Source organism: Segniliparus rugosus ATCC BAA-974, assembly GCF_000185725.2.
Lineage (GTDB): Bacteria > Actinomycetota > Actinomycetes > Mycobacteriales > Mycobacteriaceae > Segniliparus > Segniliparus rugosus.
The window spans coordinates 669,006-781,269 of record NZ_KI391953.1 but is presented as its reverse complement, the minus strand read 5'-3'; the positions used below and the strand labels follow the sequence as shown (position 1 = coordinate 781,269).

Annotated in this window: 107 protein-coding genes and 1 riboswitch (2 of these 108 only partly in view); of the genes, 37 read left to right on the top strand and 70 right to left on the bottom strand. The window is 68.6% G+C overall.

All coding sequences use genetic code 11. From position 1 onward, the window contains the following. A protein-coding gene (locus HMPREF9336_RS03785) for a DMT family transporter (protein ID WP_040584985.1) crosses the window boundary here: on the bottom strand, positions 1 to 166 show its 5' portion. It extends 149 nt beyond the left edge of the window; 166 of the gene's 315 nt are visible here — the first part of the coding sequence; its start codon is at positions 164 to 166; the stop codon falls past the left edge of the window. Between the two features lie 15 nt (positions 167 to 181). Beyond that, a riboswitch (guanidine-III (ykkC-III) riboswitch) is annotated at positions 182 to 247 on the bottom strand. A 34-nt stretch (positions 248 to 281) separates the two neighbouring features. Beyond that, positions 282 to 1,973, bottom strand: a complete 1,692-nt coding sequence (locus tag HMPREF9336_RS03780) for a DUF7832 domain-containing protein (protein ID WP_021030042.1) — start codon at positions 1,971 to 1,973, stop codon at positions 282 to 284. Positions 1,974 to 2,155: 182 nt separating this feature from the next. On the opposite strand from HMPREF9336_RS03780, the gene HMPREF9336_RS03775 reads away from it, so the two are divergent. After that, positions 2,156 to 2,407: a hypothetical protein gene (locus HMPREF9336_RS03775; RefSeq protein WP_021030041.1), complete on the top strand. Its 252-nt coding sequence runs from the start codon at positions 2,156 to 2,158 to the stop codon at positions 2,405 to 2,407. A gap of 246 nt (positions 2,408 to 2,653) precedes the next feature. Further along, positions 2,654 to 2,785, top strand: a complete 132-nt coding sequence (locus HMPREF9336_RS18860; RefSeq protein WP_280110255.1) for an HNH endonuclease — start codon at positions 2,654 to 2,656, stop codon at positions 2,783 to 2,785. Between the two features lie 55 nt (positions 2,786 to 2,840). Here the strand turns inward: HMPREF9336_RS18860 and HMPREF9336_RS03765 are convergent, their stop codons facing one another. Then, positions 2,841 to 3,053: a hypothetical protein gene (locus HMPREF9336_RS03765; RefSeq protein WP_040584607.1), complete on the bottom strand. Its 213-nt coding sequence runs from the start codon at positions 3,051 to 3,053 to the stop codon at positions 2,841 to 2,843. 713 nt (positions 3,054 to 3,766) lie between these two features. On the opposite strand from HMPREF9336_RS03765, the gene HMPREF9336_RS03760 reads away from it, so the two are divergent. Further along, positions 3,767 to 4,090, top strand: a complete 324-nt coding sequence (locus tag HMPREF9336_RS03760) for a hypothetical protein (protein WP_007469185.1) — start codon at positions 3,767 to 3,769, stop codon at positions 4,088 to 4,090. 3 nt (positions 4,091 to 4,093) lie between these two features. Next, positions 4,094 to 5,512, top strand: a complete 1,419-nt coding sequence (locus HMPREF9336_RS03755; protein WP_021030040.1) for a hypothetical protein — start codon at positions 4,094 to 4,096, stop codon at positions 5,510 to 5,512. Here the strand turns inward: HMPREF9336_RS03755 and HMPREF9336_RS03750 are convergent. Then, a protein-coding gene (locus HMPREF9336_RS03750; RefSeq protein WP_425277245.1) for an IS3 family transposase occupies positions 5,473 to 6,629 on the bottom strand; the annotation gives its coding sequence in 2 pieces (ribosomal slippage) (positions 5,473 to 6,344 and positions 6,344 to 6,629; 1,158 coding nt in all). The two genes, HMPREF9336_RS03755 and HMPREF9336_RS03750, sit on opposite strands and share 40 nt — an antisense overlap. A gap of 110 nt (positions 6,630 to 6,739) precedes the next feature. On the opposite strand from HMPREF9336_RS03750, the gene HMPREF9336_RS03740 reads away from it, so the two are divergent. Further along, the gene (locus HMPREF9336_RS03740) at positions 6,740 to 7,483 is read left to right on the top strand and encodes a tyrosine-type recombinase/integrase (protein ID WP_244431585.1); all 744 of its coding nucleotides are present in this window, start codon (positions 6,740 to 6,742) and stop codon (positions 7,481 to 7,483) included. 54 nt (positions 7,484 to 7,537) lie between these two features. Here HMPREF9336_RS03740 and HMPREF9336_RS03735 read toward each other — a convergent pair whose 3' ends face one another. Then, positions 7,538 to 7,888 (bottom strand): metallopeptidase family protein, encoded by a 351-nt coding sequence (locus tag HMPREF9336_RS03735; RefSeq protein ID WP_007469179.1) that lies wholly within the window; start codon positions 7,886 to 7,888, stop codon positions 7,538 to 7,540. A gap of 23 nt (positions 7,889 to 7,911) precedes the next feature. Between HMPREF9336_RS03735 and hpxO the strand changes: the two genes are divergently transcribed. Further along, positions 7,912 to 9,072, top strand: a complete 1,161-nt coding sequence (gene hpxO / locus HMPREF9336_RS03730) for an FAD-dependent urate hydroxylase HpxO (RefSeq protein WP_007469178.1) — start codon at positions 7,912 to 7,914, stop codon at positions 9,070 to 9,072. 6 nt (positions 9,073 to 9,078) lie between these two features. Here hpxO and HMPREF9336_RS03725 read toward each other — a convergent pair whose 3' ends face one another. The 3 genes from HMPREF9336_RS03725 to HMPREF9336_RS03715 are packed head-to-tail and all read right to left on the bottom strand — an operon-like array spanning position 9,079 to position 12,734. Then, a complete protein-coding gene (locus tag HMPREF9336_RS03725; RefSeq protein WP_007469177.1) occupies positions 9,079 to 10,434 on the bottom strand; it encodes an 8-oxoguanine deaminase in 1,356 nt (451 codons plus the stop codon). 24 nt (positions 10,435 to 10,458) lie between these two features. Further along, positions 10,459 to 11,409: an LCP family protein gene (locus HMPREF9336_RS03720; RefSeq protein WP_021030038.1), complete on the bottom strand. Its 951-nt coding sequence runs from the start codon at positions 11,407 to 11,409 to the stop codon at positions 10,459 to 10,461. Next, positions 11,406 to 12,734: a citrate synthase gene (locus HMPREF9336_RS03715; protein WP_007469175.1), complete on the bottom strand. Its 1,329-nt coding sequence runs from the start codon at positions 12,732 to 12,734 to the stop codon at positions 11,406 to 11,408. The genes HMPREF9336_RS03720 and HMPREF9336_RS03715 overlap by 4 nt, the downstream gene beginning before the upstream one ends. Positions 12,735 to 13,095: 361 nt before the next feature. On the opposite strand from HMPREF9336_RS03715, the gene HMPREF9336_RS17365 reads away from it, so the two are divergent. The 4 genes from HMPREF9336_RS17365 (at position 13,096) to HMPREF9336_RS03695 (ending at position 15,828) form a co-directional block, all read left to right on the top strand. Further along, positions 13,096 to 13,467 carry a 5-oxoprolinase subunit B family protein gene (locus HMPREF9336_RS17365; RefSeq protein ID WP_007469173.1) on the top strand — a complete coding sequence of 124 codons (372 nt, stop codon included), beginning with the start codon at positions 13,096 to 13,098 and terminating at the stop codon, positions 13,465 to 13,467. After that, the gene (locus HMPREF9336_RS03705) at positions 13,468 to 14,361 is read left to right on the top strand and encodes a 5-oxoprolinase subunit C family protein (RefSeq protein WP_007469172.1); all 894 of its coding nucleotides are present in this window, start codon (positions 13,468 to 13,470) and stop codon (positions 14,359 to 14,361) included. A gap of 116 nt (positions 14,362 to 14,477) precedes the next feature. Next, positions 14,478 to 15,134 carry a sensor domain-containing protein gene (locus tag HMPREF9336_RS03700; protein ID WP_007469169.1) on the top strand — a complete coding sequence of 219 codons (657 nt, stop codon included), beginning with the start codon at positions 14,478 to 14,480 and terminating at the stop codon, positions 15,132 to 15,134. A 52-nt stretch (positions 15,135 to 15,186) separates the two neighbouring features. Then, positions 15,187 to 15,828: a sensor domain-containing protein gene (locus HMPREF9336_RS03695; protein ID WP_007469168.1), complete on the top strand. Its 642-nt coding sequence runs from the start codon at positions 15,187 to 15,189 to the stop codon at positions 15,826 to 15,828. Here the strand turns inward: HMPREF9336_RS03695 and pdxH are convergent. Then, a complete protein-coding gene (pdxH, locus tag HMPREF9336_RS03690; RefSeq protein ID WP_007469167.1) occupies positions 15,825 to 16,496 on the bottom strand; it encodes a pyridoxamine 5'-phosphate oxidase in 672 nt (223 codons plus the stop codon). The genes HMPREF9336_RS03695 and pdxH overlap by 4 nt on opposite strands. Before the next feature lie 32 nt (positions 16,497 to 16,528). Between pdxH and serC the strand changes: the two genes are divergently transcribed. Beyond that, a complete protein-coding gene (gene serC, locus HMPREF9336_RS03685) occupies positions 16,529 to 17,647 on the top strand; it encodes a phosphoserine transaminase (RefSeq protein ID WP_040584602.1) in 1,119 nt (372 codons plus the stop codon). Between the two features lie 51 nt (positions 17,648 to 17,698). Here the strand turns inward: serC and HMPREF9336_RS03680 are convergent, their stop codons facing one another. From HMPREF9336_RS03680 to HMPREF9336_RS18250, 15 genes are all read right to left on the bottom strand, one after another. Next, a complete protein-coding gene (locus tag HMPREF9336_RS03680) occupies positions 17,699 to 19,153 on the bottom strand; it encodes an MFS transporter (protein ID WP_007469164.1) in 1,455 nt (484 codons plus the stop codon). A 293-nt stretch (positions 19,154 to 19,446) separates the two neighbouring features. Continuing rightward, positions 19,447 to 19,752: a hypothetical protein gene (locus HMPREF9336_RS03675; RefSeq protein WP_244431584.1), complete on the bottom strand. Its 306-nt coding sequence runs from the start codon at positions 19,750 to 19,752 to the stop codon at positions 19,447 to 19,449. An 829-nt stretch (positions 19,753 to 20,581) separates the two neighbouring features. Then, positions 20,582 to 21,253 carry a hypothetical protein gene (locus HMPREF9336_RS18270; RefSeq protein ID WP_021030035.1) on the bottom strand — a complete coding sequence of 224 codons (672 nt, stop codon included), beginning with the start codon at positions 21,251 to 21,253 and terminating at the stop codon, positions 20,582 to 20,584. Positions 21,254 to 21,262: 9 nt separating this feature from the next. Beyond that, positions 21,263 to 21,673, bottom strand: coding sequence for a hypothetical protein (locus tag HMPREF9336_RS03670; RefSeq protein ID WP_007469162.1), 411 nt, complete (start codon positions 21,671 to 21,673; stop codon positions 21,263 to 21,265). Beyond that, entirely contained in the window at positions 21,667 to 21,996 is a 330-nt protein-coding gene (locus HMPREF9336_RS18265; protein ID WP_156920283.1) for a hypothetical protein, read from the bottom strand. The genes HMPREF9336_RS03670 and HMPREF9336_RS18265 overlap by 7 nt, the downstream gene beginning before the upstream one ends. Beyond that, positions 21,996 to 22,613 carry a YbaB/EbfC family nucleoid-associated protein gene (locus HMPREF9336_RS18260; RefSeq protein WP_021030034.1) on the bottom strand — a complete coding sequence of 206 codons (618 nt, stop codon included), beginning with the start codon at positions 22,611 to 22,613 and terminating at the stop codon, positions 21,996 to 21,998. The genes HMPREF9336_RS18265 and HMPREF9336_RS18260 overlap by 1 nt, the downstream gene beginning before the upstream one ends. Before the next feature lie 130 nt (positions 22,614 to 22,743). Continuing rightward, positions 22,744 to 22,923 carry a hypothetical protein gene (locus HMPREF9336_RS03665; protein ID WP_007469161.1) on the bottom strand — a complete coding sequence of 60 codons (180 nt, stop codon included), beginning with the start codon at positions 22,921 to 22,923 and terminating at the stop codon, positions 22,744 to 22,746. 145 nt (positions 22,924 to 23,068) lie between these two features. Further along, positions 23,069 to 25,258 carry a hypothetical protein gene (locus tag HMPREF9336_RS18255; RefSeq protein ID WP_156920282.1) on the bottom strand — a complete coding sequence of 730 codons (2,190 nt, stop codon included), beginning with the start codon at positions 25,256 to 25,258 and terminating at the stop codon, positions 23,069 to 23,071. Between the two features lie 38 nt (positions 25,259 to 25,296). Next, the gene (locus HMPREF9336_RS03650) at positions 25,297 to 25,818 is read right to left on the bottom strand and encodes a hypothetical protein (RefSeq protein WP_021030031.1); all 522 of its coding nucleotides are present in this window, start codon (positions 25,816 to 25,818) and stop codon (positions 25,297 to 25,299) included. A gap of 58 nt (positions 25,819 to 25,876) precedes the next feature. Next, entirely contained in the window at positions 25,877 to 26,257 is a 381-nt protein-coding gene (locus HMPREF9336_RS03645) for a type VII secretion target (RefSeq protein ID WP_007469156.1), read from the bottom strand. A 106-nt stretch (positions 26,258 to 26,363) separates the two neighbouring features. Beyond that, positions 26,364 to 27,197: a hypothetical protein gene (locus tag HMPREF9336_RS03640; protein ID WP_007469155.1), complete on the bottom strand. Its 834-nt coding sequence runs from the start codon at positions 27,195 to 27,197 to the stop codon at positions 26,364 to 26,366. 199 nt (positions 27,198 to 27,396) lie between these two features. Next, a complete protein-coding gene (locus tag HMPREF9336_RS03635; protein WP_021030029.1) occupies positions 27,397 to 28,227 on the bottom strand; it encodes an LLM class F420-dependent oxidoreductase in 831 nt (276 codons plus the stop codon). Positions 28,228 to 28,356: 129 nt separating this feature from the next. Continuing rightward, positions 28,357 to 29,175 carry an LLM class F420-dependent oxidoreductase gene (locus HMPREF9336_RS03630; RefSeq protein ID WP_007469152.1) on the bottom strand — a complete coding sequence of 273 codons (819 nt, stop codon included), beginning with the start codon at positions 29,173 to 29,175 and terminating at the stop codon, positions 28,357 to 28,359. A 178-nt stretch (positions 29,176 to 29,353) separates the two neighbouring features. Then, positions 29,354 to 30,034 (bottom strand): nitroreductase, encoded by a 681-nt coding sequence (locus HMPREF9336_RS03625; RefSeq protein WP_007469151.1) that lies wholly within the window; start codon positions 30,032 to 30,034, stop codon positions 29,354 to 29,356. Continuing rightward, positions 29,931 to 30,938: a hypothetical protein gene (locus HMPREF9336_RS18250; protein WP_021030027.1), complete on the bottom strand. Its 1,008-nt coding sequence runs from the start codon at positions 30,936 to 30,938 to the stop codon at positions 29,931 to 29,933. The genes HMPREF9336_RS03625 and HMPREF9336_RS18250 overlap by 104 nt, the downstream gene beginning before the upstream one ends. A gap of 89 nt (positions 30,939 to 31,027) precedes the next feature. Between HMPREF9336_RS18250 and HMPREF9336_RS03615 the strand changes: the two genes are divergently transcribed. Further along, positions 31,028 to 31,726, top strand: a complete 699-nt coding sequence (locus tag HMPREF9336_RS03615; RefSeq protein WP_007469150.1) for a M24 family metallopeptidase — start codon at positions 31,028 to 31,030, stop codon at positions 31,724 to 31,726. A gap of 21 nt (positions 31,727 to 31,747) precedes the next feature. On the opposite strand, the gene HMPREF9336_RS03610 is transcribed toward HMPREF9336_RS03615, so the two are convergent. After that, complete coding sequence (locus tag HMPREF9336_RS03610; RefSeq protein ID WP_007469149.1) at positions 31,748 to 33,064, bottom strand: threonine/serine exporter family protein; 1,317 nt, start codon at positions 33,062 to 33,064, stop codon at positions 31,748 to 31,750. A 79-nt stretch (positions 33,065 to 33,143) separates the two neighbouring features. On the opposite strand from HMPREF9336_RS03610, the gene HMPREF9336_RS03605 reads away from it, so the two are divergent. Beyond that, a complete protein-coding gene (locus HMPREF9336_RS03605) occupies positions 33,144 to 33,704 on the top strand; it encodes an LOG family protein (protein WP_007469146.1) in 561 nt (186 codons plus the stop codon). A gap of 118 nt (positions 33,705 to 33,822) precedes the next feature. Here HMPREF9336_RS03605 and HMPREF9336_RS03600 read toward each other — a convergent pair whose 3' ends face one another. The 4 genes from HMPREF9336_RS03600 to HMPREF9336_RS03585 form a co-directional block, all read right to left on the bottom strand. Then, positions 33,823 to 34,449 (bottom strand): TetR/AcrR family transcriptional regulator, encoded by a 627-nt coding sequence (locus HMPREF9336_RS03600; protein ID WP_425277243.1) that lies wholly within the window; start codon positions 34,447 to 34,449, stop codon positions 33,823 to 33,825. A gap of 130 nt (positions 34,450 to 34,579) precedes the next feature. Beyond that, complete coding sequence (locus HMPREF9336_RS03595) at positions 34,580 to 35,077, bottom strand: GNAT family N-acetyltransferase (protein ID WP_007469142.1); 498 nt, start codon at positions 35,075 to 35,077, stop codon at positions 34,580 to 34,582. Continuing rightward, positions 35,074 to 36,606 (bottom strand): bis-aminopropyl spermidine synthase family protein, encoded by a 1,533-nt coding sequence (locus HMPREF9336_RS03590; RefSeq protein ID WP_007469140.1) that lies wholly within the window; start codon positions 36,604 to 36,606, stop codon positions 35,074 to 35,076. The genes HMPREF9336_RS03595 and HMPREF9336_RS03590 overlap by 4 nt, the downstream gene beginning before the upstream one ends. Next, positions 36,593 to 37,174 (bottom strand): sigma-70 family RNA polymerase sigma factor, encoded by a 582-nt coding sequence (locus HMPREF9336_RS03585; RefSeq protein WP_007469138.1) that lies wholly within the window; start codon positions 37,172 to 37,174, stop codon positions 36,593 to 36,595. Before HMPREF9336_RS03585 ends, HMPREF9336_RS03590 begins: the two co-directional genes overlap by 14 nt. 77 nt (positions 37,175 to 37,251) lie before the next feature. Between HMPREF9336_RS03585 and HMPREF9336_RS03580 the strand changes: the two genes are divergently transcribed. Beyond that, positions 37,252 to 37,611 carry a zf-HC2 domain-containing protein gene (locus HMPREF9336_RS03580; RefSeq protein WP_007469135.1) on the top strand — a complete coding sequence of 120 codons (360 nt, stop codon included), beginning with the start codon at positions 37,252 to 37,254 and terminating at the stop codon, positions 37,609 to 37,611. Positions 37,612 to 37,655: 44 nt separating this feature from the next. Next, positions 37,656 to 40,016, top strand: a complete 2,361-nt coding sequence (locus tag HMPREF9336_RS03575; protein WP_007469133.1) for a heavy metal translocating P-type ATPase — start codon at positions 37,656 to 37,658, stop codon at positions 40,014 to 40,016. A gap of 24 nt (positions 40,017 to 40,040) precedes the next feature. Here the strand turns inward: HMPREF9336_RS03575 and HMPREF9336_RS03570 are convergent, their stop codons facing one another. From HMPREF9336_RS03570 to rpsJ, 17 genes are all read right to left on the bottom strand, one after another. Beyond that, positions 40,041 to 41,633, bottom strand: a complete 1,593-nt coding sequence (locus tag HMPREF9336_RS03570; protein WP_007469131.1) for a flavin-containing monooxygenase — start codon at positions 41,631 to 41,633, stop codon at positions 40,041 to 40,043. After that, on the bottom strand, positions 41,633 to 43,471 hold the full coding sequence (locus HMPREF9336_RS03565) for an SDR family oxidoreductase (protein WP_007469130.1): 1,839 nt from the start codon (positions 43,469 to 43,471) through the stop codon (positions 41,633 to 41,635). The genes HMPREF9336_RS03570 and HMPREF9336_RS03565 overlap by 1 nt, the downstream gene beginning before the upstream one ends. Before the next feature lie 74 nt (positions 43,472 to 43,545). Next, positions 43,546 to 44,610 carry a PDR/VanB family oxidoreductase gene (locus HMPREF9336_RS03560; RefSeq protein ID WP_051357251.1) on the bottom strand — a complete coding sequence of 355 codons (1,065 nt, stop codon included), beginning with the start codon at positions 44,608 to 44,610 and terminating at the stop codon, positions 43,546 to 43,548. 59 nt (positions 44,611 to 44,669) lie between these two features. Next, complete coding sequence (locus tag HMPREF9336_RS03555) at positions 44,670 to 45,602, bottom strand: metal-dependent hydrolase (protein WP_007469128.1); 933 nt, start codon at positions 45,600 to 45,602, stop codon at positions 44,670 to 44,672. A 153-nt stretch (positions 45,603 to 45,755) separates the two neighbouring features. Beyond that, positions 45,756 to 46,451, bottom strand: a complete 696-nt coding sequence (locus HMPREF9336_RS03550) for an LppA family lipoprotein (RefSeq protein WP_007469127.1) — start codon at positions 46,449 to 46,451, stop codon at positions 45,756 to 45,758. 9 nt (positions 46,452 to 46,460) lie between these two features. Beyond that, positions 46,461 to 47,105, bottom strand: coding sequence for an LppA family lipoprotein (locus HMPREF9336_RS03545; protein WP_007469126.1), 645 nt, complete (start codon positions 47,103 to 47,105; stop codon positions 46,461 to 46,463). Positions 47,106 to 47,384: 279 nt separating this feature from the next. Beyond that, positions 47,385 to 47,672, bottom strand: a complete 288-nt coding sequence (gene rpsQ / locus HMPREF9336_RS03540; protein ID WP_007469125.1) for a 30S ribosomal protein S17 — start codon at positions 47,670 to 47,672, stop codon at positions 47,385 to 47,387. Then, positions 47,669 to 47,956 carry a 50S ribosomal protein L29 gene (gene rpmC, locus HMPREF9336_RS03535; RefSeq protein ID WP_007469124.1) on the bottom strand — a complete coding sequence of 96 codons (288 nt, stop codon included), beginning with the start codon at positions 47,954 to 47,956 and terminating at the stop codon, positions 47,669 to 47,671. The genes rpsQ and rpmC overlap by 4 nt, the downstream gene beginning before the upstream one ends. Continuing rightward, positions 47,956 to 48,372, bottom strand: a complete 417-nt coding sequence (rplP, locus tag HMPREF9336_RS03530) for a 50S ribosomal protein L16 (protein ID WP_007469123.1) — start codon at positions 48,370 to 48,372, stop codon at positions 47,956 to 47,958. The genes rpmC and rplP overlap by 1 nt, the downstream gene beginning before the upstream one ends. Before the next feature lie 3 nt (positions 48,373 to 48,375). Next, positions 48,376 to 49,194 (bottom strand): 30S ribosomal protein S3, encoded by an 819-nt coding sequence (gene rpsC, locus HMPREF9336_RS03525; protein WP_007469122.1) that lies wholly within the window; start codon positions 49,192 to 49,194, stop codon positions 48,376 to 48,378. Next, on the bottom strand, positions 49,195 to 49,626 hold the full coding sequence (gene rplV, locus HMPREF9336_RS03520) for a 50S ribosomal protein L22 (protein ID WP_007469121.1): 432 nt from the start codon (positions 49,624 to 49,626) through the stop codon (positions 49,195 to 49,197). After that, a complete protein-coding gene (gene rpsS / locus HMPREF9336_RS03515) occupies positions 49,623 to 49,904 on the bottom strand; it encodes a 30S ribosomal protein S19 (protein WP_007469120.1) in 282 nt (93 codons plus the stop codon). Before rpsS ends, rplV begins: the two co-directional genes overlap by 4 nt. 14 nt (positions 49,905 to 49,918) lie before the next feature. Continuing rightward, positions 49,919 to 50,755 (bottom strand): 50S ribosomal protein L2, encoded by an 837-nt coding sequence (gene rplB, locus HMPREF9336_RS03510; protein ID WP_007469119.1) that lies wholly within the window; start codon positions 50,753 to 50,755, stop codon positions 49,919 to 49,921. A gap of 19 nt (positions 50,756 to 50,774) precedes the next feature. Then, positions 50,775 to 51,089 (bottom strand): 50S ribosomal protein L23, encoded by a 315-nt coding sequence (gene rplW / locus HMPREF9336_RS03505; protein WP_007469118.1) that lies wholly within the window; start codon positions 51,087 to 51,089, stop codon positions 50,775 to 50,777. Further along, a complete protein-coding gene (gene rplD, locus HMPREF9336_RS03500; protein ID WP_007469117.1) occupies positions 51,086 to 51,742 on the bottom strand; it encodes a 50S ribosomal protein L4 in 657 nt (218 codons plus the stop codon). Before rplD ends, rplW begins: the two co-directional genes overlap by 4 nt. Continuing rightward, a complete protein-coding gene (gene rplC, locus HMPREF9336_RS03495; protein ID WP_021030024.1) occupies positions 51,739 to 52,404 on the bottom strand; it encodes a 50S ribosomal protein L3 in 666 nt (221 codons plus the stop codon). The genes rplD and rplC overlap by 4 nt, the downstream gene beginning before the upstream one ends. 10 nt (positions 52,405 to 52,414) lie before the next feature. After that, positions 52,415 to 52,720, bottom strand: coding sequence for a 30S ribosomal protein S10 (gene rpsJ, locus HMPREF9336_RS03490; RefSeq protein WP_007469113.1), 306 nt, complete (start codon positions 52,718 to 52,720; stop codon positions 52,415 to 52,417). 461 nt (positions 52,721 to 53,181) lie between these two features. On the opposite strand from rpsJ, the gene HMPREF9336_RS03485 reads away from it, so the two are divergent. From HMPREF9336_RS03485 to HMPREF9336_RS03460, 6 genes are all read left to right on the top strand, one after another. Beyond that, on the top strand, positions 53,182 to 53,715 hold the full coding sequence (locus tag HMPREF9336_RS03485) for a hotdog fold domain-containing protein (RefSeq protein WP_007469111.1): 534 nt from the start codon (positions 53,182 to 53,184) through the stop codon (positions 53,713 to 53,715). 27 nt (positions 53,716 to 53,742) lie between these two features. Further along, entirely contained in the window at positions 53,743 to 54,924 is a 1,182-nt protein-coding gene (locus tag HMPREF9336_RS03480) for a PI-PLC domain-containing protein (protein ID WP_007469109.1), read from the top strand. Positions 54,925 to 54,947: 23 nt separating this feature from the next. Further along, complete coding sequence (gene purB / locus HMPREF9336_RS03475) at positions 54,948 to 56,378, top strand: adenylosuccinate lyase (protein WP_007469107.1); 1,431 nt, start codon at positions 54,948 to 54,950, stop codon at positions 56,376 to 56,378. Between the two features lie 93 nt (positions 56,379 to 56,471). After that, positions 56,472 to 57,305, top strand: a complete 834-nt coding sequence (locus HMPREF9336_RS03470) for a cutinase family protein (RefSeq protein WP_007469106.1) — start codon at positions 56,472 to 56,474, stop codon at positions 57,303 to 57,305. A gap of 51 nt (positions 57,306 to 57,356) precedes the next feature. Next, positions 57,357 to 58,262, top strand: coding sequence for a cutinase family protein (locus HMPREF9336_RS17360; RefSeq protein WP_021030023.1), 906 nt, complete (start codon positions 57,357 to 57,359; stop codon positions 58,260 to 58,262). After that, the gene (locus HMPREF9336_RS03460; RefSeq protein WP_007469102.1) at positions 58,259 to 59,050 is read left to right on the top strand and encodes an LLM class F420-dependent oxidoreductase; all 792 of its coding nucleotides are present in this window, start codon (positions 58,259 to 58,261) and stop codon (positions 59,048 to 59,050) included. Before HMPREF9336_RS17360 ends, HMPREF9336_RS03460 begins: the two co-directional genes overlap by 4 nt. A gap of 164 nt (positions 59,051 to 59,214) precedes the next feature. Here HMPREF9336_RS03460 and sthA read toward each other — a convergent pair whose 3' ends face one another. Next, positions 59,215 to 60,636, bottom strand: coding sequence for a Si-specific NAD(P)(+) transhydrogenase (sthA, locus tag HMPREF9336_RS03455; protein WP_007469100.1), 1,422 nt, complete (start codon positions 60,634 to 60,636; stop codon positions 59,215 to 59,217). 109 nt (positions 60,637 to 60,745) lie between these two features. On the opposite strand from sthA, the gene HMPREF9336_RS03450 reads away from it, so the two are divergent. After that, on the top strand, positions 60,746 to 61,861 hold the full coding sequence (locus tag HMPREF9336_RS03450) for an NAD(P)H-dependent flavin oxidoreductase (RefSeq protein WP_280110254.1): 1,116 nt from the start codon (positions 60,746 to 60,748) through the stop codon (positions 61,859 to 61,861). 17 nt (positions 61,862 to 61,878) lie between these two features. After that, positions 61,879 to 62,457: a hypothetical protein gene (locus HMPREF9336_RS03445; protein ID WP_021030022.1), complete on the top strand. Its 579-nt coding sequence runs from the start codon at positions 61,879 to 61,881 to the stop codon at positions 62,455 to 62,457. Between the two features lie 147 nt (positions 62,458 to 62,604). On the opposite strand, the gene HMPREF9336_RS03440 is transcribed toward HMPREF9336_RS03445, so the two are convergent. After that, positions 62,605 to 64,491: a cytochrome c oxidase assembly protein gene (locus HMPREF9336_RS03440; RefSeq protein WP_007469095.1), complete on the bottom strand. Its 1,887-nt coding sequence runs from the start codon at positions 64,489 to 64,491 to the stop codon at positions 62,605 to 62,607. A 20-nt stretch (positions 64,492 to 64,511) separates the two neighbouring features. Continuing rightward, positions 64,512 to 73,694 (bottom strand): type I polyketide synthase, encoded by a 9,183-nt coding sequence (locus HMPREF9336_RS03435; RefSeq protein ID WP_021030021.1) that lies wholly within the window; start codon positions 73,692 to 73,694, stop codon positions 64,512 to 64,514. A 276-nt stretch (positions 73,695 to 73,970) separates the two neighbouring features. On the opposite strand from HMPREF9336_RS03435, the gene HMPREF9336_RS03430 reads away from it, so the two are divergent. After that, positions 73,971 to 74,594, top strand: coding sequence for a DUF305 domain-containing protein (locus HMPREF9336_RS03430; protein ID WP_007471426.1), 624 nt, complete (start codon positions 73,971 to 73,973; stop codon positions 74,592 to 74,594). A gap of 41 nt (positions 74,595 to 74,635) precedes the next feature. After that, entirely contained in the window at positions 74,636 to 76,327 is a 1,692-nt protein-coding gene (locus tag HMPREF9336_RS03425; RefSeq protein ID WP_007471427.1) for an acyl-CoA dehydrogenase family protein, read from the top strand. A 307-nt stretch (positions 76,328 to 76,634) separates the two neighbouring features. On the opposite strand, the gene HMPREF9336_RS03420 is transcribed toward HMPREF9336_RS03425, so the two are convergent. The 7 genes from HMPREF9336_RS03420 to steA all read right to left on the bottom strand — a co-directional run bounded on the left by HMPREF9336_RS03420 (position 76,635) and on the right by steA (position 83,040). Further along, on the bottom strand, positions 76,635 to 77,036 hold the full coding sequence (locus HMPREF9336_RS03420; RefSeq protein ID WP_156920281.1) for a hypothetical protein: 402 nt from the start codon (positions 77,034 to 77,036) through the stop codon (positions 76,635 to 76,637). Beyond that, positions 77,036 to 77,467 carry a hypothetical protein gene (locus tag HMPREF9336_RS03415; RefSeq protein ID WP_007471429.1) on the bottom strand — a complete coding sequence of 144 codons (432 nt, stop codon included), beginning with the start codon at positions 77,465 to 77,467 and terminating at the stop codon, positions 77,036 to 77,038. The genes HMPREF9336_RS03420 and HMPREF9336_RS03415 overlap by 1 nt, the downstream gene beginning before the upstream one ends. A gap of 36 nt (positions 77,468 to 77,503) precedes the next feature. Next, entirely contained in the window at positions 77,504 to 78,526 is a 1,023-nt protein-coding gene (locus tag HMPREF9336_RS03410) for a site-specific tyrosine recombinase XerD (protein WP_007471430.1), read from the bottom strand. Beyond that, entirely contained in the window at positions 78,481 to 79,110 is a 630-nt protein-coding gene (locus HMPREF9336_RS03405) for an NUDIX domain-containing protein (protein ID WP_007471431.1), read from the bottom strand. The genes HMPREF9336_RS03410 and HMPREF9336_RS03405 overlap by 46 nt, the downstream gene beginning before the upstream one ends. After that, complete coding sequence (locus HMPREF9336_RS03400) at positions 79,103 to 80,752, bottom strand: CTP synthase (RefSeq protein ID WP_040584955.1); 1,650 nt, start codon at positions 80,750 to 80,752, stop codon at positions 79,103 to 79,105. The genes HMPREF9336_RS03405 and HMPREF9336_RS03400 overlap by 8 nt, the downstream gene beginning before the upstream one ends. 179 nt (positions 80,753 to 80,931) lie before the next feature. After that, positions 80,932 to 81,849: a copper transporter gene (locus tag HMPREF9336_RS03395; RefSeq protein ID WP_021030019.1), complete on the bottom strand. Its 918-nt coding sequence runs from the start codon at positions 81,847 to 81,849 to the stop codon at positions 80,932 to 80,934. A 9-nt stretch (positions 81,850 to 81,858) separates the two neighbouring features. Next, positions 81,859 to 83,040 (bottom strand): putative cytokinetic ring protein SteA, encoded by a 1,182-nt coding sequence (steA, locus tag HMPREF9336_RS03390; RefSeq protein WP_007471435.1) that lies wholly within the window; start codon positions 83,038 to 83,040, stop codon positions 81,859 to 81,861. 79 nt (positions 83,041 to 83,119) lie between these two features. Between steA and HMPREF9336_RS03385 the strand changes: the two genes are divergently transcribed. Continuing rightward, a complete protein-coding gene (locus HMPREF9336_RS03385) occupies positions 83,120 to 83,596 on the top strand; it encodes a MarR family winged helix-turn-helix transcriptional regulator (protein ID WP_007471436.1) in 477 nt (158 codons plus the stop codon). A gap of 62 nt (positions 83,597 to 83,658) precedes the next feature. On the opposite strand, the gene HMPREF9336_RS03380 is transcribed toward HMPREF9336_RS03385, so the two are convergent. From HMPREF9336_RS03380 to HMPREF9336_RS03370, 3 genes are all read right to left on the bottom strand, one after another. Beyond that, positions 83,659 to 84,186: a YceI family protein gene (locus HMPREF9336_RS03380; protein WP_007471437.1), complete on the bottom strand. Its 528-nt coding sequence runs from the start codon at positions 84,184 to 84,186 to the stop codon at positions 83,659 to 83,661. A gap of 213 nt (positions 84,187 to 84,399) precedes the next feature. Then, entirely contained in the window at positions 84,400 to 85,584 is a 1,185-nt protein-coding gene (locus tag HMPREF9336_RS03375; protein ID WP_007471438.1) for an ABC transporter ATP-binding protein, read from the bottom strand. Between the two features lie 22 nt (positions 85,585 to 85,606). After that, positions 85,607 to 86,902: an MFS transporter gene (locus tag HMPREF9336_RS03370; RefSeq protein ID WP_007471441.1), complete on the bottom strand. Its 1,296-nt coding sequence runs from the start codon at positions 86,900 to 86,902 to the stop codon at positions 85,607 to 85,609. Positions 86,903 to 87,305: 403 nt separating this feature from the next. Here HMPREF9336_RS03370 and HMPREF9336_RS03365 point away from each other — a divergent pair, with 403 nt between their 5' ends. The 6 genes from HMPREF9336_RS03365 to HMPREF9336_RS03340 all read left to right on the top strand — a co-directional run bounded on the left by HMPREF9336_RS03365 (position 87,306) and on the right by HMPREF9336_RS03340 (position 92,822). Beyond that, complete coding sequence (locus HMPREF9336_RS03365) at positions 87,306 to 87,932, top strand: LysE family translocator (RefSeq protein WP_007471443.1); 627 nt, start codon at positions 87,306 to 87,308, stop codon at positions 87,930 to 87,932. Positions 87,933 to 88,204: 272 nt separating this feature from the next. Next, positions 88,205 to 88,708: a diaminobutyrate acetyltransferase gene (gene ectA / locus HMPREF9336_RS03360; RefSeq protein WP_007471445.1), complete on the top strand. Its 504-nt coding sequence runs from the start codon at positions 88,205 to 88,207 to the stop codon at positions 88,706 to 88,708. Positions 88,709 to 88,767: 59 nt separating this feature from the next. Next, positions 88,768 to 90,042, top strand: a complete 1,275-nt coding sequence (ectB, locus tag HMPREF9336_RS03355; RefSeq protein WP_007471446.1) for a diaminobutyrate--2-oxoglutarate transaminase — start codon at positions 88,768 to 88,770, stop codon at positions 90,040 to 90,042. A gap of 34 nt (positions 90,043 to 90,076) precedes the next feature. Next, complete coding sequence (locus HMPREF9336_RS03350) at positions 90,077 to 90,463, top strand: ectoine synthase (protein ID WP_007471448.1); 387 nt, start codon at positions 90,077 to 90,079, stop codon at positions 90,461 to 90,463. Further along, positions 90,460 to 91,404 (top strand): ectoine hydroxylase, encoded by a 945-nt coding sequence (gene thpD / locus HMPREF9336_RS03345; protein ID WP_007471449.1) that lies wholly within the window; start codon positions 90,460 to 90,462, stop codon positions 91,402 to 91,404. Before HMPREF9336_RS03350 ends, thpD begins: the two co-directional genes overlap by 4 nt. Positions 91,405 to 91,448: 44 nt before the next feature. Next, on the top strand, positions 91,449 to 92,822 hold the full coding sequence (locus HMPREF9336_RS03340; protein WP_007471451.1) for a styrene monooxygenase/indole monooxygenase family protein: 1,374 nt from the start codon (positions 91,449 to 91,451) through the stop codon (positions 92,820 to 92,822). A 28-nt stretch (positions 92,823 to 92,850) separates the two neighbouring features. On the opposite strand, the gene HMPREF9336_RS03335 is transcribed toward HMPREF9336_RS03340, so the two are convergent. Beyond that, positions 92,851 to 93,246 (bottom strand): sterol carrier family protein, encoded by a 396-nt coding sequence (locus HMPREF9336_RS03335; RefSeq protein ID WP_007471452.1) that lies wholly within the window; start codon positions 93,244 to 93,246, stop codon positions 92,851 to 92,853. 130 nt (positions 93,247 to 93,376) lie between these two features. On the opposite strand from HMPREF9336_RS03335, the gene HMPREF9336_RS03330 reads away from it, so the two are divergent. The 3 genes from HMPREF9336_RS03330 to HMPREF9336_RS03320 are packed head-to-tail and all read left to right on the top strand — an operon-like array spanning position 93,377 to position 95,885. Further along, the gene (locus HMPREF9336_RS03330) at positions 93,377 to 93,991 is read left to right on the top strand and encodes a TetR/AcrR family transcriptional regulator (protein ID WP_040584953.1); all 615 of its coding nucleotides are present in this window, start codon (positions 93,377 to 93,379) and stop codon (positions 93,989 to 93,991) included. Then, positions 93,992 to 95,338 (top strand): GntT/GntP/DsdX family permease, encoded by a 1,347-nt coding sequence (locus HMPREF9336_RS03325; RefSeq protein ID WP_051357126.1) that lies wholly within the window; start codon positions 93,992 to 93,994, stop codon positions 95,336 to 95,338. A 10-nt stretch (positions 95,339 to 95,348) separates the two neighbouring features. After that, complete coding sequence (locus tag HMPREF9336_RS03320) at positions 95,349 to 95,885, top strand: gluconokinase (protein WP_007471459.1); 537 nt, start codon at positions 95,349 to 95,351, stop codon at positions 95,883 to 95,885. Positions 95,886 to 95,912: 27 nt separating this feature from the next. On the opposite strand, the gene HMPREF9336_RS03315 is transcribed toward HMPREF9336_RS03320, so the two are convergent. The 7 genes from HMPREF9336_RS03315 to HMPREF9336_RS03285 all read right to left on the bottom strand — a co-directional run bounded on the left by HMPREF9336_RS03315 (position 95,913) and on the right by HMPREF9336_RS03285 (position 107,937). Further along, complete coding sequence (locus HMPREF9336_RS03315) at positions 95,913 to 97,382, bottom strand: hypothetical protein (RefSeq protein WP_040584586.1); 1,470 nt, start codon at positions 97,380 to 97,382, stop codon at positions 95,913 to 95,915. Then, entirely contained in the window at positions 97,300 to 98,973 is a 1,674-nt protein-coding gene (locus HMPREF9336_RS03310; protein WP_021030015.1) for a hypothetical protein, read from the bottom strand. Before HMPREF9336_RS03310 ends, HMPREF9336_RS03315 begins: the two co-directional genes overlap by 83 nt. Positions 98,974 to 99,304: 331 nt before the next feature. Next, positions 99,305 to 101,599: a phosphoribosylformylglycinamidine synthase subunit PurL gene (gene purL / locus HMPREF9336_RS03305; protein WP_007471465.1), complete on the bottom strand. Its 2,295-nt coding sequence runs from the start codon at positions 101,597 to 101,599 to the stop codon at positions 99,305 to 99,307. An 82-nt stretch (positions 101,600 to 101,681) separates the two neighbouring features. After that, positions 101,682 to 103,640: a glycosyltransferase family 39 protein gene (locus tag HMPREF9336_RS03300; protein WP_021030014.1), complete on the bottom strand. Its 1,959-nt coding sequence runs from the start codon at positions 103,638 to 103,640 to the stop codon at positions 101,682 to 101,684. Then, positions 103,637 to 104,908, bottom strand: coding sequence for a bifunctional glycosyltransferase family 2/GtrA family protein (locus tag HMPREF9336_RS03295; RefSeq protein WP_040584582.1), 1,272 nt, complete (start codon positions 104,906 to 104,908; stop codon positions 103,637 to 103,639). The genes HMPREF9336_RS03300 and HMPREF9336_RS03295 overlap by 4 nt, the downstream gene beginning before the upstream one ends. A gap of 954 nt (positions 104,909 to 105,862) precedes the next feature. Further along, positions 105,863 to 106,879 (bottom strand): bile acid:sodium symporter family protein, encoded by a 1,017-nt coding sequence (locus tag HMPREF9336_RS03290; RefSeq protein ID WP_007471471.1) that lies wholly within the window; start codon positions 106,877 to 106,879, stop codon positions 105,863 to 105,865. A gap of 62 nt (positions 106,880 to 106,941) precedes the next feature. Beyond that, a complete protein-coding gene (locus tag HMPREF9336_RS03285) occupies positions 106,942 to 107,937 on the bottom strand; it encodes a bile acid:sodium symporter family protein (protein WP_007471473.1) in 996 nt (331 codons plus the stop codon). A gap of 114 nt (positions 107,938 to 108,051) precedes the next feature. On the opposite strand from HMPREF9336_RS03285, the gene HMPREF9336_RS03280 reads away from it, so the two are divergent. Next, positions 108,052 to 108,981 (top strand): NADP-dependent oxidoreductase, encoded by a 930-nt coding sequence (locus HMPREF9336_RS03280; RefSeq protein ID WP_021030013.1) that lies wholly within the window; start codon positions 108,052 to 108,054, stop codon positions 108,979 to 108,981. Here the strand turns inward: HMPREF9336_RS03280 and HMPREF9336_RS03275 are convergent. After that, on the bottom strand, positions 108,978 to 109,544 hold the full coding sequence (locus HMPREF9336_RS03275) for a cytochrome b (RefSeq protein WP_007471478.1): 567 nt from the start codon (positions 109,542 to 109,544) through the stop codon (positions 108,978 to 108,980). The genes HMPREF9336_RS03280 and HMPREF9336_RS03275 overlap by 4 nt on opposite strands. After that, the gene (locus HMPREF9336_RS03270) at positions 109,544 to 110,602 is read right to left on the bottom strand and encodes a catalase family peroxidase (protein ID WP_007471480.1); all 1,059 of its coding nucleotides are present in this window, start codon (positions 110,600 to 110,602) and stop codon (positions 109,544 to 109,546) included. The genes HMPREF9336_RS03275 and HMPREF9336_RS03270 overlap by 1 nt, the downstream gene beginning before the upstream one ends. A 57-nt stretch (positions 110,603 to 110,659) precedes the next feature. On the opposite strand from HMPREF9336_RS03270, the gene HMPREF9336_RS03265 reads away from it, so the two are divergent. After that, on the top strand, positions 110,660 to 111,436 hold the full coding sequence (locus tag HMPREF9336_RS03265; protein WP_007471481.1) for an AAA family ATPase: 777 nt from the start codon (positions 110,660 to 110,662) through the stop codon (positions 111,434 to 111,436). 12 nt (positions 111,437 to 111,448) lie between these two features. On the opposite strand, the gene HMPREF9336_RS03260 is transcribed toward HMPREF9336_RS03265, so the two are convergent. Next, positions 111,449 to 112,264: the 3' portion of a DNA polymerase IV gene (locus HMPREF9336_RS03260; RefSeq protein ID WP_084206607.1), read on the bottom strand. Its footprint extends 585 nt past the window's final position; 816 of the gene's 1,401 nt are visible here — the last part of the coding sequence; its start codon lies off the right edge, out of view; the stop codon is at positions 111,449 to 111,451.

Below are 112,264 nucleotides of genomic sequence, written 5' to 3'. Positions count from 1 at the left end.
CGAGCGGCAACTGCCGCAACGCGTAGCCGAGGCCGCCCATGCTGAGCGCCAACGCAGCGGCGAACACCAGCGACGGGGCCAGCCGGGTGAACCCTTGGGTTTTGGAGAGAGCGACCGCCCACACAGCCTCGAACGCTCCAGAGACCACGAGCACGAACCAAGACAACATGTTTGCACCTTCTACGCGCCGTCTTGTCGTCTGCCGGGTACGGCGGTGCTCGTCCGGTCGCCTTGTCGAGGCGTTTCCAAGCTAGCACAACCGCGGCCGGACACTCCGCCGCTCAACGCTTGACGGCGGGGCTTTTCGGCGCGCGCCATACCCCTGCCGCGAACAACGCGACGCCCAGCACGAAAAACTCCCAGTCGCCCTTGCGCGGCGCGGCGCGCCCGTCGAGCAGCATGGAGCAAGCCGGCCAGACGTACGCGAGCATCCCGAGGACCAGCAACCCCGCAGCTTGCGCGCAGGCCGCCTTCTGGGACTCGCCGCCCGGCGTTTCACGCGCCCGCACGAGCAGGAACACCAAGGGCAGGAACACCGCCGCCCCGCCGAAGCACACCGCGAGGAACGAAGCACCGCGCGGGTGCTGGCCGAGGAACGCCCAGGTGAGCATGAACACAAGGACCGTGCCCGCGCACGCCGTGCGCAGCGAGACGCGCGCGGAGCGGCCTGTCGCCGCCCCCGGCACGCGGCCACCCCGCGCGGGCCGCGCGTTCGGCGGCAGAGACAACGCGCCGTCTTTCTGCGCTTGCTCGCGCCATTGCGCGTAGCGCGCGTCGACGACCGCGTCGACGCGCGCCTGGTTCTCGAAGGTGTAGGGCACGTGGAAGGACGAGGGCATATCGGCGGCGAGCGCGGCTGTGAGATCGTCGTAGTAGCCGGGCTCGCCCTCGAACCGGAAGTAAAAGCGGGCGAACGCGTTGCCCTCGTCGCTGAGCATGGAGCCGATCAGGCACCTGTCGAACCAGTCCCAGAGCTCGACCGCAGTGATCCGGCGCTCGTTGTACGCGGCGATCCTCTGGCGCGCGGACTTGGCCCAGTCGTCGCGGAGCAGGCCGCGCGACGCGAGCCAGCCGAAGAAGAACGCGGTCGGCACAGCGGCCTGCGCGGTGGCTTGCTCCGGGTCCAAACCGTACTCGTGCGCCAGGACGTGGGCGTGGTACTCCGCCTTGTCGTACACGTGCGGGCTCGCCGGATCCGGCGAGCCCGGGGTTTCCGGCGCGCCTTCGACGGGGAGGGCCGCCCGTCGGTCGCCGGGCGGATCGTAGCCGCCCTCCAGCGCCACCTGAGCCATGTGCCCGAGCGGCACGGAATAGGCGGGCGGTATGTACTTCGCGCCCGTGCCCGGCACGCGACGGCCCAGAACGTCATAGTTCAAGCCGCGCCCGATACGGTCGAACTCGCTGATACAGATGTTTTCGAAGTCGAGCACGGTCCCCGCCCAGTCCGGGCCCTCGCGCAGCTTGGCCACCACGACGCGCCGGTGGCTGATCATGTCGCGGTTCTCCTCGGCCGTGTCGAGCCGCCACGCGTAGTCGGGGCGGCGGCGGACCACGATCTCGCCGAGGAGGATCGCGACGTCCATCAGCATCGACAGCGCGATGCGCTCGCCCTCTTTCGGGCTGGACAGCTGCTCCGCGGAGCGAGACGGGAACGCCGGGGTCCAGGCCGAGGGCCACTCCTCCAGCGCCCACCGGTCGAGCGCCCGCAAGAACGGGCGCGGATCCTCCTCGGACAAACCCGCACGCGCGTCCAAACCGAACTCCTGCAGCAGGCCGCCGACGACCGCCAACCGCTCCTCGCGCGCCGAGAGCAAATACCGCAGGTTCTCCTCGCATTCGGCGAGGCGCAACGAGTTCGGATCGCCGGGGAACGGCGCCCGGTACGGCGGATACTCGGCCAACAGCTCCGGCAGACGGCCCCGAGGCCGCACGGGATCCCCGATGTCGAGCCAACGGCGGAGAAAATCGAGCATGCTGCGCCTCCCAAAACTGAACCGACCCATGAGCATACCTGGACGCAGGCCAAACAGACCGGAACAGGCTGATGTCCTGCGCCTTTCTGGAAACTTTGGCACAGCGCACGCGCGTGCGATGCGGTATCATCCCGCCGTAAGCCGGAACGTCGGCCCGTCAACGCATGTCGATAGGAATAATCGTGAAGATCCTCGCCGCCAGCGCGTCGTTCGCGCTTGCCATCATGTTCGGCGGTCTCGCCGATGCCGCCCTCGCGGCTCCCGCGCACAGCACAGTGGTCGTCGCCCACTTCGACGACGACCACGGGCACAACGACACCGACCTCGACAACAACGACCCGGTGACCAACCAGGGCCCCAACAAGGTCACCCCTCGAGTCCGCGACGACGAGCGGACCGCCGGGGGGACCGGGATCGCCGACGACGACAACTGACGGCCCCGCCGAAGGGGTAGGCGATCAGCCCCACCCCAGCTCGTGCAGCTGCTCGTCGTCGATGCCGAAATAGTGCGCGAACTTCGACCTGGGCGTTTGCAAGGATGGGCAGTTTAGGGCAGTGACGCTTACCTGGCCTTTTATAGGTTGATAACGTTGTCGTGATCTAGCGGCTTGCGGACGTGCTGCGTACTCGCTGCGTACCGAAGCGACTACACCCCGCATCTGGACCCCGGCGAGTACATCGTGCCCTTGAGCAAGGGAGGGGCCGACGTGCTCGCGAACAAGCAGGCAGCGCACCGGGACTGCAACAGAGCCAAAAGCGACACCAGCGTCACAGACCTACGGCGGGCGTACGTGACCGAGAGGGCTTGGTAGCAGGTGGGGGAAGATTCGATCTTCGCGTCATCAGCGCTCCATAACGCGGAACACGTCACTGAGGGCCTTGGACAACCAGTCCGATATAGGCAGTGCCTTCGGCTACGTGGTCGATGAACTCGACCCCCGCGACGACATGCTCGGAACCGTCGATCAAGACATGATCGCCCACGCGAACTGTTCGATCCCCGAGCTGATCGGGGTCGATCGTCGCGACCCGACCACGCCCGGTGATCGAGAACCACCCCTTCGCCCACAACTCGACCATGCGCCAAGGCTAGCCCCCAGAGCGAATAGACACGCCCCCGACCGCATACCCCCAGGGGGGATGACCCCCAAGGGGGCCAAAACCGCCGCTCGGCCGCATAGGCGAACGCCCCCTCCTTGATTTTTTCCAACGAGGCACCGTCTCACGAGGCCGGTCGGGCGCTACGGGGGTATTCGGATGATGTTGGGCTCGTGTTCGTGCCCCTACGGCGACCTGAGGGCGTTTTGCCTGGTGGGTGGCTAGTCTCATGCTCGCGACATGGCAGTTCGCGGCTTCAGCGTGCTTTCAGCCGTGGCGTGTGGCCCGGAGTCCGGCGGAGGCGTTGGATTGTGCCGGTTTCCGGGTTGCAGCCATGATCACATAAATTGTGATTACAATCATAATGCTTGACGCGACGGCGACAGTCCGCTAGGCGACGCTTGCTGACCGCGGGATCAATCCGACCGCGCCGACCGATCCTAATGTGTGATTTGAATCTCTTTCCTGAAAGAAATGGAACCGAACGCCGTTGAAATACGTCGCGCCGAAACGCGCATAAAACCATGGGGTGCTCGACGGATTATTCACCACTTCTGCAGCTGCGGCGGGCGAACGAATTTTGCTGAAACGTTCGGCGGCATATGCTTCACACCACTCGGGATCGGCTTGCGGTCCCGGCGGCAGGGAAGACCCCGGATTGCGGATGCGCGGGGCGTGTGAGGATTGGAGCGGCGGTGAGCGGGTTCGGGTCTGCGGGGCATGATCCCGAGGCTGTGGCGTCGCTGTTGTCCCATCTTGAGGGCATCGCGGAGCGGTATCACCGGATCGCGGTCCGGGTCGATGAGCAGGTGGCCGCGACGGTGTTCACCGACGACCCGATAGGCCGGGACGCGCGCAAGATCGCGCACGAGTACCGGGATTCGCAGATTGCCGAGCTGAACGACTTGCAAGAGGGCTTGCAAGGGTTGATGGACTTCGCGGAGGACTCGGCCAAGATCCAGCGCGAGGCGGACCAGGAGAGCGCCGAGGCGTTCGGCGACCGTCGAGGGGAGGGGTGATCTATGGAGTGGGAGACCGCGCTGGGAGGCCACGGCAAAGGGCGTCCGTATGCGCCGCATCCGCGCGCCGGGGAGCCGGTCCGGCCACCGGCCAGACGACGCGGCGGCACCCCGGCAGAGGCGCAGCCGCGCGAGCAGGTAGCGCGGCCCGCGCAGCGCAGCGCGTCGGAAATCGACCTCGCAGCGCCCCGCGAACGACAACAGCCGCAAGAACAGTCGAGCGCGCCGACCCACGAGACGATTGTCTCCGATCAGCGGCACGCGTCGGACACGGCCCAGACCGAACGGCGGGAGGAGGCCGAAGCTATCGAGCGCGAGGGGCCGCGCCACGCCGCGACCGAGCCGAGCGAGGAGACGAGCGGGCCGGAATGGGGCCAAGACGCGCAAGCCAGAGCGGAGCGCGAGCGACCGTTCAACTTCGACGGCCCGCACACCACGACCCACGACCACGCCGCAGAGCCTCCCAGCGGCCACACCGAGGCACAATCCAGCGCAGCGGCCCCCGTGGAGCACGCGGACGCCGCGACACAGGCGCAAAGCGCGGATGACAGCGGCGCTGCAACCGTGGACGTTCAGTACGCGGACACGAGCGCGCAGGCCGCTGGCGCGATGGCAGCCGCGAACACCGGATTCGGGCCGACAGAGACCGAGTACCGCCCGCACACGGGCCAGCGCGTGTATGACAAGAGCCTGGGAGAATTGCCCGACGCGGCGCCGCCCGCGACAGATACGCGCTCGGTGCTCAAAGCGTTAACACAACTTCTGGCTTTCGCGGTCGAAGGACGCACAAGCCATCTCGCGCCGGACCGCGCGCCGCTGGAATGCGCCGTCTCGGTGTGCGAGGACTGGCAGGGCGCGCGGCAGTGGCGCGTGTTCAGCAACGCCGGGTACGGCGTCGTCCCTCCCGGCGTGCAGGTGCCGAGCATTTGCGATCTCGGCTTCGAGACGGGCATCGGGCTCACGCTCGCGTGGCCTGAGGGGAGGCGGGCGCACATCACGCATGCGGTGATCGGCGTGCAGAGCGCTATGGAAATCGCGTATCGGGACTATCAGTTCCGGCAGGCGAACGAGGCGGCCCAAGGGCGGCGACTCGCGCTGCTCGGGATCGGGACCACCGGAGCCGTTCCCGTCGAAGCGCACCGTGCGCTGATCGAGACGGCGGGGCGCGCGCTCGGCGGCAACGCGCCCGATCCGGAGATCGTCGCGGCGGCGGGCGTCGCCCGCGAACCGGCGAACGCCGACCCTGCCCTGGCGAGCCTCACCCATCCTCTTTACAAAGCGGCGGAATCGCTCGCGGAACGGCTCGACATCGCGCAGACTCGCATGGACTGGCACCAGCAGATTGGTGTGTTCCCGTTTCCCCGGACAGGTGAACTTTCTGATCATGCCACACTCGCTGCGGTGGCGGGCAGGGTCTCATAGTGGAGGGGCGAGTGGTAGCCGAGCGCGCTGTGGCGCCTGACGGGGTTGTAGAAGGCTTCGATCCATTCGAACATGGCGTTGGCGAGTTCGGAGCGGGTGGCCCATCCGCACCGGTCGAGGAGCTCGACCTGCATGGAGCTGAAGAAGGACTCCATCAGCGCGTTGTCGAAGGCGCAGGCGACTTTGCCCATCGAGCCCGAGAGGCCCGCTTCCCTGAGGCGGTGCCCGAAGATCCACGACACGTATTGGCTCCCGCGATCGGAATGCACCACGGTCCCGTGCGGTTCGCGTCGCCAACGGGCCATGTCCAGTGCGTCCACGACCAGCTCGGAGCGCAGATGGTCGGCGATGGACCAGCCCACCACGCGTCTGGAGAACACGTCGAGGACCACGGCGCAATAGACCCAGCCCTCCCTCGTCGGATGCTGGGTGACGTCGGTGACCCACAACCGGTTCGGCGCGTCCGCCCGGAACCGGCGTTTGACCAGATCGGGATGGGCAGCGGCGCCTGGTTTGCCCCTTCGGAACCGCTTACGGGCGAAGGCCCCCGCGATCCCGGCTCGACGCATCAGCCGCCAGACGCGCTTGCGCCCGACCCGGACGCCGAGCCCCAGGCGCAGCTCCGCGTGGACCCGGCGGACCCCGTAGGTCTCTCTGGAGCACGACCACACCTCACGGATAACGCGGGCCAGGGCGTCGTCCGCCACCTCGCGCGGGCTCAGGGGACGCGCGAGCTGCTCGTAATACCCCGAGCGCGAGACGCCCGACATCCGGCAGGCCGCCGCGACGGGCACGCCGTCGTCGGCCAGCTCACGGACCAGCCGGAAACCTATTTTGGGAGGACGTTCTCCCCGGCGAAGTACGCGCTGGCCTTGCGCAGGATCTCGTTCTCCGTCTCCAGCACGCGGTTGCGGCGACGCAGCTCGACCAGCTCCTTGCGCTCCTGGCTGCTCACGCCCTCCCTGCGGCCCTCGTCCACATCCGCGCAGCCCGCCCAGTTCCCCAGCGTGCTCTCATGCACGCCCAGGTCTTTCGCGATCCTCGCGAACAGCTGCCCGCCCGACCTCACCAGCTCCACCGCACGACGACGGAACTCCTCGGGATACGCCTCAGGCACAACGGACTCCTTTCTCCACCAGGACATCATCCCGGCAGGACAAGTGTCCGGGGAGACGGGAACACACCAAACCGCTCGTCTCAGTACTTCCCTCGAGCGTGAAGGCGTGGTTGGCGAAGCTCAAGAAAGAAGGGCTCAAGGACAGCTACATTCACGCGCTCCACGCCAGGCTCTCGCAAATCCTCGGAGACGCGGTGCATGACGGGGTGCTCGCTCGCAATCCGTGCTCTCGGAAGACCGCGCCGCCCGGAGGCAAGCAGAAGTGTTACGTGGCGACGACGGAGCAATTATGGGCGCTCTACGATGCTGTGCCCCGTCGCGTCAAGACCGCGATCTTGCTCGGCGCGTTCGTCGGCCTGCGCATCTCTGAGGCGTGCGGCGCGTTGAAGACTGACATGGACTTCATCAAGGGCGTGTTCCATCCGGTTCGGCAGTGGCCCGACGAACCCCTTAAGACGGGTATGAGCACTATGGATGTCCCGGTGTCGCAAGAGTTCGTGATGCTGCTCTCCACAACGATCCTGCCTGGCGATCACACGCACCTGATTACCGACGACTACGGCAAGCCGGTCACACCGAACACTTTGGAGCGCGACATCCGGCTGGCTAGGGAGTCGGGCGCGGTCGATCTGCCCGAGACGTTCACGTTCCAGGACTTACGGCACTACAACGCCTCCTACCTCATCGCCAGCGGCGCGGACATCAAGACCGTCCAAGCCCGCCTGCGCCACGCCAGCGCGAAGACCACGCTTGACGTCTACGGGCACCTGTGGCCCGATGCCGACGAGTCCAGCCGCGATGCCATGAACACGATCCTCACCCCGCGCCTGGAAGCCCTCGGACAAAGCGCGTGACGCGCGTCGGCTCAATCTACTGCGTACCCACTGCGTACCCAAGGAGGCAGGCGATCAACCCCACCCCAGCTCATGGAGCTTTTCGTCATCGAATCCGAAGTAGTGCGCGAACTCGTGGATGACGGTGATCGCCACCTCCTCCACGACGTCGTCCTCGGTCTCGCAGATCTCCAGGATCGCGTCCCGGTAGATGTGGATCACGTCCGGCAGCGACCCGCCGTAGTCCGAGCCCCGCTCGCCGAGCGGAATCCCCTCGTACAGGCCTAAGAGGTCCGGCTCGTCGGGATGGCGGTCCGCGACGAGCACCACGACGTTGTCCACCGCCTTGGCCAGCTGCGGCGGGATGAGGTCGAGCGCCTCGTTCACAAGGCGCTCGAACTTGCGCTCGCCGATCTGCACCGCCATACGATCAAGGCTACTGTGAGACGGTGAGAGCAATCGTCATCGGCGCGGGCATGGGCGGGACGAGCGCGGCTTTAGCGCTCCGACAGATCGGCTTCGAGGTCGAGGTCTACGAGCAAGTCAGGGAGAACAAGCCGGTCGGGGCCGCGATCTCGGTCTGGTCGAACGGCGTGAAATGCCTCAACCACCTCGGGCTGGAGGAGGAGACCAAGCGGCTCGGCGGCATGGTCGACAGCATGTCGTACATCGACGGGCTGACCGGCGAAGTGATGTGCCGGTTCAGCATGCTGCCGCTGATCGAAGAGGTCGGACAGCGGCCCTATCCGATCGCCCGAGCCGAGCTGCAGCTGATGCTGATGGAGAAATTCGGCCTGGACGAGATCCGCTTCGGCAAGCGGATGGTCGCCGTCGCGGACGGCCCGGAAGCCGCCACGGTCGAGTTCGCCGACGGCAGCGTCGCGAGCGGGGACGTCGTGATCTGCGCGGACGGCGCGAAGTCGCTTGGCCGCGAGTACGTCCTCGGCCGCCAGGCGCAGCGCAGGTACGCCGGGTACGTCAACTACAACGGGCTGGTCGAGATCGATGAGGCGGTGGGGCCCGCGACCGAATGGACCACCTACGTCGGCGAGGGCAAACGGGCCTCGGTGATGCCGGTCGCGGCGGGCCGCTTCTATTTCTTCTTCGACGTCCCAGAGCCCGAAGGAGCCCCGTACGAGCCCGGCACGGCGAAAGAAGTCCTCAAGACGGCGTTCGCCCACTGGACCGGCGGAGTGCACGCGCTGCTCGAAGCCATCGGCCCCGACGCGGTGAACCGGGTGGAAATCCTCGACCTCGACCCGTTCGACACCTGGGTCAAGGGCAGGGTCGCGCTGCTCGGGGACGCCGCGCACAACACCACGCCGGACATCGGCCAAGGCGGCTGCAGCGCGATGGAGGACGCGGTCGCGCTGCAATTCGCGTTCCAGGAGCATCCCGGCGACCCGCGCGCGGCGCTGCTGGCGTACCAGCGGGCTCGGGTCGAGCGGGCGGGCGAGCTGGTGCTGCGCGCCCGGCGGCGGTGCGACCTGACGCACGCCAAGGACGCGGCGGCGACCCAGGCGTGGTACGACGAGCTGCGGCGCGAGGACGGCACGAACATCATCCGGGGCATCGTCGGCAATATCGTTGGCGGCCCGCTCACCTCGTAGCGCCTGCTACCGCGCCGCGCTCCGCTGCAACGCCTTGGAGACCTCGCGGTGCGCGGCGAGCACGTCCCCGAGCCTCTCGCCGAGGAACCTGCCCTCGTGCACCAGCACTTTCCCCGCGACGATCGTCGTGGCCGCCTGGTGCGGCCCGCAGCGCAGCAGCGTCTCCACCGGGTCGGACCAGCCGCCCGCGACGGACAGCTCGTCGGCGTGCCAGACCACGAGGTCCGCGCAGGCTCCAGGGCGCAGGTGGCCGATCTCGTCCTCCCAGCCGAGGCATTGCGCCCCGCCCCGAGTCGCCATGTCCAAAGCTTCCCTCGCCCCCATCGCGCCGGGACCGCCCCGGAATTTCGCCAGCAAGAGCGCGGTGCGCGCCTCCAGCCAGAGCGAGGCGGAGTCAGCCGAGGAGGAGCCGTCGCAGCCAAGGCCCACCGGCATGCCCATGGCGCGCAGCTTCGCCGAGTCCAGCGTCCCGTTCGCCAGGATCATGTTCGAGCTCGGGCAGTGCGCCGCCGAAACCCCCTTGGCCGCCAGCCGCCGCGCCTCGGCCTCGCTCGGGTAGATGAAGTGCGCCACCCAGGAGCGTCCGGTCGCCCAGCCGACCCGCTCGAAGTACTCGACCGGGGTCGCGCCGTAGGTCCGCTGGCAGTACTCGTGCTCGTCGTGGTCCTCGGCGAGGTGGGTGTGCAGGCGCACGTCGAGCCGTTCGGCCAGCTCGGCGGTCTCGGCCATCAGCCGCTCGGTCACCGAGAACGGCGAACAGGGGGCCAGCCCGATCCGCGTCATCGCGCCCGGCTTCGGGTCGTGGAAGGCTCCGACGACCCGCTCGCAGTCCGCAAGGATCTCGTCCGCGTCCTGCGTCACCGACTTCGGCGGCAGGCCGCCGTCCTCCACCGATCTGGTCATGGACCCCCTGGTGCCGAAGAACCGGAAGCCCACATCGCGCGCCGCGCGCGCCTGCGCGTCGATCAGCCCCGGCTTGGGATGCACGTACATGTGGTCCATGGAAGTGGTGCACCCGCCGCGCAAGAGCTCCGCCATGGCGACGTACGTCGAGAGGTACACCGCCTCCGAGTCCAGCCCCGCCCAGATCGGATAGAGCGTCGTCAGCCACTCGAACAAGGAGCCGCCCGTCGCGGGCCCGTACGCGCGGGTGAGGTTTTGGTACATGTGGTGGTGGGTGTTCACCAGCCCCGCAGTGACCACCCGTTCCCGCGCGTCGATGGTCGTGTCCGCCGGGGGCTCCGCGCCCGCCGGGCCGACCGCCGCCACCCTGCCGCCCTCGACCGCCACCCAGCCGGAGGGGATCTCCCTCTCGTGGTCCACCACGACGTAGGCGTTCCGGACGAGCAAGTCGGCGGTCATGGTTTCAGTCCTCTCTGCCCCATCTCAGCGCAGCGACGCGAACAGCGCCTTCGCCTTGTCCTCGTCCCACAGCACCACGTTCCCGACTTCGGTGTCCTTGAACCCGCCGACGGGCACGACTGTGGCGGCAGGCTGGCCGCCCAGCGCCTTCGCCAGCGCGGCGAGCTGCCACACGTGCGCGCCTCGGTCGAACGTCACATCCGTGGTGAGCGCGCGCCACAGCGCGCTGATCCGGAACGGGTCGGCCAGCGTCCACCCCGAGCCGAGCTTCCCCACCAGCGCCGTCACCAGGGCGCGCTGGTGCAGCATCCGGTCCAAATCGGCCCTCGGCGTGGCCCGCGAGCGGGAGAGGCCGAGCGCCTGGGCTCCGTTCAGATGCTGGCAGCCCTTCGGCAGGTCGACGCCCGCGAGCGGATCGTCCAGCGGCTCGTCGAGGCACACGTCCACCCCGCCGACGGCTTCGACAAGGTCCGCGAGGCCGCCGAAGCCGATCTCGGCGTAATGGTCCAGCCGCAGCCCGGTGGCCAGCTCCACCGTCTGGGCGAGCAGCCTGCCGCCGCCTCGGGCGTACGCGGTGTTCAATTTGTTGCGCTCGGACTCGCCGGGGATGGGCACTAAAGAGTCCCTCGGCAAGCTCACGACGACAGCGGGCCCGGAGTCGGGCAGATGGACCAGCAGCACGGTGTCCGAGTGCGGCGGCCCGACGTCCCCGCCCGTGGCCAACTGCTCCTGCTGGCGCTCGGACAGCTCCGTGCGCGAGTCGGAGCCGACCAGCAGCCAATTCGTCCCGCCGGATGATTCGGGCTGGCCCGGATAGTCGCCGAGCACGTCCGCGCGCCGCAGCTTCATATCGAGCGCCACAGCGGCCCCGAGCGCCGCGACGAGCAGGGTGAGCGCCAGCACGACGAGCCGTCTGACCTGGCGCAGCAGCCAGCGCAACGCCCCCTGCCGCTCCCCGTCCGAGGCGGGCGTCACACCCTATCGGCGATGGAGCTGTAGGCGCGCTCCGGGTGGCCGGTGTAGATCTGGCGCGGGCGGCCGATCTTCAGCGGCCCGGAGTCGTGCATCTCCCGCCAGTGGGCGATCCAGCCCGGCAGGCGGCCCAGCGCGAAGAGCACGGTGAACATGCGGTCCGGGAAGCCCATCGCGCGGTAGATCAGGCCGGTGTAGAAGTCCACGTTCGGGTACAGCTTGCGCGAGACGAAGTACTCGTCGGTCAGCGCGGCCTGCTCCAGCTCCTTGGCGATGTCCAAGAGCTCGTCGGTGACCTTGAGCTGCTCGAGCACCTGGTCGGCGGTCTTCTTGACGATCGCGGCGCGCGGGTCGTAGTTCCGGTACACGCGGTGCCCGAAGCCCATGAGCTTGATCTTGGTCTTCTTGTCCTTGACCTTCACGAGGAAGTCCGACGCGCTCTCCCCGGAAGCCTTGATCTGGTCGAGCATCTCCAAAACGGCCTGGTTCGCGCCGCCGTGCAGCGGGCCCCACAGGGCGTTGATCCCGCCGGAGATCGAGGTGAACAGGTTGGCGTTCGAGGAGCCCACCAGGCGCACGGTCGAGGTGGAACAGTTCTGCTCGTGGTCGGCGTGCAGGATGAACAGCATGTCCAGCGCCTTGGCCACGTTCGGGTCGATCTCGTACGGCTCCGCGGGGAAGCCGAAGGTCATCCGCAGGAAGTTCTCCACGAGGTTCAGCGAGTTGTCCGGGTACAGGAACGGCTGGCCGACCGACTTCTTGTAGGCGTAGGCCGCGATGGTCGGCAGCTTCGCGAGCAGGCGGATCGTGGAAAGCTCCACCTGCTCGGGGTCGGACGGGTCCACCGAGTCCTGGTAGTAGGCGGAGAGCGCGTTCACCGCCGAGGAGAGCACCGGCATCGGGTGCGCGTTGCGCGGGAAGCCGTCGAAGAAGCGCTTGAGGTCCTCGTGCAGCATCGTGTGCCGCGAGACCTTGTGCGTGAACGCCTCCAGCTCGGGCTTGGTCGGCAGCTCGCCGTAGATGAGCAGGTAGGAGACCTCCAGGAAGCTGGACTTCTCCGCCAGCTGCTCGATCGGGTAGCCCCGGTAGCGCAGGATGCCCTGCTCGCCGTCGATGTAGGTGATCGCGGACTTCGAGGCCGCGGTGTTCATGAAGCCTTCGTCGTAGGTGACGTAGCCGGTCGAAGCAAGGAGGTTCCCGAGCTCGATGCCCGAGTTCCCCTCGACAGCCGGGGTCACGGCGAGCTCTTTCTCGCCGCCCGGGTAGCGCAATGTCGCCGAGCCGACCGCGCTCTTGTCGATCTGTTCTGCAGGCTGGCCTACGGACACGAGAGCTCCTTCACCGTCCTGGGCCGGACCGCGCGTCCGGCCTCTGGTGCATACCAACCTAATCGGCCCGCGCCGACTGTGCTACCCGAGGGTAGTTTGAATCCCGTGGACAGCAGCCGGACCCCTCGCCCGCGATGCGCGTGATCCGAGCGGGCGCGAACGCGCTCCTGATCGAGTGCGCCGACCAGAACCAGGTCTTTCGGCTGTACGAGCGGCTGCGCGGCGATCCGAGGCTCGTCGAAGTCGTCCCCGGCGACCGGACGCTCATGGTGAGCGCCGACTGTCCGATCAGTGACGCGGGACTCGTCAGTGAGATCCACGCGACACCGGCTCCCGCGCCCCGCGCCGACCCCCGCCCGTCGTGGTCGAAGTCCGCTACGACGGCCCGGACCTCGCGCGCGTCGCGGACCTGCTCGGCCGCTCCGCCGACGAGGTGGTCGCCGCGCACACCGGCTCCCTGTGGACCGCGCAATTCCTCGGCTTCAGCCCCGGTTTCGCCTATCTCACCAATCCGGGCGCGGGCCTGGCCGTGCCGCGCCGCCCGTCGCCACGGGCCCGCGTCCCCGCCGGATCCGTGGCGCTCGGCTCCGAATATTCCGCCGTGTACCCCTCCGCGACGCCGGGAGGGTGGCAGCTCATCGGCAGCACCGACACGCCGCTGTGGGACCCCGAGCGCGACCCGCCGTCGCCGCTCGCCCCCGGCTCCCTCGTGCAGTTCGTGGCGGTGGCATAAGTGGGCGGCCGCGCCGTGACCGTGCTCGCCCCCGGCCCGTGCGCCCTGTTCCAGGACCTGGGCCGCCCCGGCCTCGCCCACCTCGGGGTGCCCAGGAGCGGGGCCGCCGACCGGGGAGCCCTGGTCACCGCGAACCAGCTCCTTGGCAACGAGCCAACGGCCGCCGCCGTCGAATGCCTCTTCGGCGGGCTCTCGCTGCGCGCCGAAGAGGCACTGGAAGTCCTGGTCGCCGGGGCTCCCGCGCCCGCGACGGTCGACGGCGCGCCCGTCCCGCACGCCGCCAGGTTCGAGCTGGGCAAAGGCGAGACCCTGGTCCTCGGCTTCCCGCCCTTCGGGGTCCGCACGTACGTCGGGGTCCGAGGCGGGTTCGAACCGCCCCCGGCGCTCGGCTCCCGCTCCGCCTGCACTCTGAGCAAACTCGGCCCGGCTCCGATCCGGGCTGGCGACCGGATCCCCGTGGGCGAGCCCCCGCTCGAAGCCCCGCGATGGGACTTCCTCTCGCTCGGGCCGCAGCCCACGGCCGCGCCCTCGGTTTTGCGCGGCCAGCTGGGGCCGAGGGCGGACCGCGTCCTCGGCCTCGACCTCGCCGACCAAGCCTGGGCGGTGCAGGAGAAAAGCGACCGGATCGGCGTGCGGCTGCGCCGATCCGACGACGGCCCCCTCTGGAGCTTCGCCCCGCAGCGAAGCGAGCCCATCGCCCACGGCTCGGTGCAGGCCACCCCGTCCGGGGAGCTCATCTGCTTCCTCGCCGACCACCCGACCACCGGCGGATACCCGGTCGTCTGCGTGCTCGACGAGCCCGCCGTGAACTTGCTCGCCCAGCTCCGACCGGGGCAGGAAGTCCGCTTCGAGCTGCGCCCGCCCCGCCGTCTCGCGCGCCTCCCGCAGAACTGAGCCAGCCGTCCGGGCCGCGATTGCCGGCCCGTCCTCCGTCAGGGGTGGCGGGCGCGAACTCCTGTGGCTCATGGGGCTGGAACTCCTGTGGCCCATGGGGCTAGACTGACGACCCTATGCACCACCCGCTGCTCGCCTCTCTGCTCGCCTCGGTGGCGGCCCTCTGCTTGACCCCGGCCGGCGCTGTCGCCGAGCCGGAAAGCGCCCTGCTCTCCGCGTCGGAGCTCGGCGACATCCTTGACGCCGACCTCTCGGTCCAGCAGTGGGAGCTGACCTCGCCGAACGGCCCGAGCGAGACCACGCCGCCCGCCTGCCGGGCCATGAGCAACGCCACCACCACGCTGGTCTACGGAGCCTCGTGGAACAGCTACGAAGGAGCGAGCTACGCCGACGGGGAGGGCAGCGACTACCGCACCGTGGTCGGCCAGATCGTCGGCGTCTTCCCGACGCAAAAAGCGGCCTCGGAGGTGTTCGCCGCGCTCGCAAAGGGGCTGCGGTCCTGCGGCTCCAAGACATCCGTGGAGCACCGCTCCAGCGGAAACCTGACCTGGCGCAACGCGGTGGACGAGATCACCGAGGGCGGCGCGAGCTGGCACAGCATCCTGAACAACAAGCCGAGCTGGCGGTGCTCGCTGAACGCCCGGCTCAGCGACAAAGTCATGGTGGAAGCCTCGGTCTGCCGCTTCGTCGACCCCGCTTCCCCCGCGAAGGCGGCCAAGCTCGCCGACCAGGTCGGCGCCATCGCGCGGGCGCTCGCCGAACGCGCCTCATAAACACGCGCGCGCCGCAAGACGCGCGGTTTTGTCCCATGCTAGGCTCTGCGCCATGGGGATTCGATCGTTCGCCGGGGGTTTCATCGTTCTTGCCGCCTGCTCCGCGCTCGCGCCGCCCGCCGCCGCGGAGCCGGCCCAAGCCGACGCGGCCCTGCTGGGCCAGTCGGAGTTGGAAGAGATCGTCGGGGCCGACCTCTCCGGCTGGAACACGGCGGGCAGCAGCCCGGAAGCCCCGGTCCCGACCATTCCCGCCGAGTGCTCGCCCGCGCAGAACCTGCCCTCCACCGCCGTGTACGGCGAGGGCCTCGTCCAATTCGCGGGCGCAGGGTTCGCCGACGGCGATCCTCGGGGCAACATCACCGCGTTCGTCGCGGAGGCCGCCGGGGCGTTCGCAGCCCCCGCCTCGGCGCGACGGGCGTTCTCGGTCCTTGCCGACAGCGCCCGCGCCTGCGACCAAAAGACCACCAGGCACGCGTACGCGGGCAAAGCGGCAGACTGGCAGGTGCGGCTCGAGCAGCAAAGCCCGCAGAGCCTCGGCTGGTTCACCTACCGGGACGAGTCCGACTGGCAATGCCACAAGCGGGCCCGGCTCGCGGCTTCCGAGCTGCTCGTCGTGAACGTCTGCGCGCACGGGCCGGGAGCCCGCGCCGAAGCCGACTCGATCATCGAAGCCATGGCCGCGCGCGCAAATTAAGGCTGCAAGCGGACCGCGTTCCAACTGCCGTCTTCCAGGGTCAGCAGCACCCGGTTGTGCAGCCGGTTCGCCCTGCCCTGCCAGAACTCCACCTCCGACGGGACCAGCCGGTAGCCGCCCCAGCCCGGCGGCAACGGCACCGGCTCGGCCTCCGGGAAACGCTCCGCCGCCGCGCGCAGCCGCTCGCGCAGCGCCTCCCTCGACGCGATGGGCCGGGACTGCTCGGAGGCCCACGCCCCGAGCTGGCTGCCCCTCGGCCGATGCGACCAGTACCCCTTCGAGAAATCGTGGTCCAGCCTGCGCACCTCCCCGCGCAGATGGACTTGGCGGGAGAGCGCGTACCAGGGGAAGGTGACCGAGGCGTGCGGCTGGCCCGCCAGCTGCACGCCCTTGGCCGAGGCGTAGTGCGTGTAGAAGTCGACCCCCTCCTCGCCGATGCCCTTGCAGAGCACCGAGCGGCTGTGCGGGCGCCCCGCGCCGTCCACGGTGGCGAGCACCATAGCGTTCGCGTCCGGCAGCCCCGCCTGCCACGCCTGGGCGAGCCAGCGCTCCAACAGGACGGGCCAACCGACCTGGACGTCTGCCACGTCCAGATCCTCGGTCACGTCCTGGTACTCCTCCCGGAGGTCGGGCAGCGGCGGCGGGCCAGCGGTCGGGTCGACGGTCATGGCTCTAGCTTAAGCCGCGCCGCTGTACTCTTATCGGCGTGGAAATACCCGCCGACCTCAAACCCAAAGACGGACGCTTCGGCTCCGGCCCCTCCAAGGTGCGCCCCGAGCAGGTCCAGGCCATCGTGCAGAACGCGACGAACGTCCTCGGGACCAGCCACCGCCAGGCCCCGGTCAAGAACGTCGTCAAGCGGATCCGCGCGGGCCTGAAAGAGCTCTACTCCCTGCCGGACGGCTACGAGGTGCTCCTCGGCAACGGCGGCGCGACGTTCTTCTGGGACGCCGCCGCGTTCGGGCTGATCCGCGAGCGCTCCCTGCACCTCTCCTTCGGCGAGTTCAGCTCGAAGTTCGCCAGCGTCGTCACCAAACACCCGGACCGAAAGGAGCCGGTGGTCGTCAAGTCCGACCCAGGCTCCGCGCCCGCCGTGCCCGCCGCCGCCCCCGGCGAGCCGGTCGACGTGGTGGCCTGGGCGCACAACGAGACCTCCACCGGCGTGGCCGTGCCGGTCGCGCGCCCGAGCTGGGCCGCCGCCGACCAGCTGGTCGTCATCGACGGCACCTCCGCCGCCGCCGGGGTTGCGCTCGACGCGACCCAAACCGACGTGTACTACTTCTCCCCGCAGAAGGGCTTCGCCTCGGACGGCGGGCTCTGGCTCGCCCTCTTCTCCCCCGCCGCCCTCGAGCGCGTGAACGAGCTGTCGGGCCGCTGGGTCCCCGAGTCGTTGTCCCTGCCGATCGCGCTGGAGAACAGCCCGAAAGACCAGACCTACAACACGCCCTCGGTCGCCACCTTGATCCTGCTCGCCGAACAGGTGGAGTGGATCCTGGGCAACGGCGGGCTCGCCTGGTCCACCGCGCGGACCAAGGACTCCTCCTCCCGCCTCTACGACTGGGCCGAGAAGAGCGAGTTCGCCACGCCGTTCGTCGCGGACCCCGCGCTGCGCTCCCCGGTCGTGGCGACCATCGACTTCGACGACAGCGTGGACGCCGCCAAGGTGGCTTCCGTGTTGCGGTCCAACGGCATCGTGGACACCGAGCCCTACCGCAAACTGGGCCGCAACCAGTTGCGCGTCGGCGTGTTCCCCGCCGTCGACCCCGACGACGTCACCGCACTCACCCAGGCCATCGACTGGGTCGTGGAACGGCTCTAAACAGCTCTCCCGCGCATTCGGCGCTCGCCCGGCGGCACCGACGCGTGAGCGCTAGTTCTGGTCGTGGCCGTCCGCCTCCCGCAGCGCCGCCGCCTTGGCCTCAACCTCGTCGGGCGTGCGCAGCAGGAAGACGAGCGGAGCCGCGATCAGGTACAACCCGGCCAAGGTCAACACGGTCACCGTCGTCGCGAACCGGCCCGAGCCCATCAGCGTGAGGAAGAGGCTGACCACGCCCGGCCCGACGAAGTACGAGGCTCCCGCCCCCAGGTTGAGCATCGCGATGGCACCGCCCCGGTTCTCCGGGGCGAGCTGCGGCACCAACGCGGAGATCGGCACAAAGCCGCCGAGGGTCGCCCCGTACGCGCCGCCGAGCGCCAGGATCAGCCAGAACCGGTCCGGTCCCGCCACCGGGGTCAAGAAGTAGAAGAGGGCGAACGTCGCCGAGCTGCCGACCGCGCCGAACCACGCGATGGTCGGCCGCCAGCCGATCCGGTCCGACAACGCCCCGAACACCAGGTTGAAGCCGACGTTGGTCCCGAAGATCACCGCGACCAAGAGCAGCCACTTCTGGCTCCCGACCAGCGAATCCCCCTTGCCCAGCAACGTGGTGTACACGCTCGGGAAAAGGACCAAAAGAGCGTACTGCGGCGTGGTGTTGATCATCCGCACCAGCACGCCGATCGCCACCTTGGGGTGGTGGTAGGCGACGGTGAAGCTGGCGAGCAGGCTCCTGAGCGGATTCTCGCCCGGCTTCGCGGTCCGCTCCGCCCCCCTGCTGTCCCGCACGCCGAAAAGGGCCAAGAGCGCGCCCGTCGCGAGGATGCCGATCGACAGCCACAGCGTGCCCAGCTCGCCCCGGTCCTGGTCGCCCTGGCCGAACAGCGGGATCGTGAAACTCGCGACCAACGAGCCCAACGTGGGGAAGCCCCCCGTGAACGCGAAATAGAACCACCCGACCGCCGTGCCGAGCCTCCGCTTCGGAGTGACCGCCGTGATCCACACCAAGAACCCGTACGCGAAGAGCGGATAGCCGAAGCCCCGGACCCCGTAGCCGAGGACCATGAGCGGGAAATTGTGCCCCATGGCCGCGACCAGGAAAAGGACGTCGAAAACGACCCAGATCACAAAACCCACCCACATGATCCGCTTCGGGCCGAACACCTGCGACAACGCCCCGGCCAGCCACGACGCGACCGCGACCGCGACGCCGTAGCCGGTGATCAAATACGCGGCCATCGCCTTGCTGCCCCCGCCGTGCCCGGCGATGAACGGCGTGATGAAACCCGACTCCACCCCATCGCCGATCATGAAGAGCAACAGGCCGAGGAAGCCGAACGCGAGCGTCGGCGGGACACCGATCTTCGAACTAACGCGGGCGAGCGCCAGACCCGCCCTGGCTCGGGCTCCCAGCTCCTCTCCCGCCGCGAGGCCGAAGGGCGTCCCCTCATCCGGAGGGGCTCCAGCCGGTTCGATCGTCTGGGCTTTTCCGGTTGTCGGCGAGGGCACAACTTCCTCCAAAGGTTCTCAGGCTGTTCCCTCACCCTAACCAGATCCGCCTGCAGTTCTCAAAATATGTGAGCAGTATGTGAGCAGTGCAACAGATGAATTTAACCTCTCTAAGAGAGGAATAAATTCTTATTAAGAGAAATCATCGAGAGGCACCCGCCCCCTCGGCCCGACACCCCGTACCCTCTGCGAGGGCTAAAATTCTACCCCTCCGCGACATCGGGCCTCCGACCGCCCCAAACGCGGCCCTCCGCCAGCGACGCCCTCGACGAAAGCAAACGCGCCTGGGGCCATCATTTCGGAGGCTCCGACAACCAGCACAGCGCCACGACCGACGCGAACATCGCGAGGTTCGCCGCCAGCCAGCGCCAAAACGTTCTCATCGGAACACTCGCCGCCCCCCGGTCCCCCTGCTCCACGCGCAACTGAGCAAGCGCGAAAGCAGCCCGAAGATTCAAAGCAGTCAAACCGAAGCACAAGCACGCCGCAGAGATCACAAAAACCACCCGCCACCCGAACGCGCCAAGACTGCTCAGCCCCGAGAGCAGGAGCCCCGCGCCGAGCAAGCCGGAGCACACCGACCCCCCGACAAGCCGCATGCCGGCCAACGGCTGGATCCGGCACATCCGGCATGATCCCGAAAAGACAGTCCGGGAAACCGGGGACGGCACACGACACCGCCAATCACCGCCCGTATATTCGCGAGGTATATGCCGCATGGCTCCAATGGCTACTTGCCTAACCATTTGGTGAACGCAACCGCGAGTGTTCGGGCATCAGATTCAAGCCTTTGTCTAGTGGATGGGTCAGGGTCGTCATTAGAAAACACGAGCTTCCCGAGACTAGATACTGACTCGTTCACCATCCGAGAGCTACTGGTCGTTACTTTTACGCTTAGGTTGCTGAGTCGAACTTTTTGATTCGCCTGCCCTGATTTCCACCAGGAGACCGCCTCGTCGCCAATTCCTTCCTCTGAACGAACTTGCGTATCTGATACTCCGTAATTCAAGAGGGAAAACCTTCGCCGGGCATCGTCCACGGAGTTCCCCCCGCCTAGCGAAACGACATACTCGACATTAATCTTATATTCGTACGTCTCGCCCACTGGAACAGCTCTTCCGCTACTCGTCGCAGTGAACTCTACTTCACACGACCCTTCCCGAAAATTAGGGCTAATACTACTCTCTTCGGGAGCTTTTCCAGAATCTTTCCGCTGCTGCGAGTACAGATTCCCGACCACATTCATTAACGTCGGCTCGACACCCTGGAAGCATTCGCGAGGCAGGTCATTGAATTTTTCGGACGAATTGCTTTCTTTCGCTCGATTTCCATGATCAGCGGCTTCCCTCCTATCGCACCCGCACAGGGAAGCCGCAGCCCAGGCGAGGGCCACGGTGATAGCGACTACACATTTCTGCCCGCCTTCTCTCATCTCGGCACTGGCTCCCAATTACCCTTAGTCGCAACATCCGAAATCGAGCTTGGCACTTGAAATTCCGCCACCGTCTGTAATGCGGAGTTAAAAGTAGCACGGGCCCTTTTCGATGTGTCCTTAATACTGTCCGTGAGTTTGCTAAGATGGCCGTGAAGTTCCGCCAGCGCGTTATGGATATCCGACGAGATTCCCGCGCCGAAACCAATAGTGTTTTTAATATCGCCGAATCGTTGCGAAATACTCGCCTCGCAGCGCTCAAGGGTAATTGCGCAGTTTTGTATAAAATTAGCGGCAGCCCCCAACCCGTCGGCAAGCTCATCGTTTAGCTCCCCGAGCGCCTTTGCCGTGTTTTTGAGGGTTTGCGAAACGGCATCATTAGCGCCCAAAAGCTTTCCGAGATACTCTATCGCCGCAGTGCATCCCACGCCTCCCCAGAAACCCTTAAGATTGTCCGTGCTCGTCCGCAGACCTTGACCAGCATAGCTGAGTTCGTTCAGCGCGGTACCGCCCACGGCCTCTGTTGCAGCTTGAACAAGGTCCGGCCTGCCGATAATAGACCCCAAGAAATCCATTTCCTCTTTAATCAGCGTCATTCCGGCACGAGTGGCCCAATGGATCACCCTGTTCACTTGATCTATCGCAAAATGCGCATAATCCTGGCCCATGGGGCAGGCTCACTTCCTTCCCGACTCGCGGATGCCCGTGCCGTAGTTCTCATACAAGACATCTCCACTTCCCGAGATCGTCTTCAATTTCCCCTCTACGGCACCTATCTTATCATTGGTGTATCCGAATTGCTGGTAGTATTCAAAATCTTTATTCTCGTACTCGTTCGCCACATTGCCCAGCTCTTCGCCCGCCGAGCGGATCGTGGACTCCCCTTGGCGCATCTTTTGAATAAGCAAATCCAACACCCTGTTGAACGCTCCTGGGATATCGCTGAAGCTTCCTGGCAAACCCAGGTCTCCCGGATGAAGCTTATGTTGCTCTATCACGTTCGAGGCATTTTTCCAACGGTCGGCGTCCGAGACCACAGCCTCCGCGTTCTTCTTGAGCGCCTCGGGAACAACATGAAAATCTACCACGACACTCCTCCTTGCTCGCTAACCCAATTCACATAAGCTTCTTTCGCTTCCAATGACGCCTTGTTGACCGCAAATGCTACTGCACTGGCCAAGACAGAGGCGTGCACGCCAGAAGCCGCCTGCGGGCCGAAGATCACGCTCACCAGCCGTCCGGCATCATCGACAGCCACCGATCCAAGCTCTGGGCACGAAGGATCCGCAAGACGTACTGGCTTCCAGTGCCGAAGCTGCCGCCTTGCCCGATCTTCGATTGCGCGAGACGCTTGCAAACCGGCACGCTCAAGCTCTAGCTTATGCGCGTATATTTTATCTTCGATAGACATCAAGTCCTCCTTTCGTCGGAATTATTTCGATGTGATTCATTCACCCACGGAAAATCCTCTGCGGAAAAGAGGCCAGGAAATCTCTCAAAAGTCAGTTTGTCACTCGCAATGCCAGCATCGTGCCGCGCCTTCTCCACGGACTCCACAACGCTATTCCCTAGATCATACCAGTAATTGCCCGCAATTCCTTCCTCGGACCACTGGGAGATGGGGGCTTCGGCGAAGACTAGCTCCAACACTTCACCCAGCCCATCTACGGTGGAAAGCACATGACCGTCACGGGATCTGCCATGAAATTTTAAGCTTTTTAAATCGCGCTCCAGAGCCTCTTGTTTGGAGAGCGCCTTTTTGACCTGCTCTCCACCGGCCTCGAATAGATCTTCCACTGCCTCCCAGCTGTCAAGCTGGCGGGGTCGTTGTTCGGACACCGACGTAAGGGGAGCTTCGCCCGAGTCCCCATCTAGGGTGAGATGCTGTTCTCTGTGGCCTGCCGCCTGTACGTTAGGCGCTCGGAAAGCCTCAGCATCGGGTTTCGCGTAGGGGGTCCATTCCTCTTCGTCTTCGTCCTCGTGGTGCCCGTACTGCCGCGAGTTGCTGTCCCAGTGATCAGGGGGCATAAGCTGTGGCGCTCCTTCGTATGGCTCGCAGTCTCTAACAGGGTTTAGACGCGCCGCGAGACTGTCTGGTTCCTCTCATCTTAAACGTGGCCTTATCCATCAACTCCCGCCAGGAGGCGCTCACGTGGTGTCAGGTCAGTTCGGGAGCCTCTGTGCTGAGGATGTCGCGGCCGCGCCAGCGTTCAAAAAGGCAGTGGACAAGGTCAAGGACGCGTTCTTTGTCCCAGCCGTCTTCGCGGAGAAGCAGCAAAGCGCGCAGCCGCCAGGTGTCCTCGGCGAACGAGGCGACCGTGAACGCGTTCGGGATCATACCGCAGCCCAGGCGGGGACACGCTGATCCAGCTCGACGCGCAACTCGAGCTGGTCCATATGACGCTGCGCCAACTCCGCGCGAGCCGCCTTCGGACGCACTAAAACTTAGGCTCTCGACCGGTCCCTGCGCGCTCTGCTCCGGTTTACCAGTTCAGGTTGTCGCCGCCGCGTTCTTCTTTGCGGTACTGGTCGAGTTCTTGTTTCCAGCGGGCGTTGGTGAGCTGCGCCCTGCCCGAGCGTTCCGCGGACTTGCGGTACCACTCGGCCTCCTTCGGGGGCAGGCCGACCGGGTCGTACAGGCCGTCCGGGTCCCGCTTCGCGGCGTCCTGCGCGTGCCGCAACGGGTCGTCCTGCTTGACCGCCAGCTCCTCGGAGCTGAGCGTCTTCGCGTCCTCGACAGCCGCCTGGGGCACGTCCGCCTCGTAGCCGGGGCGGCCCGGCCAATACGACTCCACCGGGCTCGGCATCGTCGCCAACGAGTGCACGTAGGCGCTGTCCGGCTCCTCGAGGAAGCACACCGCCGTCAACCGCCAGGACTTGTCCCCGCCCAAACCCTCCTCGAGCAGCCACCTCGCGAGCCCCACCGCCAACAAGCCCGCGTCGGTGATGTGGTCCGTGCCCGCCGGGGCCCTCGAGCGGTCCAAAACCCCCGTGCCCTCCGGCAGGCGCATCGCCGGATCGACCTCGCCCAGCCAGCCCGTCGTCGTCACCCGCGCCGCCACCGGACGGAACACCCCCGCCGCCTCGTTCGGAGCCACCCGCACATCCTCGAACAAGAACACCAGGCCGCTGAGCCCGACGTGCTCGAACGGGGACTGCTCCACCCGCCCCCACGTGATCCCGTCAGCGAGGAACCCCGCCCGCCCCGCGCCCACGACCGTCCCGCCACGAACGACCCAGCCCGCCAGCTCCCCCGCCCCCGCAGCCGGATGCGACGTAGCCAACAAGCCCTCCAAACCGCCCAACGCCGACCCGAGCACCGCCGTCTGGCCGTGCGCGGCCTGCAACGCCGTCGCGGAAAGCTCCGTGACCCTCCCCGTGCCCAGCGCCTGGCCCTGCTGGTCCAGATGCTTGCCCGTGCCCGACGCCCCGCCCGCGGTGTCCCCGCGCATCGCGTCCCGCAACGCCCCCTGCTGCGCCGACTGCGCCCGCGTCTCCCCACCAGCAGCCCCAGCACCAGCCGAACCGCCACGACTAAGACCAGCGCCCTGCCGCTCGCCAGAGCCCGACGAGGACTGCGAAGCCGCAGACCTCTCCGCAGCCCCCGCGCCCTGCGCCCCCGTCCGAGAAACCTCCCCACCAGAACCACCCCCAACACCGCCGACCCCGCCAATACGCGGAGCCTGACCAGCCCCACCACCAGCCGGACCACCCCCGATCCCGCCAATCGACGGCGAAACCCCGCCCCCGCCACCAGAAGCCGGAGCCGCCTGCGACGCAGCAGCAGGAGCCGCATGATCCGCCACCGCCGCACCCGACTGCACACCAGTCGAAGCACCACCACCAGAAGCACCACCGCTACCAGAGCTCTTGCCGTCACCTAACGCTCCACCAGGAGCACCACTAGAACCGGTCGTAGAGCTAGAGGATTGCGTGGTAGCCGCCTGCTGGATCGGGCTCACCTTCGACTCCGTGGTAGCCGCCTGCTGAATCGGACTCACCTTCGACTCCGTGGTAGCCGCCTGCTGAATCGGACTCACCTTCGACTGCGTACTGGCCGCCTGCTGAATCGGACTCACCTTCGACTGCGTACTGGCCGCCTGCTGGAATATCGATGAACCATCTGTTGGCGGATTCGGCACTTGGTATTCCGGCACTTCCGGTAAGGAGCTATTTTTCCCCGCGTAGGCTTGCTGGTCCGAAGTTGTCGCGGAGACTAGGTTGTCGATGATCCGCTGTTGCGCGGCGGCGGCGAGAGCTGGGTTGCTGTTGCCAGCGGAAGACTGCGCTTGGGCCATCGCGATCAGCGCGGCGGCCGCTTGGCCTTTCGCAGAGATGGTGTCTTTCGCGGCCTTGGCGTTGGCTGCGCCTTGGGTCATGGCCTGCTCGTTCGCGTCGGCGATGGCGTCGAAGTCCTCCATCGCCTGCTTCAGCTCGCTCACGCGGTCGTTCACAGAGTCGTACGAGTCCGACTTCGGTTTGGTAGGGTCCGCCCACATCCCCTGTAGCAGCGACACGTACCCGTTCCACACGACGTTCAAGCCCTCTTTGCCGTCCTTGCGGGCGGCCTGATGATCGCTCAACGCCTCATTGATGCCCGACGCGTTCGCCTGGGGCCAGTGCGGCTGGATATACGGCCACAACTCCGCTATCGGAAACGACTGATCAGCCATGACAATTTCCCCTTAGCTCCCAGTTTCCAATGATTGGCTTAGAGCTTGCACACCTTGTCCATTTCATCTGTGGCGGTGCCGAACTTGCTGGCTAACGGGGTTTGCTCGTCCCCTGGAGCACCCTCGCTTATAGCGCTCACCAAAGCTTTAGTCGCAGCAATGTAGTCCTTGATCGGGCCAGCAACATCGGCAGGAGCATTAGGTCCTACTAGTCCCTCCAACTGAGGAACCACCTCCTCAGACACTTTGATGACTTTATCTGCTGCCGCAGATATTTGCGGGTCATTCACCGACTTCCCGTGCGCGTCTACCATGAGTTTCCAATATGGCTCGACCGCCGCATAGAGCTTTCTCATTAAGATCCGTTCTTGATGGCAAAGCTCTCTAGGGTCGTTCAGGGGCGTGGCTTTCACACTGGCCGGGGTGTTGGGGGTGCTGCTGGCTGCGGGGGCTTGCTGGATGATGGTGGTGGTGCCGCCGTTGCCTCCGGAGCGCTCGCATCCGGAGAGCGCGAGGACGCCTGTCAGCGCGAGGGCAGCGATGCCGGGGAGGTGTTTCAAGCTCATGCTCCTTAGATGTGGTCTCGTGCCGTGATCGCTCTTAATCTTGCCAGAGGGGTCAGGAGCCGCCGCCGGGGTTCGGAGCCGGGGCGGCGGGGGCTTGGGTCGCGGCGGGCTGTTGGAAGATTTTGCTCTCGCTGAGGGCTTGGGACCATTCCTCGTCGGTCTTCTGCCAGTACTGCGCCGCCTCGCCCGCCGTGTCCGCGTCCTGCTGCGCGCCCTTGTGGGTGGACTCGCCCTGCTCGGTCACGGCGGTGCGCGCCTTGTCCGCGCGGCCTTGCAGGCCGCCGTCGATGGACTCGTCGCCGCTGTTGTCTTTGAACTTCGCGAGCGCGTCGGCCATCTTTCCCAACGCGGTCTTCAGCTGTTCCGCTCCGTCGTAGATGGATGCCTTGCCGAACTCCACGTCGTCGGTGTTCACATTGGTCTGGCCGGTCATCCTCGCCCTTCCTTCCCGGACCACCCAGCGACGATCCTCCCGTCGATCCGGGCCTCGCGAGCATCATAACGTAAAACACAGCTCGACGCTTTGGCCGCGGAATGCCTCAATCCACCGGCCATCCGAACTCCTCGGGCACCTCGACCTTGAACCTGTCCGCCATCTTCTGCCACGCATTCTGAGCTGCGAGAAGGACCCGGCGCTGGTAGTCCTGCGAGGTCAGCTCCCCGAGCACGTCGCCGACTAGCTCCACCGCCGCGATCCCGCTCGGCGCCCATGCGATCTTCACCCTCGGGCGCGCGTCATCGTCCGTCCCGACCGAGCCCGATGCCGACACCTCAGACAAGCGCTTTAAGACCTCGGCCCGCCACTTCATCGCCCGCTCCGTCAACGGCCCCACGTCCTCCCCGACCGGGGTCGCGAGCACCTTTTCCGGGTCTTTCTCTACTTTCAAGAGCGCGCCCTCGCCCGCCCCTGCCGCCGTGTCCGCCTCGTAGCGCTCCTGTTCGCTCTTGGCCTTGGGCTTGCGCCATTGCTCCGCGAACTTCCAGAACGGGGTGTCCTCCTCGTCTATCTCCCCGCTCTGCACGGCCTCGTCGTACGCCTGCTCCACGCTCTTCTGCTTCGGGGGCCGGTAGGTGAGGGCGTGCTGGCGGGCCTTCCCGCTCTTCCCGGCGGCGTGGAACGCCTCCACCGTCGTCGCGCGAAGCGCCTGCGCCCCCGTCGCGTGCCCGGACGAGAAGAGCCTTTGGAACTCGACCCACGCCCCGGCCTGAAGCTCGAAGCCCTCCGGACGCCCGTCCAATGGCCGCACCAGCGCCCTCGCGCGCTTATTGGAGTCGAAGCCCTCCACCCGCTCCCCCAAGAGCTTGGGCATGTTCGCCTCGATCTCTTGCGGAGCAAGCGGCTCGCCAACCTCGTCCGCACCTGAACTCGTCACGCGCGGCCCTGTCCGGATTCCCGGCGCAGCCTTCGGTTTTGCTCTTGTCCTGATGCGGCCATTTCTGCCCCAACGCTTTGCCTCACGGCACGCCGACGATTGACGATGCGATCATAACCGCCCTGCCGAAGGGGCGACGCGATAAGGAGAACCTCTCCCGCGTCATAGCCGAGCAGCCCGGAAAGCCGGGCCGAGGGGGTCAGCCGTTGGCCTTGTCCCGCCAGGCCACAGCCTCTTTGACCGAGCTGAGGTCGTCGTCTAGGTCGAGGAACGGAGCCTGCACCGGGTTGAACAGGGAGATGTTGAAGAAGGTGACCCCGGCCGCGACGTATTCGTCCGCTTTGTCGACGCCGGGCCATTCCTGCGAGATCTCGACGGCGTCGGCGGGGCGGTTGTTCTGCTCGAGGAGCCCGGCGAGGATGTCTTTGCGGCGCTGCAACGAGGGGATGTCGCCGAAGGAGTGCCAGATGTCGGCGTACTTGGCGACCAGCGGCAACGTCTTCTTCTCCCCCGTGCCGCCGATGAGGATCGGGATCTGGCGCAACGGGGCCGGGTTGAGCTTGGCGAACCGGGCCTTGATCCGCTCCAAACCCTCCTCAAAGAGCTGAAAGCGGGTGGTGAACGTCCCGAACTCATACCCGTACTCGTCATAATCCGGCTTGTACCAGCCCGCCCCCAAGCCGAGGATGTGCCGACCACCGGAAATATGGTCGATGGTGCGGGCGATGTCCGCGAGCAGATCAGGATTCCGATAGCCGATCCCGGTCACCAACAGGCCTACGTCGGCGCGACTGGTCTGCTCCGCCCACGCGGCAAGCGTGGTCAACGGCTCGAAGTTCGGCAAGTCCTGCGGCTGGTCGACCGCGACCAGCTCGCCCCGTGACGGGATCTGCACGGTGTAGAAATGGTCGTAGCCGAAGATGACATCCACTCCGATGTCTTCTAGCCGCTGCACCCGGTCCCTGACCTGCTGGTAGTCGGGGAAAACGGTCGCAGGGCTCTGAACGCTGATCCGGATAGGACGGGACATGTGCTCTCCTAGGGTGGCGATGACGTCGGGCTGACCCACGATGCAACCACCCGGACCGGCAGACCTATTCCCCTGTGTTCAACGTGAGCGCAATCCGCGCGGTTCAACGCGAGCGCAGCCCGCGCGGGCTCAGCCGTTCGTCTTGTCCCGCCAGGCGATGGCCTCGCGGGCCTGCTCGACCGTCTTGTCCTCGCCCAGCCGATAGTCGAGTTTGAAGAGGGTGACCCCGGCCGCCACGTATGCGTCGGCCTGCTCGATGCCGGGCCATTCTTGCGCCAGCTCGACGGCGTCGGCGGGGCGGTTGTTCTGCTCGAGGAGCCCGGCGAGGATGTCTTTGCGGCGCTGCAACGAGGGGATGTCGCCGAAGGAGTGCCAGATGTCGGCGTACTTGGCGACCAGCGGCAACGTCTTCTTCTCCCCCGTGCCGCCGATGAGGATCGGGATCTGGCGCAACGGGGCCGGGTTGAGCTTGGCGAACCGGGCCTTGATCCGCTCCAAACCCTCCTCAAAGAGCTGAAAGCGGGTGGTGAACGTCCCGAACTCGTACCCGTACTCGTCATAATCCGGCTTGTACCAGCCCGCCCCGAGGCCCAGGATGTGCCGACCACCGGAAATATGGTCAATCGTGCGCGCGATATCCGCGAGCAGATCAGGATTCCGATAGCCGATCCCAGTCACCAAAAGCCCAAGCTCGGCACGGCTAGTCTGCTCCGCCCACGCGGCGAGCGCGGTCAACGGCTCGAAGTTCGGCAAGTCCAGCGGCTGGGGGTCGGCGAGGACCGGCCGGTCGTTTTCGAACCCGACGACCTCGGGAGCGAAGAAATGGTCGAAGCCCAGGAGGATGTCCGCTCCCGTATCCTCCGCCGCTTTGACCTGATCGCGGACGGCGCCGTAGTTGTCGAACCGGGTGGGCGGGATGAAAAGGCTGATGCGGATGGGGCGGCCCATGGGGTTCCTCGCTGTTCTCGTGGAGCGGTCGTCGAACGCTACCGAGCCTAGCGCGGCTCGGGCGGGCAGGGGCGGGACAGAGGGGCAACGGCGCTCGCCCGACCGGGTTCGCGTCGATATGCTCAGCTCAATCGGAACTGCTGCCGCAGCTTGAGCGGAGCCGCTGTCGAGAGGCTCGTCAGGAGTGCAGGACGACGCTCTCCTCCAGCGGCATTCGGCTGGTGCGGAAGCTGTTCGCCGCCGCGGCCTCGTCCGGGCGGCCGAACGAGATCCCGAAGAGCAGCTTGCGCTCGGCGGGGATCCCGAGCGATTCGCGCACCGTGTCGGCGTAGAGGCCAAGGGCGGTCTGCGGGACTCCGCCGAAGCCGTGCGCGGCGAGCGAGAGCAGGAACGTCTGCGCGTACATGCCGATGTCCGCCGCCACCCGCACCCCGTCGCCGATGAGCGGGGCGAACAGGAACGCGACGTGCGGGGCTCCGAAGAACTCGTAATTGCGCAGCACGAGCCTGCCCCGCGCCTCGTAGTCGTCTCGGTCGACCCCCATCGTCTCGTAGTAGCGGTAGCCCTGTTCTTTGACGTTGCGCATCAGGTCCGCGTTCCCGTCGTATTTGGGATCGAACGTGAAGTCCAGGCTCGCCCGGCCCTCGCCAGCCGCGCGCAGCAGCGCCCCGCTGAGCTCCTCGCGTTTGGCCCCGGAGACGATATGGACCCGCCAGGGCTGGGAATTGCTGTTCGAGGGGGAGCGCTGCGCGTCCTCAAGCACCGCGCGCAGCTCCTGATCGGTCAGCGGCTCGGGCAGGAAGGCCCGCGCGGAGCGCCTGGCGCGCACGGTTTCGGCGAAGTCCAAAGTGTCGGCCATGCAGGTTTCCTCGCATTCGTTCGGCTATACGGACGAGTGTATTGCGGGCCGGGCGGGGGCTTGCCTCGGCCAAGCGGTCCAGGTCCCGGCGCAGCACCCACGCGCCGCCGGGACCTGCGGCGGAGCGCAGGCCCGCCAGCTGCGGGGCCGAGCCCGGCAGCCAGACCCGGCTCCCCTCGATCACCTCGGCGAGGAACGCGGAGCCATCCCGCCAGCCCAGGCGCAGTCCGCCCGCCGCCGCGTCGAAATGGGCGACCCGCGCGCCGAAGGACAGCACCGCGCGCGAAGCCTCCTCGGGCCTGAGCCACGGCTCCAGCCGCGCGCGGCGGTCCCCCCGCTCGTGGACTCGCACCCGCACGCACGGCTGGCGGCGCAGCGCCCGTTCGACGGACCGGCCCGACGCGTCCTCGGTGATCAGCCACAGCACCCGCGCGCCGACGCGCTCCCTCGCCTCGGTGCGCCCTCGGAAGTCGGTCGCCCAGCGCTGCACTTCGATCACCAGGCGCGCGCCGGGCACGTAGAGGTCGGCGTTCGTCTCGCGATGCTCGGGAATCGAGTCCTGCCCGAGGACCGCGCAGATCCGGCGCAGCCGCTCCTGCATCCAGCGGTGCTGCGCGGACATCGGGCCGCCGCCCGCGCCGGGCCTGGTGGGGGCGTGCGGGCAATCCTCCCCCGGCCGGTCGGCGAGCCACCTCGTGCCGAACTGGTTCTCCCTGACCACCGTGAACGGCGAGCCGCAGCCGGGCTCCGGGCAGATCAGCGCGCCCGACGGCTGCGCGCGCATGACCGCCCAATCCCGCTCGTCGTAGACCCACAGCGCCCGCGACCCCGGCGGGGAGCCGCGCAGCCGCGCCAGTTGTTTCGAAGCCGCCGCGCCCCGGCGCAATCGCTGTTCCGCCCGCATGCTCCCGACGCTACTCGCGCCCACCGACAGCCGTCCCCGTCGCCGGAAGCGCCCCGCCCGTCACGAGCGAATGGTGTTACGCTCCTGATATGACCGCGACGGGCGCGAACGAGCAGGAACGGCGCGAGCGGCTTGGCGACGCGCAACGCAAGGCCGCCGCGCTCTTCGAGGCCATCGAGACGGGGCGGCTCATCCGCCCCGGCCTGAGCGAGACAGAGGCGAGCGAGGCGATCAAAGCGCTGGCCGAGGCGCAGTTCGGGGTGCGCCAGCATTGGCACAAGCGGATCGTGCGCGCGGGGGCCAACACGCTCTCCATCGCCAACGAGAACCCGCCCGAGCGCGTCCTCGCGGAGGACGACATCGTGTTCATCGACCTCGGCCCGGTCTTCGAGGCGTGGGAGGCCGACTTCGGGCGCACGTACGTGCTCGGCGACGACCCGGCCAAACACCGGCTCGCCAACGACCTGCCGGAGATCTTCGAGGAGTCCCGCGCTTTCTTCAACGCGAGCCCGCAGATCACCGGCGCGCAGCTCTACGATTTCGTCGTGGACCGCTCGCGCGCCCGAGGCTGGGACTTCGCCGGCCAGATCGCCGGGCACCTGATCGGCGAGTTCCCGCACAAACACCTCACCAAGAGCGAGTTGCAGTGGTACGCCGCGCCGGGCTCGGACCTGCCGATGCGCCGCCCGGACCCCTCTGGCCGCGCGGCGCACTGGATCCTGGAAGTGCACATCAAAGAGCCTGAGGGCCGCTACGGCGGCTTCTACGAGGAACTGCTCGACATCTGACGCTCGTCGCTTTCGGCCAGGTCAGCGGTTCCTGCGCCCGCGCAGCGCGTTGGCGAGGCCCACCGCCGCGTAGTCCACGCCCCAGCCGTGCAGCATCCCGAGCGCGATCGAGAACACGGCGATCACCGCGAAAAGCAAGGCACGCGCGCCGCCCGCGCCGGTGGTGACCGCTTCGGCGACGCTCACGAAGGAGAACGCGCCGGGCACGAGGAACCAGAAGGCCGCGACCAGGAGCACCATCGGCGGCGGAACCCTCTTGAACCTACCTGCGAACTGGGCGAACGGCACCACGACCAGCGCTCCGAGGAATCCGGCGAGCATCGGGTCGACGTACTTGCCGCCGAGCTGCTGGCCGACGAGCGCCACCAGCATCGTCGCCGCAATCGCGGGCAGCGACCCTTTCGGCGCGGACTTGTAGAGGAAGAAGCCGACCGAAGCGACCACCGCCCCGGCGTACGGGGCCCACTCGCCGAGTCGCGCGCTCGGCGGCATATGCGGCAACGGGCCCGCGATCCGCGCCCCGACCACGACGCCGAGCGCGAGGAGCAGCAGCTGCGCCGCCCCGTACATGAGCCGCGCGGACCCGGACATCACCTGGATGCTGGTGAGCTCCACCGCGCCGATCACCAGCGTCACCCCCGGCAGCACGCTGATCAGCGCCGGGGCGAGCACTCGGAACAGCCCGTCCCCCGCGGACTCGGCCAAGAACCACGTCGTGAGGACCGTTGCGCTGGCCGCGGCCAGGGGCGGCAGCATGATATTGGCCGACGGCAGCCACCTGCCCAGCAGCAGCACCAGGCCGACCACGAATCCGAGCAGCACGTACGCGGGCAGGGCGGCCCAGGTCGGCTGCAGGGCCAAGCCGAAGCCGAGCGTGAGGATCATATGCCCGAGCAACGTCACGAGCGGCCCGAACCTCGGCGGCCAGGCGCGCGCCGCCTTCGCGCGGGCGACCACCTCGCCCGGCGTCACCGCGCGGGCCTTGGCGAGCTGGACGAGCGTGTCCACCTCGCCCGCCTGGTCGAGCTGCGCCGTGGCCCGCGACGGCACGTCGACCTGCCCCTTCGCCTGCGACGAGGAGTCCAGCTGCACCATCAGGTAGGTGGGGAACGCGAGCACCCGCGCCTCGCTCGGCGTGTACGCCGCAGCCACCGCCCGAAGCTCGGCCTCGACGAGATTCGTCGGCTGCCCCGTCTCGATCATCGCAATGCCCAGCTGGCGCAGCATGGTGAGGATTTCCTCGTCCGAGCACGGCCCGACCTCGGCGAGGGGCTGGGGCCGCTCCTTGAGGCAGCGCCGCTTGAAAGAGCCGCGCCGCAGCGCAGCGATGCATGTCACCGACTATTCATAACCGATCCGTCCGGAAACCGTCAGCCGAACTGGCAAACTAAGGAGCCGAACACGAAGGAGGAGACCCGTGAAAGTCGCGGTGTATTGCGGAGCCAGCGCAGGAATCGACCCGGCGTACGCGCAGGCGGCGGCGGATTTCGCAAGCGGGCTCGCCCGCGCTGGGGCCGAAATCGTGTACGGCGGCGGGCATAAGGGGCTCATGGGAGTCGTCGCGGACGCCGCCCTCGCCGAGGGCGGCAAGGTCCACGGGGTCATCCCCACCAGCCTGGTCGACAAGGAGCTGGCCCACCAGACCCTCACCACCCAGCGCGTGGTGGACACCATGTACCAGCGCAAAGAGCTGATGCTGGAGCTCTCGGACGCGGCGGTCGCCCTCCCCGGCGGGCTCGGCACGCTCGACGAACTCTTCGACGTGTGGGGGTCCGCGCAACTCGCGCTGCATCCGAAACCGGTCGGCGTGCTCAACGTCAACGGCTTCTGGACCAGCATGCTCACCGCCGTGCGCGGCATGCAAGAAGCAGGATTCATCGCGGAGCGCAGCTACGACCTGCTCATCGTCGCGGAAAGCTCTGAGGACTACCTCCGGCAAGTCGGTGATTTCGCGCATCCAGGCGGACGCTGGCAATAGACGCGGGCAATAACCGAACCACTCGCTGGCCCCGCGAGCCCGTCGGCAACTGAGACACAGCACAGCGCGCATCCAGGCGGACGCTGGTAGCGGTCAAACCACTCGCTGGCTGCTGGACCTATTTCGCCGCCACCTGGTCGGAGGCTTTCGCCGCCACCTGGTCGGAGGCGATGACCGTCCGGGCGAGCGGCAGCAAATGCTGGCGGGCGTACGCTTCGACTTCGGGCCGGGTGGCCAAGGCTTCGGGGCGCGGAGTCAGCAGCAATGACTGCGTCAGCCGCACGAAGATCTCGGCCAGACTGCGAGCCGCGGCGGAGTCCCCGGTGCCCGCCGCCCGTTCGATATGCCCGGCGAGGTAGTTCGTCGCGAGTTCGATGGAAGGCCCCGCGCCGGAGGTGAAAATGGGCAGAACCGACTCGGGGTCGGTCTCCAGCGCGTGCCCGAGCAACGGATGGGCGCGCGCGAACGAGTAAATCCCCACGAATCCGGCGACCAGCTTGTCCTCGGGGTCGTCCAGCGCGCCGACCTCCCGGTCGACCGCCGCGAAGAGCCCTTCGATCTCCCGGATCACGACGGCGAGCAAGAGGTCGTTCTTCGCAGGCCAACGCCGGTACACCGTCATATGCGACACCCCGGCCCGTCTCGCGATCCCCTCCACGGTCGTCCGCCGGATCCCGAAGCTGAAGAGTTCGTCCCTCGCGGCTTCCAGGATGCGTTCGCTGGTCGCGTCTGTCGTCACCTCCAAGATCCTAGCGCTTCCGCCGGAACTCGTTATATCGTTACGGAGTTCGTAAATAAGTAACATGCCGCCGCGCAAGCCGGGACGCTCCCGATCATGCTGGCCGCCTCCTGCCTGGCGCGCTTCGGCGTGGGCGCTACGCGGAGCCCTCGCCCGCCAACGCCGCGAGCTCCGCGCCCGCGAGCCGGTAGGTGGTCCATTCGTCTTGCGGCTCCGCGCCGATAGACCGGTAGAACCCGATCGCCGGGGCGTTCCAATTGAGCACCCACCAGGAAAGCCGGGACCAGCCGTTTTCCACGCACTCTTTGGCCAACTCGACCAGAAGCACCTTGCCGAGCCCCGAACCGCGGTGCTCCGGGCGCACGTACAAGTCCTCAAGGTAGATCCCGTGCACGCCGTCCCATGTGGAGTAGTTGAGGAACCAGATCGCCATCCCGACGACCTGCTCGCCCACCGTCGCGACGTGCGCGAACAGGGCGACGTGCGCTCCGAACAGGGATGCGCGCAGCTGCTCCTCGGTGAGGTGGCACAGCTCCGGGGCCTTCTCGTAGGCGGCGAGGTCGTGGACCATCGCGCACATCGCGGGCACGTCCTCGGGCCGCGCCCTGCGGATCGCCGTCTGCCTGTCTGTCATGCGGGTCCTTCCTCTCTCGACTGCGGCTCGGCGTGCTCCAACGCGCGCAGCAGGGCGCGCAACGCCGCGCGCGGCGCGTCGCCGACCAGGCATTCGCCGAGCTCCGATCCCCATTCAGGAACCGAGCCCAGCGCGTCGCAGACGAATTCGCGCGCCTGGTTCTTGGTGAGCACCGGCCTGATCATCCCCGGATCCGCCAGGATCCGCGCTTCGCGCAGCACGTTCTTCAGCTTGCCGTGCGGCCTGTGCAGCACAAGGCTGCGCGGGTTCGGCCGCTCGACGGCGACCGCCTCGACGACCGCGCTCGCCGAGTCCGGCACGGACTTGCGGAACCGGAGGCTCCATTTCCCCGCGACGTCGTCGCTGAGCCGGGCTTGCGACTTCGCGTCGCGCAAGTCGGGATGGTTGTTGTCCACGAGCAGCTCCACACGCTCGCCGCCCTCCCACAGCAAAGCGCGGAAAAGGGCCGACGCGTCCTGCTTGCGCAAGTCCCTCGAAGCCGGGGCGGCCCCGCCCGACTCGACGGACTGGCGGCCATGGGAGTAGATCGTCTTCGGGGCTTCCCGCGCCGCCCGCTCGATCTTCTTCGCCGCGCTCGGGGCGAAGCGCAGCACGTGCCAATCGCTCGCGCTGCCGATGGCCTGCGCGCCGTGGTAGCGGTTGAAGTCGGGGACCAGTTCCTCGACGAGGCAGTCCAAGCCGAGGATCGCCTTCTGCACGGCGAGGCCGAGGGCGGGCTGGTCTTCCCCGTACCCGTACGCCAGCACGCCCCTGCCCCGCGCGAGGCTCCGCAGGCCCTGCGCCCCCCGCGCGCAGAACAGCGCCACGCCCTCCGGGGTGTAGGGCGGGTCGGTGACGAAGAGGTCCGCCCAGCCTTCGAGGTCGGCGGGAAACCGATGGCGCAGGTCGGCGTGCCGCGCCCGGAACTTCGCGCCCCGCGCGGACAGCTCGGCGGCGAGGAACTCCACCAGCGCCTCGTCGACGTCCACGACCGCGATCTCCGCCCCTGGGCAGAGCCTGGCCACCGCGAGGCTGGTGAGGTCGTGGTCGCCGACGAAAAGAATCCGCGCGCCGCCGAGCCAGAACCGCTCTGCAAGCCACCGCGCCCTTGCCAGCGCCGTCTGCGCGGTCGCGGACACGTGGTCGAGATGCCGGTTCGCCTTCGGCGCGCGACGCTGCGCGTCCTTGATCTCGTCGAGCACCGTCTCGTCGAGCACCGTCTCGTCGAGCACCGCCGTCTCGGCGGGCCCTTCCGAGGACCGTCCAAGCAAAGCCTGCCGCTGCGCCTCGGCCTCCGACGGCAACGACCACGCTCCCGCGCCGCCCGGCGGAGCCTGCGCGCCAGCGGCCCGCAGCAGCTGCTCGACCCCGTGCCTGGACAGCGCGGACGCGTCGATCAGCTCTTGCGTGGTCGCGGGGCCCTGCGCGAGGCGCTCCAGCGCCGCGAGGTACGACCGCGCCTCGACGCCTCGCTCCCGCATGAACTCGGCGAGGCCGCCCTGGACTTCGGGCAGGCTATCCCAGGACACGGGAAGCGTCTCCCGGCTGCTCGCGGCCCGCCCCGATGAGATCCTCCCTCGCCCTCGCGACCCGGGAGCGCACGGTGCCCACCGGGCAATCGCACACGGCCGCTGCCTCCGCGTAGGAGAGGCCGAGCATCTGGGTGAGCACGAGCGCCTCGCGCCGCTCCGGGGCCAGATCGTCCAGCAGGATCTTGACCAGGCTCAGCTCAACCTGCGCGGAATGCTCGGCGACCTCCCGCCGCCGCACCGACGGCGCGAGCCCTGGGTCCGCGCCGGGAGCCAATCTTGGCCGGGCGACCGCGGAACGGATCTGGTCGACTGCGACCCTGCGCGCGATGGAGAGCAGCCACACTTTCCCGTTGGACCGGCCTTCGAACCGAACGATGCTGGTCATCGCTCGCAAGTAGGTTTCCTGGGCGAGGTCGTCCGCTTGTGTCGTGTCTGTCAGATGCGCGAGGAACCGCCACACGTCCCGCTGCGTCTCGGCGACGAACGCGGCGAGCGCCTTGCGGTCCCCTCGGGCCGCGGCGAGCGCGAAAGCGGTGGCCCGATCTTCGCTATCGCCGTTTGCCATGGCATTGAGGATATCCTGTCCTCGCCCTGCGCCCCGCACCGGGAATGAACCAGCACCGCAGAGCGCTAAAATGAGGTATGCGGAGCGTGCCTGGTGATTCGATCCAGTGCGACCTGTGCCAAGAGGCTCTTTCGGCCCGGCTGGACGGGGAGCGCGAGCCCGTGCCGGCGATCCGGGTGGACGAGCATGTGGCGGCGTGCGACAGCTGCGCCGATTGGTGGCGGCAGGCGCAGGCGCAAGCGGCGGCGCTGCGGCTGGGATCCCTCCCGCTCGCGCCGGTGTTCCACGTGGAACTGCCCAAACGGCAGCTGTCGTGGCGCGCTCGCGTGTCGGGGTGGCTGCGCAAGCCCGGCTCCGTTGAATTGCGCGCGCCCGAAGGCGCGCGTTTCGGACGGAAGACGAGCCATCTGCGCGTCATCGAGGAGCCAGCGGAGTGACAAGAACAAACCCGGCGATCCAGGAAGACGGGATCCAAAACAGCATGGGCCGACGTGCGCTGGAGGGCGGGGGCTTCGCTCCCGTGAGCCTTGGGGGTTCGAGGGGGGCTCCGACCGCGCAGGAGATCGCCTCCCCTGCTGCGGGGGCCGAGCCGGAGCCGTTGCGGCGGACCAGGTACCACGTTTCGGGCATGACCTGCGGGGCGTGTTCCGCACGGGTCAGCAGGGCGCTCGGCAAGCTCGACGGGGCGAGCGCCGAGGTGAACCTCGCGACCGGCGTGGCCGTCGTGGACGCGCCGACGACCGTCTCGACGGAGCAAATCGTGGCGACGGTCGAGAAGGCCGGATACTCCGCCGATCCGATCGTGGCCAACGCCCGCGCCTCCGCGCTGGCCGAAGAGGCCGAGCAGGCCGAAGAGCGAGTCGTGCACGACCTGTTCCGCAGGCTCGCGGTCGCGCTGCTGTTGTTCTTCCCGCTCGCGAACCTGTCCATCCTGTTCGCCATGGAGCCGGATTTCCGCGTCCCAGGCTGGCAGTGGCTGCTCACCGCGCTCGCGCTGCCGGTGGTCCTCTGGTGCGCCGCGCCGATGCGCCGCCGGGCGCTCGCCGCGCTGCGGCACGGCGGGGCGACGATGGACACCCTGGTCACCCTCGGCGTGTGGGCCGCGTTCGGCTGGTCCCTGTGGTCCATGTTCTCTCCCATGGGCGCCGTCTCCCCGACGCGCCCCGAGCCGAGCGGCGTCCTCGACACGATCCTCGCGAGCGACGGCGTGTACCTCGAGGTCGCGGCGGGCATCACCGTGTTCGTCCTCGCCGGTCGCTATTTCGAGGCGAAGGCGAAGAAACGCGCCGGGTCGGGGACGCGCGCGCTCGCCGCGCTTGGCGCGCGCGAGGTGACCCTCCTCGTCCCGGACGAGACCGGAGCCAGAGAGGTCCGGGCCTCCGTCGAGGAACTCGTCGAAGGCTCCAGCTTCCTCGTCCGCCCCGGCGAGACCATCGCGACCGACGGGCTGGTCCAGAGCGGCTTCGCCGACGTGGACATGAGCGCGATGACCGGCGAGCCGAACCCCGTGACGGTCGAGCCTGGCTCGGCGGTGGTCGGCGGCACGATCTGCCTCACCGGGCGGCTGGTGGTGGAAGCCGCCGCGGTCGGCTCGGACACTCGGCTGGCCGGCATGTTGCGACTGGTCGAAGAGGCGCAGGTCGGCAAGGGCAAAGCCACCCAGCTCGCCGACCGCGTCTCGGCGTTCTTCGTCCCCGTCGTCCTGCTGATCGCGGCGGCGACGTTCGCGGGCTGGCTGATCGCGGGAGCCCCGCCCTCCCGCGCGGTGGGCGTCGCCATCTCGGTGCTCGTCATCGCCTGCCCGTGCGCGCTTGGCCTCGCCGTCCCCACCGCGCTCATGGTCGCGGCCGGCCGAGGAGCCCTGCTCGGGGTGTTCCTGAAGGGGCCGAGGGCGTTGGAGGCGACCCGAGACGTCGACGCCGTCGTCTTCGACAAGACCGGCGTCATCACCACCGCCAAAATGCGGGTGTCCGGCGTGGACGTCGCCCCGGGCTTCGCCGAGGCCGAGATCGCGCGGCTCGCGGGCGCGGTGGAGGCGGCTTCCGAGCATCCGGTCGGCTCCGCGATCACCTCGTGGGCCAAGGGCCTTGTCGGGGAGCTTCCGGAAGTCCAAGGCTTCGTCGCCGTCCCCGGCACCGGGGTCCGAGGCGAGGTGGACGGGTTCGCGGTCGCGGTGAGCCGCCCCGAAGCCAGGATCGAGCTGCCCGCAGCCCTCGCCCGAGCCGTGCGCGAGCGGCAACGGGACGGAGCCACCGCGGTGGTCCTGCGCCGCGACGACGAGCCGATTGCCGTGCTGAGCCTTTCGGACACCGTGCAGGACTCCGCCGCCGACGCGGTGGCGCGGCTGCGAGCGCGCGGACTGCGGCTGCTGCTGCTCACCGGGGACAACGCGAGCGCCGCGCAGCGCGTCGCCGACCAGGTCGGCATCCCCGAAGTGATCGCGGAAGTCGCCCCCGAGGGCAAAGCGGACGTGCTGCGCCAGCTGCAAGACGGCGGGCTCCGGGTGGCGTTCGTCGGCGACGGGATCAACGACGGCCCCGCCCTCGCCGTCGCCGACCTGGGAATGGCGGTGTTCACCGGCACCGACGTCGCGCTCAGCGCTGCCGATGTGATCGTGGTCCGCGACGACCTCGGCGCGATCCCCGACGCCATCGCCCTCGCCAGGGCGACCCTGCGCACCTTGCGCGGCAACCTCGTCTGGGCGTTCGGCTACAACGTCGCGGCGATCCCCCTCGCGGTCGCGGGTTTCGCGAACCCGTTGCTCGCGAGCGCGGCCATGGCCTTCTCGTCGTTCTTCGTCGTCACCAACAGCCTGCGGCTGCGCCGGGCGAACCTCCGCTGACGGCGGAGGGCTGACGGCGGCCGCTCAGACGGACTCGGGGTAGACGATCATGCGCCCGTCCACGTCCGGGTATCTGCGCGACTGCACGTAGGCCTTGCGCGCGGAGCGCATCATCGCGTTCGAGTGCGCGATCGCGAACGGCCGCAGGAACGGGGTGTCGCCGTCCTTGTTGATGTAATAGCTGTGCGACCCGGCGCAGCTCGGGCTCTTGAACACCAGGTTCTCGGTCGCGGCGACGGCCTTCGCGAAAAACTGGTCGAACGCCTCTTGGCCGACTTCCACCCGCGTCGCCTGCCGGGTCAGCGTGTCGGCGATCATCTCGGCGGCGTGGCCGGTGCACAGTTTGATGGTGTCGAACCAGTTGAACCCGACCACGCCGTACGGGCCGGGGGCGAGGAAGTAGTTCGGGAACCCCGGCACGGCGACGCCCTGGTAGGCGCGCATGCGGTTGGCCTCCCAGTACTCGCCGAGGTCCTGGCCTTCCCTGCCGCGCACCGTGTACGGGAGGTCGAACACCTTGAACCCCGTGGCGAGCACCAGCGTGTCGATGCGGTGCAGCGTCCCGTCGGCGGTCTCGACCCCCTCGGGCACGACCCTGGCGATGGGGGCGACGACCAAGTCCACGTTCGGACGGGCGAACGTCTCAAGGTAGTCGGCGGAGGAGCCGGGCCGCTTGCACGCGAAGCCGTATCGGGGGATGAGCTTCTCGCGCAGCTCGGGGTCCTTGATCCGGGCCCGCATGCTCGCCCGCACGGCCGCGCCCGCGAGCTTGGCGACGAACGGGAACTGCTTGTGGTAGACCACGCCGAGGGTCTGCCCGACGTCGACGGCCGTCACGCCGCCGAACCGGATGAGCCTGGAGAGGAAGGGGGCGTGCCGCAGCGCCCGCTGGAAGAGCGCGGGCACCGGCAGGTTCGTCTTCGGGCTCACGTAGGAGGGGGTGCGCTGGAACACCGTCAGGCGCGCCACCTCGTCCGCGATTGCCGGGATGATCTGGATCCCCGTCGCCCCGGTGCCGACCACCGCGACCCGCTTGCCCCGCAGCGAGTAGTCGTGGTCCCATGCCTGCGAGAAGATCGTCTTTCCCGCGAAGGAGTCCAGCCCCGCGAGAGCGGGGGCGGCCGGCGTGCTCAGCGCGCCGTGGCAGGAGACGACGAACCGGGCGGTGAGCTCGAATTCGCCGTCCGCGTCCACCGCCCGCACCCGCCAGAGGTCGTTGACCTCGTCGAACACGATCGCGCGCACCTCGGTGCCCAGCCGCAGCTTGTCCTTGAGCCCGAACCGGTCGGCGCAGTCCTGCGCGTATTGCCGCAGCTCGCTGCCGGGCGCGAACATCCGGGACCAGTTCGGGTTGGGGGCCTCGGCGAACGAGTACACCATCGAAGGGATGTCCACCTCGACGCCCGGATAGGTGTTCTGCCACCACGTCCCGCCGACCCCGGCGGCCTTCTCCAGGATCAGGAAGTTCTCGACCCCCTGCTCCCGCAGCCGGTTGCCGGTCGCCAGGCCGGAGAACCCCGCCCCGATGACGACCGCGGCAAGATCGGGCTGCTCCAAATCCTGGTAGGCGACCAAGGAGCCGCCGGAGGCGGCGGCTCCTTCGGAAACCGCTGTCATCAGCTTTCTTTCTTCTTCGGCACCAGCTTCATCAGGTCGAGCATACCGCCCTTGGCGGCGAAGTACCTGGTCAAGCCTGGAGCCATCCGGTAGTTGAGGTACTGCACGTACGCCTCCGGGGTCACCGGGACGACCTGCTTGTTCTTCTGGACCGAGCGCACGATCTGCCGGGCGACCTTCTCGGGCCCGTAGCGGCGCATCGCGTACGCCTTGTCGCCGACCTCCTGCATCCGGCGCTCCTCTTCGGCGCTCACGCCGGAGATCTTGCTCGTCGCGATGATGTTGGTGTGCACGACGCCGGGGCAGATCGTGGTCACGCCGATGTTGTGCGCGGCCAGATCCGCGCGCAGGCAGTCGGAGAACATGAAGACCGCCGACTTGCTGGTCGAGTACGCGGAGAACTGCTTCTGCGGCGAGTACGCGGCCATGCTCGACAGGTTGACGATATGCCCGCCGAGGCCGCGCTCGGCCATCTTGGCCCCGAAGGCCCGGCTGCCGTTCACCACGCCGTACAGGTTGATGTCGATGATCCGCTTGAACTCCTCGGTGGGTGTCTGCAGGAAGTCGCCCGCGGCCCCGACGCCCGCGTTGTTGACCAGCACGTCGGGCACCCCGTGGTTGGCGTGCACCTCCTCGGCGTGGGCGTTGATCGCCTCCTCGTCGGCGACGTTGAGCTGGTAGGCGTGCGCGACTCCGCCCTCCTCCTCGATCATCACCACGGTCTCCTTGGCGCTGACCAGGTTGATGTCCGAGAGCACGACCTCGGCCCCGAGCCGGGCGAACTCCCGCGCGGTCTCCCTGCCGATGCCGCTGCCGCCGCCGGTGATGACCACGAGCTGGTCCTCGAACGGCTTGCGGTCCTTGCCCATCTCGGCGCGGCGCAGCGCGCGGGCGGGCTCGCCGCCGCCCACCGCGTCGATCAATTCGACCGTCGCGGCGGCGAGAGCCTCCGGATGCGAGAACGGCAGCCAGTGGCCCCCATTGAGCACCCGCCGCCAAGTCCGCTTGTTCCAGAGCGGCTCGTCGTCGTAGCAGGACTGGCGCACCGCCGGGTCGTTCTTCCCGACGATGACCTGGACCGGGACGTTCGTGTAGCGCTCCTGCGGGTGCAGGAGGGCGGGGAACACGTTGGCGCGGTAGACCCGCAGCGTCCGGGTGATGTCCTGCTTGAACGTGGGGCTGAGGTGGATCCGCTCGACCGGCGCGCCCTCGCCGAGCGAGAGCCCGTTGCGCCAACGCTCCGCGGTCATCGTCAGTTTCAGGAGCGCGTTCGGCACACCGGGAGTCATCGAGAACAGCGTGTAGAGGACTGACCCGGCCTGTCCGAGCGCCAATGCCACGTTCTTGGGGGTCGGACGGGAGAACCGCGAGCGCACCCACTTGCTCATATGGCTCAAGCACGGCCCGGACACCGAGGTGAACGACGCGAACCGGTGTTCGAGCTCCGGGTCGCAGATCGCCTCCCACGCCGCGACGCTGCCCCAGTCATGGCCGAGGACGTGCACCGGCTTCGCCGGGCTGACCGCGTTCGCGACGGCGACGTAGTCGCTGGCCATCGCGGTGAGCCGGAAATCCCGGAAGCTCTTGGGGTTGGTCGTCTTCCCGACCCCCCGGTTATCGACCGCCACCAGGCGGAACCGGTCTCGCAGCAGCGGCGTCACGTTGTCCCATAGGTGGTGCGAGTCGGGCCAGCCGTGCACCAGCAGGATCGTCTCCCCCTCGGGGTTGCCCTGCACGAAATACGTCACGTCGATGTCGCCGTTGCGCACCACGTGCTCGGTGATCGCGGCGAAGTCGCCCTTGGCCGCCGCGGCCTCGGGCTTGGTCTGGTTGGTCATGCTCGCTCCATTCGCGCGTCTTCTGGTTCTCTGTCGTCGGGGCTGTTCCGCCATTGCCTCTTGTTCTCCTTGGTTCACAGGTCCAGCACCAGCCGACCCCCATTGGCGCGGGAGACGCAGATCAGCATCTCCCCCTTCGCCCGCTGGGCTTCGGTCAACGTGGCGTCGCGATGGTCGGGCTCGCCGCCGAGCACGCGCACTTTGCACGTCCCGCAGAAGCCCTGCTTGCAGGAGTACGTGATGCCCGGCCTCGCCGCGAGGATGGTCTCCAACGCGCTGCGGTCGGCGGGCACGGCGAGCGTCGTGCCGTCGCTGGCCAGCTCCACCTCGAACGGCACGCCGTCCTCGACAGGCGGCGCGGAGAACCGCTCGAAGTGCAGTTCCGCGCCGGGGTATCCGGCGACGGCCTCGCGGACGACCTTGAGCATCGGCCCCGGCCCGCAGCAGTACACGGCCAAATCCGAGTGCAATTGCGGCAGCAAATCCGCCGCCGTGGGCAGCCCGGACTCGTCGTCGGTCCGGATGACGACCCGGTCCCCGTACTGGGCCAGCTCTTCCCGGAACGGGATCGACTCCTTGCTGCGGCCCGCATAGATCATCGTCCATGGCAGCCCGAGGTCCGTGGCGGTCGCGAGCATCGGCAGGATCGGGGTGATCCCGATGCCGCCCGCGATGAACCGGAACTCGCGCCGCTCGGTGTTCAGATGCCCCGCCGTGGCGAGCGGGAAGGCGTTGCGCGGCCCGTGGACCTCAAGGACGTCGCCCACGCGCACCGCGTCGTGCAGCTCGACCGAGCCGCCGTTGCCGTCGGGGATGCGCCGCACCGCGATCCGGTACGAGCGGCGGTCGCGCGGGTCGCCGCACAACGAGTACTGCCGCACCGCGCCGGACGGCAACGTGAGGTCGAGATGCGCCCCGCTGCGCCAGCTGGGCAGCTCCCCGCCGTCCTGCTGGGCGAGCTGAAGGCTCACCACGTTCTCGTCGGCGGCCACCACGGTCCGGCCGCGCACCACGAGGCGGAGCGCCCGGTCCACCGGCTGCGGGTCGGGCGGCGGCGCGCCGACCATCGCCGCGAGCCGCAGCACGCCGTGCGTCACGCTGTCCTGTAGCTTCAACAGCGTCGGCATGCGCTGCTGCATCCGGCGCATGATGTCGTCGAGGCCGCTCGGGACGGGCGGGGGCGAGGGGTGCGGCCTCGTCATGCGCGGGCGGCGGCCTTCGCCGCTGGCGACTTCGCGAGGTAGGCGACCGCTTGCGCCGTGTCGCCGATGGACTCGGGCGTGAAGTCGGGGCGCAGGTACGCCTTGAACGCCTCGCCCATCACGGCGAAGCTCACCAGCGAGCCCCGCTTCATCGCCCGGCCCACCTCGCGCGTCCACCGGAGGAATCCGACATTGGGGGCCGAGGCGTCGGCGCGGGCGATCAGCAAACCGCCGTAGATCAGTCCGAGCGGGATGGTCAAACACGCGGCGAGGTAGTAGCCGATCAGGCGCTTGCGCCCGACTCCGAAATAGCGGGCGACCTCCCAGGCCACGCTACGGTGCTCGACCTCCTCCGCTCCGTGCCAGCGGAACAGGTCGGTGAGGACCGGGTCGGCCCCGAACTTCTCGAAGTCCTGGTTCAGCAGCCAATCCCCCGCCGTGGCGGTGAGATGCTCGATGCCCGCGATCATCGCGAGGCTCTCCACAAGGATGCGCCGCTGCAGCTTCGCCGGCAGCTTGTCCATCCGCTCCTTGTACTGCGCGAACAGCTGTTCCGAGTACTGCGCGAACACGCTCAGGTCGATGCCGTGCTGGGAGAAAAACGCGTGCAGCGCGTGGTCGTGGCTGTTCGCATGGATCTGCTCCTGCCCGATGAAGCCGATGACGTCCTCGCGCAAGCGCTCGTCCTGGATGTGGGGCAGGGCGCGGCCGAACGTGTCCACGAACATCATTTCGCCCGCGGGCAGCATCATGTGCAGCGCCGAGAGCACGTGCGACACCACGAGCTCGCCGGGAATCCACTGCAAGGGCGAGTTCGAGAAGTCGAACTCGACGTTTCGCGCGTGCAGCGCGATCCGCCCGGCGTCCGCGGGGCGCGTCTGGGGGTCTTGTGTCGATGCTCGTTCCCCGGCCAGCGTTTGATGGCCCATCACATCTCTCCTGATCCGTTTTCGAGTGCTAGCAAGTTAGCGATACCCAGGGTATCACATTGTGACTGCTGTCTCGTGGTGACGGTCACATGGCCCTTTGCCCGTCGGCGCGGACCCTGCCGCCCGCGCTCGGAAAAGCGAGCGGACGAGCGCTTATTCCGTCGGCACCGGCAAGTGGTTCTCCGTGAAATACCGCTGCGGGAACAAGCACGCGGAACGGCCCTCGACCACCGCCGCCGCATGCTCCTTCGCGATCAGGTCGTCCGGCTCGCCCACCGTCGCCCGGCCCGAGACGAGCCGGAGCGAAGCGCTGTCCGCGCCCCGCGAGAACGTCGTCCACGCCCTGCCGTAGCTGTCGGCGAACCCCTCTTCCCCCGCTATCCCCAACCCCTCCGCCTGTGTCTTGAGCGCGGCGACGACGCCCTCTCGCGCCTTGTCCGTCAGCTCCCCATCGAACAGGACGTGGCGCAACACCATCTGCAGCGGCTTGACCTGGTGGAACATGTTGTACGGATCGCAGGTCGAATCCCCAGGAGCCTCGTCCCCCCACCGCCAGGACAACCCCGGATACGCCGCCACAGCCGAATCCGCCGCGCGGGCCAGGGCCGCCTCCACCCGCTGCGCGTCCCGCTCCGCCGGTCCCCCCGCGCGCAACGCGGCCTCGTGCGCGGCCACCTCCTCCGGCCTGGTGTAGTTCGGGTCCAACTGGCTGCCCAACCGGCCGAGCAGGTAACAACCGCCCGCGCACAACAGGACCGTGCAGACCACTGCCGCGATCGCCGCGACATAAGGAAACGACCAGAGCTTCCGTTTCCCCTTCTTCCCCTGCGGGTCTTCGGCGTAAGGCACCGCCCGAGCCTACCTCGCAGTCCGCGCGACCTGCCGATCGCGCGGCTCGTCCAACCTGCGCGCTGTCGACCCGACAAGGAAGCCGCTGGCCAATTCGAGCGTTTCCCCGTTCGAGGAGCCGAACCAGGCAGAGCGGTCGCCTGGCCGATCGAACACCGCGCGGGAACTCGTCATCCCTCGCTGCTTCGCCGACTCGCGCACAATATCGAGCGCCTTCGCCCACAACCGGTCCGGAACAGGGTCAACGAACAGAATTTGGTCCGTCGACATCTTCCTCACCCTGGTGTCCGCTTCGCGGTCCCCCTCCTCATCGCAAGCCTCCAGCACCGCCGTCCGACGCCACGACCATGGCGAACCCCCGATCCGCACGATCTCGTCAGCAGTCTTTGCCATGAAGGCTTGGAATTCGCGCTGGTCTTCCTCATATGTCCCCTGCCTTCGGAAACGGTCCTCGAAAGTCCGCACCTGCTCCGGCGACATATGATGCGGCCGCAAACCCTCGTCGAACTCGAAAAGCACCCAGAAGCCAGAGCCGACGACCCCGCAGGCCAGAACGAGGGCGCCGACCGAGGCAACGGCGATCCGCCGCCGCATCAGCGCGAACACGACACGCCTGCTGTCGACCGGCCCTTCTTCCGCCCCGACTTCTGCCATGCGCCCAGCGTACGCCCGAAGCGAGGCCCGGCTCTATCTCTCCGAACGCGGCCACGTTGAAGCACGAATATCGGCCAGATGCGTCGCGGCTGAGCCCGCGCTCCATGAGGGAAACATGGAGCGCCGGTGAAAACACCGAACCCCCTGGGAAAGGGTACATCCCAGGGAGTTCGGCGAATCAATTGGAGGATATTCAGATATGCAATGCTCTCGCTGGAAGCGGCTTATCTCGCATGCGCGCGAGCCTCGCCCAGACGGCTCTGCGTCGCGGACGAAGAACTACTTCGCGCGCTCAAGAACCTCGACCAAGCGCCAGTGCTTGGTCGCGGAGAGAGGCCGGGTCTCCATGATGCGCACGGTGTCGCCGATGTGGGCGTCCTGCTGCTCGTCGTGGGCCTTGACCTTCTTAGTGGTCCGGATGATCTTGCCGTAGAGCGGGTGGCGGCGGCGGTCGGTCAGCTCGACCACGATGGTCTTGTCCATCTTGTCGGAGACGACGACACCGGAGCGGACCTTGCGGCGGGTACGGTCGCCGGACACCGGAGCTTCAGTCTTGGTCGCGGTCATTCTTTCTCACCCTCGGTCTTCTCGGTCTTCGCCTTCTTCGTGGCCTTGGCTTTCACCGGGGCCGCATCCGGCTCGGACGACAGGCCCAGCTCGCGCTCGCGGATCACGGTGTACACCTGGGCGATCTCGCGCTTGACTTCGCCCACCCGGCTGTTCTTGGCCAGCTGGCCGGTGGCGAGCTGGAAGCGCAGGTGCAACGCCTCTTCTTTCAGTTTGCCGAGCTGCTCGACCAAGGCTTCGCGGCCCTGTTCGCGCAGGTCTGCGGCCTTCGTGCGATGTGCCATCAGAATTGCTCCTCTCGGGTCACAATGCGCGTCTTCAGCGGCAGCTTGTGCTGTGCGCGGCGAAGCGCCTCACGAGCGGTCTCCTCGTTCGGGAAGGTCATCTCGAACAGGACCCGGCCCGGCTTCACGTTGGCGATCCACCACTCCGGCGAGCCCTTGCCGGAACCCATGCGGGTCTCAGCGGGCTTCTTGGTGAGCGGACGGTCCGGGTAGATGTTGATCCACACCTTGCCGCCACGGCGGATGTGCCGGTTGATGGCGATACGGGCGGACTCGATCTGCCGGTTGGTGACGTACGCGGGCTCAAGGGCCTGGATGCCGAAGTCGCCGAAGGTGACCTTCGTGCCGCCCTTGGCAGCGCCCGAACGGCTCGGGTGGTGCTGCTTGCGGTGCTTGACTTTACGTGGAATCAGCATGGCTCAGGCCTCCTGACCTGATTCGTTGGAGCTGGCCTCGGCGACCGGCTCGGCCTGCGGCTCGACGGCGCGGCCGGCCTCGGTGCTCGTCGCGGTGGTGCCGGAAGCTCCGGAACGGCGCGGGCGGGCGGCGCGGTCCCGACGGGCTCCGGCCTCCTCGGCGGCGGCGAGCTGAGCGGCGTGCTCGACTCGTCCGCCGACGATGTCGCCCTTGTAGATCCAGACCTTCACGCCGATGCGGCCGAAGGTGGTCTTGGCCTCGTGGAAGCCGTAATCGATGTCGGCGCGCAGCGTGTGCAGCGGCACCCGGCCCTCGCGGTAGTACTCGGACCGGCTCATCTCAGCGCCGCCGAGGCGGCCGCCGCACATGACCTTGATGCCCTTGACCTGCGGGTGGCGCATCGCGGACTGGATCGCCTTGCGCATCGCGCGACGGAACGCCACGCGGTTGGACAGCTGCTCGGCGACGCCCTGGGCGACGAGCTGGGCGATGGTCTCGGAGTTCTTCACCTCGAGGATGTTCAGCTGCACCTGCTTGCCGGTGAGCTTCTCCAGCTGGCCTCGGATGCGGTCGGCCTCGGCGCCCCGGCGGCCGATGACGATGCCCGGGCGGGCGGTGTGGATGTCCACACGCACCCGGTCGCGGGTCCGCTCGATCTCGACCTTCGCGATGCCAGCCCGCTCCATGCCCGAGATGAGCAGCTTGCGGATCTGGATGTCCTCTTTGATGTAGTCCTTGTACTGCTTGTCGGCGAACCAACGGGAGCGCCAGTCAGTGGTGATGCCCAGGCGGAAGCCATGGGGATGGATTTTCTGTCCCATTTACTTCTCGCCTCCCTTCTTGGTAGAGGCCTTCTTCGACCCAGCGACTCGCTTGGCCCGGCTCGGCCGCTCGTTGGCGAGCGCCGCCGCGACCTCGATGGTGATGTGGCTGGTCCGCTTGCGGATCCGGTAGCTGCGGCCCTGGGCGCGCGGCTGGAAACGCTTGAGGGTCGGGCCCTCGTCGGCGAAGGCCTTGGAGACGACCAGCGTCGAGCGGTGCAGGTTGAGGTTGTGCTCCGCGTTGGCGATGGCGCTCGCGAGGACCTTGGAGACCTCTTCGCTCGCGCTCTGCGGGGCGAACCGCAGGATCGCGAGGGCCTCGTCCACCCGCTTGCCTCGGATGAGGTCGATGACCCGGCGGGCTTTGGTCGCCGAGAAACGCGCGCCCTTGAGCGAGGCGTGCGCGGCGGGGTTCTCTTGCTCAATGCTCATCGGCGCTTCGCCTTTCGGTCCTCTTTCACGTGGCTGCGGAAGGTGCGGGTCGGCGCGAACTCGCCCAGCTTGTGCCCGACCATCGACTCGCTCACGAACACGGGGACGTGCTTGCGCCCGTCGTGCACCGCGAAGGTGTGCCCGACGAAGTCGGGGAGGATGGTCGAACGGCGCGACCAGGTCTTGATGACCTGATGGGTGTTCTTCTCGTTCTGTCCGTCCACCTTCTTGAGCAGGTGGTCGTCGACGAACGGGCCTTTCTTCAAACTACGTGGCATCGTTCAGTTCCCTTCTACCGCTTCTTCCCGGTGCGGCGACGGCGCACGATGAGCTTGTCGCTCTCTTTGTTGGCCCGGCGGGTGCGGCCCTCCGGCTTGCCCCACGGGCTCACCGGGTGACGACCGCCGGATGTCTTGCCTTCACCACCACCGTGCGGGTGGTCGACCGGGTTCATGACGACACCGCGGACGGTCGGGCGGATGCCCTTCCAGCGGTTGCGGCCCGCCTTGCCCCAGTTGATGTTGGACTGCTCGGCGTTGCCGACTTCGCCGACCGAGGCGCGGCAGCGCGCGTCGACGTTGCGGATCTCGCCGGACGGCATGCGCAGCTGCGCGTACGGGCCGTCCTTGGCGACCAGCTGCACCGAGGAGCCGGCCGAGCGGGCGATCTTCGCGCCGCCGCCCGGACGCAGCTCGATGGCGTGCACCACCGTACCGGTCGGGATGTTCTTCAGCGGCAGGTTGTTGCCCGGCTTGATGTCGGCCTGGGGGCCGGTCTCGACCAAGTCGCCCTGCTTGAGCTTCGCCGGGGCGATGATGTATCGCTTCTCGCCGTCCGCGTAGTGCAGGAGGGCGATCCGGGAAGTGCGGTTGGGGTCGTACTCGATGTGCGCGACCTTGGCGGGCACGCCGTCTTTGTCCGCGCGGCGGAAGTCGATGAGCCGGTAGGCCCGCTTGTGCCCGCCGCCCTGGTGCCGGACGGTGACCCGGCCGTGGGCGTTGCGGCCGCCCTTGTTGTGCAGGGGACGCAGCAGCGACTTCTCCGGCGTGGTGCGGGTGACCTCCGAGAAGTCGGAGCTCGACGAGCCGCGACGACCAGGGCTGGTCGGCTTGTGCTTACGAATAGCCATGATTCTCTGTCCTTCAGTCCTATGCGCCAGCCGTCGTGAAGATGTCGATGGTCTTGCTCGCCTCGGTCAGCGAGACCAGCGCCCGCTTGGTGTCGGCGCGCTTGCCGATGCCGAACCGGGTGCGCTTGCGCTTGCCGTTGCGGTTGATGATGTTCACCCGCGCGACCTTGACGCCGAAGACCTTTTCCACGGCCAGTTTGACCTGGGTCTTGTTGGCGTCGGGGTGCACGACGAAGCTGTAGGTCTTCTGCTCGGCCAGGGCGAACGACTTCTCGCTCACCACGGGCCGGATCAGCACGTCGTGCGGATCAGCCGGGATGCTCGCGATGGTCATGCCTGCACCTCTTCCTTCTTGTTGACCTTGTGGTGCTCGATGAACGTCGTGAGCGCCTCGAGGCTGAACACGATGTCGTCGCTCTTGAGCACGTCGTACGTGTTGAGCTGGTCCGGGGTCAGGATGTGGGCGTGCGGCAGGTTGCGAACGCTCTTCAGGCCCGCCTCGTCGGCGCGTCCGAGCACCACCAGGAGGCGGGGCCGGATCGAGATCGAGTCGAGGAACGCGGAAGCCTTCTTGGTCGAAGGGGTCTGCCCGGCGACCAGCTCGTCCACGATGTGGATGCGCTCGCCGCGCGCCCGGTCGGAGAGGGCTCCGCGCAGGGCGGCGGCCTTCATCTTCTTCGGGGTGCGCTGGGAGTAGTCGCGCGGCACCGGGCCGTGGACCGTGCCGCCGCCGGTGAAGTGCGGCGCTCGGGTCGAGCCCTGGCGGGCGCGGCCGGTGCCCTTCTGCTTGTACGGCTTCTTGCCGCCGCCGGAGACTTCGCCCCTGGTCTTGGCCTTGTGCGTGCCTTGGCGCGCGGCTGCGAGCTGCGCGGTCACCACTTGGTGCAAGAGGGAGATGTTGGCCGGGGCGTCGAAGATCTCGGCGGGGAGATCGAACGTGCCGGCGCTCTTGCCGTCAGCGGCGTGGATCGTGACGGTGAGGCTCACTTCGCCACCCCTTTCTTCACAGCGGAGCGCACGAACACCAGGCCGCCGTCACGGCCGGGGACAGCGCCCTTGATGAGGAGCACACCGGCCTCCGGGTCAACCCGGAACACGGTGAGGTTCTGCGTGGTCGTCTTCGCGTTGCCCATGCGGCCAGCCATCCGGGTGCCCTTGAAGACACGGCCCGGGAAGGCGCAAGCGCCGATGGAGCCCGGACGGCGGTGCACTTTGTGCGCGCCGTGGGCGGCGCCTTGGCCCTTGAAGCCGTGGCGCTTCATGGTGCCCGCGAAGCCTTTGCCCTTGCTGGTGCCGGTCACGTCGACCAGGTCGCCGTCGGCGAACACCGAGACGTCGAGCTGCTGGCCGACCTCGTAGCCGGAGACGTCTTCGAGGCGAAGCTCGGCGAGGTGGCGGCGCGGGGTGACCCCGGCCTTCTCGAACTGGCCCGTCAGCGGCTTGTTGACCTTGCGGGGGTCGATCTGGCCGAAGGCGAGCTGGACGGCCGAGTACTTGTCGCGCTCGGGGGTGCGGATCTGGGTGACGATGTTGACCCCGGTGCGGATCACGGTCACGGGGACGACGCGGTTGCGCTCGTCGAAAACCTGGGTCATGCCGAGCTTCGCGCCCAGCAGGCCCACGCGGTTCTGGGAAGTAGTAGCAGTCATCAGAGCGGCCTCACTGAATGTTCACGTCGACGCTGGCGGGCAAGTTGATACGCATGAGCGCGTCGACCGTCTTCGGCGTGGGGTCGAGGATGTCGATCATGCGCTTGTGGGTGCGCATCTCGAAGTGCTCGCGGGAGTCTTTGTACTTGTGCGGAGAACGGATCACGCAGAACACGTTCTTCTCGGTCGGCAAGGGGACCGGGCCGACGACGCTTGCGCCGGTGCGGGTGACCGTCTCAACGATCTTGCGCGCCGAAGCGTCAATAGCCTCATGGTCATACGCCTTGAGCCTGATGCGGATCTTCTGTCCCGCCACTAGTGCCTCGTTTCTCCTGCGTCGCGCCAACACCGCGTTCGGGTTGACGTGCCCGGGCTTCGGCTCATGCCGAGCCGGGCTCTCCTAAAGTCGACGCCCGCGAGGCTTGTCGCCGCCGCGAGCGCACGCCAAATGGCCGCTCTTTCGCTTTCATGGTTCTGTGGCCGACACCCCGGGGCGTGCGCCCCCTCGGGTCAGCCAATCCGGATCTGCAGCGGTAGAATTCTTGGGGAACTCAGGCCGCGCGCAATCCCGCCGCCCTTGCGAGCAGCGCTATTCAGTATGCATGAACCGTCATGGGCTCGCAAGTCCGCAGGTCGCGCCACGGCCTTGCGGCCCGGTCGCGCCCCGAACCGGGGCGAGGTAGGCTGGTCCTCGTTAAGTTACCGGCGAGTAGATTATATTCGTCGGTGTACTCCGACCACCGTCCCGGCATGTCCGGCCATTCTCGAAGGAGCCTCATGGCGCTGTTCAAGTCCAAGCCTGTCGCCTCGAAGAACGAACTCGCCCTGCGCTCCACCCTGGTCGGCAAGGCGTGGCTCAGGCTCGGCGGCACCCTCCTCGGACGGATCGCCTTCTCCGCGGCGTTCGCCCTCAAGGCCCCCTACTTCGCCACCATCACCCCGTACGTCCGCAAGGTCGAGCCGGGCCGGGCGGAGATCTCCGCGCCGTCGTGGTTCTTCACCCACAACCACATCGGCACCTTCCACGCCATCGCCTCCTGCAACGCGGCGGAAGCGGCGATGGGCCTCGTGATGGAGGCCTCCACCCCCTCGACGCACCGCTGGCTGCCCAAAGGCATGACGGTCAACTACTTGAAGATCGTCAAGGGCGGCGTGCGCGCGACCGCGAGCCTGCCCGAGAACTTCGACTTCTCCGCGATCACCGAGGGCACCGACGTCCCGGTCGCCATCAGCATCATCGACGCCGAGGGCAATGAAGTCGTCAACGGGACGATCACCACCTGGGTGAGCCCGAAACCGCCGAGGGGCTGACCGGACCCATCCGCTACCATTCTGGCCATGGGCATCCTCCAGAAGATCGCCTGCGGGAGACGCGCGGGGCAGGCGTTCGCAGTCGTGGCAGCGGCAAGCCTCGCGCTCAGCGCGTGCCAAGACGACAAAAAAGCTCCGCCGACGACGACCGAGGCCCCGAAGATCCCCGTGCATTGGTCCCCCGACCTGCCCGCCGTCATCGCGTACCAGGGCGGGGTCGGCTACGGGCTTGAGGAGTCCGAGCCCACCGTGCGCAACGCGATCCAGAACGTCGGGGTCAGCGTCGTGCACATCCCCGTGGTGCTCGACAACAACGGCACCGCCATCGCGTGGTCGAGCACGAAGATCTCCGAGTCGAAGTGCTCCCCCGCCGAGGGCGGCCCGCCCGACGCGGTCGGATCGTACGTCTACAACCTCAACGACGAAACCGTCTTGCAGGGCGTCGTGTGCGACAAGACCAACCCGGCCTACCCCAACCAGAGCCAGAACGCGGAGCCCGGCACCAAGCTCCGCAAGCTCGTCGACCTGCTCAAGCTCGGGGCGACCTTCGACAAGGCGGTCGAACGGCTCTGGTTCGATATCGAGCTGATCACCGACCCGGTGGACAAGAAGAACACCGCCACCCCGGAGCAGTACGTCTCCGCGGTCGTCAAGGCCGTGAAAGAGGCCCGGTTCGACAACGTCATCATCTCCAGCTACGACTGGCGCACGCTCCCCTTGGTGCACAAAGGCTTCAAAGTCGGCACCGAGGAGATCCCCGGCCTCACCACCGTCCCCACCCTCGCGTTGGTGCGCGCCGACACCTTCTACCCCGGCAGCCCCTGGATCAACGGGTTGAACCTCGACGAGGTGCACGGCGACCTCATCGAAGCGGTCACCAAGCTCGGCGTCGACGGGGTCGCCCCGGACTTCCTCGCCTCCCAGCCCTTGCCGCAGCCCGAAGGTCAGACCCCGCCGGGGCAGAAAAAGCCCCTGCTGGTCACCAAACAGTTCCTCGAACGCGCCCATAAGGCAGGGTTGAAGGTCTTCCCCCAGGTCGTCAACGACCTCAACGACATGGACCAGCAGTTGAAAGTCTGCCAGGGGACGGACAACCAGCTCCACCTCGACCAATGCGTCGACGGCATCATCACCGCTTTCCCCGACGTGTTCGACAACGAACTCGGCACGCTCGGGGCCAACCGCCCGGCCAAGCTTTCGCCACGCTGAGCAGAACGCGCACTATCACACATATGAGCACAACGCAGACGCCCGACGTCCTCGCCGCCCGATACGCCACCAAAGAGCTTGTCGCCCTCTGGTCCCCGGCCAATCGCGTCGTCCTTGAGCGCGAGCTGTGGATCGCCGTGCTCAAGGCGCAGATCGAACTCGGCGTGCCCGGCGGGGACGCCGAGGCGGTCGCCGACTACGAGCGAGTCAAAGAGCAGGTCGACCTCGCCTCCATCGCGGCGCGCGAGCGCGTCACCCGCCACGACGTGAAAGCCCGGATCGACGAGTTCAACGCGCTGGCGGGCCATGAGCTCGTCCACCGGGGCATGACCAGCCGGGACGCCACCGAGAACGTCGAGCAGTCGGTCATCCGCGCCTCGTTGGTCCACGTGCGCGACCACGCCGTCGCCGCGCTGGCCCGGCTCGCGGAGCGCGCCGCCCAGCACGCCCCGACCATGCTGGTCGCCCGCAGCCACAACGTCCCCGCCCAGGCCACCACGCTCGGCAAGCGGTTCGCCACGTGCGCGCAGGAGCTGCTCATCGCCGTGCGACGGCTGGACGAGCTCATCGAGCGCTACCCGCTGCGCGGGATCCAGGGCCCGGTCGGCACCGCACAAGACATGCTCGACCTTTTGGGCGGGGACCGTGAGAAGTTCGCCCTGCTCCAGCGCCGGGTCGCCGAGCACGTCGGGTTCACCGAGAGCCTTGTCAGCGTGGGGCAGATCTATCCCCGTTCGCTCGACCACGACGTGGTGTCCGCGCTGGTCCACCTCGCCTCGGCCCCGTCCTCGTTCGCCTTCACGCTGCGTCTGATGGCGGGCCAGGAACTCGCCACCGAGGGGTTCCAGCCCGGCCAGGTCGGCTCCTCCGCGATGCCGCACAAGACCAACCCGCGCACCAGCGAGCGCATCAACGGGCTCGCCGTCGTCCTGCGCGGCTACGCGTCGATGACCGCGGAACTCGCCGGGGCGCAGTGGAACGAAGGCGACGTCTTCTGCTCGGTCGTGCGCCGAGTCGCCCTGCCAGACGCCTTCTACGCCATCGACGGCCTCCTGGAAGGCTTCTTGACCGTGCTCGCCGAGTTCCACGCCTTCGAACCGGTCATCGAGCGCGAGCTCGCCCGCTACCTGCCTTTCCTCGGCACGACGCGGATCCTCATGGCCGCCGTGCGCGCGGGGGTCGGCAGGGAGGCCGCCCACGAGGCGATCAAGGAGCACGCGGTCGCGCTCGCGAACGACATCCGCGAGCGCGGGGCCGAGCCGGACCTGCTCGGCAGGCTGGCCGGGGACGAACGGCTGGGGCTCTCTCAGGCGCAGCTCGACGAGGCGCTGGCCGATCGGGACGTGTTCCTCGGCGCGGCGGACGCCCAGGTCCGCTCGGTCATCGCCGAGGTGGAGGCCGTCGTCGCGAAGCACCCCCAGGCCGCGGCGTACCGGCCCGGCTCTATTTTGTGATTTCGTGAGGTCTCGGGCCGCTTCCGCGCCCGCCCACGCCGAACGACCAGCGCGAGAAGTAGTTAGCTTCGACTATTCATATAGACTTGGGGCATGATCGCCTCCAAACTTGCCCTCGGCGCCTTCGGCGGACTGCTTTCCCTGATGCCCGTGTTCGCCGTTCCCGCCGTGACTCCGATGGCCAACGCCGAGCCCGCCGGCTGCGCGCAGTACGACATCTCCTTCGCGCGCGGCACCCACGACGCCCCCGGCCTCGGCAATGTCGGCAACGCGTTCGTGAACGCCGTGAAAGCCAAGGCTCCGGGGAAGACCTTCAGCGTCTACGCGGTCGACTACCCTGCCGACTTCGACTTCGCGAAAGCGAGCGACGGCGGGGCGGATTTGTCCAACCACCTGCAGGACGTGGCGAACCGCTGCCCGGCCACCCAGTTCGTCCTCGGCGGATACTCCCAGGGCGCGGCGGTCGTGGACTCGGTGATCTCGCTCGGAGTCCCGGTCCTCGGGTTCACGAACCCGCTCCCCGGCGACGTGGCCGAGCGGATCGCGGCGGTGGCGCTGTTCGGCGACTTCGTGCACCGGTTCTTCAACGGCCCGCAGCCGATTTTCATCACCCCCGACCTCGCGGGCAAAGTCACCGACGTGTGCGCGGACGGCGATCCGATCTGCTGGAACCTGGACGGCGACTTCAACACGCAGAAAGCCGACTTCGACCAGAACCACGTCTCCTACGTTTCGCGGGGACTGACCAGCCAGGCCGCCGACTTCGTCGTCGAGCGGATCAACGATCAGCCCGCGCAGGCCGCACCGGCCCCGCAGCCGCCCGCAACGCCGGAAGCCGAGGCCCCCGAAGCCGCCGCGCCTGCCGCCCCCGAAGCCGAAGCCCCCGAGCCGGATTCGGACGCTCCCGGTGAAGGGGATTCCGAGTAACAGCGATGGATCGCACCACTGATCAGATGAGGTAAGTAAGGAGCCGGACCCATGGCGCTTTCGCCACGACCGCGACATAGGAAAACAGCCGCCATGTGGGCGGCCTCGCTTCTCGCGGCCACTGGCCTCGCCCTCATAAGCCCGAAGACGCCCCCGGCGAAAGCCGACGCCTGCGCCGACGTCGACGTCTCGTTCGCGCGAGGCACGAACGAGCCCCCAGGGATCGGCTATGTCGGCGAGAGCTTCACCGACCAGCTGACCGACGCGCTGCCCGGCAAAAAGATCGACGTGTACGCGGTGGACTACCCCGCGGTCTACAGCGCGCAGAGCGTCGGCGACGGCGGCAACGATCTGAGCGAGCACGTGCAGAACATCGCCCGCACGTGCCCGAACACCAAGATTGTGATCGGCGGATTCTCCCAAGGCGCGGCAGTCGTCGACCTTGTGACGGTGTCCCCGATCCCGGCCCAAACGGTCGAGGTTCCGTTTATGGGCGAGGTCTCCTTGGCGGATTCCGGGTTCGACAAGGCGTTGCCCGCGAACGTGTTCCCGCACATCGCCGCCGTGGCGCTCTTCGGCAACCCGGCCAAGCGCGTGTTCGACGGCGTCCTGCCGATGCCCGACGGGCTCCGGGCGCGGACCACCGACGTCTGCGCGGAGGCTGATCCGGTCTGCCATCCGCCGAGCCCGGACGACCTCGCGAACTACCACAACCACGACTCGTACGTGGAGCGCGGCCTCACCGATGAGGTGGCGGAGTTCGTGCGCGGCAAGCTCGGCTTCCCGAACGCCCCGGCCCCGCCGAAGAACGCCCCGGCCCCGCCGAAGCCGAGCGATTCGTCTTTCGCCCCGATCCCCGACCAGAACGTGAGCGCGTCGGACGGTTCGGACTCCGACGGCCAGGACGAGGCCGGACCGGACGAGGCCGAGCCGGACGACGAGGCTCCCGGCGAGTGAGCGCCGCAGATCGTCGGCCACGGGTCGGTCTGCTGGTCAGCCAGCAGAGGGCGCCCAACTATCAGGCGCTGCGCGATGTCGCGGCCCGAGCCGAAGAACTCGGGGCGGACGTCCTGTTCAACACCGACCATTTCTTCCCGTGGAGCGGCGATCCGACAGGTGCGCATTTCGAGTGCTGGTCGATGCTCGCCGCATGGGCGGAGCAGACCGACCGGGTCGAGCTGGGCGCGCTCGTCACCGGGGCCGGCTACCGCAACCCGGATCTGCTGGCCGACATGGCCCGCACGGTGGACCACATCAGCGGCGGGCGGTTGATCCTCGGCCTCGGGGCCGGCTGGTTGGAGCGGGATTACGTCGAGTACCGCTACGAGTTCGGCACGGCGGGTTCGCGGATCGACTTGCTCGCCGAGAGCTTGGCCCGGATCAAGGCGCGCCTTGGTCGGCTCAACCCGCCGCCGGTCGGCAAGCTGCCCATCCTGATCGGCGGCGGCGGGGAGCGCAAAATGCTGCGCATTGTCGCCGAGCACGCCGACATCTGGCACAGTTTCAGCGCGGTGGCGCAGTTGCGGCATAAGAGCGCGGTGCTCGCAGAGCATTGCGCGGCGGTCGGCCGCGACCCTGCCGAGATCGTCCGGGCGGCTTCTTGGTCGGGTCCGGAGCTGACCGACGAACTTGTGGCGGCGGGGGCCGGTCTGATTCTTTGCGACACGTCGGCCCCGGATTACGACCTCACCGCGCTCGGGCACGCTCTGGCGTGGCGGGACCGGCACGCCGCTTTGCGCGTGTGAAATTTTCTCACGTATTTCCTTGCTGCGTTGGGCGCCTTCTCAGAGAATCGAACGTGCAGGCAGGACTGTGGGGGTCGCCTCGGAGGAGAAGGCGCTGGGGAAGGGGCTTTCCTCCCTCCCCCCCGCTCGCGAGGCGCGCCCCGCCACGCCGTCCCGCTGTTGGCTCAGCTTTGATACTGCTCCAGCGAACGGATCTTGTTCATGACATCGAGCGCCGCGACTTTGTACGCCTCTGAGAAGGTCGGGTAGTTGAAGACCGCCTCGACCAGGTAGTCGACCGTGCCCTCGCAGCCCATGACCGCCTGGCCGATGTGCACCAGCTCCGTGGCCTGCGAGCCGAAGATATGCGCCCCGAGGAGCTTGCGGCTCTCGGTGTGCACCAGGAGCTTGAGCATGCCGTACGAGTCGCCCGCGATCTGGCCTCTGGCAAGCTCCCGGTAGCGGGAGACGCCGACCTCGTACGGCACCGAAGCTTTCGTGAGCTCGGTCTCGGTGGCTCCGACGTAGGAGACTTCTGGGATCGAGTAAATGCCGATCGGCTGCAGCGCGGTCATGCCCGACGCGGACTCGCCGAACGCGTGGTACGCGGCGAGGCGCCCCTGGTCCATCGACGTGGCCGCCAGGGCGGGGAAGCCGATGACGTCGCCGACCGCGTAGATATGGGCCACCGATGTTTGGAAGTGCTTGTCCACCTGGATACGGCCCCGGTCGTCCGCCGCGAGCCCGACCTTCTCCAGCGCCAGCTCCTCGGTCTGCCCTTGGCGGCCCGCCGAGTACACCACGGTCTCCGCCGGGATCCGCTTGCCGCTCGCGAGCGTGGTCACCGTCCCGCTCTGGCCGATCTCGATCCCGGTCACCTCCTCGCCGAAGCGGAATGTGACCGCGAGGTCGCGCAGATGGAAGCGCAGCGCCTCGATCACCTCCGGGTCGCAGAAGTCCAGCATGCTGTCCCTCTTCTCCACCACCGTCACCCGCGTGCCGAGAGCCGCGAACATGGAGGCGTACTCGATGCCGATCACGCCAGCGCCGACGACGACCATGGAGGCGGGGATGGACCGCAGGGAGAGGATCTCGTCCGAGTCCAGGATGCGCTCCCCGTCGTAGTCGACTCCCGGCAGATGCGCGGGGCGGGTGCCGGACGCGATGACGAAGTAGTCGCCGCGCAGCGTCGTGAGCTCGCCTCGGTGGTCGTCCACGATCTGCACGGTGTGCTCGTCCACGAAGCTGGCCGTGCCGGGGAAGATCTCCACCCGGTTGCGCAGCAGCTGCGAGCGGACCACCTCGACCTCTCGCCCGATCACTTGGGCGGTGCGGGCGAACAAGTCCTCCGGGGTGATGTTGGCCTTGACCCGGTAGCTCGCCCCGTAGAGCTCGCGCTGGTTCATCCCGGTCAGATACAGCACGGCCTCGCGCAGGGTCTTGGACGGGATCGTGCCCGTGTTCAGGCACACCCCGCCCAGCATGTTCTGCCGCTCCACTATGGCGACCGACTTGCCGAGCTTGGCGGCGGCGATGGCGGCTTTCTGGCCGCCAGGCCCGGAGCCGATGACGACGAGATCGTATCGAGGAGAGACGTTGGAGCTCATTTTCCGACTTATACCCCAGTTCCGCCAATGCCGCACGGCGGGCGAGTGAATTCTTGCCCGGCAGGACGCGCGGGGCCGCGCCCTCGGCCTCGGATCGGCCGGGGTTCTGATCAGACCGGCTAGGCTAGGGGCCATGCCGCTTGAGCTTGAGCAAAGCCGAAAGATCCTGACCGAACTCGCGATTCCGATCATTTGCGCCCCGATGGCGGGCGGTCCGAGCACGCCGCAGCTCGCGGCGGCGGTGAGCAACGCGGGCGGCCTCGGCTTCGTCGCGGCGGGCTATCTCAGCCCGGAGTCGACCGCCGCGCTGCTGGATCAGACCCGCAAGCTCACGGTGCATCCGTTCGGCCTGAACATTTTCGTCCCGAGCCCGGACCCGGTCGACCACGCGGCGGTCGCCGCCTACCGAGAACGGCTGCTGCCGGCCGCCGAGGCGGCTGGGGTGGCGCTGCCCGAGGCTGGTTCCGAGGATCCGGCGCATCCCGACGACGATTTCTTCGACCAGAAAGTGAGCGTCGCCATCGACCGGGAAGTCCCGCTGGTCTCCTTCACGTTCGGGCTCCCGCCCGCCGAAGCCGTGACGAAACTGCAGAACGCGGGGATCGCGGTGCTCGCGAGCGTCGCCTCCCCCGCCGCGGTGGAAGCCGCCGCCCAGCTGGGCGTTGACGCGGTCGTCGTGCAGGGCGCTGATGCGGGCGGGCACCGCGCGACGCTCTCCAACCACGAGAAACCCGACAACCTGCCCCTCGCGGACCTGGTGATCGCGGCGACCGAGGCGACCTCGTTGCCGATCATCGCGGCGGGCGGCATCAGCAGGGGCTCGCAGATCGCCGAGCTCTTGGCGCTCGGCGCGACCGCCGTGCAGCTGGGGACCGCTTTCTTGCGGGCGAACGAGGCAGGGACCCGGCCCGCGCACCGCGAGGCGCTCACCGATCCCCGGTTCGTGGAGACGGCGGTGACCTCGGCCTTCTCCGGCCGCCCGGCCAGGGGGCTGCGCAACGCGTTCATAGACGCGCACACCGCGCACGCGCCCAACGAGTACCCGCAGCTGCACTGGCTCACCACGCCGTTGCGCAAGGCGGCGGCGGAGCGCGGGGACGTGGAGGCGGTCAACCTTTGGGCCGGGGTCGGCTACCGGGAGACCCAGACCGGGCCCGCGTCGGTGATCCTGTCCGCCTTGTGGGAGAGCGCCGTCGCGGCCCGCGCCGAGCACGAACGCTCGTAGCGAGGAAGGAGGACCGAGTGAAGCGAAGCGCAGGGGAATTCGCCAAACGCCTTCTGCTCTGGGTCGTTCCGTTCGTCGTGCTGTTCGGCGCGGCTGCGGGGTTCCAGGCGTGGCGGGAGCAGCAACAGGAGAAGGCGGCGCTCGCAGCCGCCGAGCAGAAGCTCGACCGGTTCCGCCCAAGCGACTGCCTGACGGCGCGGCCGAAGCAGGCGGGGACGGACGCGGGGGATCTGTTGCTCGCCGACTGCTCGTCCGCCGGGCTCACGCTCTCGGTCGGGCTCAAGGTCACCGGTTCGGACGAATGTCCCGGCCAGCGTTACTTCGCGTATCGCGTCAAACTCGACGGCCGCCAGGTCGGAGCCCTCTGCCTCGTGGAGAACCTGCGCGAGGGCCACTGCTACACGGACAGCGCGACGCCGCCGCTGCACGAAGAGGTCCCTTGCTCCAGCAGCGCGCAGGAGGCGGAGTCCGTCAAAGACGCCCGCGTGGTCAAGGCGGTGGAAGGCTCCGACGATCCCTCGATCTGCGTCGACTCCACGGCGGTGGTCTACCCCGAGCCCAAACGGGTGTATTGCATGGGCTCTCCGGTCACCTAGCGCCCTCCCCTGCCGCCGGGGCGATCAGCGCCCGCATGAGCGGCGCGAGAATGCGCACGGCGGACGGGCTCAGCGGCGACGTCATCCGCATCGTCCCGCGCCGGATCGTCTCCTGGGGCTTGGACGGCGGAGGAACGTCTAGGGGCGCTATTGGCGCTCGACCAGTTTCTGCAGCATCGCGTTGTACGCGGTGAGCTCGGCGTCGTCGTAGTCCACCGAATGCCGGTCGGCCCGGTCCGCCGCGCGGCGGTCCGCTTTCGCCCACTGGTAGAGCAGGGCTCCGACCACGAACACGATCGGGATCTCGCCGCTCGTCCACGCCACCGCCCCCGCGATGCGCTGGTCCGCTGCGAGGTCGGTCATCCACGGCAGGTCGAGCCACCGGTAGAAGTTCCCGCCGATGATCTCGTCCGAGGACAGCACGGCCACCCCGAAGAAAGCGTGGAACGGCATGACCGCGAACAACATCCCCAGCCGCGCGAGGTGCGGCAGCCGCCGGGCTCCGGGGTCCACGCCGACAATCGCCCAGTAATACGTGTAGCCGATGATCAGGAAGTGGGCGGTCATCAGCAGATGCCCCCAGTGGTACTGGACGAGCGCCCCGAAGATCGGGGTGAAGTACAGCCCGTAGAGGGAGATGACGAACAGGCCGACCGCGACCAGCGGATGCGCGAGGATCTGCACGATCCGCGAGTGCACGAGCGCGAGGGTCCATTCTCGGGGCCCCGGCATGTGCTTGCCCGAGGGCGGCACGGCGCGCAGGAGCAGAGTCACCGGGGCTCCGAGCACCAAGAAGACCGGGACGAACATGTTCAGCCCCATATGCGAGATCATGTGGTAGCTGAACTGCCCCGACGCGTAGCGCCCGACCCCTGAGGAGGTCACGAGCAGCAGCAAAACGCAGCCGACGAGGAACGAGATCGTCCGCCACCTCGACCATTCGTCCCCTCGTTTGCCCAGCCGCCACGCCCCGTACCCGTACGCCGCCGCCAGGAGCACGGCGAGCACGCCGAAGACCGTGTCGAACCGCCAGGCCGTCATCAGCCGCCAGACGGTCGGCGGCCCGGGGAAGTCGAACCCGAGCAGCAGCTCGGCGACGGAGAACTGCTGCCAGGCGAACGCGGGGGCGGGCTGGATGGCCATCGCCTCCGCCGCCGCGAGCAAGACCGTCCCCGCAGCGGCGGCAAGGCCGAACCTGTTCGCGCGCGCCGCGAGCAGGGCGAGCGCGAACAGCGCCGCCGAGACGAGCCCGAGCCACCCGTACCAGGTGCTCGTCGCGGCGGAAAGCGGGATGAGCAGGAAGCCGAGCACCGAGGCTCCCGCCGCGACGGCGACCGCCGCGACGGCGATGATCCGTCGCGCCCGACGCTGGGCCGCCTCGCGGTCCTCCGTCCACGTGCCGCGCAGCTGCGCCGCGACTCCGACGAGCACCGCCAGACCGACGCTCGTCCAGACCGCCGCGCCGGTCGCCACGTCGTGGTCCGGCCCGTCGCCCGCGTTCTCCACCACCCACGGGGCCACGACCCCGATGGCCGAAGCCCACGCCAATGCCGCGCAAGAAGTCCAGGCGAGGCAGAACCGAGAGGCGAGCGCCACCGCGGTCGCGAACACGAGGACCACGAGCCAGGCTCCCGCCCGCTCGGAGACCGAGAGGAGCGCGAACAGGCTGCCGAGCGGATCCTCGGTGCGCAGCAAGTCCGAGGGCGCGCGGCCGACTTCGACTGTCGCAGTCGTCACCATGGCGACCAGCGCGCTCAGCGCCCAAATCGGACTCGCCAGCTCGACCGTGCGCAATCCGGCGTAGCCGCGCGGCCCCAGGCGCGTCTGGGCGGTCGGACGCGTGCAGCACAGCGCGAACACGAGACCGCCGAGGCACAGCGCCCCGGCGAGGCTCGCCGCGAATTGCGCGACCACTTGCAGGATCAGCGTCGCAGATCCTGGGTACGGGCTCTTCACCGCGAGGTACGGATCGGGCCCGACGCCGACCGCGGCGGACACCGCCACGGCGAGGCCGAGCAGAAGAGGGAGGAACATCCCCCCTATTCTCCCACCTCTTAGGACGAGCTCCGTGGGCAGTAGCGGCCGGAACTGTCGAGCCGGTACGAACCGTCCAGCAGCAGCGCCGATTCCGAACGCTCCTGCGCCGCATGGCTTTCGCCCTCGAGGCGCCGGTCCGTCGGTCGGGCGTAGGCCGCCTCGCCGCCGCACATGGCCTCTTGCAGGCGCCGCTGGCCGACGACGCGACGCTCCTGCGCGCGGCGCAGGTAGTCGGCGCGTTCCTCGTCGGATAGCGCGGCGAGGAACGCGGCGGGGTGCACGACGAGGATCATGCCGGAGACGTGGCCGAAGCCGAGGGAGGTGACCACGCCGGCTTTGAGGGGGAAGCTCCCGTCGAAGGCGAGGGGCTCTTTGAGCCAGACCAGGTGCTCGTGCTCGGCCATGGCGTCGTCCACGCAGTCCAGGCTGCGGTTGGCCGGGATCTGCCCGGAGGCGAGGACTTGGCAGAGGCCGATGGTCTGGAACGCCGCCGCGCCGCCTTTGGAGTGCCCGGTGAGGCTCTTCTGCGAGATCACGAAGAGCGGGGCCCTCTGGCTTCGGCCGATCGCCGCCGCGAGTTTCTCGTGCAGGTTGGCCTCGTTCGGGTCGTTGGCGAGGGTGGAGGTGTCGTGTTTGGACACCACCGCGACGTCGTCCGCGGCGAGCCCGAACTTCGCGAGCGCACGGGCGAACTGCGAGTCCCGCCCGCCTAGGCCCGCCGCGAGGGCGCCGAGACCGGGGGCGGGGATGGAGGTGTGCACGCCGTCGCCGAAGGACTGCGCGTAGCCGACCACGCCCAGGACCGGCAGGCCCAGCTGGGCCGCGACGTCGCCCCGCGCGAGCAGGATCGTCCCGCCGCCCTGGGCGTCCACGAACCCCGCCCGCCGCCGGTCGCCAGGGCGGGAGACGCGTTTTGTGCCGATTCCCTTCGCCTCGAGCGCGGTGATGTCGGCGGTCGCGTTCATCTCCGCGAAGCCGAGCACCTCTTCCAGGCTGATGTCGTCGTAGCCGCCCGCGACCGCGAACAGCGCCTTGCCGAGCGTGATCTTGTCCACGCCCTCCTCGACCGACACCGCCGCCGTGGCGCACGCGCCGACCGGGTGGACCATCGCGCCGTAGCTGCCGATGTAGGACTGCACCACGTGGTCGAGGGTGATGTTCGGCAACGTCTCCTGGAGGAGGTCGTTCTGGTCCAGCGACCCCTTGAACAAGAAGTCGTAGTACATCCGCTGCAGCGAGGTCATGCCGCCCATGCCGGTGCCCTGCACGTTCGCCACCAGCGTCGGGTGCACCGCCGCCATCAGCTCCGCCGGGCTGAAGCCCGCGCCGAGGAAGGCGTCGACCGTCGCGACCAGGTTCCACAGCGCCAACCGGTCGGTCACCGCGACCATGTCGGCGGGGACGCCCCACACCGTCGGGTCGAAGCCGTCGGGCACCTGGGCGCCCGCGGTGCGGGTCATCTTGACCTTCCGGGGCACTCGGATCTGGGTGCCCTCCTTGCGGGTCACCGTCCAGTCCGAGCTTCCGGCCACCGGCGCGATCACGGTCTTCTCCGGGTCCGCCTCGCGGAACGCCCTCGCCTCGGCCTCGCCGGCCACCACGAAGGTGAGGTCCTCTGTGAGGAAGACCTCGGCCAGCAGAGGCCGCTCGGCGCTGTCGCCGGAACGCAGCGTCTGCGGGGTGAAGTGCCGGATGCCGCTGTGCTCGAGCACCCTCTCGCGATAACGCCCCGCGATCTCCTCCTCCGGGACCAGCTCGCCGGTCTCGGCGTCGTACCAGCCCGGCTCAGGGTCGCGCTGCCAGCTCACCAGCCCGGTCGTCCACGCCAGCTCCAGCACGCCCGCCGCCGACAAATCGCCCGTCACCTCGACCTCGAACCGCGTCCGGGACGAGCCGTACGGCCCGACCTCGCCCGCGCCCACGATGACCACCAGATCCTTCAGATCGACGTCCAGACTCGCCCAGTCGAACTCCGGGGTTGCGACGGGCCGCGCCGGGGACGGCAATGCTTGGACCGTCGGCTGTCCGTCTTCTTCGTCCGCCGACTGCTCCTCCGCCTTGGCCGCCTCTTCGGCGAGGGCGGCCATGTCCAGCCGGACCCCGGCGAGCCCGCCGGTCAGGTCGGCGGACAGCGGGTCCGTCTCGGCCAGCGCGCGGGCCTCGGGCGTGCAGAGCCCCAGTAGCTCGGCGGCCATCTCCTGGGTCGAGAAGGTCCGCACGCCCTGCTGCTCCACCGCCGCCACCACCGCGTCGTTCCCGCCCATCAGGCCGGTGCCGCGCACCCAGCCGATGATGGCATGGGCGAGGGTGATCCGCCGGGTCCAGGACTTCTCGGCCTGCCACCGCGACACCAGCGCGTCCAGCGCCGCCTTGGACTCGCCGTACGCCCCGTCGCCCCCGAACAGGCCCCGGTTCGGGGAGCCGGGGAGCACGACGTGCAGCCGCGAGCCCAGGTCGAACTCCCCCGCCTTCGCCGCCAACGCGCCGATCAGCCGCTGCGCGGCCCAGAGCAGCACCTTCATCTCCAGCTCCGCCCGAGGGCCCGCGTCCGCCAGATCCCCCAGCACCCGAGGCGCCGCGAACGGGAACAGCAACGTCGGGTTGAGGGCGGGCTTGACCGTCTTCGGCGTGCCGCCGAGATTCACCGTCTGCTCGCCCGTCACCCACTCGACCAGCGCGTCCACGTCCTGATACGAGGCCATGTTCGCCGGGACCACCCACAGGGCCGCGCCCGCGCGGGCGTGCTCCGCGTACAACGCGCGGTAGTACGCGAGGCGCTCCTCGGTCAGCGAGGAGGTGGTCGCCACCACCGTGGCGCCGCCAGCGAGCAGCTCGGCCGCGACCGCCGTCGCGATCGAGCCCTTGCCCGCGCCGGTGACCAGGGCGGTCTCGAGGGACCACAGCCCAGCGGCCTCGTCCCTGGCCGAGGCCGCGTAGGAGGCGTACGCCTCGGCCAACGCGGTCCCCGCCGCCTTGCGCGCCCACCAGTCGGCCTGCCGGGCGACCGCCTCGCCCGCGCCCGCGAACCGGGCGGCCTCCACCGGCTCGCCGGTGGTCCACACGCGGGCGAGGACCTCGCGCAGACCGGCCCACGCGTCGTCGAGCAGGACGGCTTTGCCCTCGTCGAAGACCGGCGCGACCGTCCGCGCCCAGTTGTCGCCGAGTTCGGCGGAGACGAGGTCGGCCAGCTCCTGGTCCAGGTCTTCGGTTTGCGCCGCCGGTTCGGCTGTGTGGCCGAGCTGGTTCAGGACGAACCGGGCCGTGGCGGCCAGGACGCCGTCCGGGCCGGTGATGTGCTCGGTCAGCTCCGCCAGCGCGGCCACGTCCACCGTGCCGCCACCGGAGCCGCCCTTGCTCGGCAAGGACACGGCCACGCCGTTGGCCGCGCCGACCTGGGCGACAGCCGCGTCCACCAGGGCGTCGACCTCGGCCGCGTTGCTGGGGGTGTTGAGACCGCCGAGGGCTTCGCCTCGCACGCTCGACCCCTCCCGGGTGCCCAGCGCGATGGCGATCAAAACATGGTCGGCCCAGCCCTGGCCCAGCTCCCACACGGTCTTGACCCGCTCGATGACGTGGCTGGACCGCTTCCCCGTCGGCCCGAGGACCTTGCGGAGCTGGTCGTTCACCGCGTCGGCGAGCACCGGGCCGAACGGCTTGTAGGTGCGGGCGAGCTTGGCGACCGTGCCCTTCAGGGACGGCAGGTCGGCCTCGGCCGCGCCGTCGATGGCTCCGAGGTTCAGCTCCGCGCCCAGGTCCAGCAGGAGCTGGTTGCGCCGCGAGGAGGCGCCTTCGCAGAGGGACTCGATGCTGTCGGCCGGGGTGAGCTGGTCCGGACGCAGCTTCACCGACAGCGCGATGAGCGCCGTGGACGCGTCCGCCGCCGTGAAGGGCAGATCGTCCGGCCTCGGGCCGCCCGAAGGCGCGGCGGGAGCCGCCGGAGCTGGCGCGGGGGCAGCCGCTTCGACCGGAGCCGGGGCCTCGGCGGCGGGGGCCGCCTCCTCGATCTCCGGCTCCTCGTCCACGACGCCCTCGTCTGTCGAGGTCGTCGCGGCCCAGTCGCGCTCGATGTTGAAGACTTCGACCCTCGATCCGGCGAACAAGTCCAGCCGCAGGGTGTTGCGGGCCATGTTGGCCACGGTCGGGGCGCTGCCGATGCCGATCTCCACGAACCGCTCGACCTGCAAGCCGCCCGCGAGGACCGGGGAGAAGAGCAGGTCCTGGGTCTCGATCCAGCGCACCGGGCTCGCGAACTGCCAGGCCAGAAGCTCCACGACCAGGCGGGAGGCGAGCCGCCGCGGCTGCGCGCTCCAGATCGTCCAGTCGTGCAGGACCTCCTGGATCTGCTCGGAGGGCACTTCCGCCGCGATCGACTCCACGAACTCGCGGTCCAGCGAGAACACCCTGGCGACGAGGTTCGGGATGTACTTGCCCACGATCACCGAGGGGTCGACCTCCTCCGGGATCAGGCCCTGGAGCACCTTGCGGAACTCCGGCACGCCCACGCGCAGCAGGGTGGAGTGGAACGGCACGTCGATCCCCGGCACCCGGATGAACGAGGCCTTCCCGCCGACCTCCTCCTGCAGGCGGGCGCACTCCTTCTCCAGCTCGTCGATGCCTTTGACCGTGCCGGCGATGGCGTACTGGGTGCCGCGCAGGTTGTAGTTCACGATCTGCAGGAACTCGCCGGTCTTGGCCGAGAGCGCCTCGACCCACGCGAACACGTCGTCGTCCGCCAGGCCGAGGTGGACCGGGCGGATCGCCGCCATGCGGTAGTTCGAGCGGCCCTGTTCGTCGCGGGGCAGGAAGTTGTTCATCGTCATGCCGCGCTTGTAGACCACCGCCAGCACGGCGGTCGGGGAGAACGTCCCCGCCACGGCGGCCAGCGCGTTGTACTCGCCCACGGAGTGGCCCGCGAGGAACGCGTCCTCGACGTACGCCCCGGTCTCCTTGAGCTCGGCGACCTGCGCGAGCGCGGTCACCGCCATCGCGACCTGCGTGAACTGGGTCAGATGCAGCACGCCGTCCGGATGCTCGTAGCGCACGCCGTCCACGACGATCCAGGTCGGGTTGTCCCGCACCACGCCCAGGATGGAGAAGCCCAGCTGCTCCTTGGTGAACGCGTCGGACTCGTCCCAAATCTTCTTCGCCGCCTTGGACCGGCCCCGCGCGGCCAGGCCCATGCCCTTGGTCTGCACGCCCTGGCCGGGGAACGCGTAGACCGTCTTCGGGGCTGCGAGGCGCGCGGAGGCCGCCATCACCAGCTCGCCGTCCACCCGGCACGAGACCTCGACGAGCTCCCCTCCGTGATCGACGCCGACGCGGTCCACGCGGACGGTGACCGGGGACTCCGGGTACACCATGCCGAGGAAGCGGGAGGTCCAGCCGACGATCCGGCGCGGGGCGGGCTGCCCGTCGCGCATGTCCACCGCGGCGACCACCTGCTGCGCGGCCGCGGAGAGCCACATGCCGTGCACGATCGGCATCGGCAGACCCGCGAGCTTCGCGGCGACCAGGCTGGTGTGGATCGGGTTGTGGTCGCCCGAGACCTGCGCGAACGCCGTCAGATCGGCAGGGGCCACGATGGTCGCCTCGCGCCGCTTGGCCCGATTCGTGTCCACCGCGTCCGGCGAAACGGCTCCGCCCGCGCGGATCGGGTCTTCCAGATCCGCGTCCCCGACCCGGCCCCGGATCGCGAACCGCTCGACGAATTCGGCGACCGGCTTGCCGTTCGCCTCGTCCGCGATGGCCACGGCGACCTCCACGACCCGGCCCAGCCCGGTGTCGGCCACCCCGACCAGGCGGGCTTCGACGGCGAACGTGGTCTCCCAGGACGGGACCTCGCCCGCGAGCTTCACCGCGTGGTCCAGGTGCACCAGGTCCAGGAGGCCTTCGATCACCCCTTTGCCGTTTGCGGTCTGGGCCGAGCCGAGCACCGCGAACACCGCCGGCCAAGAGAGGCCGACCAGCACGTCCGGCACCACCTTCCCCAGATACGGGATGGTCGCGGGCTGCAGCGGCTTGGGCAGGGTCACCGCCGTGACCCCGGCGTGGTCCGCGGGCAGGTTCGGCGACCAGGCGGCGGCCGTCTTGGCAACGCCGTCCACGACCTGGGGCAGCTCGCCCCCGGCGAGAACCTGGAGCAGGCCGGTCATCGCGTTCGCCGCGTCCGCGTCCGCGAACACCGGCGCGCCGCCCGTGGCCGCAGAGGCGGGCACGGTGAAGCGCAGCGCGAGCCACGTCCCGTTCACCGGGATGGACAGCGTGATCCGGTCCGCCTCGGTGAGGACGACCGTGGCTCCGGTGGTTTGGTGCTCCAAAAGGTGCGGCTCCACCTGCTGCCAGGCTTCGAGGTCGCCGAGCCGGTGGACCGGGTTGGTGGTCAACCGCTCGGCCCACAGCACGTCCGGGGCCGCGAGGAAGACGCCGAGCGCCCCGTCGAACGCGGTCTCCCGGCGAGCCGCGACATCCTTCGCCTGCGCGCCGGAGGCGACGATCTTCTCCACGACGGCCCGCTCGAACCGGTCGAGAAGCTCGCCCACCGGCTCGTCCGCCCTGGTGATGCCCGCGACCGCCACCGGGCCGGGGATCACGCAGACCTGGTCGGCCGAATAGCGGGGGTCGTGCGCCTGCCAGAGCGAGTCGCTGCGCCACCAGCGGCGCACGTCCTTGTCGACGACCGGCACGAAGCACACCGGCTTGCCGATCTGCTTGCAGAGCGTCGTGAAGAACGCCACGTCCGCCGGATGCAAGACGGTCTGGTCGAGGTCTGCGTACGCCTCGGCGAGTTTGGCGATCGCTCCGTGGCCGTCCGCCACCGAGTCCAGGTCGGGGAAGAGCGTCGGGATCTCCCCCTCGTCCGCGTCGGCGAGCCGCGCCTCGGTCCGCCGCGCCATCGCGAGGAACCGCTCCTGCCAGGTGACGTCCAGCCACTTCTCGGACTGCAAGCCCGTCGGCGAGATGTCGCCCGCGTCCGAAAGCTCCACGTAGCGCTCCAGCCACTCGCGGTAGGTCATCGCGGCGACCTCGCCGAAGTACGGCTTCGCGGTCTTGTTCAGCGCCGCGACGATCTCGTCCTTGCGCTTGGCGACGGCCTCCTCGTCGCCCGCGACCTCGTCGAGCAGCCTGCCGCACTGCGAGGCGGCGTTGTCGATCTCGTGGATGTCCGCGCCGAGCTGGCTGCGACCGGAGGCCATGCCGCCGGACTCCCCGCCCGCAGGGATCCACTCCGAGGAGCCTGCGGTCTCGACCAGAAGCCGCTTCACGTCCGGCGAGGTCGTCGCCTCCAATGTCGCCATCGCGGCGGTGCCGACCAGGATCCCGTCCACCGGCATCCTCGGATAGCCGAGCCGCTCGGACCACTCGCCGGTCAAATACTCCGCCGCGCGCTCGGCGGTGCCGATCCCGCCGCCGACGCAGACCACCAAGTTCGGCTGCTCGCGCAGCTCGTGGTAGGTGGCGAGCAGCAGGTCGTCCAGATCCTCCCAGGAGTGGTGCCCGCCTGCGCGTCCGCCCTCGATATGGGCGATGACCTTCTGCCCGCCGCCGACCTCCTTCGCGATCCGGACCACCGATTTGATCTGGGCGACCGTGCCCGGCTTGAAGGCGACGCTCGAGAAACCAGCCTGACGCAGCTCCTCCACCAGCTCCAACGCCTCCGGGAGGTCGGGGATCCCCGCCGTGATGACCAGCCCGTCGAACGGGGCCCCCGCCGCGCGCGCCTTCGGGACGAGCCGCTTGCCCCCCACGTGCAGCTTCCACAAATACGGATCGAGGAACATCGCGTTGAACTGCGCCGCGCGGCCCGGCTCGAGCAGCTCTTTCAGCCCCGCCACGTGCCCGGCGAAGATCGCCTCGGTGACCTGGCCGCCGCCCGCCAGCTCCGCCCAATGCCCCGCGTTCGCCGCGGCCGCCACGATCCCCGGGTCCACCGTCGTCGGGGTCATCCCCGCCAACAGCATCGGAGAACGCCCGGTCAGCTTGGTGAACGCGGTCTGCGCGGCGAGCTTGCCGTCCGGCAGCCGCACCAGCTCCGGGGCGAAATCCGACCACGGCCTCGGGGCCTTCGGGGCCTCGCCCCTCGTGAAGAGCGAGCGCTGGCCCGCTCTCGTCGCGATGGAGACCAGGCCGACGCCCTGGCCCCGGACCACCGGCTTGGTGAACCGGGTCAACATGTCGCCGGGGCCCGCGTCGAGGATCCACCGCGCGCCCGCGTCGACCAGCGTCTCCACCTGCTCGACCCAGTCCACCGGATCGACCAGGATCTGCTGCGCGAACGACCTGCCGAGCTCCACGTCGAGGCCGCAGCGGGCGGCCCAGTCGCCGACCAGGTCCACCGCAGGGGCCAAGTGCGGGTGGTGGAAGCCGACCGTCGCGTGCACCGGCTCGAAACCGGGCTCGAACACCGAGCCGCCGCGCAGCTTCTTCTTGCGCTCCTCGACCTGCTTCTCCGAGATCCGGTCCGCGTACGCCTGGAAGGCGACCAGTCGCAACGGGTTGCCGGAGATGGTCGCCGAGCGGCGCCCGTTGCGCAGCGCGAGCACGGGGTCGCCTGGGTGGTTGTGGATCGCGTGGAACTCGGCGAGCAAGCCGCGCAAGATCTCGGGGTCGACATTGCGCACCGACACCAGGGCAGGCGTCTGCGTCGAGCCGATCAGGCCGTTGCGGCGCGCGACCAAGGAGGCTGCCGCGCCGACGAGCTGGGCGAGGGCGAGGAACTGCGCGTCCTGTTCGCCGCCGTGCTTCGCGGCCTCGACGGCGATCAGGCCGAGGGAGTGCCCCGCGAAGCCGACCGGGCGATTGCCGCGCCAGTCCAGCCCGAGCGCGGTGAGCGCGTGCAGGGCGAGCGCCTGGGCGAAGAAGAGACCGGGGCTCGACACTGAGGGCGGCAGCACCATGGAATCGGACGGAGCCTCCTCCCACTCCATCCACTCCAGCGGCTCGAAGCCGTACGGGCGGGCGACGGACAGCTCGTCCGCGACCGGGCGCACCAGCGCGGCCGCCTCCGCGAGCAGCCACCGCGCGTGCCCCTCCAGCCCGGCCCCCCGGACCAGCTCCGCCAGCGGATCGAGCCACGAGCCGCCCTGGCCGGCGAACGCGATCGCGTACGGCTCGCCGCCGCTCAGCCTCTCGGCGAGACTGCGATGCTCGGCTTCACGCCCGCCAGACTGCGTCCGGCCCAATTCGCTTTCATGAGTGGTCACGAGCACGCTCCTTCACTTCACTGGTACCCGCTCGCGCGCAGCGCGGGGTGTCCTCGGTCGTCAACATCTTAAGAGATCTCCAAGAAATCTTAGAGTATCTTCATAGAGTGTCGCCGAGCGGCTCTCTGTTTCGAGCTTAAGGGATTTGTCGGCGAGCGGTCGGGCGGCGCGTCGGGGCAGGCACAACGTTGCTAGGGTGGACTTGGGACCCGCCCAGATCTGGTCTTGCATGTCCGCGCAGCCACATGCCCGAGCGCACATAAAGGCATTCTTCGCATGAAAAATTTCCTCCGCCATATCGGATACGCGGCGCTGGCGGCGCTCGCGCTCTCCCCCGCCGCCTGCTCCGCCCCCGAGCACACCACAGCGGCTCCCGCCGCCCAGGCCGAGCAACATAATCAGACAGATGTCGACTTCGTCACCGGTATGGCACACCATCATCAGCAGGCGCTGGATCTCGCCGAACTCGTCCCGGACCGAAGCCAGAACGCAGAAGTCAAAGCCATCGCCGCCAAAATCCGCGACGAACAGGCCCCGGAGATCGCCCAACTCAGCGCGCTGGCGAAAGAATTCGGAGCGCCGCCGTCCGCCTCGGGGAAGATGGACATGCCCGACATGACTCCCCCGCAAGCGGAAGGCTCCCCCACGAGCGGCTCGGACGGCATGGTCCCAGAGAAAGACGTCGAGCGGCTGCGGAACCTGAGCGGCTCGACGTTCGACAAGAAGTGGATCGGGCTGATGGCCGAACATCACGACGGCGCCGTGAAGATGGCCCAGAACGAGCTGGAGAAGGGGCTGAGCCCGAAGGCGAAGCAACTGGCGCAAAGCATCAAAACAACGCAAACCGGCGAGGTCGCCGACCTCGGCGCGCTTTTGGAGAAGATCTCCGCCGACAACTGAGCGGCCCCGCCCGCGATCTGTGATCCACTACACTGGCGCTCATGCGACAGACCCACACGGTGTTCAACCAGGTGCCCCCGCTCGTCGGCTGGAGCCTCGCCGACCATCCCGTCCTCGCCGAAACCCTGCAGCGCGAGAACGCGCACGCGGCCCGCGCCGAGATTCAGAGCCTCGGCGAACTCGCCGGCAGCGCCGAAGCCCAGCAGTGGGGCGACCTCGCCGAGGCGCATCCGCCCCAGCTGAAGAACTACGACCGGTACGGGAACCGGATCGACGAGGTGGTGTACGACCCGAGCTACCACCAACTCATGAAAGTCGCGGTGGAATACGGGCTCCACGGAGCCGCATGGGCGGAGTCGGGGCACAGCCCGTCGGCGACTGAGACACAACACAGCCCGTCGGCGACTGAGACACAGCACTGCGCGCACCTCGCCCGCGCCGCGAAAATGATCGTCTGGGGCCAGGCCGACGCCGGGCACCTGTGCCCGATCTCCATGACGTACGCCGTCGTCCCCGCGCTGCGGGCGAACCCGGCGGTCGCCGCCGCGCACGAGCCGAAGCTCGCCTCCCGCGTCTACGACCCCTCGCTGCGGCCGATCGCGCAGAAGGCCGGACTCATCGCCGGGATGTCGATGACCGAGAAGCAGGGCGGCTCCGACGTGCGCGCGAACACCACGAGCGCCGTCCCGCAACCGGACGGGAGCTACCGGATCACCGGGCACAAGTGGTTCACCTCCGCGCCCATGTCCGACCTGCTCCTCGTCCTCGCCCAAGCCCCAGGCGGGTTGTCCTGCTTCTACCTGCCGAGGATCCTGCCGGACGGCTCCCGCAACAACATGTCGGTGCAACGGCTCAAAGACAAACTCGGCAACAAGTCCAACGCCTCAAGCGAAGTGGAATACGACGAAGCTGTCGGCTGGCTCGTCGGCGAAGAGGGCAAGGGGGTCAAGACCATCGTGGAGATGGTCAACATGACCCGCCTGGACTGCACGCTCGCCACGTCCACCGCGATGTCCCTCGCCACCGCGCACGCCGCCCACCACGCGACCTATCGCAGCGCGTTCGGCGCGAACCTGGTGGACCAGCCGCTCATGCGCAACGTCCTCGCCGACCTCGCCGTCGAAGCCGAGGCGTCGTTGACCACCGCGCTCTGGCTCGCCGCACACGTGGACAAGGCGACCGCCGGTGACGAGCAGGCCAAAGCGCTCCTGCGCATCAGCCTCGCCGTCAGCAAATACTTCATCTGCAAACGCGGGCCGGTCCACGTGGCAGAAGCGCTCGAATGCCTCGGCGGCAACGGTTACACCGAAGAATCGCGGATGCCCCGGTTCTACCGAGAAGTGCCGCTGTTGTCGATCTGGGAAGGCTCGGGCAACGTCGCCGCCCTCGACGCGCTGCGCGCCATGGCGAAACAACCGGAGTCCGTCGCGCTGCTCTTCGCCGAGTTCGACGCGGCGCGCGGCGCGGACACCAGGTTCGACTCCTCGGTCGCCGCGCTCAAAGACGAACTGGCAGGCGGCTTCGAGGCCATCGAGCACCGGGCACGTCGGATCGTCGGCGGGTTGGCCCTCGCGCTGCAGGGATCGCTCCTCATCCGCCACGGGCATCCTGCGGTCGCCGACGCGTTCGCGGCGAGCCGCTTCTCGCAGGACGGTTTCGGCTGGACTTTCGGAGCCCTGCCGACCGGCGTGGACCTCGCCCCGATCCTGGAGCGCGCCGTCCCGAAGGCGTAGCCCGGCAACCTCGGCCCGCAGGCGTCAGTGTTTCGACTCTCCCCCGCAGCAGCACGCGCAGACTCCCGAATGAGCCCCGCGCGCCCGTCGCATTCGGATCGGAGCCCGGCATCCGCCGAAGCTCCGTCAGACAGACCATCCCGACTGCTTGATCGCCAAGACGGGTAGGCCAGACCGTGCGCAATCTGTCAGACATCCACTGTGCGGCCTCGGCGGCGAAGACCTCATCAGGCTCCGTTCGCGCCGCATCGCCGTCCGCCCGCTCCGAAGCCAAAGCCCGGCAACGTCGAGCACGTGCCGGATTCGATCACCACCATGGCATCCAGGCCGTACAGCGCGCCGCGTCCGACAGGGAGGAGCCGAGGCCGAGCAACGCCATGGACCGCGCAACGGAAGCAGCAACGAGCACGGCGGCCGCAAAACCTAACGCCGGCGTCCCTCTCGCGGGGATCAGGCACACCGCCAGGTACGCAAGATAGCCGAGGAAAGCGGCGGCCACGAGCACGCCGAACATGACGAAGGGCAGCGCAAGATCGATGATGGGCTCGTGGGCTTCAGCGCAGGTGCGCGATAGGAATGCCACAACGACGGCGCACACTCCCAACGGCGGCACGAGCAAAGCCCCCCAAACCATACGTATTTTCAACCGAAGACCACGCGCTGCCGGCGCACCGTCTGGATCTGCGAAAAACTCCTCGGACGAGACCATCAGAGGGGTATCCAACTCGGCCACCACGGCGGCACGCCGCTCTCGCACCGCGTCACGCCAGTCCCGTCAGGATTGTGTTCCGCAGACACCACAGACCACATGAGCGCGCCTGCGGCGCACACAGCCGCCACGACAGCCAACGCTGGGGCGCTTCGCGCCGGCACCAGACACACCAACGCGTGCACAAACCATGCGAGCACACCGGCCATGACGAACACCGCTGCCACAAGGAACAGCAGGAGAAAGCCATACCCTCCGTTCATCCTGAATTCGCAGTCGCGCCAGACGCTCCCGAGCAGATACCATGTCCCCAACGCGGCGATGCCGCCCGCGATCGGCGCGACAACCCTCCCCCAGACGAGCCGTCGGTTCAGCTGGTCTTTCCGCTCGTCGGAAAACCCGCGCCATCCGACTGAGAACTCCCTCGACATCAGCGCTCCCCTCCATGATCGTCGCTGTCGACGCTATCACGCCCTCGGGTGTGCTGTCGCGTAGACCTCGCGCAGCGTCGTCGCGGAAACCATTGTGTAGATCTGCGTCGTGACGACGCTCGCGTGGCCGAGCAGCTCCTGCACCACACGCACATCGGCCCCGCCCTCCAAGAGGTGCGTCGCGCAGGAATGGCGCAAGGTGTGCGGGGAGATCTCGGCCTTGACCCCGGCTTTGGCGGCGGCGTGGCGCAACGAGGCCCATGTGCTCTGCCGGGAGAACCGCTCCCCCCGCGCGTTGAGGAAGAGCGCGTTCGTCGCTTTGCCCGGGGGAGCCTCCCTCGAATACGATCGGCTTGCCGATCCTCGGGGGATCCGCGCGGCGAGCAGGGCGGGCCTGCCTCGGACGAGGTACGCGTCGAGCGCGGCGACAGCGGGGCCGCCGAGCGGGACGAGCCGTTCTTTGTCGCCTTTGCCGAGGACGCGCGCGGAGCGGGCTTGGAAGTCCACGTCGAGGAGGTTGAGGCCGACCGCTTCGCTCACCCGGCAGCCGGTGCAGTACATGAGCTCGAGCAGCGCGGCGTCGCGCAGCGCACGGGGGATGTCCGATTCGGAATCCGCCATGCCCGAGGCCTCGATGATCGCGATCACCTGGTCCACCGGCAGCGCCTTCGGCAGCCTGCGCCCCGGTTGGGGAGGTTTCACCCCGTGCGCCGCGTCCTGCGCCGCCATGCCTTCGAGGACGGCGAATTTATGCAGGCCGCGCACGGCGGAGAGGCCTCGGGCCGCGCTGGACTGGGCCAGGCCCATCCCCTCCGGGTCGCGGGACCAGGCGAGGAATTCGGCGATCTGCGCGCTCGTCACCTGCGCGAGATCGGTCGCCGAGCGCTCACGGAGGAAATCCATGTACCGGTCCAGATCCCGCCGGTACGAGGAGACCGTATGCTTCGAGGCTCCTCGTTCGACCGTCAGATGGTCAAGGTACGACTTGACTTGCTCGGAAAGCTTGTCGCTCGTCAGCGGGCCTTCCGCTGTGCGAACGCGGTCGGCTGCTCCGGCCACGGCGCGTCGCCTGGGCGCGGCGTCCCCCCGCCGCTGAGCGCGAGCTTCGCCGCGAGGATCCCGGTGGCCGAGGTGGCGTTCTGGATGTCGCCGGAGAACACGCGCGCCACCGCCTCGTCCAGCGGCGTCCACTCCAGCACCACGTCGAGCTCCTCGTCGTGCGCGGGCGGGCGCTCCCCCGGAGCGATCCCGGTCGCGAGGAAGATGCGGACGGCTTCGTCGGTGAACCCCGGCGAGAGCGCCACGTCGGCGAGCACCGACCATTGCGCGGCGGTGAACCCGGTCTCCTCCAGCAGCTCCCGAGCGGCGGCGGGCTGCGCGGGCTCCCCGGAGAGGTCCATGAGCCCCGCGGGCAGCTCCCACAGCCGTCGGCCAACCGGGTGGCGGTACTGGTGGATCAGCGCGACCCGGCCTTGGTCGTCCACCGCGGCGACGGCGACTGCGGCATGGTGCTCGACCACCTCGCGTTGGGCCACGTTGCCGGCGGGCATGCGCACTTGGTCCTTGCGCAGGGCGATGATGGCGCCCTCGTAGACCAGCTCGGAGGACTCAAGGCCGAAGGCGTGCGTGCCGGGCTCACTCATCGGCGGCCGCCTCCCGCGCGAGACCGGCCTGGTGGGCCAACGCGGCCTCCACCAGCGCGGCGAACAACGGATGCGGCCTGGTGGGCCGCGACTTCAGCTCCGGGTGCGCCTGGGTTGCGACGAGGAACGGATGGTCCGAGGCGCGGTACTCCACGAACTCCACGAGCGAGCCGTCCGGCGAAGTCCCGCTGAACACCAGCCCCGCCTCGGCGATCTTGTCGCGGTAGGCGTTGTTGACCTCGAAACGGTGGCGGTGGCGCTCGTCGACGCTCGTGGTCCCGTACGCCTTCGCGACCAAAGACCCCTCGGCGAGCACCGCGGGATAGGAGCCAAGGCGCATCGTGCCGCCGAGGTCGGCTTCGCCGGAGACGGCTTTGACCTGGTCGGCCATCGTCGCGATGACCGGGTCCGGGGTGTCCGGGTCGAACTCCGCCGAACTCGCCTTGGCGAGGCCCGCCGTCCGCGCCGCCTCGATGACGACGCATTGCAGGCCAAGGCACAGCCCCAGCAGCGGCAGGCCGTTCGCGCGCGCGTAGCGGATCGCCCCGATCTTGCCCTCGATGCCCCGGATGCCGAATCCGCCGGGGATCACCACGCCGTCCACCCCGGCCAGCGCCGCCCTGGCCCCTTCTTCGGTCTCGCAGTCGTCGGAGGCGACCCACCGGACCTGCACCTTGGCCTTGTTGGCGAACCCGCCCGCGCGCAGCGCCTCGGTCACCGAGAGGTACGCGTCCGGCAGGTCGATGTACTTGCCGACGATGGCGACCGCGACTTCGTGGTCCGGATGGTGCACCCGGTCGAGCAGCTGCCCCCATTCGGTCCAGTCCACGTCGCGGAAGGGCAGGCCGAGTTTGCGGATCACGAACGCGTCGAGGTGCTGGCCGTGGATCACCTTCGGGATGTCGTAGATCGACGGCGCGTCCGGGCAGGCCACCACGCCGTCGGACTCCACGTCGCACATCATCGCGATCTTGTGCTTGACCGACTCGGGGAGCTCCCGGTCGCAGCGCAGCACCAGCGCGTCCGGGGTGATGCCGATGGCCCGCAGCGCCGCGACGGAGTGCTGCGTCGGCTTGGTCTTCAGCTCCCCGGACGGGGCGAGGTACGGGACGAGCGAGACGTGCAGGAAGAACACGTTCTCCCTGCCCACCTCGCGACGCAGCTGGCGGGCGGCTTCCAGGAAGGGCTGGGACTCGATGTCGCCGACGGTGCCGCCGATCTCCACCACCACCACATCCGGGCTCTCCTCAACGGTCTTCCCGTGCGACATGCCGACGATCCGACGCTTGATCTCATCGGTGATATGCGGGATGACCTGCACGGTGTCGCCGAGGTACTCGCCCCTCCGCTCCTTCGCGATGACCGTCGAGTACACCTGGCCCGTGGTGACGTTCGCGAAGCCGGGCAGGTCGCGGTCCAGGAAGCGCTCGTAATGCCCGATGTCGAGGTCGCATTCCGCGCCGTCCTCGGTCACGAATACCTCGCCGTGCTGGAACGGGTTCATCGTGCCGGGGTCGACGTTGAGGTACGGGTCGAGCTTGGTCATCGTGACCCGCAGGCCCCGCCTGGTCAGCAGCTGCCCGAGGCTGGAGGCGGTCAAGCCTTTGCCCAACGAGGAGGCCACCCCTCCGGTGACGATAATGTATTTCGCCGGAGACCGGCCTGAAGATCGAGACCCGCTCGGAGCGGGGGAAGCGAAGGCACCGGTCACGGATCTTCACTGTAACAGGGAGCGCCCGCGATGGCGCGACGCGCTGGGCTTCCGGGCCGCGTGGCGCGGGAAACCGCAGCTCGTCCGGTGGATTCAGAGAAGGACCGGGCTCACGGAAGAGCGGGCACGACCGCCGAGGCCCCGGATCCGGTCCCGTACTGGCCCACGTGCCCCTGCGTCTGCTCCACGAGCGCGAGCACCGTGCCGACGTGCCCCACCGGGCTCTCCACGTTGTCCACCGTGCTCACTTGCGTCCCCTTGTCCGCCCGGACGAGCGCCACCGGCGAAGGGCCGTCCGCCGAGCCGGAGCGGCCGACGAGCACCACGCCGCCGAGCCTGGCGCGCAGCGCTGTGGCGAGCCGGACCGCGGCTGGCCCCTTGTCGCCCGCGTCGGCGGGAAGCGCCCCTCCGGTCACGACCACGGCGGCGGAGGCCGGCACGGGGTCCCCGGCGACGGAGAGGTAACCGTTCACGCGGAGCAAGTTGACCACGTTGGCCCGCTCCTCGGGCTTCACCTTGTCTTGGTCTTGCTGAGAGAGGACCGCGCCGAGCAGGTCGCCGACCCGGCTCTGCTGGTCGAAGTTCTTCGGGTCCAGCGGGGTTCCCGGCGGGATGACGTTGTCGACGACGGTGCGCAGCTTCTCCTCGTCAACGGTGCCGACGAACGCGTCCGTCACCCCGATCTGCCCGGCGAGCTGGGCCCCCGCCTTGCCGAGGTATTCCTTCACCGCGTCCACGTCGCCCTGGTCGGCTCCCGGCACAGTGATCACGACGACGCTCTGGCCGGTGAGGACGCCCGCAACCGCGCGGCCGCCGACCGCGCGGGCGAATGCGTCCGCCTCGTCCTCGCGTGCCTTCGCCCCGTCCGACCGCTCGGCTGGGGCTCCTGCCCCGCCGACCGCTTTCGGCGAGTTCTCGGTCAGCTGCAACGGCGATCCGACGAGCACACCGGAACCGAGCACCGCCCCGAGGATCACAGCGAGCAGGACCGCGAGGAGCGAGGTGGCGAAATTCCGGAAGGAGACCATGCGTGTCGCCTACGTGAGCCAGCCCTGGATCGACTGCGCCGCCGAGCGCCACAGCGATTCGAGGCCCGCCACCAGGTGGAACTGCTGCCCGAAGGCGATGAAGAGCACCACGCCCGCGATGAGCAGCATCATCGCCAGGAACGCGACGAGCCCCCCGGTGTGCTTGGTCGCGTAGAGCGAGGCGAGCGCCTTCGCGTCGACCAGCTTCTGCCCCACCTTCAACCGGGTGAGGAAGATGGACGGGCTCGAACCGCGCTGCGCCGGGTCGAAGAAGTCGCCGAGCGAGGCGGTGTGGCCCGCCGTGACGATGATCGAGGCTCCGTGGTGGTGGGCCAGGATCAGCGCGAGGTCCGCCGGCTCGAGGGACGCGGGGAAGGTGACCGCGCCGATGCCGAGGTCTTGGATGCGCTCAAGGCCGGGGGCGGTGCCGTCGAACTCGGCGGGCAGGATGACCTGCGCGCCGCTCTTGAGCGTTTCGGCCGAGATGAGCTCCGGGTTGCCGACGATGAGGTCCGGGCGCAGCTTCTGGCGGACGATCGCCTCCGCGCCCTTGCCGACGCCGACGAGTACCGGCATGAACTCGCGGATGAAGGGACGCAGCGCCCTCAGGTCGGCCTCGTGGTCCTCGCCGTCCGCGACGACGACGACGTGGCGGCCTTCGATCCGCACGTCCACGTCTGGGATGCCGACCGAGTCGATGAGCAGCGGGCTTTCCGCCCGGATGAACTCGATGGTGTTGCCGGAGAACGCCTCGAGGTGGTTGATCAGGCTGGTCTTCGCGCCCGAGATAAGCTCCCCGATCTGCGCCTCGTCCCGCTCGACCCCTTCGGCCAGCAGTTTGTCGCCGCTGTACACCCCGCCCTCGTGCAGGCGCACTTTCGCGCCGTCGCGCACCTTGCGGAAAACGTCGTCGCCGACCGTGTCCACCAGCGTGATGTTATTGCTGACCAGCACTTCCGGCCCCATGTTGGGGTAACGCCCCGAGATGGAGGGCGCGGCGTTGACCACCGCGGCGACCCCCTTCTCCACGAACGCGTCCGCCGTGACCTGGTCCAAATCCGGCTCGTCGATGACGACCACGTCGCCCTCTTTGACCTTGCGCAGCAGTTTGGCGGTGTCCCTGCCGACCCTCGCGGTGGCGAGGACGCCGGGCAGCGGCTCGGATTTGCGGGAAAGGAGAGCGACCTTCATGGCCAGTATCATCACGCGTCACACCAGCCACAAGGCTGAGGCGCGCCGCCGGTTGCGAAGAAATAGGTACGATCAGCGCATGGTTCCCAGCGACGAGCAGCCCCCGCGTTGGCTCAGCCCCGCCGAGCTCGAAGACTGGCTCGCCGTGGTCGCGCTGACGATGCGCTTGCCGACCGCGCTGGACTCCCAGCTGACGCGCGACAGCGGGCTCTCGCACCTCGAATACAGCGTGCTCGCCATGCTGTCCGAGGACAAGGGCCACGCTCGCAGGCTTTCCGAGCTCGCGATGCTCACGAACTCGTCCCTCTCCCGGCTGTCGCACCTGATCTCCAGGGTCGAGGAACGCGGCCTGGTGCGCAGGGAGGCCGACCCGGACGACGGGCGGTACACCAAAGCGATCCTCACAGACGAGGGGTACGAGCTGCTCAAATCCAGCGCCCCCGGCCACGTGGAACGAGTGCGGACCGCCGTGCTGGACGCGGTTACCCCCGAAGAGTTCCGCCAGTTCGGACGGACGGCGGCGCGCATCGTGAAGCGTCTCGAAGATCTCGGCTAGCCCCGAGACGAGCGCAGCCCTGGCCGAGATCTCGGCCAGGGCCGCGCTCGGCGCTCCGGCGGCTACGCGAGCGCCGCCTCGATGTCGAGTTCGATGGCGACCTTTTCCCCGAGCAGACCAGGGGCCGCGCTGATGCCGAAGTCGCTGCGCCCGATGGTCGTCGTCGCCGAGAACCCGGCGACCGATCCCCCGGTCTGCGGGTTTTGCGCGACGCCGCCGAACTCCAGGCGCAGCTCGATCGGCTTGGTGACGCCATGGAGCGTGAAGTCCCCGCTCACGATGTAGTCGTCGCCGTCTTTCTGGACGCCGGTGGAGCGGAAGCTCGCCGTGGGGTACGTGGCCACGTCGAAGAAGTCGGCGGATTTGACGTGGGTGTCGCGCGCCTCGTTCTTGGTGTCGATCGAGCCGACCGCGATCTCGGCGACTACCGCCGGGGCGCCGTCCTCCGCCACTGTCACCGCGCCGGAGAACTCGGCGAAACTGGCGCGGACCTTGCTCACGCCGAGGTGCCGGATGCTGGCGGTCACTTCGGAATGCACCGGGTCGATGGTCCACGTGCCCTGCGTGAGGCCAGGAATGGTCGCGGTCATGGATTCTCCTTCAGTCATAAGTTGAACATTCAATTCATTATTGAACATTCAACTCAACATCGCAACCGCCGGACGTATTCCCGAAACCTCCGCGCGCTTTCTCCGGGAGCCTCAGACGGATGGGCGCGAGACAGCAGACGACGAGGGCTCCCGCGCTCGAGGTGCGCCACTGGGAGTCGGCAACGAAGCAGACCGCCGCCTGGACCCCGAGAATTAGAAGGTCAGGTTGTCGCCGGATCCCGGCTCGAAGACCAGCGCCTTCGCCGGGTCGAAGCGCAGCGGGAACCGCTCGCCCGCTTTCGCGGCGGAATGCGCGGGCACTCGTGCGACGAGCTGCTGCTCGCCGGAAGAGAAGTACACGTAGCGGTGCGAGCCGACCGATTCCACCAGGTCGACCTCAGCCTCGAAATGCACCGCCGAGGACTGCGCGGGGCCGGAAGCCCCGCCCGAACTGCGCCGGTCTTCTTCACTGCGCCGGTCTTCTTCACTGCGCCGGTCTTCTTCACTGCGCTGGTCTTCTTCAAAATGCTCCGGCCGCAGCCCGAGCAGCACGTTTTTGCCCTGCAATCCTTTTTCTTTGGCGCGCGCGGTCGCCTTCGCGAACGCGTCGGCGGGCAGCGCGGCCAGTCCGAACGCCGTGCGCACGCCGTCCGAGGCGAACTCCCCCGGCACGAAATTCATCGACGGGGAGCCGATGAACTCGGCGACGAACCGGTTCTTCGGCCGGTCGTAGAGGTCCTGCGGCGCGGCGATCTGCTGCACCACGCCGCCTTTCATGACCACGACGCGGTCCCCCAAGGTCATCGCCTCGGTCTGGTCGTGGGTGACGTAGATCGTGGTGGTCTGCAGCCGTTGTCGCAGCCGCAGGATCTCGGCCCGCATCTGCACCCGGAGCTTCGCGTCGAGGTTGGAGAGCGGCTCGTCCATGAGGAACGCTTTGGGGTGGCGGACGATGGCCCGGCCCATCGCGACGCGCTGGCGCTGCCCGCCGGAGAGCTGGCCAGGCTTGCGGTCCAAGAGGGCTCCGAGGTCGAGGATCTTCGCGACGTCCTCGACCTTCGCGGCGATCTCGGCCTTGGGGACTTTGCGCAAGGTCAGCGGGAACGCGATGTTCTGCCGCACCGACATATGCGGGTACAGGGCGTAGGACTGGAAGACCATCGCGATGTCCCGGTCCTTCGGAGCGACCTCGTTGACCCGTTTGCCGCCGATGCGCAACTCGCCGGAGCTGATCGACTCCAGCCCCGCCACCATGTGCAACGTCGTGGACTTCCCACATCCGGACGGCCCGACCAGGACGATGAACTCCCCGTCCGCGATGGTGAGGTCCACATCCGCCACGGCGGTCGCCCCGTTCGCGTACTGCTTGCCCACGTGGTCGAGCACGATCTCTGCCATGCGGCCATTCTCGCACGTCCGATCAGGACGCGCGATCACGTCCGGGGCGCCGGCCCGCCGGCCTGGAGATGACGCCGGGCACCCCACGCCCCCGCAACGAGACCCCGGCGGTCTCCGTCACGAAGGGCAGCGCGACGAGCCCGACGAGACAGCTCGCCATGAGATACCCCGCCGGAACGAGATCGGATCCGAGCTTGTCGATGAGCCACTCGTTGATCAAGGGGCAGGTGCCGCCGAACACCGAGGTCGCCACGTTGTAGGAGAGGGCGAAACCCGCGAAACGCACTTGCGTGGGGAACATCGCCGGGAATGTCGCCGAAATCGTGGACAACTGCAGGATGAAGAACCCGCCGAGCACGATCAGCCCGACCAGCGCCCCCAAGAAGCTCAGCCGCATCACCAGGAACATCGGCACGGCGAGGACGAACAACCCGACCAGGGAAGCTCGCCACATGGGTTTGCGCCCGACACGGTCCGACAGCGCGCCGCACATGGGAAGAAGCGCCATCATGACGAGCTGGACAACCAGCATGATGACGAGCCCCTGGGTGTCGGTGAGGCCGATATGGCTCCCCAAATAGGTGGGCATGAAGCTCAAAAGCGTGTAGTTGGCCACGTTGAGCGCGACGACCAGGCCGAAGAGCAGCACGACCGGTTGACGGTAGACCGTCGCGAGCTCGTGCAGCTCATGCCCGAGATTCGATTCGTTCCCGCCCGATTGCTCCAGCTCCTGGAAGCAGGGAGTGTCTTCCATTTTCGACCGCAGGTACAAGCCGACCAAGCCGAGCGGCCCGGCGATCAGGTACGGCAGCCGCCAACCCCATGTCTGCATGGCTCCGTCGTCAAGGCCCAGGTCCACGAGCAGCACGAGAAGCGCCCCGAAGGCGTAGCCGCCGAGCGTGCCGAATTCGAGGAAGGAACCGCAGAAGCCGCGCTTGCGGTCCGGGGCGTACTCGGCCATGAACGTCGCCGCCCCGCCGTACTCGCCACCGGTGGAGAAGCCTTGGACCATGCGCAGCAGGATCAACGCCGCCGGGGCCCATGCTCCGACGGCGGCGTGCGTCGGCAAGAGCCCCACGCAGAATGTCGCCCCCGACATCATGACGATGGTGGCGGCGAGGATCTGTTTGCGGCCGAGCCGGTCGCCGAGCGGCCCCCAGACCAGGCCGCCGAGCGGGCGCACCAGGAAAGAGATGGCGAAGGTCAATAGCGCCCACAGCGTCCCGCTCGCCCCGTCTCCGGGGAAGAAGACTTTCGAGATATACGGGACGGTGAGGGCGTACACCCCGTAGTCGAACCACTCAGTGGCGTTCCCCATGGCCGAGGCCGCTATCGCGCGGCGAAGCGTGGACCTCGGAATATGACTCGCAGGCTCGGGATCAACCCGTCCTGTTGTTTTTTCAGTCGTCGACGATTTCTCGGTTTTTTCAGTTGTCGAGAGTGCCATAGACTGCATCACCCCTTCCGTGCTGTGGCCCGGGACGAGCGTGACGGGAACAGGCGATCGAGGAAGACCCCCTGGGATTTTTGCGCGGACCACATTCGTTCCCAAGACACGCGGCGCGATAACGCCGCTGACAGGCTGTCGAAACAAGTCCCAAAGCCCGACCTAGGGGGTGATCGCACCGGCCCTGCTCTGGTGTGCAGCGGCTTCCATTGTGCCAAAGGCCGAGGCCGCATTCATGGTCGGGGCGCCCGCGAGGGCTCGCTACAATCATTTTATGAGCAACTACCTGGGGTTCTTAATGTTTGCGACCCTGCTCGCCTCCGCCCCTGGGCCGGACATGCTGCTCACGATCCAAACCACGGCGCTGGGCGGGCGTTCCCGTGGTTTCGCCGCCATCGCGGGCATCGCGGCTGCGGCGACCATGCAAGGGCTGCTCGTCGTGTGGGGCTTGGCCGCCGTGCTGACTCGTTCCCAGCCTCTTTTCCTCGCGCTGCGCGTGATCGGCGTCCTGTACCTGCTGTACATGGGCGCGACCGCGATCCGCGCCGCGATCAAGGGGGAGCTGGCCCCCGCCGAGGATGCGGGCTCGTCCCGCCGTCCGAGAAAACAGCTCTGGTCCAGCGCTCGACAAGGTTTCCTCTGCAACATCACGAACCCGAAGGTGCTGATGTTCAACCTGGCGGTCCTCCCCCAGTTCGTGTCCGGCGACGCGCCAGCCGCGAGGCTGCTGGCCTACTGCTTCACGCTGGTGGCGGTCGGGACGGCGGTCTTGGTGATCGTGGCGCTCAGCGCGAACGCCGCGCGCCAAGCGCTCGCCCGGCCTCGCGCCCGACGCTGCGTCAACGCCGCGACCGGAACGGTGATGGTCGGCTTCGCCGCCGCGCTCGCCGCCGAAGCCTGACCGGCCGCACGGGGCCATAGGGCCTGCCGGTCCGACGCGCCGAAGCCACGTCAGGGCGATTGCGACTAAAGTCGGAAGAAGGGCAGCGGATCCACATCGGCCCCATATGGGGAAATTAGTGCAAAAATACCCTATACGTAGGGAAAACATACCCCGAATCAAGCCGCTTTTACTTTCCTGTTACGTTGGTAACGAGATCCGAACCGCAAGGTTCCTCGCGGCACGCGCCACGACGAGGAAGCCAACACGAGCGTGGAAGGAACGAGACCGCCATGGGCGAACTGAAAGCCGCTCCCTCTGTGACGCTGCGGCCGCCGCAGCCCGAGGACGGCCCGGCGATGCACCGGCTCGCCGCGTCCTCCGAGACTCTCGACGTGAACACGAGATACGCGTATGTGCTGCTCGCGCATCACTTCTCGGCGACCTCGGCGATCGCCGAGAACTCGAGCGGCCCGGTCGGCTTCGCCACGGGCTACCATCCGCCTGGGCGCCCGGACGTGCTGTTCGTGTGGCAAATCTGTGTCGCGGCGCAAGCGCGCGGGCAAGGAGTGGGCGCAGCGATGCTGGACTGGCTGGTGGACCGCGCCGACCGCGACATCGTCGTCGAAGCCACCGTCGCCCCGTCCAACGCCGCGTCGAACGCGATGTTCGGCGCGCTCGCCCGCCGCCGCAACACGACGCTCGCCATATCCGACGGGTTCCCGGCCTCGCTTTTCCCAGCTCCGCACGAAGCGGAGCCGCTGGTGCGCGTCGGGCCGATCACGTCGAAGCCCTGATGCTCCGGGCCTGACTTCTCCGTGAAGCGACAACCGAAACAAAGGAAGAGAGAACCCAGGTGACCGCTATCGCTGAAACTGTCCTGCCAGAAACCTTCGCACGAGTCGAATCGGGAGTCCGCAGCTACTGCCGCAACTGGCCCACCGTGTTCACCAAAGCAAAAGGCTCCTGGATCACCGACGCCGCTGGAAAACAGTATTTGGACCTGTTCGCCGGCGCGGGGGCGCTCAACTACGGACACAACCACCCCGCGCTCAAGGCCCCGTTGCTGGAGTACCTCGCGGGCGACAACGTCGTGCATTCGCTCGACATGGCCACAGAAGCCAAACGCCGTTTCCTCGAAACGTTCGAGGCGCGCGTCCTCAAACCGAGGGGGCTCGACTACGTCGTGCAATTCCCCGGCCCGACAGGGACGAACTCGGTCGAGGCCGCGTTGAAGCTGGCGAGGAAGGCGACCGGGCGCGAATCCGTCATCAGCTTCACCAACGCCTTCCACGGCATGACGCTCGGATCGTTGAGCGTCACCGGCAATTCGATGAAACGCGCCGGAGCCGGCATCCCGCTCGTGCACGCCACGCCGATGCCCTACGACAACTACCTCGGCGAAGCGGCAGAGGACTTCCACTGGTTCGCCCGCGTGCTCGACGACTCGGGCAGCGGGCTGAACCGTCCCGCCGCCGTCATCGTGGAGACCGTGCAAGGCGAGGGCGGAGTCAACGTCGCCCGTGCCGGATGGCTGCGCGCGCTGGCCGACCTGTGCCACGACCGGGACATCCTGCTCATCGTGGACGACGTGCAGATGGGCTGCGGGCGCACCGGGCCTTTCTTCTCCTTCGAGGACGCCGGAATCCTCCCCGACATCGTCACATTGTCCAAGTCGATCAGCGGCTACGGGCTCCCGATGGCGCTCACGCTGTTCAAAAGAGAACTCGACCTCTGGTGCCCCGGCGAGCACAACGGGACGTTCCGAGGGCACAACCCCGCGTTCGTCACCGCCACGGCGGCGTTGGAGGAATTCTGGTCCGACGACGAGTTCGCCGAGACGACCCGCCGCAAGGGCGCAGAGGTGCGGTCCCACCTCGAAGCCATCGCCGACCAGCACGAGGGCGTCTCGGCCCGAGGAAAAGGACTGGCGCAAGGACTCAAATTCGAGAAGCCCGAGCAGGCCGAACAGGTGCGGCGCACCGCGTTCCACGAGGGGGTGCTCGTGGAGTCCTCAGGACCGTCGGACGAAGTGGTCAAGCTGCTTCCGCCGCTGACGACCTCGTTCGCAGACCTGCGGCACGGAGTCGAAATCTTGGGCGACGCGGTCGACGCGGCGGCGCGCCCGTGACGTGGCGGCCATCGAGACGAGAAAGGAGACGGCTGTGATCGTGCGGACCACAGAAGAAATCACCGGAACCGAACGGGACGTCGCGGACAGCGGCTGGCGCTCGAAACGGATCATCCTCGCCGACGACGGCGTGGGGTTCTCATTCCACGAGACCACGATCGAACCGGGCTCGGTGCACGAGTTCCACTACAAGCACCACGTCGAGGCGGTGTGGCTGATCGAAGGCCGGGGCGTGCTGACCAACCTCGAAACCGGCGAGGAGCATCCGCTCGGACCAGGATCGATGTACTTGCTCGACGGGCATGAGCGGCACCGGTTGGCCTCAGACGAGCGGATGCGGATGCTCTGCGTCTTCAACCCGCCGGTGACCGGGCGCGAGGTGCACGACGAGTCCGGGGCCTACGCGGCGGCGGGCTCATGACGGGCTACGCCCCTGACCGCCCGCAGATCGACCGGTACCCGACCCGTGTGGAGCGCGCGATCGCGCCCGTGCCGAGGACCGATCCGGTCGTGTGGAGCGCGCGCGGGCCGGAGCCAGGTCCGCTCTCCCGCGATGAGCTGGAGCGGTTCGAGCGCGACGGCTTCCTCTTGCGCCCGAGGTCTGTCGCCGAAGAGCAGCTCGCCGGGCTGCGCCGCGAGCTGGAACGGCTCCCCGCCGAACTCTCCCCGGACGATCCGCGCGTCGTCCGAGAAGGAGGGAGCGGGGCGGTGCGGTCCGTGTTCGCGCCGCACCTTTGCAGCGGCCTCGTCGCCGACGTGGTGCGCTCCGAGACCGTCCTGCCGCTCGCGCGGCAGCTCCTCGGGTCGGACGTGTACTTGCACCAAGCCAGGATCAACTTCATGCCGGGGTTCTCCGGGTCCGGGTTCTACTGGCACTCCGACTTCGAGACCTGGCACGCGGAAGACGGATTGCCCGCGATCCGAACGGTGTCCTGTTCTATCGCGCTGACCGAGAACTACCCGTACAACGGGGCGCTCATGGTGATGCCGGGATCGCACCACACCTTCTACCCGTGCGTCGGGCGCACGCCGGAGAACCACCACCAAAGCTCGCTCGTGCGCCAAGAGATCGGCGTGCCCGACCAGGAGACTTTGGCCAAGGCCGCCGACGCTTCGGGGATCTTCCAGTCCACCGGCCCCGCCGGAACGGCGTTCTGGTTCGACGCGAATCTGCTGCACGGCTCGGGCTCGAACATCACGCCGTTCCCCCGCTCGAACCTGTTTCTGGTGTTCAACTCTGTGGAGAACGCGCCCGTCGAGCCGTTTGCCGCCGCGCGGCGGCGCCCAGAGCATATCGCCGCGCGCGTCCCCGAGCCGATCAGGGAGCAGGAGCCGATCTCGCAGGGGAAGCGCTCAGGCTGAGCGCAGACCTTCCCTCAGAACCGATCCGGTGAGAAGATCGCCGGATGCCTCAGCCCACTCGCACCGCACTCGTCATCGGCGCAGGCCAGACCGGAGCCTCCGTCGCATACGGCTTGCAGCGCGCCGGATTCGACACCACCCTGGTCAGCGAGCGCGACCAGCGCTCGCTGCGCGCCGACGTGCCAGCCTCCGGCACCGCGGCGCTCTTCGGGCGGTCCATCGAGGCGGAACGGGAGCTCGGCCTCGACAGCTATCTGGACAAAGCCCCGATCATCACCGGGCAAAGCGTGCGGCTGGTCGACGGGACTCTGCCGGATCGCCCGGAGCAGCTCGCCTTCGATGCGCCGTTCCCCGGATTCGTCGCGGTCGCGGTGGACACGCGCCTGAAGGCGGACGACCGGATCACTTCCTTCCTCGACATCGGCGGCGAGTTCCGGGTGGAGAAGGTGGACCCGGCCAGGCTGGACGAGCTCGCGGGCGACTACGGCCTCGTCCTGGTCGCGACCGGACGAGACGGGCTCGCCAGCCTCTTCCCCGTCGACCCCGGCCGCACCGCGTACGACCGCCCGCAACGGCGGGTGTTCACCGTGACCCTGACCGGGCTCGGCTACGGGCCGGAAATCTTCGCGCACCGAGGCTCCTCCGGCGGCCAGCACAGCGCGTACTCCTTCGTCACCGACCAGGGCGAAGCGTGGTGGGGCCCTTACCTGCACAAAGACGCGGGGCCTTCCTGGGCGTTCCTGGCGTGGGGCAAACCGGGCAGCGAATGGGAGCGGCGCTTCGCAGCCCCGACGAACCTCGCCCAAGCGCATCAGACCCTGCTCGACCTGCACCGCGACTACCTGGATTGGGACCTGCCGGAAGCCGAGGCGCTCCGCCCGATCGAGGACGACCCTCGGTCATGGCTCTCGGGAGCCATCACCCCGCTCGTGCGCCAGGGGGTCGGGCGGACCGCGAGCGGGCACGCGGTCGCCGCGCTCGGCGACGCCGCCGTCGCATACGACCCTATCGCCGGGCAAGGCGCGCAGACCGGGCTTCTGCAAGCGGCGTTCCTGGTGCGCGAGGCGGCCAAGCACGATGGCCCGTTCGACGGCGAGTGGCTCGCGGCCAAGTTCGAGCAGTTCTACGCCGACCGGATCCGGGCCGCGTACGAGGTCACCCGGCTCTACCTCGGCGACCCCGACTACGCCGAGGCCAGCGGGGCGATCTTCGGCTCGGCGCAAGTCCAGCCCGATGTCGCGGGGGCCGCGTTCGGACTGCTCTCCGACCCTCGCCCGGTCCTCGACTTCGAGCGGCCGGAAGGATGGCGGGCGTTCGTCGCGAAGGCCGCCGGCGAAGACCTCGAAGCCCTCCTCGCCCGATTCCAGCCCTCGGGGCGGTTCCAACGCTCCACGTATCGGGCGCTGAGCCACCGGTGAGCCGCCCCTCGCGCCCAGGAGCCGAGCCTCAGCCGTCTGCGAGCTGCGCGAGCGGCAACCACCGCTCCACTTCCCGCGCCCGATGCCCGGAGGCCGACACCAGGCTGCGGTCGTGCGCGTCCTGCGGCTCGACGAGCCCGACTGCGAGCAGCAACCAGGTGCGGGCGTCGGTTTCGTAGACGTTCGGCGGGGTGCCCCGCGTATGCCTCGGCCCTTCCACGCATTGCACGGCGGCGAACGGAGCCACCCGCACTTCCACGGAGCTGCCAGGGGCGAGCGACGCGAGGGTCCGCGCGGTCAACCGCACCGCCTCGGCCAAAGCGGCGCGGTCCGGCTTGGCCGAGGATTCGTCCCGCAGCCACCCGGCCACGGCGGCCAAAGCCCGACGAAGCTCCTGGGGATCCACCGCTGTCTGTCGTGCCACGCTCGCTCCTGTCCAACCGTCGGCGCGCCGCGCTCCCGGCGTTGGCCGCATCGATCCTAATCCGTCGCGCAATGGCCCGACCAGCGGCGGCGAGGCGGTAGGATCGTCATTCGTGGTCGACTTCGACTCGATGCTGGCGCAGGTCCTCTCCGGGCAGGCGGTCACCGAGGATCCAGAGCAGAGCAGGATTCTCGACGCGGCGCGGGCCGAGTTCGTCGCGCATGGATTCCGCCGCGCGGCGGTGGCCGACATCGCCCGCCGCGCCAAAGTCTCCCGCCAGACCCTCCACCGTCGTTGCGGGGACAAGGACGAGATCATCTCGGCGGTCGTCGTCCGCGAGGTGCTGCACTTCTTCTTCGAAATCGAAGCCAGCATCCCGCCGGAGCTCTCGCCGGAGGAGCGGGTGGTCGAGGCGTTCGTCTCGGGGATGCGCGCCTGCCAGCAGAACCCGGTGGTCGCGGCGATCAAAGAGTTCGAGCCGGAACGATTCTCGTTCGGCTCGTTCGGCGAAGCCCCCGAGGGCTACCAGGTGATCCGCACGCTCCTCGCCCTCCAACTCTCCCCCGGGCGGATCGAAGCGGCGGAGCGGGCCGTCGAGCTCATGCTCCGGATCACCGCCACCCTGCTGCTCTCCCCCACCCCTGTCTTGCCCATGGACACCGACGACGACACGCGCGCGTTCGCCCGCGCCTACTTCCTTCCGATCATCGCCGCGTCCTTCGCCCAGGACGGCGACAGCGGCTGAATCCAGGATTATGCTCGTCGCATCGACAAAACAGCGCTGATCCTCTCCATCCTCGCCAGCATGGCCATGGTCGTCGTGCTCATTTCCCGGCTCAAGCTCCATCCTTTCCTCGCCTTGACCGCAGGGGCGCTCGCCGCCGGTTTCGGCGCGGGGCTCGGCGGAACGACGACCGTCGAATCGTTCGTCAAAGGGTTCGGGACGACCATGGCCGACGTCGGCATCCTCATCGGCCTCGGCGCGATGTTCGGCAAACTCCTGGCCGATTCCGGCGGGGCCGACACCGTCGTCGACGCGCTGCTGGCCCGTTCCTCTCCGCGCATGCTGCCGTGGACCATGCTGGCGGTCGGCCTGCTCGTCGGCCTGCCGCTCTTCTTCGAAGTGGGCGCGGTGCTGCTCATGCCGGTGATTTTCCTCGCGGCCCGCCGATCCGGGCTCCCCGTGATGCGGATCGCCATCCCGGCACTGGCCGCGCTTTCCACATTGCACTGCCTCGTCCCGCCGCATCCCGGCGCGCTCGCCGCAGTCGCGGCGGTGCACGCGAACCTCGGGATCACCCTTCTGCTCGGCCTCGCGTGCGCGATCCCCGTCGCCATCATCAGCGGCCCGGTGTTCGGCTCCGTCGCCGCGCGCTGGGTCCCGGTCTCGGCCCCCGCTTTGTTCGCGCCCGACGAGGCCGAAGACGAACGCGTCCGTCTGCCCGTCGGACGGACGATCACCGTGATCCTCGTCCCGATCGCGCTCATGGTGTGCCGGTCGGCCTCGGAGATCGCCATGGAGCCGTCGCACCCGCTGCGCGGGGTGTTCGACCTGCTCGGAACACCGCTCGTGGCGCTCGGCCTCGGCGTGCTCGCCGCTGCGGCGCTGCTCGGCATGCCGCGAGCCTCGGTCGCCGAGAGCTTGAACGGCGCGCTCGCCCCGATGGCGGGCCTGACGATGATGATCGGCAGCGGCGGCGGGTACAAACAGGTGCTCGTCGACGCGGGGGTCAGCGGCTTCATCGCCCGAGCGGCGAGCGACAGCCATTTGCCGTTGCTCCTGCTCGCATGGCTGGTCTCGGCGCTCATCCGGGTGGCGACCGGATCGGCGACCGTGGCCTCTGTGACCGCGTCCGGCATCCTCGCGCCGCTGACCGCCGGCCTCTCCCCCGCGCACGTCTCGCTCTTAGTCTTGGCCATCGGCTCTGGCTCGGTGTTCTTCTCCTACGTCAACGACGCAGGGTTTTGGTTGGTCAAGGGCTATTTCGACCTGGATATCGCGCAGACGGTCAAAACCTGGACCGCGTTGCAAACGCTGATCTCGCTCGTCGGCCTCAGCTGCGTCCTCGTGCTCGCCGCGCTCGTGCCGTAGGTTGGACTGCATGGCAGTTGTCGTGGTCATGGGCGTCTCCGGTTGCGGCAAGAGCACGATCGCCGGGCTGCTCGCCGAGGAACGGGGCTGGGATCTCCTCGAAGGGGACCAGCTGCATCCGCCGGAGAATATCGCGAAGATGTCGGCGGGGATCCCCCTCGCCGACGAGGACCGGTGGCCGTGGCTCGCCGCTGTCGCCGCCTGGATCCGCGAGCGGAGCGCCGTCGGCGCGGACGCAGTGGTGTCCTGCTCCGCGCTCAAGCGCGCCTATCGGGACCGTTTGCGGGGCGGCAGCCCCGAGGGCGAAGTCGTCTTCGCGCATCTCGACGGGCCGTGCGACGTGCTCGCAGAGCGAATGGCGCACCGCGCCCACTTCATGCCCGCCAGCCTTTTAGACTCCCAGCTCGCAGACTTGGAGCGGCTGGGCCCCGACGAGCCCGGCTTGGTTGTCGATCTGCGGCAAAGCCCGCAGGAACAAGCAGCCGCCATCCTCTCCTGGCTGGGTCGAGAGCAAAAGACGCAGAAAAGTCGAGGGCAGGCCCGGTAGGACCTGCTCTCGACCTTTCTGCTCGGTTCAGTGGCTCGAGCCACCGCTGCCGTGCGAGCCGCCGCCCGAGGAACCGGCGTGCGAGCCGCCTCCGGAAGAACCGGAACCACCGCCCGAGCCGGAGCCGCCATGGGAGCCGCCGGAGGAGCCGGAGCTGTCGTGGGAGCCGCTGGAAGAACCAGAGCCGCTGCTGGAGCCGCTTGTCGAAGCCCCGGAGCCGCTGGAAGAACCAGCGCCGCTGCTGCTCCCGCTGGAAGCGCTCGAACTCGAACCGCCGCCCGTGCCCGAACCGCCGCTCGTGCCGGAACCGGAGCCAGCCGTCCCAGAGCCGCTTGCGCTCGACCCGGAGCCAGCCGTGCCGGAACTGGAGCCACTGGTTCCGGCGGAACTCGCCCCGTCGCTTGTCGCAGACGTGCCCGGTTTGGTCGAGCCCGTCCCGGTCGTCGCGGAACCGGTCGTGGCAGAGCCCGTCGTCGCGGAACCGGCCGTGCCCGTTGCCGAGGAGCCAGCCGTCCCGGTCGTGGCGGAGCCTGTCGCGGCGGAACCGGTCGTGCCGCTCGCCGTGCCCGTCGTGCCCGCGCTCGTGGTCCCGGTTCCAGTCGTGCCAGCGCTCGCGCTGGAGCCGGTGGACCCGATTCCAGCCGTGCCGGTCGTCGTGCCCGTGCCCATCGCGCCGGCGCCGGTGGCCGCGCCGAGAGCGCTGTCGGTCATCGAGTGGAGGCTCTTGGCCGAGTCCGTGCCCGTTTCGACGGCAGACGGCTTGGTCGCCGTGGAGCCTGCCGCCTGGGCCGTGTCATTGGCCGTCGGTTTCGCCGCAGTGGAGCCCGTTGTCGTTGACCCGGTCGTGGCGGCCCCGGTCGAGGCGGACTCGGTCGTGCCGGTCGTGGCGGCCCCGGTCGAGGCGGACTCGGTCGCGCCGGTCGTGGCGGCCCCGGTCGTGGCCGGCCCAGGAGCCGCAATGCCCATCGTGCCCGCGCTCTTCGCCGCAGTTCCGGCTGCGCCGGAGCCCTCGGAGCCTGTCGCGGACGGAGCGGCAGTGCCGAAGCTGAGGCTTGTCCCTGTTTTCGCGGCGCTCGTGCCCGACGACGTGCCGAAACTGATCGAACCGATGTCGAAGCTGACCGAGGGCGCGGTGAGCTTGCCGTCGGCGACGCTCGGCCCTGTGACGCTGAAGCTCGGAGTTGTGATCGTCGCGACGGTGCCGCTCGGGCCGTTGAGGGTCAGACTCACGGCGTTCACCGCGAAACCGCCTGTGGTGAGGCCGACGAGCTTGCCCTGCGAGTTGAAGGTGGCGCTCGGGCCGGTGATCGACCCGCCGCCGACGTCGACGCCGATGCCGAGTCCGAACGGGCCGCCAACCGAGAGCTTCGGGCCGACCACGCTGTCGCTGAAGGAGTGCAGCGTGACGTTGCCGTTACCGCTCAGCGCGGTGAGCGCCTGGCCGAGATTGGCCAGCAGGGCTCCGGGGTTGCCGACCAGCGAACTCGGGTTGGTCAACAGCTCCCCGGTGTTGGTGAGCGCGGTGACTAGTGGAGCGACCTGCAAAGGCTTGTCGGTGGTCACCCACGGCCCGTGCAGCGTGTTGCTCCCGGTTTGGACCGAAAGCCCGAGCCCGCCGGGCCCGACGAGGTCTGCTTTTGGCCCGGTGATCGTGTCGCTGAAGGAGCTGACCGTGGTGCCTTGGCGGGGTGAGGGTGAGCACGGGGCCGGTGAAGGAGTTAGCCCCGGTGGCCAGCGCCGCGCTGGTCCCAGCCGGGCCGGTGAGGCCGAAAGCCGGACCTGCCGTGGTGTTGTTGAAGGACGTGACCGTGGTGGTGAAGTTGTTGATCAGCACCTGGCCGAGATTGCTGAGCACGTTGCCCGAGCTGCTGAGCGCGTCGCCAAGGGTGTCGAAACCGACCGAGCCGGTGATGTGGAGCGAAGGGCCGGTCAGCGTGTTGCCGAAGGTCGTGGCCGCCGCGCTGATGCCTGCCGGTCCGGTGAATCCGAGCTTCGGGCCGTTGATCGTGTCGTTGAAGAGGTTCGCGGCGAGATCGACGTTGAGCGGTCCGCCGAGCGCGGAGCCGAGTTTGACGAGGTCGCCGAAGATCGGGCCGAGGTTGACGAGCTCGCCCGGCGAGGTGATCTTGCTCAGCGCGTTCGCGATGTCGGCGAGGCCGCCAAGCGCGTTCGCCAGATTCGTGAGGTTTTCCAACGCGGTGCCGTTCGGCCCGATCGGCATCGACGCGGCGAGCTGCGCGTTCGGCCCGTTGAACGTGTTGTCGAAGCTGCTCAACGCCGCGCTGAGCCCGCCAGGCCCGGTGAATCCGAGCTGCGGCCCGGCGAACGTGTCGTGTAGGACGGTGGCCGCCGCGTTGAGCGTCGCGCTCATCCCTGTGCCCGAGCCGGTGTCCGTGAGCTGGCCGATCGCCGAGATCAGCTTGGTGAGGTTCTCAAGGGTGACGCCGCCCTGGGCGATCTGGCCCAAGGACGCGGCGAGCTCGCCGGGCTTGCCCAGGTTGACCCCGCCGACCATCGTCGCGCTGACTCCGGTGAAGGTGTTCTTGAACAGGCTCGCCGTGCTGCCGAACCCGAACGGGCCGGTGAAGGTGTTGCTCGGGCCCTGCGTGACGTTGTTGAACAGCGTGGCGTTGCCGGTGAGCTGCAGCGGCTGGTTCAGCCCGGAGGCCAACTGGCCGATCTGGGTGATCGCCGAAGCCAGCTGGCCGAGCGTGTCGATCGAGAGGCCGGTCTCGGCGATCTGCGCCAGCGAGTCGGCGAGGTTGGCGAGCGGAACGAGGTTCGACGACGGGACGAGGGTCGCGTCCATCGTTGTGAAGGTGTTGTGGAACGTGCTGATGGTGTCGCTGATCCCGAACGGGCCGGGGATCGTGTAGCTCGGGCCGGCGTTGACGACGGGCACGCTGGAAGCTTTGAGGCCCGTGGCGAACGAACCGGAGACGACGACGTCCGGCAAGCCTGGGATGGTCGCGGCTTGCGCCCGAGGGGCTCCCGGCCCCGCGAGAGCCATGCCCACGCCAGCGGCGAAGGCGACCATCGCCGTCGCGGACCGGCTGGCGAGCTGGGACAAGGGACTGGATCTGGCCATGGGGCGCTCCGATCTGCCGGAGGAACAACACTGGTCCTTCGGCCGCTATGCGTCAGAGCGGGAACATATGCACGACTTTCCGCAAGTCGTGCACCACGATCCGCCCTGGCGCGGATCCTCTGTTTTTATTCACTCACTACCACCCTTGCCTTTGGCTTTTTGGCCCTTCGCACTGTGGTGATGTAGATCATACACACGCGTCTGCCGACTGTGAAGCGGGGCACATCTTTTCCTGGAGCGAAAGCTCCGGGGAACACCGGAAAACCCAGCCGACGAGCGACGTGGCACGAGGAAACAGCGAGGAACGAGCCTGGCGGAGCCTCAGGGAAGCTCAGGCGAAGAGCGCGGGCAATGTGCCCTCGTGCGCCTCGCGCAGCTCGGAGAGCCCGGCTGTGAACAGTCCCTGGACCTCGAGCTCGGCGCTGTCGGGCACGACGACGCCCACTCGGGCGAACGGCACGCCGCGCGAGGCGACCAGCGCTTCGAACGCTCCCGCCTGAGTGTGCGTGACCGCGACCAGCGCCCGGCCCGAGGACTCGGCGAAGAGCGCGACGAACGGGTCGGCCCCTTCCGGCAGCACCACGCGGACGCCGACTCCGACTGCGAGGACCGACTCCACCAGCGCCTGCGCGAGGCCGCCCTCGGACAAGTCGTGCGCGCCGTTCACCAGCCCCTGCCGCGCGGCGGCGTGCAGCGTCTCGGCGAGGCGGCGCTCCGCTTCGAGGTCCACCGAGGGCGGCTCGCCGCCCAGATGGCCGTGGACCACCTTCGCCCATGCGGAGCCGTCCAGCTCGTCGCGGGTCTCGCCGAGCAGGAACAGCACCTGTCCGTGGTCGGGCGCGAACCCGACCTTCACCGCCCTGGCGACGTCGTCGACGACGCCGAGCACCCCGACCACGGGGGTCGGGTTGATCGCCACGTCGCCGGTCTGATTGTAGAAACTCACGTTCCCGCCGGTCACCGGGATGCCGAGCGCGGCGCAGCCGTCCGCCAGGCCCCGCACCGCCTGCGCGAATTGCCACATCACGCCCGGATCCTGCGGGGAGCCGAAGTTCAGGCAGTTCGTCACGGCCCTCGGCACCGCCCCCGCGACGGCCACGTTGCGGTACGCCTCGGCGAGGGCGAGCTGAACGCCCCGGTACGGGTCGAGCTTGGCGAACCTGCCGTTGGCGTCCGTCGCGATCGCGACGCCCAGCCCGGACTCCTCGTCCACTCGGACCAGGCCCGCGTCCGCGCCGGGGACCAGCACCGAATTGCCCCGGACCAAGGAGTCGTACTGCTGGGTGATGAACCTTGTCGAGCACAACCCTGGCGAGGCGATCAGCGCGAACAGCGCCTCGCGCAGCTCCTGGCCGCTCTTTGGCCGGGCCAGACCGGCGGTCGTGTCGGCGACCAGCGCGTCCTGGAACGCGGGGCGCTCGACCGGACGCTGGTACACCGGGCCCTCGTCCGCCAGCGTCCGCGCGACCACGTCCACGATCCGCTCGCCGTGCCAGTCGACTTGCAGGCGGCCGGTGTCGGTGACCTCGCCGATGACGGTGGCGGTCACCTCCCAGCGCGCGCAAATGGCGAGGAACTCGTCCAGCTTCTCGGGCGCGACGATGGCGCACATCCGCTCCTGGGACTCGCTGCAAAGCGTCTCGGTCGGCGTCATGTCCGCCGCACGCAGCGGCACCTTGTCGAGCGCCACATGCATCCCGCCGTCCCCCGCCGCCGCGAGCTCGGAGATCGCGCAGGACAGACCGGCTCCGCCGAGGTCCTGGATGCCCTCGACGAGGCCAGCGTCGAAGATCTCCAGGCTCGACTCGATGAGCAGCTTCTCCATGAACGGATCGCCCACCTGCACGGCGGGCAGCTTCTTGCCGCCGCCCTCGGACTCGCCCTCGAACGTCTCCGACGCGAGCACCGAAACCCCGCCGATGCCGTCCCGGCCCGTGCGCGCGCCGTAGAGCACGACGAGGTTCCCGACGCCGCTGGCCTTCGCCTCATGCACCGAGTCCGCCCGAACGACGCCGAGGCACAGCGCGTTGACCAGCGGATTGCCCGCGTAGCAGGCGTCGAAGAGCGTCTGGCCGCCGATGTTCGGCAGGCCGAGGCAGTTCCCGTAGCCGCCGACCCCGGCGACCACGCCGGGCAGCACCCGGCGCGTGTCGGGGGCGTCCGCCTCGCCGAAACAAAGCTGGTCCATCACCGCGACCGGACGGGCGCCCATCGCCAGGATGTCGCGGACGATGCCGCCGACCCCGGTCGCCGCGCCCTGGTACGGCTCGATGAACGAGGGGTGGTTGTGCGATTCGGCTTTGAAGGTGACCGCCCAGCCTTGGCCGATGTCCACCACGCCCGCGTTCGCGCCGATGCCGGCGAGCAGGCCCGCGCGCATCGCCTCGGTCGTGGTCTCGCCGAAGTACTTCAAGTGCGCTTTGGAGGATTTGTAGGAGCAGTGCTCGCTCCACATCACCGAGTACATGCCCAGTTCGGAGTCGGTCGGCCGCCTGCCGAGCAGCTCCCTGATCCGCTTGTACTCCTCTTCGGTGAGGCCCAGCTCCCGGAACGGCTGCGGATGGTCGGGGGTTTGGTTCGCGAACTCGACGGTGTCAACATGCTGAGTGGGAACGCTGCCTGGCACGTGATGACTTTACGACATCCTGCGGCCAGACGGGACAGTCGCCCGAGGCGGCGGCGCACCGTGCGGCGCGGAACCTCCGGGCTTAGCGCGGTTTGGTGAGGTCGTACAGCGTCACGTCGCCGAACTTTCGACCGGCGAAACTGGTTTTCACCCAGTGGACGATCTTCCCCGCCTCGCTCCCGTCGCCTTCGCGCGAGGGCCGGGGGCCCGCCTGGTCGATGAAATAATGGATCTTGCCCTGCGCGGCCCATTGTTGGAAGCGCTCCAGCGTCGGCCACGGGTCGCCGCCGCCGAATCCGCCGACCGGCATCACCGGGTAGCCGGACTCCAACTGATAGCCCGCCGTGCCCATCGAGCTGACCCCTGCCCCGACCCACACGTACTGCCCGCCGTCTTGGCGCAGAAGCGCCACCAGCGCGGGGTCCGGCTTCGCGCCGAAGGGCGGTTTCGGGCCGCCAGGCCCCGGACGGGGGCACCCCTGTGCCGTCGGCCCCGCCGCGGCGGGGCCGGATTGAGGGAAAGCTCCTTCGAGCCTCGGGCCCGCCGACGGCATGCCGCCCTGCTCCGGCCGGTCCGCAACGGTGTACACGTCATACGCGAGCGGGCCCGCCAAGCCCGCGATCGCAAGCCCGGCGGCGAGCAGCCGCCAGCTCGCCCCGGCGCGGCCATCGGCGAGGGCGAAGCCGAGCGCGACGACGAGGCCGACCGCGGCAATCGCCCAGCGCAGCGGCGGGAGCCAGTCCGGAGTGCGGGACAGGATCGCCCACGCCATGCCCGACGCGGCCAGTGTCGCCGAGGCGAGCACGAGCCGAGCCGAGCGCTCGCCTCGGCGTTCCCATGCCATGGTCAAACCGGCTCCCGTCAGAGCGGCGAGCGCGGGCGCGAGCGCCACGCTGTAATACGGGTGGAAGATGCCGCCCATAAAGCTGAACACCAGCGCGGTGACGACGAGCCAGCCGCCCCAGGCCAGCAAGCCCGCCCGACGCTGGTCGGTCCGAGCGGCCCGCCCGATCCAGAACAGGCTCGCGGCCAGCAGGACCAGCGCGGCGGGGAGCAACCAGGCGATCTGACCGCCGACCTGCTCGCCGAACATCCGCAAGATCCCCCGGTCGGCGGCGAACATCCCGCGCCCCGGCCCGCCGCCGAAGCATCCTTCCCCGAGTTTGGGGAAGCCTTCGCCCGGAGACCCCAAGCCTCCCCCGTGCTCGTCCCCGTTGATCCGCCCGAGGCCGTTGTAGCCGAAGGTGAGTTCGAGGAAGGAGTTCGTCTGCGAGCCGCCGATCCAGGGCCGGGACTCTTTCGGCCGCCACAGCTCCACAAGGGCGACCCACCAGCCCGCCGAAACGACCAGCCCCGCGAGCGCGACGAAGGAGAGGCTGATCCGCGTGAGCAGTTTCGGCCGCGCCCCCACCAACCACACGAGCGCCAAGGCAGGAACGACGAGGAACACCGCGAGCTGCTTGGCGAGGAAGCCGAGGCCGACCAGCGCCCCCGAGGCCAGCAGCCACCATCCGCTCCCGCCGCGCGACCATGCCCCCTCGCCAGAACGGCGAACCGCTTCGAGCATCGCGCCGGTGGCCCCGATCTCCAGGAGCACCAAGATCGCGTCCGGGTTGTTGTGCCGGAACATCACCAACGCGATCGGCGTCGTGGCGAGCGCCAGAGCGGCGATCAAACCCGCGTCGACACCGAAGCTTCGGCGCACGACGACGTAGAGGAGCCCGACCGAGGCCACGCCCATCAGCGCCTGCGGGACGAGGATGCTCCAGGTCGACAGTCCGAACAGCTTGACGGACAGGGCCATCGGCCACAGCGCGAGCGGCGGTTTGTCCACGGTGATCGTCCCCGGAGCGTCCGAAGCTCCGAACAAGAACGCCTGCCACGACTGCGCCCCGGCCTGCGCCGCCGCCGAGTAGAACCCGTTCGACCAGCCCTGCCTGCCGAGCAGAGCGAGGTACGCCCCGCCTGAGCCGAGCAGGAGGGCGACAAGCAGCCACGTCCGCCGGTCGCACCTGCGGATCCGGTCCCCTATCGCGCTCACGCGGGATGCGCCGCGCCGCGCCGCGCGTGATGGTGTCGGAAGACGAGTCGCAAGCCGATGAACCGCACCAGCGTGGCGACGAGGTTCGCGACGATGAGCGTCACCAGCTCGATATGACGGCCGGGATCGCTGCTGACCATGCTGTGCAGGGCGTAGAGCGACCCCGAGGTGAGGCCGAGGCCGATCAGGAAAATGATCAGGCCTTGCAGGTGGTGCAGACCCGCCCCGGCGCGGCCCCGGACTCCGAAGGTGAACGCCCGGTTGGCCGCCGTGTTCGCGATTGCCGTGCTCAAGAGCGCCACCAGGTTCGCGACCTGCGCGCCGAGCAGCGGGCGCAACGCGAGATAGAGGAGGGCGAAGGCGATGGTGGAGAGGACGCCGACGACGCCGAACCGGACCAACTGCCCCACCATGCCTCGCTGCTCCGCGTCGATGACCCCGGAGCCGCCCCTCAGCGGCTCGCGGCCGACTGCCCTGCGCAGCTCCGCGATCGGCAGCTCGCCGGTTGTGAGCGCTTTGCCGACCCGCCACACGCCTTTGAGGTCGTCGACGGCCGTGCGGACGATGTCCACCCGGCTGTCCGGGTCGTCGACCCAGTCCACCGGCACCTCGTGGATCCTCAGGCCCGCGGACTCCGCGATGACGAGCAGCTCGGTGTCGAAGAACCAACCCTTGTCCTGGACCAGCGGGAGCAGTTCGCGGGCGACGTCCGACCGCATCGCTTTGAACCCGCACTGCGCGTCGGAGAAATGCGCGCCGAGCGCGCCGCGCAGGATCAAGTTGTAGCAGCGGGAGATGAACTCCCGCTTCGGACCGCGCACCACTCGGGAACCCTTGGCCAGGCGCGAGCCGATGGCCACGTCGGAATGGCCGGACAGCAACGGGGCCACGAGCGGGAGCAGCGCCTTCAGGTCGGTGGAGAGGTCCACGTCCATGTACGAGACGATCTGCGCGTCCGACTCGCTCCACACGGTGTGCAGCGCCCTGCCTCGGCCCTTGAGGTCGAGATGGCGGACGACGACGTTCTCGTGCTGCGCCGCGAGCTGGCGGGCGACTTCCAGCGTGGCGTCGGTGCTGGCGTTGTCCGCGATGACGATGCGCGCGCGGAACGGCAGATGTTCGCTCAGGTAGGCGTGCAGGCGGCGCACGCACGTGGGGAGGTCCTTCTCTTCGTTGTAGACAGGGACCACCACATCGAGCACTACGGCCTGTCCGCGCTTCTCAGGGGCGCAAACCGCCTGTGGAGCCAGCACGCTGGAATTCGTCATGCTTTGGACACTATGCCTCTCGTCTGAGATGAGGTTGAACCCCACCTGCCATGTCTCTGTGTCAAACCTGTGCGCTGGCTGTCAGCGCGGTTTCTTCGGCGCGAACAGGCAAGACGCCCCGTCATGCCCTTTATCTCCCCTGTCGAACCCCGTCGGACAAGGACTTGTTCCTCTCTCAAATATAGCTCTCGGCGACGCATTGCCGAGAGCTACGGCTCCGGAACCCTTCCTCACCCTTCCGATACCCCGAGCCTGCGCATGAGGTCGTGCACATCGAAGTCGGGCGGGCGCCGCGCGAACGAGAACGTCTCGTTCGCGCCAGATTCAGTGTGTGTCGGCGGAGTTCTCGCGTCGGCGTTGAGCAATAGAGAGAGTGCCTTTCGCCCCATCGGGCCAGCGCGGTCGCAACCTTCGGCGATGCAAGCACGGTCATCGAAACCGCACATATCGGCTGCGCGCCGGAGAAGAGAGGCAACCACTGAGCAGTCACGCAGATCGAGACGACTGCGCACAACCACGGACATCGCAAACGCGGCTGTCGTGAGTGTCTCGCGCGATTGTGTCCGAACGATCCAGGTTGCGGCTATTTCCACCCACCCCAACAAGCTCCACGCGTGGTCGTTTCCCAGCGTTTGGGCCGCAGCGTCTCTCCAATCGTTCGGAGACTGAACCAACGACCGCTCAATATCCGCAAACCAATCGTGGTTTGATATCGGCGAATCGCTCGCGGGGATCCCCTCGAGGAGTTTCAACACGGTCATGCTGGGGGCCTCACACAGTCACCATCACGCGCGCACCCGGCCTTCGTCACCATGTCAAGTTCTCGCGCGCGCAGAGCGGGCTGGCCAGCGAATGATCCGGATGTTTGAATCATATTTCCCTCCTGAGGACTCACCGGGCGTATGATACGCTCTGTTCAATCGCGGCCTTCACGAATTCGCCGTTGCGCGCCCATCACGCTCTGCTTTCGCGAGCCGAGGGGCCGGTCACCTGCCAGGTCGTGCGCCGCCGGGCGAGCCGCCCGGCGAGCAAGGCGCAGACCATGAGCTGCATTTGGTGGAACACCATGAGCGGCAGCACGGCGACGCCCAGTTTCGCGGGCGCGAAGAGCACCGAGGCCAGCGGCAATCCGGCGGAGAGGCTCTTCTTCGAACCGCAGAACAGCAAAACGGCCCGCTCGGAACGGTCGAAGCCGAACGCCCGGCCCGCGAAGACCGCCACGCCCAGTATCACAGCGAGCATGGCTCCGCAGACGGCGGTCATGCCGACGAACTCAGGCAGCCGCACCTTCTGCCAAATCCCTTGGGTCACGCCGAGGCTGAACGCGGCGTACACGACGAGCAGCACCGAGCCCTGGTCGATCAGCCTGGCCTCGACCTCGTGGCGGCGCGCCCACGCGCCGACCCATCGGCGCGCGGCCTGTCCGGCGAGGAACGGCACGAGCAACTGCGCCACGATGTCCAGGACCGGGCCCCAGCCAAGGCGCGCCCGGCCCGTCGAACCGAGCGCCCACACCGTGAGCGCCGGGGTGAGGAAGACCCCGAGCAGGCTTGAGACCGATGTGGCCACGCTCGCCGCGGCCACATCGCCGCCCACCAGAGCCGTGAACGCGACAGCGGCCTGCATCGTGGACGGGACGAACCCCAAGAAGACGAAGCCGGGGACGAGTTCCCGCGAGAGAAGCCACGGCGGCAAGAGCGCCGCCGCGAACGCCAAAGCCGGGAAGAGGGCGAACGTGCACGCGAAGACCGCGAGGTGCAGTTTGACGTTCTTCAGGCCGTCCAGCGCCTGCTTCGACGAGATCCGCGCCCCGTGCAGGAAGAACAGCAGCCCGATGGCGAGCTTCGTCGCCCAGCCCAATGCCGTCTCGGCCCGCCCCGAAGCCGGAAAAACCCCCGCGACGAGGACGACGAGCACGAGCGCGCCGAGGAACCGGTCGAACTGGACAAGTCGTTGAAGCCACCGCAGCACCTGGTCCAGGCTAATGATCGTCCGGTCCTGGGAGCTGAGGATTGGCCAAGAAAACCGGACGGTCAGCCCGAGACGGCCGCTTGCGCGGCGTGGTGCTTCTTGCCCAGCCTGCCCGCGATGACCGTGCAGACCAGGAGCTGGATCTGATGGAACAGCAGGAGCGGCAGCGAGATGAGGCCGAGCTGATCGGGGCCGAAGAGCACTCCGGCGATGGGCAGACCGGCCGCGAGGCTCTTCTTCGAGCCGCAGAACAGCAGCACCACGCGCTCCCCGTACGACAGCCGCAGCAGCCTGCCCGCCAGCGTCGTGATCCCGAGCACGAGCGCGAGCAGCGCGATGCAGTCGAGCGAGAGGACGGCCAAATCGGCCATGCTCACGCGCCGCCACACTCCCTCAGTCACCCCGAGGCTGAACGCGCTGTAGACCACGAGCAGAATCGAGCCTTGGTCGACGAGCTTGAGCTGCCGCGCGCGTTCCTTGACCCAGTCGGCGATCCAGCGCCTGGCCAACTGTCCGACGAGAAACGGCACCAGGAGCTGCGTCACGACGTCGAGGACCGAGCCCCAGCTGATCGCGACGTCGTGCGCGCCGAAGACGAGCATCACCAGCGCCGGGGTCAGGAAGACGCCGAGCAGGCTCGAAAGCGAGGCCGCGATCACCGCCGCCGCCACGTCGCCGCCCGCGATGACGCAGAACGCGATGGAGGACTGCACGGTGGACGGGGTGAGCGTCAGATAGAGGAACCCAGGGCGCAGCTCGGGTGGCAGCACGGCTTCGGGCAGCAGCCCGGCGCACAGGCCGAGCGCGGGGAAGAGGACGAACGTGAAGCAGACGACCGCGAGGTGCAGTTTCCAGTTCTTCAGCCCAGCCCACGCCTGGGCCGGGGACAGCCGCGCCCCGTAGAGGAAAAAGAGCAGGGCGATGGCGAGCTTGGTCGCCCATTCCAACGCCTCGGCCCCGCGCCCGGAAGCCGGGAGGAAACTCGCGAGCACGACGACCGCGAGGATCGCGACGACGAAGCTGTCCATGGGGATCAAGCGGCGCAGACGTGAGGACATGCCTTCTAGATGTACCCGATGGGGGTGCTGTTGCATGCGTCATAGGCGGTCTCGGGCCTCGGTCGCCGAGGTCTCGGTTTGCGCGACAGCCATAGTGTCAACTATATTGACACTATGGCTGTCGAAATCCTCGCGCCCGCGTACGGCGGGACGGAAGTCCTCGAAACGCGCGTCTTCCCCACCCCGGAGCCCGCGCCGGGCGAGATCCTCGTCGAGGTCCGAGCCATCGGGGCCAACCCCGCCGATTGGCGGCGCTATTCCGGCGAGATGGGCTCCGACCCCGCCGCGCTGCCGATCAAGCTCGGCTTCGAGGCCGCGGGCGTCGTCGCCGGGCTCGGCGAGGGAGTCAGCGCGTACGCCATCGGCGACGAGGTCGCCGTCGGCGCGCCGGGCGGCGCGTACGCGACGCATGTGACGGTTCCCGCCCACAACGCGTGGCGCAAACCCTCGAACACCTCGTTCGAGGCCGCTTCGGGGCTGAGGGCGGCGGGCGGCACGGCGGCGCACCTGCTCGCCGCCACGAACGTCGGCCCCGGCGACGTCGTGCTGGTCCACGGGGGCGCGGGGGCGGTCGGGTCCATCGTGCTCCAGCTCGTGCGGGCGCTGGGGGCGAGGGCGGTCGCCACCGCGAGCCCGGCCCGGCACGAGCATGTGCGCAAACACGGCGCAGAGCCGGTCGCATACGGTCCGGGGCTGCTCGACCGGCTCGCCCCGTTCGGCCCCTTCGACGCCGCGCTCGACCTCGCGGGCACCGACGAGGCGGTGGACTCCTCGCTCGCGCTAGTCGCCGACCGAGGCCGCATCGCGACGATCCTCGCGTTCTCCCGCGCCGCGCGAGACGGCTTCAAGGCGCTCGGCCACGCGCCCGGCGCGGACCCTGGGACCGGGATCCGGCTTGCTTCGATCCCGGTGCTCGCCGAACTCGTCGAGCACGGCCTGCTGGAGATCGCCGTCGATCGGACCTATCCCCTCGCCGAGGCGGGCAAAGCGCACGAGTACCTCAAAACCGGGCACGCGCGGGGCAAGGTCGTGCTGCTCCCCTAATCGGCTTTCGGCCCCGAACGGGCCGGGAGCATCCGGGCGAGGAGCCCGTCGCGCAGCCCGAGCGTGTGGAACAGCACCGCGCCGACGTGCGCGACCACGCAGGCGAGGAGGGCGTACGCCAGCAGGCTGTGCGCGACGCGCAGAATGCCATACAAATGTATGCTTGTCGGCGCGATCGCCGGGACGCGAAAGCCGCCGACGAGCATCGGGGCTCCCGAGGCCGAGACGAGCGCCCAGCCCACGACCGGCTGCGCGAGGAAGAGGGCGTACATCGCGGCCTCCGAGAGCGCGGCGACGATCCGCTCCGGCCCGCCGAGCGAGGCGGGCGCGGGCGGCGGGCTCCGCCAGAGGCGGTTGCCGACCCGAAGCAGGGCGAGGAGGAGGACCGCCAAACCCACGCCTTCGTGCCATCGGAGCACCGTCGGGTAGTCGCCGAGGTACCCGACCAGCATCGCGCCGAGCGCGAGCATGGCGAGGATGAGCGCGGCCATCGCCCAATGCAAGATTTGCGCGGGCAGGCCGAAACGCTCCCCGTCCCCGGTCCGCGTCTGGACGACGGCCATCAGCCCTCCTCGCCGAACTGCTGCGCCGCCGGGGGCCGTTCCAAAGAGCGCCGCCGGAAGGATTCCGCGTAGATCGCCGCGCGGGCGGGCGGGATCGGGTCGTCGGAGAGCTCGATCCCCTCAGGCAGCACCGTCGGGTCGAAGTTCGTGTCCCGGATGCGCGCCGCCGCCGCTTTCGCCGCCGGTTCGAGCACCACAGTGCCGGCTTCGATCCGTCTGCGGCTTTCGGGCCACGGCTTCGTCGGATCGTTCGTCGGATCCTCGCCCGGCTCCCCGATCTGCAACATGAGCTTGTAGCGCACCGGGCCGCGCCGCAACCGCTCGGCCAAGTCCTCGAAAAGGAAGTCCGGGCCGTCCCCGACCGCCTCTGCCGCCTCCGCCCCATCGGGGACGAGCGAGAATCGCACCGGCGTCTTCGTGCCGGACCCATGCGTGCAGACGAAGGCGCTCAGACCGTAGAACGTGGAACTCGCGAACGTCGGCGAAGGCTTCGCCGCCTGCGCGATCGCAAGCGCGGCCGCCGTCGCCGGGTTCGCCGCGAGGAACTCGGCCAATTTCGCCGGATCCGGCTTGCCGGTCGCCGGATCCGGCCGGTTCGCCACGTTGAACGCGAAGAACGCCTCCGGGGTCTGCGCGGGGAAGACCGGCGAGTTGATCATCGCCGTGCGCCACTGCTCCCCCTCCGGGAGGAAGAACCGCAGACCGAGGCCCCGCGCCGCGCCGAGGGCGTCCGGTTGATGGGCGTTCGGGCCGCCCAACGAGAAACGCCCGTCCAGCCGGTGCTCCCCTTTGGCGAACACCGAGGCCGACGACACTTCCGCGCCCGCGCCGCTGCTCTCGAACCGACCCGTCACCGCCATGCCCTTGCCATGCGCGCGGCGGTATCCGGCGAACCGCCCGCCCAGCGACTCCAGCAGGTCGACGAACGCGCGGGCGTTGACCCTGGCCGGACCGATCCGGCCTTCTGCGTAGAGGAAGCCGCCGAGCCCGGCCGCCGCGAAGCCGCCCGCGGCGAGCAGGCCGAGAAGAGATCGACGGGTCAGGGGCTGTCCGACCATACGCCGAGCCTACCTGGGTTCGGGAGGAAACGCCGTTCGTCCGAGTAGGCTGAGCCCATGCGGGAGCGGACGGGCGAGCGGCCAGGTTCTGGCGGCGGTTTTGTGCGGCGGATCTGGCTGGACGAGCGCGACAACACGGGCGGGTACCCGTTCACGTTGCCCGTGGTGCAAGCGCTCTCGCGCCGCGACGCATTGCCGCTGGCCCCAGGCGTGACGTTCTTGGTGGGCGAGAACGGCTCTGGCAAGTCCACCCTGGTCGAAGCCATCGCCGTGGCAGCGGGCTTCAACGCCGAAGGCGGAAGCCAGAATTTCCGGTTCGCCACCCGCAGCAGCGAGTCCTCGTTGGGCGCTTATCTGCGGTTGGCATGGGGCGTGCGCAAACCGAGGGGCGGGTTCTTCCTGCGCGCCGAGTCCTACTACAACGTCGCGACCGAGATCGAGCGGCTCGACGAGGACCGCAGATTCACCGCATACGGCGGTGTCTCCCCGCACGAGCGCTCGCACGGGCAGTCCTTCCTCGACCTCGCCGTGCACCGCTTCAGCCGCAATGGTTTCTACCTGTTGGACGAGCCCGAGGCCGCGTTGTCGGTCCAGGGCTGCATGGCCATGATGGTGCGGCTTGCGGACCTCGTCGCGCAGGGCTGCCAGTTCGTCGTCGCCACGCACTCGCCGATCCTGCTCGCGCTTCCGGGCTCTGTCATCTACGAGATCGCCGAGACCGGCGAGATCCAACAACTCGACTACGACCAGGCGCTCCACGTGCGGCTCACCCGTGATTTCCTCGCCAGCCCCGAGCGGTACCTCAAACATCTCTTCGCCGCCGACGAGGCTTGAGCCGCGCCGAAGTCAGCCGACTGGAGGCAACGCCAATTCGCCGAGGCTGCCGACCGGATCCGCGGGCATGAGCGCGTCGTCGTCCACCGCGAACGATTTCACCGGTCCTGGGCGGGTGGTCGCGGTCTCGAAACGCACGGTGGCCACGCCAACGCCGACCCCTTGCACCCAGCCATGGCCGAACTCCGGGTGGAACACGTCCTGTCCCGGATGGAACCGGGCGCGCGCGCCGCTGGCGGGAAGTCCGCCCGCCGCGAACGCGGCCAGGGGCGGGACGGTCCCCCAGTCCTCCCGCGCCGAAGCGCGCTCCCCGTCCTGCGCCGCCTCGTCCTCGGTGAAGAAAAGCGCCAGCTGCTCTTCCTCTGTGAGGCTCCCGAAACCCACGCCGAGCAGCCGGATCGACCCGATGCCCTCGGGGTCGGGAGCCAGCGACAACGCCGTGCCGACCAGCGCCTGTTTGTCCAGCGTGCCCTGCGGCAAGGTCGCCGACCGGGTCATCGTGCGCCAATCGCCGGTGCGGATCTTCACGGTCACCCGCCGCGCCGCCTTGCCCGACTCGAGCAATCGCTCGATCGCCTGCTCCGCGAGCTGCTGCACCTCGCGGCGAACGGCGGGTTCGGCGACGAGGTCCGTCTCGTACGTCGTCTCCACGCTGATCTGTTTGGCCGGGGCGCGCGGAGCGACTTGGCGGTGGTCGATCCCCTGGGCGAGCTGCCACAGTCCGTGCCCGATCGTCCACGTCAGCCCGGCCCGCTCGCACATCGCCTTGGCCGCGTCCATGGAAAGCTCGGCTAGCTCCCCGATCCGCGCGATCCCTTGCTCGGCGAG

Bases quoted from the DNA above. Each gene is read 5' to 3' on its own strand.
- HMPREF9336_RS03780 (WP_021030042.1), bottom strand. From the start codon at position 1,973: ATGCTCGATTTTCTCCGCCGTTGGCTCGACATCGGGGATCCCGTGCGG.
- HMPREF9336_RS03765 (WP_040584607.1), bottom strand. From the start codon at position 3,053: ATGGTCGAGTTGTGGGCGAAGGGGTGGTTCTCGATCACCGGGCGTGGT.
- HMPREF9336_RS03755 (WP_021030040.1), top strand. From the start codon at position 4,094: ATGGAGTGGGAGACCGCGCTGGGAGGCCACGGCAAAGGGCGTCCGTAT.
- HMPREF9336_RS03735 (WP_007469179.1), bottom strand. From the start codon at position 7,888: ATGGCGGTGCAGATCGGCGAGCGCAAGTTCGAGCGCCTTGTGAACGAG.
- HMPREF9336_RS03725 (WP_007469177.1), bottom strand. From the start codon at position 10,434: ATGACCGCCGACTTGCTCGTCCGGAACGCCTACGTCGTGGTGGACCAC.
- HMPREF9336_RS03700 (WP_007469169.1), top strand. From the start codon at position 14,478: ATGCACCACCCGCTGCTCGCCTCTCTGCTCGCCTCGGTGGCGGCCCTC.
- HMPREF9336_RS03695 (WP_007469168.1), top strand. From the start codon at position 15,187: ATGGGGATTCGATCGTTCGCCGGGGGTTTCATCGTTCTTGCCGCCTGC.
- pdxH (WP_007469167.1), bottom strand. From the start codon at position 16,496: ATGACCGTCGACCCGACCGCTGGCCCGCCGCCGCTGCCCGACCTCCGG.
- HMPREF9336_RS03675 (WP_244431584.1), bottom strand. From the start codon at position 19,752: ATGCGGCTTGTCGGGGGGTCGGTGTGCTCCGGCTTGCTCGGCGCGGGG.
- HMPREF9336_RS18270 (WP_021030035.1), bottom strand. From the start codon at position 21,253: ATGGGCCAGGATTATGCGCATTTTGCGATAGATCAAGTGAACAGGGTG.
- HMPREF9336_RS18265 (WP_156920283.1), bottom strand. From the start codon at position 21,996: ATGTCTATCGAAGATAAAATATACGCGCATAAGCTAGAGCTTGAGCGT.
- HMPREF9336_RS18260 (WP_021030034.1), bottom strand. From the start codon at position 22,613: ATGCCCCCTGATCACTGGGACAGCAACTCGCGGCAGTACGGGCACCAC.
- HMPREF9336_RS03665 (WP_007469161.1), bottom strand. From the start codon at position 22,923: ATGATCCCGAACGCGTTCACGGTCGCCTCGTTCGCCGAGGACACCTGG.
- HMPREF9336_RS18255 (WP_156920282.1), bottom strand. From the start codon at position 25,258: ATGGCTGATCAGTCGTTTCCGATAGCGGAGTTGTGGCCGTATATCCAG.
- HMPREF9336_RS03645 (WP_007469156.1), bottom strand. From the start codon at position 26,257: ATGACCGGCCAGACCAATGTGAACACCGACGACGTGGAGTTCGGCAAG.
- HMPREF9336_RS03635 (WP_021030029.1), bottom strand. From the start codon at position 28,227: ATGTCCCGTCCTATCCGGATCAGCGTTCAGAGCCCTGCGACCGTTTTC.
- HMPREF9336_RS03630 (WP_007469152.1), bottom strand. From the start codon at position 29,175: ATGGGCCGCCCCATCCGCATCAGCCTTTTCATCCCGCCCACCCGGTTC.
- HMPREF9336_RS03625 (WP_007469151.1), bottom strand. From the start codon at position 30,034: ATGGCCGACACTTTGGACTTCGCCGAAACCGTGCGCGCCAGGCGCTCC.
- HMPREF9336_RS18250 (WP_021030027.1), bottom strand. From the start codon at position 30,938: ATGCGGGCGGAACAGCGATTGCGCCGGGGCGCGGCGGCTTCGAAACAA.
- HMPREF9336_RS03615 (WP_007469150.1), top strand. From the start codon at position 31,028: ATGACCGCGACGGGCGCGAACGAGCAGGAACGGCGCGAGCGGCTTGGC.
- HMPREF9336_RS03595 (WP_007469142.1), bottom strand. From the start codon at position 35,077: ATGACAGACAGGCAGACGGCGATCCGCAGGGCGCGGCCCGAGGACGTG.
- HMPREF9336_RS03585 (WP_007469138.1), bottom strand. From the start codon at position 37,174: ATGGCAAACGGCGATAGCGAAGATCGGGCCACCGCTTTCGCGCTCGCC.
- HMPREF9336_RS03580 (WP_007469135.1), top strand. From the start codon at position 37,252: ATGCGGAGCGTGCCTGGTGATTCGATCCAGTGCGACCTGTGCCAAGAG.
- HMPREF9336_RS03575 (WP_007469133.1), top strand. From the start codon at position 37,656: ATGGGCCGACGTGCGCTGGAGGGCGGGGGCTTCGCTCCCGTGAGCCTT.
- HMPREF9336_RS03570 (WP_007469131.1), bottom strand. From the start codon at position 41,633: ATGACAGCGGTTTCCGAAGGAGCCGCCGCCTCCGGCGGCTCCTTGGTC.
- HMPREF9336_RS03565 (WP_007469130.1), bottom strand. From the start codon at position 43,471: ATGACCAACCAGACCAAGCCCGAGGCCGCGGCGGCCAAGGGCGACTTC.
- HMPREF9336_RS03560 (WP_051357251.1), bottom strand. From the start codon at position 44,610: ATGCAGCAGCGCATGCCGACGCTGTTGAAGCTACAGGACAGCGTGACG.
- HMPREF9336_RS03555 (WP_007469128.1), bottom strand. From the start codon at position 45,602: ATGGGCCATCAAACGCTGGCCGGGGAACGAGCATCGACACAAGACCCC.
- HMPREF9336_RS03545 (WP_007469126.1), bottom strand. From the start codon at position 47,105: ATGGCAGAAGTCGGGGCGGAAGAAGGGCCGGTCGACAGCAGGCGTGTC.
- rpsQ (WP_007469125.1), bottom strand. From the start codon at position 47,672: ATGACCGCGACCAAGACTGAAGCTCCGGTGTCCGGCGACCGTACCCGC.
- rpmC (WP_007469124.1), bottom strand. From the start codon at position 47,956: ATGGCACATCGCACGAAGGCCGCAGACCTGCGCGAACAGGGCCGCGAA.
- rplP (WP_007469123.1), bottom strand. From the start codon at position 48,372: ATGCTGATTCCACGTAAAGTCAAGCACCGCAAGCAGCACCACCCGAGC.
- rpsC (WP_007469122.1), bottom strand. From the start codon at position 49,194: ATGGGACAGAAAATCCATCCCCATGGCTTCCGCCTGGGCATCACCACT.
- rplV (WP_007469121.1), bottom strand. From the start codon at position 49,626: ATGAGCATTGAGCAAGAGAACCCCGCCGCGCACGCCTCGCTCAAGGGC.
- rpsS (WP_007469120.1), bottom strand. From the start codon at position 49,904: ATGCCACGTAGTTTGAAGAAAGGCCCGTTCGTCGACGACCACCTGCTC.
- rplB (WP_007469119.1), bottom strand. From the start codon at position 50,755: ATGGCTATTCGTAAGCACAAGCCGACCAGCCCTGGTCGTCGCGGCTCG.
- rplW (WP_007469118.1), bottom strand. From the start codon at position 51,089: ATGACCATCGCGAGCATCCCGGCTGATCCGCACGACGTGCTGATCCGG.
- rplC (WP_021030024.1), bottom strand. From the start codon at position 52,404: ATGACTGCTACTACTTCCCAGAACCGCGTGGGCCTGCTGGGCGCGAAG.
- HMPREF9336_RS03485 (WP_007469111.1), top strand. From the start codon at position 53,182: ATGGCGCTGTTCAAGTCCAAGCCTGTCGCCTCGAAGAACGAACTCGCC.
- HMPREF9336_RS03480 (WP_007469109.1), top strand. From the start codon at position 53,743: ATGGGCATCCTCCAGAAGATCGCCTGCGGGAGACGCGCGGGGCAGGCG.
- purB (WP_007469107.1), top strand. From the start codon at position 54,948: ATGAGCACAACGCAGACGCCCGACGTCCTCGCCGCCCGATACGCCACC.
- HMPREF9336_RS03470 (WP_007469106.1), top strand. From the start codon at position 56,472: ATGATCGCCTCCAAACTTGCCCTCGGCGCCTTCGGCGGACTGCTTTCC.
- HMPREF9336_RS17360 (WP_021030023.1), top strand. From the start codon at position 57,357: ATGGCGCTTTCGCCACGACCGCGACATAGGAAAACAGCCGCCATGTGG.
- sthA (WP_007469100.1), bottom strand. From the start codon at position 60,636: ATGAGCTCCAACGTCTCTCCTCGATACGATCTCGTCGTCATCGGCTCC.
- HMPREF9336_RS03440 (WP_007469095.1), bottom strand. From the start codon at position 64,491: ATGTTCCTCCCTCTTCTGCTCGGCCTCGCCGTGGCGGTGTCCGCCGCG.
- HMPREF9336_RS03430 (WP_007471426.1), top strand. From the start codon at position 73,971: ATGAAAAATTTCCTCCGCCATATCGGATACGCGGCGCTGGCGGCGCTC.
- HMPREF9336_RS03425 (WP_007471427.1), top strand. From the start codon at position 74,636: ATGCGACAGACCCACACGGTGTTCAACCAGGTGCCCCCGCTCGTCGGC.
- HMPREF9336_RS03420 (WP_156920281.1), bottom strand. From the start codon at position 77,036: ATGGTCTCGTCCGAGGAGTTTTTCGCAGATCCAGACGGTGCGCCGGCA.
- HMPREF9336_RS03415 (WP_007471429.1), bottom strand. From the start codon at position 77,467: ATGTCGAGGGAGTTCTCAGTCGGATGGCGCGGGTTTTCCGACGAGCGG.
- HMPREF9336_RS03405 (WP_007471431.1), bottom strand. From the start codon at position 79,110: ATGAGTGAGCCCGGCACGCACGCCTTCGGCCTTGAGTCCTCCGAGCTG.
- HMPREF9336_RS03395 (WP_021030019.1), bottom strand. From the start codon at position 81,849: ATGGTCTCCTTCCGGAATTTCGCCACCTCGCTCCTCGCGGTCCTGCTC.
- steA (WP_007471435.1), bottom strand. From the start codon at position 83,040: ATGAAGGTCGCTCTCCTTTCCCGCAAATCCGAGCCGCTGCCCGGCGTC.
- HMPREF9336_RS03385 (WP_007471436.1), top strand. From the start codon at position 83,120: ATGGTTCCCAGCGACGAGCAGCCCCCGCGTTGGCTCAGCCCCGCCGAG.
- HMPREF9336_RS03380 (WP_007471437.1), bottom strand. From the start codon at position 84,186: ATGACCGCGACCATTCCTGGCCTCACGCAGGGCACGTGGACCATCGAC.
- HMPREF9336_RS03375 (WP_007471438.1), bottom strand. From the start codon at position 85,584: ATGGCAGAGATCGTGCTCGACCACGTGGGCAAGCAGTACGCGAACGGG.
- HMPREF9336_RS03370 (WP_007471441.1), bottom strand. From the start codon at position 86,902: ATGGGGAACGCCACTGAGTGGTTCGACTACGGGGTGTACGCCCTCACC.
- HMPREF9336_RS03365 (WP_007471443.1), top strand. From the start codon at position 87,306: ATGAGCAACTACCTGGGGTTCTTAATGTTTGCGACCCTGCTCGCCTCC.
- ectA (WP_007471445.1), top strand. From the start codon at position 88,205: ATGGGCGAACTGAAAGCCGCTCCCTCTGTGACGCTGCGGCCGCCGCAG.
- thpD (WP_007471449.1), top strand. From the start codon at position 90,460: ATGACGGGCTACGCCCCTGACCGCCCGCAGATCGACCGGTACCCGACC.
- HMPREF9336_RS03340 (WP_007471451.1), top strand. From the start codon at position 91,449: ATGCCTCAGCCCACTCGCACCGCACTCGTCATCGGCGCAGGCCAGACC.
- HMPREF9336_RS03330 (WP_040584953.1), top strand. From the start codon at position 93,377: ATGCTGGCGCAGGTCCTCTCCGGGCAGGCGGTCACCGAGGATCCAGAG.
- HMPREF9336_RS03320 (WP_007471459.1), top strand. From the start codon at position 95,349: ATGGCAGTTGTCGTGGTCATGGGCGTCTCCGGTTGCGGCAAGAGCACG.
- HMPREF9336_RS03310 (WP_021030015.1), bottom strand. From the start codon at position 98,973: ATGGCCAGATCCAGTCCCTTGTCCCAGCTCGCCAGCCGGTCCGCGACG.
- HMPREF9336_RS03295 (WP_040584582.1), bottom strand. From the start codon at position 104,908: ATGACGAATTCCAGCGTGCTGGCTCCACAGGCGGTTTGCGCCCCTGAG.
- HMPREF9336_RS03285 (WP_007471473.1), bottom strand. From the start codon at position 107,937: ATGTCCTCACGTCTGCGCCGCTTGATCCCCATGGACAGCTTCGTCGTC.
- HMPREF9336_RS03280 (WP_021030013.1), top strand. From the start codon at position 108,052: ATGGCTGTCGAAATCCTCGCGCCCGCGTACGGCGGGACGGAAGTCCTC.
- HMPREF9336_RS03275 (WP_007471478.1), bottom strand. From the start codon at position 109,544: ATGGCCGTCGTCCAGACGCGGACCGGGGACGGGGAGCGTTTCGGCCTG.
- HMPREF9336_RS03270 (WP_007471480.1), bottom strand. From the start codon at position 110,602: ATGGTCGGACAGCCCCTGACCCGTCGATCTCTTCTCGGCCTGCTCGCC.
- HMPREF9336_RS03265 (WP_007471481.1), top strand. From the start codon at position 110,660: ATGCGGGAGCGGACGGGCGAGCGGCCAGGTTCTGGCGGCGGTTTTGTG.